At 66.8% G+C, this 112,952-nt stretch carries 103 protein-coding genes (2 of these 103 only partly in view); 50 read left to right on the top strand and 53 right to left on the bottom strand.

The annotated features are described in order from the left end of the window. The 7 genes from ASD22_RS12240 to ASD22_RS12215 form a co-directional block, all read left to right on the top strand. Positions 1-434: the final stretch of an efflux RND transporter periplasmic adaptor subunit gene (locus tag ASD22_RS12240; protein WP_156459002.1), read on the top strand. Its footprint begins 814 nt before the window's first position; only the last 434 of its 1,248 coding nucleotides appear in the window; its start codon lies off the left edge, out of view; the stop codon is at positions 432-434. Positions 435-557: 123 nt separating this feature from the next. Next, positions 558-3,749: an efflux RND transporter permease subunit gene (locus tag ASD22_RS12235; RefSeq protein WP_056083588.1), complete on the top strand. Its 3,192-nt coding sequence runs from the start codon at positions 558-560 to the stop codon at positions 3,747-3,749. After that, on the top strand, positions 3,749-3,916 hold the full coding sequence (locus ASD22_RS16755; RefSeq protein WP_156458390.1) for a hypothetical protein: 168 nt from the start codon (positions 3,749-3,751) through the stop codon (positions 3,914-3,916). Before ASD22_RS12235 ends, ASD22_RS16755 begins: the two co-directional genes overlap by 1 nt. A 1-nt stretch (position 3,917) precedes the next feature. Then, a complete protein-coding gene (locus tag ASD22_RS12230) occupies positions 3,918-5,360 on the top strand; it encodes a TolC family protein (RefSeq protein WP_056083585.1) in 1,443 nt (480 codons plus the stop codon). Further along, positions 5,357-6,106 (top strand): SDR family oxidoreductase, encoded by a 750-nt coding sequence (locus tag ASD22_RS12225; protein WP_056083582.1) that lies wholly within the window; start codon positions 5,357-5,359, stop codon positions 6,104-6,106. Before ASD22_RS12230 ends, ASD22_RS12225 begins: the two co-directional genes overlap by 4 nt. A gap of 115 nt (positions 6,107-6,221) precedes the next feature. Further along, positions 6,222-6,797 carry a TetR/AcrR family transcriptional regulator gene (locus ASD22_RS12220; protein WP_056083581.1) on the top strand — a complete coding sequence of 192 codons (576 nt, stop codon included), beginning with the start codon at positions 6,222-6,224 and terminating at the stop codon, positions 6,795-6,797. After that, positions 6,794-7,762, top strand: coding sequence for an NAD-dependent epimerase/dehydratase family protein (locus tag ASD22_RS12215; protein WP_056083578.1), 969 nt, complete (start codon positions 6,794-6,796; stop codon positions 7,760-7,762). The genes ASD22_RS12220 and ASD22_RS12215 overlap by 4 nt, the downstream gene beginning before the upstream one ends. Before the next feature lie 80 nt (positions 7,763-7,842). Here ASD22_RS12215 and ASD22_RS12210 read toward each other — a convergent pair whose 3' ends face one another. The 6 genes from ASD22_RS12210 to ASD22_RS12190 all read right to left on the bottom strand — a co-directional run bounded on the left by ASD22_RS12210 (position 7,843) and on the right by ASD22_RS12190 (position 11,262). Then, complete coding sequence (locus tag ASD22_RS12210; protein WP_056083575.1) at positions 7,843-9,027, bottom strand: AI-2E family transporter; 1,185 nt, start codon at positions 9,025-9,027, stop codon at positions 7,843-7,845. Continuing rightward, a complete protein-coding gene (locus ASD22_RS12205; protein WP_056083572.1) occupies positions 9,024-9,365 on the bottom strand; it encodes a hypothetical protein in 342 nt (113 codons plus the stop codon). The genes ASD22_RS12210 and ASD22_RS12205 overlap by 4 nt, the downstream gene beginning before the upstream one ends. Continuing rightward, complete coding sequence (locus ASD22_RS12200; protein WP_056083571.1) at positions 9,362-9,820, bottom strand: hypothetical protein; 459 nt, start codon at positions 9,818-9,820, stop codon at positions 9,362-9,364. Before ASD22_RS12200 ends, ASD22_RS12205 begins: the two co-directional genes overlap by 4 nt. A gap of 104 nt (positions 9,821-9,924) precedes the next feature. Then, a complete protein-coding gene (locus tag ASD22_RS12195; protein ID WP_056083568.1) occupies positions 9,925-10,290 on the bottom strand; it encodes a hypothetical protein in 366 nt (121 codons plus the stop codon). A 45-nt stretch (positions 10,291-10,335) separates the two neighbouring features. Beyond that, on the bottom strand, positions 10,336-10,491 hold the full coding sequence (locus ASD22_RS16440; RefSeq protein ID WP_007082429.1) for a DUF1328 domain-containing protein: 156 nt from the start codon (positions 10,489-10,491) through the stop codon (positions 10,336-10,338). Positions 10,492-10,638: 147 nt separating this feature from the next. Continuing rightward, positions 10,639-11,262, bottom strand: coding sequence for a YbhB/YbcL family Raf kinase inhibitor-like protein (locus tag ASD22_RS12190; RefSeq protein ID WP_056083565.1), 624 nt, complete (start codon positions 11,260-11,262; stop codon positions 10,639-10,641). Positions 11,263-11,448: 186 nt separating this feature from the next. Between ASD22_RS12190 and ASD22_RS12185 the strand changes: the two genes are divergently transcribed. Further along, positions 11,449-11,673: a DUF3820 family protein gene (locus ASD22_RS12185; protein WP_056083562.1), complete on the top strand. Its 225-nt coding sequence runs from the start codon at positions 11,449-11,451 to the stop codon at positions 11,671-11,673. A gap of 123 nt (positions 11,674-11,796) precedes the next feature. After that, positions 11,797-13,080: an aminotransferase class I/II-fold pyridoxal phosphate-dependent enzyme gene (locus ASD22_RS12180; RefSeq protein ID WP_056083560.1), complete on the top strand. Its 1,284-nt coding sequence runs from the start codon at positions 11,797-11,799 to the stop codon at positions 13,078-13,080. Between the two features lie 177 nt (positions 13,081-13,257). On the opposite strand, the gene ASD22_RS12175 is transcribed toward ASD22_RS12180, so the two are convergent. The 3 genes from ASD22_RS12175 to ASD22_RS12165 form a co-directional block, all read right to left on the bottom strand. Beyond that, a complete protein-coding gene (locus ASD22_RS12175; protein WP_056083558.1) occupies positions 13,258-14,268 on the bottom strand; it encodes an alpha/beta fold hydrolase in 1,011 nt (336 codons plus the stop codon). Beyond that, a complete protein-coding gene (locus ASD22_RS12170) occupies positions 14,265-15,062 on the bottom strand; it encodes a lysophospholipid acyltransferase family protein (protein ID WP_056083555.1) in 798 nt (265 codons plus the stop codon). The genes ASD22_RS12175 and ASD22_RS12170 overlap by 4 nt, the downstream gene beginning before the upstream one ends. Positions 15,063-15,208: 146 nt before the next feature. After that, positions 15,209-15,688, bottom strand: a complete 480-nt coding sequence (locus ASD22_RS12165; protein WP_056083552.1) for an Lrp/AsnC family transcriptional regulator — start codon at positions 15,686-15,688, stop codon at positions 15,209-15,211. 130 nt (positions 15,689-15,818) lie between these two features. Here ASD22_RS12165 and phhA point away from each other — a divergent pair, with 130 nt between their 5' ends. Further along, entirely contained in the window at positions 15,819-16,712 is an 894-nt protein-coding gene (gene phhA, locus ASD22_RS12160) for a phenylalanine 4-monooxygenase (RefSeq protein ID WP_200946357.1), read from the top strand. Between the two features lie 30 nt (positions 16,713-16,742). Here the strand turns inward: phhA and pspF are convergent, their stop codons facing one another. Further along, a complete protein-coding gene (gene pspF, locus ASD22_RS12155) occupies positions 16,743-17,786 on the bottom strand; it encodes a phage shock protein operon transcriptional activator (RefSeq protein WP_056083545.1) in 1,044 nt (347 codons plus the stop codon). A gap of 224 nt (positions 17,787-18,010) precedes the next feature. Between pspF and pspA the strand changes: the two genes are divergently transcribed. Genes pspA through ASD22_RS12130 form a run of 5 tightly spaced genes read left to right on the top strand, consistent with a single transcriptional unit; the run spans position 18,011 to position 19,802 of the window. Continuing rightward, a complete protein-coding gene (gene pspA, locus ASD22_RS12150) occupies positions 18,011-18,691 on the top strand; it encodes a phage shock protein PspA (protein ID WP_056083543.1) in 681 nt (226 codons plus the stop codon). Between the two features lie 6 nt (positions 18,692-18,697). Next, a complete protein-coding gene (pspB, locus tag ASD22_RS12145; RefSeq protein WP_056083539.1) occupies positions 18,698-18,919 on the top strand; it encodes an envelope stress response membrane protein PspB in 222 nt (73 codons plus the stop codon). Further along, positions 18,916-19,191 carry a PspC domain-containing protein gene (locus tag ASD22_RS12140; RefSeq protein WP_056083536.1) on the top strand — a complete coding sequence of 92 codons (276 nt, stop codon included), beginning with the start codon at positions 18,916-18,918 and terminating at the stop codon, positions 19,189-19,191. The genes pspB and ASD22_RS12140 overlap by 4 nt, the downstream gene beginning before the upstream one ends. Continuing rightward, positions 19,188-19,580, top strand: a complete 393-nt coding sequence (pspC, locus tag ASD22_RS12135; RefSeq protein ID WP_056083533.1) for an envelope stress response membrane protein PspC — start codon at positions 19,188-19,190, stop codon at positions 19,578-19,580. The genes ASD22_RS12140 and pspC overlap by 4 nt, the downstream gene beginning before the upstream one ends. A gap of 9 nt (positions 19,581-19,589) precedes the next feature. Next, the gene (locus ASD22_RS12130) at positions 19,590-19,802 is read left to right on the top strand and encodes a hypothetical protein (RefSeq protein ID WP_056083530.1); all 213 of its coding nucleotides are present in this window, start codon (positions 19,590-19,592) and stop codon (positions 19,800-19,802) included. A gap of 37 nt (positions 19,803-19,839) precedes the next feature. On the opposite strand, the gene ASD22_RS12125 is transcribed toward ASD22_RS12130, so the two are convergent. From ASD22_RS12125 to ASD22_RS12090, 8 genes are all read right to left on the bottom strand, one after another. Then, positions 19,840-20,541: an RES family NAD+ phosphorylase gene (locus ASD22_RS12125; protein WP_056083528.1), complete on the bottom strand. Its 702-nt coding sequence runs from the start codon at positions 20,539-20,541 to the stop codon at positions 19,840-19,842. A gap of 99 nt (positions 20,542-20,640) precedes the next feature. Continuing rightward, positions 20,641-21,051 (bottom strand): MbcA/ParS/Xre antitoxin family protein, encoded by a 411-nt coding sequence (locus tag ASD22_RS12120; RefSeq protein ID WP_056083525.1) that lies wholly within the window; start codon positions 21,049-21,051, stop codon positions 20,641-20,643. 80 nt (positions 21,052-21,131) lie between these two features. Continuing rightward, positions 21,132-22,919 carry a DUF885 family protein gene (locus ASD22_RS12115; protein ID WP_056084283.1) on the bottom strand — a complete coding sequence of 596 codons (1,788 nt, stop codon included), beginning with the start codon at positions 22,917-22,919 and terminating at the stop codon, positions 21,132-21,134. Positions 22,920-23,039: 120 nt separating this feature from the next. Beyond that, positions 23,040-23,744, bottom strand: coding sequence for a YafY family protein (locus ASD22_RS12110; protein ID WP_007082447.1), 705 nt, complete (start codon positions 23,742-23,744; stop codon positions 23,040-23,042). Positions 23,745-23,887: 143 nt separating this feature from the next. Further along, entirely contained in the window at positions 23,888-24,517 is a 630-nt protein-coding gene (locus tag ASD22_RS12105; protein ID WP_056083522.1) for a glutathione S-transferase family protein, read from the bottom strand. A gap of 28 nt (positions 24,518-24,545) precedes the next feature. Next, entirely contained in the window at positions 24,546-24,950 is a 405-nt protein-coding gene (locus tag ASD22_RS12100) for a GFA family protein (protein ID WP_056083520.1), read from the bottom strand. Between the two features lie 74 nt (positions 24,951-25,024). Beyond that, positions 25,025-25,636: a DJ-1/PfpI family protein gene (locus tag ASD22_RS12095; RefSeq protein WP_056083517.1), complete on the bottom strand. Its 612-nt coding sequence runs from the start codon at positions 25,634-25,636 to the stop codon at positions 25,025-25,027. Positions 25,637-25,763: 127 nt separating this feature from the next. Beyond that, a complete protein-coding gene (locus ASD22_RS12090) occupies positions 25,764-26,645 on the bottom strand; it encodes a 2OG-Fe(II) oxygenase (protein ID WP_056083514.1) in 882 nt (293 codons plus the stop codon). Between the two features lie 168 nt (positions 26,646-26,813). Between ASD22_RS12090 and ASD22_RS12085 the strand changes: the two genes are divergently transcribed. The 5 genes from ASD22_RS12085 (at position 26,814) to ASD22_RS12065 (ending at position 32,048) form a co-directional block, all read left to right on the top strand. Further along, positions 26,814-27,746 (top strand): patatin-like phospholipase family protein, encoded by a 933-nt coding sequence (locus ASD22_RS12085; RefSeq protein WP_056083511.1) that lies wholly within the window; start codon positions 26,814-26,816, stop codon positions 27,744-27,746. A gap of 126 nt (positions 27,747-27,872) precedes the next feature. After that, entirely contained in the window at positions 27,873-29,246 is a 1,374-nt protein-coding gene (yjjJ, locus tag ASD22_RS12080; RefSeq protein WP_235577626.1) for a type II toxin-antitoxin system HipA family toxin YjjJ, read from the top strand. 66 nt (positions 29,247-29,312) lie between these two features. Beyond that, positions 29,313-29,696 carry a GntR family transcriptional regulator gene (locus ASD22_RS12075; RefSeq protein WP_056083508.1) on the top strand — a complete coding sequence of 128 codons (384 nt, stop codon included), beginning with the start codon at positions 29,313-29,315 and terminating at the stop codon, positions 29,694-29,696. Position 29,697: 1 nt separating this feature from the next. Continuing rightward, positions 29,698-30,594: an ABC transporter ATP-binding protein gene (locus ASD22_RS12070; RefSeq protein WP_056083505.1), complete on the top strand. Its 897-nt coding sequence runs from the start codon at positions 29,698-29,700 to the stop codon at positions 30,592-30,594. After that, entirely contained in the window at positions 30,591-32,048 is a 1,458-nt protein-coding gene (locus ASD22_RS12065) for a hypothetical protein (protein WP_056083502.1), read from the top strand. Before ASD22_RS12070 ends, ASD22_RS12065 begins: the two co-directional genes overlap by 4 nt. An 8-nt stretch (positions 32,049-32,056) precedes the next feature. Here the strand turns inward: ASD22_RS12065 and ASD22_RS12060 are convergent, their stop codons facing one another. After that, positions 32,057-32,236 carry a hypothetical protein gene (locus ASD22_RS12060; protein WP_056083500.1) on the bottom strand — a complete coding sequence of 60 codons (180 nt, stop codon included), beginning with the start codon at positions 32,234-32,236 and terminating at the stop codon, positions 32,057-32,059. A gap of 132 nt (positions 32,237-32,368) precedes the next feature. On the opposite strand from ASD22_RS12060, the gene ASD22_RS12055 reads away from it, so the two are divergent. Next, a complete protein-coding gene (locus ASD22_RS12055) occupies positions 32,369-34,084 on the top strand; it encodes an AarF/UbiB family protein (RefSeq protein ID WP_056083497.1) in 1,716 nt (571 codons plus the stop codon). A gap of 149 nt (positions 34,085-34,233) precedes the next feature. Here the strand turns inward: ASD22_RS12055 and ASD22_RS12050 are convergent, their stop codons facing one another. Next, positions 34,234-35,322 (bottom strand): PA0069 family radical SAM protein, encoded by a 1,089-nt coding sequence (locus ASD22_RS12050; RefSeq protein ID WP_056083494.1) that lies wholly within the window; start codon positions 35,320-35,322, stop codon positions 34,234-34,236. A 162-nt stretch (positions 35,323-35,484) separates the two neighbouring features. Between ASD22_RS12050 and ASD22_RS12045 the strand changes: the two genes are divergently transcribed. Then, entirely contained in the window at positions 35,485-35,745 is a 261-nt protein-coding gene (locus ASD22_RS12045; protein ID WP_056083492.1) for a GlsB/YeaQ/YmgE family stress response membrane protein, read from the top strand. Positions 35,746-35,812: 67 nt separating this feature from the next. Here the strand turns inward: ASD22_RS12045 and ASD22_RS12040 are convergent, their stop codons facing one another. After that, entirely contained in the window at positions 35,813-37,468 is a 1,656-nt protein-coding gene (locus ASD22_RS12040; protein WP_056083489.1) for an MFS transporter, read from the bottom strand. 93 nt (positions 37,469-37,561) lie between these two features. Then, positions 37,562-38,926 carry a DcaP family trimeric outer membrane transporter gene (locus tag ASD22_RS12035; protein ID WP_056083487.1) on the bottom strand — a complete coding sequence of 455 codons (1,365 nt, stop codon included), beginning with the start codon at positions 38,924-38,926 and terminating at the stop codon, positions 37,562-37,564. A gap of 211 nt (positions 38,927-39,137) precedes the next feature. Between ASD22_RS12035 and acs the strand changes: the two genes are divergently transcribed. The 4 genes from acs (at position 39,138) to ASD22_RS12015 (ending at position 48,210) form a co-directional block, all read left to right on the top strand. Beyond that, the gene (gene acs / locus ASD22_RS12030; RefSeq protein WP_056084277.1) at positions 39,138-41,078 is read left to right on the top strand and encodes an acetate--CoA ligase; all 1,941 of its coding nucleotides are present in this window, start codon (positions 39,138-39,140) and stop codon (positions 41,076-41,078) included. Positions 41,079-41,187: 109 nt separating this feature from the next. Continuing rightward, a complete protein-coding gene (locus ASD22_RS12025) occupies positions 41,188-41,859 on the top strand; it encodes a response regulator transcription factor (RefSeq protein WP_056083485.1) in 672 nt (223 codons plus the stop codon). A gap of 168 nt (positions 41,860-42,027) precedes the next feature. Continuing rightward, on the top strand, positions 42,028-46,728 hold the full coding sequence (locus tag ASD22_RS12020; protein WP_056083482.1) for a glutamate synthase-related protein: 4,701 nt from the start codon (positions 42,028-42,030) through the stop codon (positions 46,726-46,728). Between the two features lie 18 nt (positions 46,729-46,746). Further along, entirely contained in the window at positions 46,747-48,210 is a 1,464-nt protein-coding gene (locus ASD22_RS12015) for a glutamate synthase subunit beta (RefSeq protein WP_056083473.1), read from the top strand. A gap of 75 nt (positions 48,211-48,285) precedes the next feature. On the opposite strand, the gene ASD22_RS12010 is transcribed toward ASD22_RS12015, so the two are convergent. Continuing rightward, entirely contained in the window at positions 48,286-51,759 is a 3,474-nt protein-coding gene (locus tag ASD22_RS12010) for a PAS domain-containing hybrid sensor histidine kinase/response regulator (RefSeq protein WP_200946356.1), read from the bottom strand. A 173-nt stretch (positions 51,760-51,932) separates the two neighbouring features. Here ASD22_RS12010 and ASD22_RS12005 point away from each other — a divergent pair, with 173 nt between their 5' ends. Further along, positions 51,933-52,577, top strand: a complete 645-nt coding sequence (locus ASD22_RS12005) for a 4'-phosphopantetheinyl transferase superfamily protein (protein WP_056083470.1) — start codon at positions 51,933-51,935, stop codon at positions 52,575-52,577. Positions 52,578-52,654: 77 nt separating this feature from the next. Next, positions 52,655-53,404, top strand: a complete 750-nt coding sequence (locus ASD22_RS12000) for a pyridoxine 5'-phosphate synthase (RefSeq protein ID WP_056084271.1) — start codon at positions 52,655-52,657, stop codon at positions 53,402-53,404. 128 nt (positions 53,405-53,532) lie between these two features. Here ASD22_RS12000 and ASD22_RS11995 read toward each other — a convergent pair whose 3' ends face one another. From ASD22_RS11995 to dnaA, 9 genes are all read right to left on the bottom strand, one after another. After that, the gene (locus tag ASD22_RS11995) at positions 53,533-53,937 is read right to left on the bottom strand and encodes a biopolymer transporter ExbD (protein ID WP_056083467.1); all 405 of its coding nucleotides are present in this window, start codon (positions 53,935-53,937) and stop codon (positions 53,533-53,535) included. A gap of 4 nt (positions 53,938-53,941) precedes the next feature. Continuing rightward, positions 53,942-54,358 (bottom strand): biopolymer transporter ExbD, encoded by a 417-nt coding sequence (locus ASD22_RS11990; RefSeq protein ID WP_007082486.1) that lies wholly within the window; start codon positions 54,356-54,358, stop codon positions 53,942-53,944. An 11-nt stretch (positions 54,359-54,369) separates the two neighbouring features. Next, on the bottom strand, positions 54,370-55,095 hold the full coding sequence (locus ASD22_RS11985) for a MotA/TolQ/ExbB proton channel family protein (protein ID WP_056083465.1): 726 nt from the start codon (positions 55,093-55,095) through the stop codon (positions 54,370-54,372). Positions 55,096-55,192: 97 nt separating this feature from the next. Further along, a complete protein-coding gene (locus ASD22_RS11980) occupies positions 55,193-55,852 on the bottom strand; it encodes an energy transducer TonB (protein WP_056083462.1) in 660 nt (219 codons plus the stop codon). Positions 55,853-56,048: 196 nt separating this feature from the next. Next, positions 56,049-57,341 (bottom strand): tetratricopeptide repeat protein, encoded by a 1,293-nt coding sequence (locus tag ASD22_RS11975; protein WP_056083459.1) that lies wholly within the window; start codon positions 57,339-57,341, stop codon positions 56,049-56,051. Positions 57,342-57,562: 221 nt separating this feature from the next. After that, positions 57,563-59,992, bottom strand: a complete 2,430-nt coding sequence (gene gyrB, locus ASD22_RS11970) for a DNA topoisomerase (ATP-hydrolyzing) subunit B (RefSeq protein WP_056083456.1) — start codon at positions 59,990-59,992, stop codon at positions 57,563-57,565. Positions 59,993-60,095: 103 nt separating this feature from the next. Beyond that, entirely contained in the window at positions 60,096-61,175 is a 1,080-nt protein-coding gene (recF, locus tag ASD22_RS11965) for a DNA replication/repair protein RecF (RefSeq protein ID WP_056083453.1), read from the bottom strand. Positions 61,176-61,260: 85 nt separating this feature from the next. Then, entirely contained in the window at positions 61,261-62,361 is a 1,101-nt protein-coding gene (gene dnaN / locus ASD22_RS11960; RefSeq protein ID WP_007082492.1) for a DNA polymerase III subunit beta, read from the bottom strand. A 247-nt stretch (positions 62,362-62,608) separates the two neighbouring features. Then, complete coding sequence (gene dnaA, locus ASD22_RS11955) at positions 62,609-63,943, bottom strand: chromosomal replication initiator protein DnaA (protein WP_007082493.1); 1,335 nt, start codon at positions 63,941-63,943, stop codon at positions 62,609-62,611. A 190-nt stretch (positions 63,944-64,133) separates the two neighbouring features. Between dnaA and rpmH the strand changes: the two genes are divergently transcribed. From rpmH to mnmE, 4 genes are all read left to right on the top strand, one after another. Continuing rightward, positions 64,134-64,268, top strand: a complete 135-nt coding sequence (rpmH, locus tag ASD22_RS11950; RefSeq protein ID WP_007082494.1) for a 50S ribosomal protein L34 — start codon at positions 64,134-64,136, stop codon at positions 64,266-64,268. A gap of 14 nt (positions 64,269-64,282) precedes the next feature. Next, a complete protein-coding gene (gene rnpA / locus ASD22_RS11945) occupies positions 64,283-64,687 on the top strand; it encodes a ribonuclease P protein component (RefSeq protein WP_082520240.1) in 405 nt (134 codons plus the stop codon). Positions 64,688-64,748: 61 nt separating this feature from the next. Continuing rightward, positions 64,749-66,467, top strand: coding sequence for a membrane protein insertase YidC (yidC, locus tag ASD22_RS11940; protein WP_056083450.1), 1,719 nt, complete (start codon positions 64,749-64,751; stop codon positions 66,465-66,467). A gap of 230 nt (positions 66,468-66,697) precedes the next feature. Beyond that, positions 66,698-68,038: a tRNA uridine-5-carboxymethylaminomethyl(34) synthesis GTPase MnmE gene (mnmE, locus tag ASD22_RS11935; RefSeq protein ID WP_056083447.1), complete on the top strand. Its 1,341-nt coding sequence runs from the start codon at positions 66,698-66,700 to the stop codon at positions 68,036-68,038. Positions 68,039-68,081: 43 nt separating this feature from the next. On the opposite strand, the gene ASD22_RS11930 is transcribed toward mnmE, so the two are convergent. The 3 genes from ASD22_RS11930 to ASD22_RS11920 form a co-directional block, all read right to left on the bottom strand. Next, the gene (locus ASD22_RS11930; protein WP_056083444.1) at positions 68,082-71,210 is read right to left on the bottom strand and encodes an efflux RND transporter permease subunit; all 3,129 of its coding nucleotides are present in this window, start codon (positions 71,208-71,210) and stop codon (positions 68,082-68,084) included. 247 nt (positions 71,211-71,457) lie between these two features. After that, positions 71,458-74,697, bottom strand: a complete 3,240-nt coding sequence (locus ASD22_RS11925; protein ID WP_056083442.1) for an efflux RND transporter permease subunit — start codon at positions 74,695-74,697, stop codon at positions 71,458-71,460. 105 nt (positions 74,698-74,802) lie between these two features. Beyond that, positions 74,803-76,035: an efflux RND transporter periplasmic adaptor subunit gene (locus ASD22_RS11920; protein ID WP_056083439.1), complete on the bottom strand. Its 1,233-nt coding sequence runs from the start codon at positions 76,033-76,035 to the stop codon at positions 74,803-74,805. 418 nt (positions 76,036-76,453) lie between these two features. Between ASD22_RS11920 and ASD22_RS11915 the strand changes: the two genes are divergently transcribed. Continuing rightward, positions 76,454-76,975 carry a c-type cytochrome gene (locus ASD22_RS11915; RefSeq protein ID WP_056083435.1) on the top strand — a complete coding sequence of 174 codons (522 nt, stop codon included), beginning with the start codon at positions 76,454-76,456 and terminating at the stop codon, positions 76,973-76,975. A gap of 254 nt (positions 76,976-77,229) precedes the next feature. Here the strand turns inward: ASD22_RS11915 and ASD22_RS11910 are convergent, their stop codons facing one another. After that, positions 77,230-77,823, bottom strand: coding sequence for an ACP phosphodiesterase (locus ASD22_RS11910; protein ID WP_056083432.1), 594 nt, complete (start codon positions 77,821-77,823; stop codon positions 77,230-77,232). 48 nt (positions 77,824-77,871) lie between these two features. On the opposite strand from ASD22_RS11910, the gene ASD22_RS11905 reads away from it, so the two are divergent. Together ASD22_RS11905 and zapE are read left to right on the top strand one after the other, a co-directional pair. Then, the gene (locus ASD22_RS11905) at positions 77,872-78,564 is read left to right on the top strand and encodes an alpha/beta fold hydrolase (protein WP_056084270.1); all 693 of its coding nucleotides are present in this window, start codon (positions 77,872-77,874) and stop codon (positions 78,562-78,564) included. A gap of 53 nt (positions 78,565-78,617) precedes the next feature. Further along, entirely contained in the window at positions 78,618-79,730 is a 1,113-nt protein-coding gene (gene zapE / locus ASD22_RS11900; protein WP_056083429.1) for a cell division protein ZapE, read from the top strand. 129 nt (positions 79,731-79,859) lie between these two features. On the opposite strand, the gene ASD22_RS11895 is transcribed toward zapE, so the two are convergent. Continuing rightward, on the bottom strand, positions 79,860-80,411 hold the full coding sequence (locus tag ASD22_RS11895; protein ID WP_056083426.1) for a DUF1453 family protein: 552 nt from the start codon (positions 80,409-80,411) through the stop codon (positions 79,860-79,862). A 324-nt stretch (positions 80,412-80,735) separates the two neighbouring features. Further along, positions 80,736-81,479, bottom strand: a complete 744-nt coding sequence (gene gpmA / locus ASD22_RS11890) for a 2,3-diphosphoglycerate-dependent phosphoglycerate mutase (protein ID WP_056083423.1) — start codon at positions 81,477-81,479, stop codon at positions 80,736-80,738. A gap of 146 nt (positions 81,480-81,625) precedes the next feature. On the opposite strand from gpmA, the gene ASD22_RS11885 reads away from it, so the two are divergent. Continuing rightward, entirely contained in the window at positions 81,626-82,270 is a 645-nt protein-coding gene (locus tag ASD22_RS11885; RefSeq protein ID WP_056083420.1) for a hypothetical protein, read from the top strand. A gap of 101 nt (positions 82,271-82,371) precedes the next feature. On the opposite strand, the gene kduD is transcribed toward ASD22_RS11885, so the two are convergent. Both kduD and kduI read right to left on the bottom strand, forming a co-directional pair. Then, positions 82,372-83,127 carry a 2-dehydro-3-deoxy-D-gluconate 5-dehydrogenase KduD gene (gene kduD / locus ASD22_RS11880; protein WP_056083417.1) on the bottom strand — a complete coding sequence of 252 codons (756 nt, stop codon included), beginning with the start codon at positions 83,125-83,127 and terminating at the stop codon, positions 82,372-82,374. A gap of 7 nt (positions 83,128-83,134) precedes the next feature. After that, positions 83,135-83,983, bottom strand: coding sequence for a 5-dehydro-4-deoxy-D-glucuronate isomerase (gene kduI / locus ASD22_RS11875; protein ID WP_056083414.1), 849 nt, complete (start codon positions 83,981-83,983; stop codon positions 83,135-83,137). A 337-nt stretch (positions 83,984-84,320) separates the two neighbouring features. On the opposite strand from kduI, the gene ASD22_RS11870 reads away from it, so the two are divergent. Beyond that, the gene (locus tag ASD22_RS11870) at positions 84,321-85,829 is read left to right on the top strand and encodes an altronate dehydratase family protein (RefSeq protein WP_056083411.1); all 1,509 of its coding nucleotides are present in this window, start codon (positions 84,321-84,323) and stop codon (positions 85,827-85,829) included. 56 nt (positions 85,830-85,885) lie between these two features. Continuing rightward, positions 85,886-87,340, top strand: a complete 1,455-nt coding sequence (locus ASD22_RS11865) for a mannitol dehydrogenase family protein (protein ID WP_235577637.1) — start codon at positions 85,886-85,888, stop codon at positions 87,338-87,340. Between the two features lie 100 nt (positions 87,341-87,440). On the opposite strand, the gene hemF is transcribed toward ASD22_RS11865, so the two are convergent. Both hemF and ASD22_RS11855 read right to left on the bottom strand, forming a co-directional pair. Beyond that, positions 87,441-88,343, bottom strand: coding sequence for an oxygen-dependent coproporphyrinogen oxidase (gene hemF, locus ASD22_RS11860; protein WP_007082516.1), 903 nt, complete (start codon positions 88,341-88,343; stop codon positions 87,441-87,443). Positions 88,344-88,546: 203 nt separating this feature from the next. Next, positions 88,547-89,251 carry a YdcF family protein gene (locus tag ASD22_RS11855; RefSeq protein WP_056083408.1) on the bottom strand — a complete coding sequence of 235 codons (705 nt, stop codon included), beginning with the start codon at positions 89,249-89,251 and terminating at the stop codon, positions 88,547-88,549. Positions 89,252-89,410: 159 nt separating this feature from the next. Here ASD22_RS11855 and ASD22_RS11850 point away from each other — a divergent pair, with 159 nt between their 5' ends. From ASD22_RS11850 to ASD22_RS11825, 6 genes are all read left to right on the top strand, one after another. Beyond that, on the top strand, positions 89,411-90,604 hold the full coding sequence (locus ASD22_RS11850) for a beta-ketoacyl-[acyl-carrier-protein] synthase family protein (RefSeq protein ID WP_056083403.1): 1,194 nt from the start codon (positions 89,411-89,413) through the stop codon (positions 90,602-90,604). Further along, positions 90,601-91,392: a beta-ketoacyl synthase chain length factor gene (locus ASD22_RS11845; protein WP_056083400.1), complete on the top strand. Its 792-nt coding sequence runs from the start codon at positions 90,601-90,603 to the stop codon at positions 91,390-91,392. Before ASD22_RS11850 ends, ASD22_RS11845 begins: the two co-directional genes overlap by 4 nt. Beyond that, on the top strand, positions 91,389-92,144 hold the full coding sequence (locus ASD22_RS11840) for a glycosyltransferase family 2 protein (protein ID WP_056083398.1): 756 nt from the start codon (positions 91,389-91,391) through the stop codon (positions 92,142-92,144). Before ASD22_RS11845 ends, ASD22_RS11840 begins: the two co-directional genes overlap by 4 nt. A 49-nt stretch (positions 92,145-92,193) precedes the next feature. Then, positions 92,194-93,456, top strand: coding sequence for a cation:proton antiporter (locus ASD22_RS11835; protein WP_056083396.1), 1,263 nt, complete (start codon positions 92,194-92,196; stop codon positions 93,454-93,456). A 2-nt stretch (positions 93,457-93,458) separates the two neighbouring features. Continuing rightward, positions 93,459-95,051, top strand: coding sequence for a tryptophan 7-halogenase (locus tag ASD22_RS11830; RefSeq protein WP_056083393.1), 1,593 nt, complete (start codon positions 93,459-93,461; stop codon positions 95,049-95,051). 113 nt (positions 95,052-95,164) lie between these two features. Further along, entirely contained in the window at positions 95,165-96,307 is a 1,143-nt protein-coding gene (locus tag ASD22_RS11825) for a Fic family protein (RefSeq protein ID WP_056083392.1), read from the top strand. On the opposite strand, the gene ASD22_RS11820 is transcribed toward ASD22_RS11825, so the two are convergent. The 6 genes from ASD22_RS11820 to ASD22_RS11795 all read right to left on the bottom strand — a co-directional run bounded on the left by ASD22_RS11820 (position 96,292) and on the right by ASD22_RS11795 (position 101,253). Then, positions 96,292-96,726, bottom strand: coding sequence for a hypothetical protein (locus tag ASD22_RS11820; RefSeq protein ID WP_056083389.1), 435 nt, complete (start codon positions 96,724-96,726; stop codon positions 96,292-96,294). The genes ASD22_RS11825 and ASD22_RS11820 overlap by 16 nt on opposite strands. Next, the gene (locus tag ASD22_RS11815) at positions 96,710-99,034 is read right to left on the bottom strand and encodes an MMPL family transporter (RefSeq protein WP_056083387.1); all 2,325 of its coding nucleotides are present in this window, start codon (positions 99,032-99,034) and stop codon (positions 96,710-96,712) included. The genes ASD22_RS11820 and ASD22_RS11815 overlap by 17 nt, the downstream gene beginning before the upstream one ends. Then, positions 99,031-99,669: a LolA-related protein gene (locus tag ASD22_RS11810; RefSeq protein ID WP_304437642.1), complete on the bottom strand. Its 639-nt coding sequence runs from the start codon at positions 99,667-99,669 to the stop codon at positions 99,031-99,033. Before ASD22_RS11810 ends, ASD22_RS11815 begins: the two co-directional genes overlap by 4 nt. Continuing rightward, positions 99,623-100,576, bottom strand: coding sequence for an acyltransferase (locus ASD22_RS11805; protein WP_056083381.1), 954 nt, complete (start codon positions 100,574-100,576; stop codon positions 99,623-99,625). Before ASD22_RS11805 ends, ASD22_RS11810 begins: the two co-directional genes overlap by 47 nt. Then, the gene (locus ASD22_RS11800) at positions 100,573-100,866 is read right to left on the bottom strand and encodes a hydroxymyristoyl-ACP dehydratase (RefSeq protein WP_056083378.1); all 294 of its coding nucleotides are present in this window, start codon (positions 100,864-100,866) and stop codon (positions 100,573-100,575) included. Before ASD22_RS11800 ends, ASD22_RS11805 begins: the two co-directional genes overlap by 4 nt. Positions 100,867-100,983: 117 nt before the next feature. Continuing rightward, complete coding sequence (locus ASD22_RS11795; protein WP_007082529.1) at positions 100,984-101,253, bottom strand: phosphopantetheine-binding protein; 270 nt, start codon at positions 101,251-101,253, stop codon at positions 100,984-100,986. Between the two features lie 94 nt (positions 101,254-101,347). On the opposite strand from ASD22_RS11795, the gene ASD22_RS11790 reads away from it, so the two are divergent. Beyond that, positions 101,348-102,331 carry a hypothetical protein gene (locus tag ASD22_RS11790; protein WP_056083376.1) on the top strand — a complete coding sequence of 328 codons (984 nt, stop codon included), beginning with the start codon at positions 101,348-101,350 and terminating at the stop codon, positions 102,329-102,331. A gap of 25 nt (positions 102,332-102,356) precedes the next feature. On the opposite strand, the gene ASD22_RS11785 is transcribed toward ASD22_RS11790, so the two are convergent. The 3 genes from ASD22_RS11785 to ASD22_RS11775 form a co-directional block, all read right to left on the bottom strand. Next, positions 102,357-102,773, bottom strand: a complete 417-nt coding sequence (locus tag ASD22_RS11785) for a hemerythrin domain-containing protein (RefSeq protein ID WP_056083373.1) — start codon at positions 102,771-102,773, stop codon at positions 102,357-102,359. Between the two features lie 92 nt (positions 102,774-102,865). Next, positions 102,866-104,239 (bottom strand): bifunctional UDP-N-acetylglucosamine diphosphorylase/glucosamine-1-phosphate N-acetyltransferase GlmU, encoded by a 1,374-nt coding sequence (gene glmU, locus ASD22_RS11780; RefSeq protein WP_056083370.1) that lies wholly within the window; start codon positions 104,237-104,239, stop codon positions 102,866-102,868. Positions 104,240-104,282: 43 nt separating this feature from the next. Continuing rightward, positions 104,283-105,368 (bottom strand): DUF748 domain-containing protein, encoded by a 1,086-nt coding sequence (locus ASD22_RS11775; protein WP_056083367.1) that lies wholly within the window; start codon positions 105,366-105,368, stop codon positions 104,283-104,285. 1,032 nt (positions 105,369-106,400) lie between these two features. Between ASD22_RS11775 and ASD22_RS11770 the strand changes: the two genes are divergently transcribed. Together ASD22_RS11770 and ASD22_RS11765 are read left to right on the top strand one after the other, a co-directional pair. Further along, positions 106,401-107,117 (top strand): glycosyltransferase, encoded by a 717-nt coding sequence (locus ASD22_RS11770; RefSeq protein WP_056083364.1) that lies wholly within the window; start codon positions 106,401-106,403, stop codon positions 107,115-107,117. A 32-nt stretch (positions 107,118-107,149) separates the two neighbouring features. Beyond that, the gene (locus ASD22_RS11765; RefSeq protein WP_056083361.1) at positions 107,150-107,518 is read left to right on the top strand and encodes a DUF488 domain-containing protein; all 369 of its coding nucleotides are present in this window, start codon (positions 107,150-107,152) and stop codon (positions 107,516-107,518) included. An 8-nt stretch (positions 107,519-107,526) separates the two neighbouring features. On the opposite strand, the gene ASD22_RS11760 is transcribed toward ASD22_RS11765, so the two are convergent. Continuing rightward, entirely contained in the window at positions 107,527-108,456 is a 930-nt protein-coding gene (locus ASD22_RS11760; RefSeq protein ID WP_056083359.1) for a patatin-like phospholipase family protein, read from the bottom strand. A 154-nt stretch (positions 108,457-108,610) separates the two neighbouring features. Between ASD22_RS11760 and ASD22_RS11755 the strand changes: the two genes are divergently transcribed. After that, entirely contained in the window at positions 108,611-110,419 is a 1,809-nt protein-coding gene (locus ASD22_RS11755) for an SLC13 family permease (RefSeq protein WP_235577625.1), read from the top strand. A gap of 94 nt (positions 110,420-110,513) precedes the next feature. Here ASD22_RS11755 and ASD22_RS11750 read toward each other — a convergent pair whose 3' ends face one another. Beyond that, positions 110,514-111,485 (bottom strand): WYL domain-containing protein, encoded by a 972-nt coding sequence (locus tag ASD22_RS11750; RefSeq protein ID WP_056083356.1) that lies wholly within the window; start codon positions 111,483-111,485, stop codon positions 110,514-110,516. A gap of 127 nt (positions 111,486-111,612) precedes the next feature. Here ASD22_RS11750 and ASD22_RS11745 point away from each other — a divergent pair, with 127 nt between their 5' ends. Together ASD22_RS11745 and ASD22_RS11740 are read left to right on the top strand one after the other, a co-directional pair. Next, positions 111,613-112,509 (top strand): hypothetical protein, encoded by an 897-nt coding sequence (locus ASD22_RS11745; RefSeq protein ID WP_056083353.1) that lies wholly within the window; start codon positions 111,613-111,615, stop codon positions 112,507-112,509. Between the two features lie 85 nt (positions 112,510-112,594). Continuing rightward, positions 112,595-112,952, top strand: partial view of a DUF481 domain-containing protein gene (locus tag ASD22_RS11740; protein WP_056083350.1) — the 5' end (the start) only. 440 nt of this gene lie beyond the right edge of the window; the window shows 358 of its 798 coding nt (coding positions 1-358); the start codon lies at positions 112,595-112,597; its stop codon lies beyond the right edge, outside the window.

Raw genomic sequence — 112,952 nt, 5'->3', positions numbered from 1 at the left:
TGCGTTTGCGCGCCGTGTTCGACAACGCCGACGGCCTGTATACGCCCGGCCTGTACGCCCGCGTGCAGTTGCAGAGCGGCCAGGTGAAGTCGCGCGTATTGGTGGACGACCGCGCCATCGGCACCGACCTGGGCAACCAGTTCGTCTACGTGGTCGACAAGGACCACAAGGTGCAATACCGCAAGGTGGAAACCGGCGCGTTGGTGCATGGCTTGCGCGTGATCGAAAGCGGCGTGAAGCCCAGCGACCTGGTGGTGGTGAACGGCCTGCAACGCGTGCGCCCCGGCGCCGAGGTGAACCCGCAGAAGGTGGCGATGAGCTACCGGCTCGATCCGGCCGACAAGGCGCTGGTCGAGCGCGGCGACGCGAATGTCGACACGGATTCGCGTACCGCGCAGGTCAAGCCAGCGAAAGCGCGGGACCCGCAAGGCTGAGGACGGCCTCTGGCGTGGTCACGCCACATAGGCAAACAGCTACCTAGCCGTCATCCCGGCGAAAGCCGGGATGACGGGCCAAGAGAACCGAGGCTTCGCAGAAGCCTCGCGAGGATTTTTTGCATGAAAAACATCGCCCAATTCTTCGTCGACCGACCCATCATGGCCGCGGTGCTGTCGTTGCTGTTCGTGATCACCGGCTCCATCGCGGTGTTCCAGCTGCCGATCAGCGAGTACCCCGAAGTGGTGCCGCCGACCGTGGTGGTGCACGCCAGCTACCCCGGCGCCAACCCGAAGGTGATCGCGCAGACCGTCGCCACGCCGCTGGAGGAACAGATCAACGGCGCCGAGGGCATGCTGTACACCTCGTCGCAGGCCACCAGTGACGGCGCGCTCACGCTCACCGTGACGTTCGCGCTCGGCACCGATCTCAACAACGCCCAGGTCGACGTGCAGAACCGCGTGGCGCAGGCGCTGCCGAAATTGCCCGAGGAAGTGCAGCGGCTCGGCGTGACCACGCAGAAGAGCTCGCCCGACCTCACCATGGTCGTGCACCTGATCTCGCCCGACCAGCGCTACGACATGCTCTACCTGTCGAACTACGCGCGGCTGCACGTGAAAGACGTGCTGGGCCGGCTCAATGGCATCGGCGACGTGCAGATCTTCGGTGCCGGCGAGTACTCGATGCGCGTGTGGCTGGACCCGCAGAAGCTGGCGCAACGGTCGCTCACCACCGGCGACGTGATCAACGCCATCCGCGAGCAGAACGTGCAGGTCGCCGCCGGTGCGCTGAATGCGCCGCCCGGCCCCGGCAACTCCGCGTTCCAGCTCAACATCAACACGCGTGGCCGACTGGTCAGCGAAGACGATTTCCGCAACATCATCGTGCGCACCGCGGCCAACGGCGGCGTCACCCACCTCAGCGACGTGGCCAAGATCGACCTGGGCTCGAACAGCTACGCATTGCGCAGCCTGCTCGACAACACGCCCGCGGTGGCCATGCCGATCTTTGCCCGGCCCGGCTCCAACGCGATCCAGATCTCCGACGAAGTGCGCGCCACCATGGCGGAGCTGAAGAAGGATTTCCCGCAGGGGGTCGACTACTCGATCGTCTATGACCCGACCGTGTTCGTGCGCGGCTCGATCGAGGCGGTGGCGCACACGCTGCTGGAGGCGATCCTGCTGGTGGTGCTGGTGGTGATCCTGTTCCTGCAGACCTGGCGCGCCTCGATCATTCCGCTGGTGGCGGTGCCGGTGTCGCTGATCGGCACGTTCGCGATCATGTACCTGGCCGGCTTCTCGCTGAACGCCCTGAGCCTGTTCGGACTGGTGCTGGCGATCGGCATCGTGGTCGATGACGCGATCGTGGTGGTGGAGAACGTCGAGCGGCATATCGAACTGGGCGAGTCGCCGAAGGAGGCGACGCGCAAGGCGATGCGCGAAGTCACCGGCCCGATCGTGGCCACCGCGCTGGTGCTGTGCGCGGTGTTCATCCCGACCGCGTTCGTCAGCGGCCTCACCGGCCAGTTCTACCGCCAGTTCGCCTTGACCATCGCGATCTCCACGGTGATCTCCGCGTTCAACTCGCTGACCCTGAGCCCGGCGCTGGCCGCCGTGCTGCTGAAGCCGCACAACGCGCCGAAGGACCGCCTCACCCGCGGCATCGACCGTGCGTTCGGCTGGCTGTTCCGTCCCTTCAACCGCATGTTCCAGCGCGGTTCGGAGCGCTACGTGGGCGGCGTCAAGCGCGTCGTCGGCAAGGGCAAGCTGGCGCTGGTGATCTATGCCGGCCTGATCGCCCTGACCTGGTTCGGCTTCTCGCACGTGCCGACCGGTTTCGTGCCGGGCCAGGACAAGCAGTACCTGGTGGCGTTCGCGCAACTGCCCGACGCCGCTTCGCTGGATCGTTCGGAAGACGTGATCCGGCGCATGAGCGCGATCGCGCTGAAGCAGCCGGGCGTGGAACATGCGGTGGCCTTCCCCGGCCTGTCGATCAACGGTTTCACCAACTCGACCAACTCCGGCATCGTATTCGTCACGCTGAAGCCGTTCGAGGAACGCGAGACTGCGGACCTGTCCGCCGGTGCGATCGCCGGTGCGCTGAACCAGAAGTTCGGCGCCATCCAGGACGCCTACATCGCCGTGTTCCCGCCGCCGCCGGTGATGGGGTTGGGCACGATCGGCGGCTTCCGCATGCAGATCGAGGATCGCAGCGACCGCGGCTTCGACGAGCTGTACAAGCAGACGCAGAACCTGATCGCCGCCAGCCGCAAGGACCCGGCGCTGGCCGGGCTGTTCTCCAGCTTCCAGGTCAGCGTGCCGCAGGTCGACGCCGACGTGAACCGCGAGAAGGCCAAGGCCGAAGGCGTGAACCTGGGCGATGTGTACCAGACCATGCAGGCCTACATGGGCTCGCTCTACGTCAACGACTTCAACCGCTTCGGCCGCACCTACCAGGTCAATGTCTCGGCCGACCCCGCGTTCCGCCACACGCCGCAGGACATCCTGCAGCTGAAGACGCGCAACGCGCAGGGCCAGATGGTGCCGCTGGGTTCGTTCGTCACCGTGTCGCAAGGCGCGGGCCCGGATCGCGTGCAGCATTACAACGGCTACCCGACCGCCGAGATCAACGGTGGCCCGGCGCCGGGCTTCAGCTCCGGCCAGGCGCAGGCGGCGATGGAAAAGCTGGCGAAGGACAACCTGCCCAATGGCATCAGCTTCGAGTGGACCGAGCTGACCTACCAGCAGATCCTGGCCGGCAACACCGCGATCCTGGTGTTCCCGCTGTGCGTGCTGCTGGTGTTCCTGGTGCTGTCGTCGCTGTACGAAAGCTGGTCGCTGCCGCTGGCGGTGATCCTGATCGTGCCGATGGTGCTGCTGTCCGCGATTGCCGGCGTGTGGCTCAGCGGTGGCGACAACAACATCTTCACCCAGATCGGCTTGATCGTGCTGGTGGGCCTGGCGTGCAAGAACGCGATCCTGATCGTGGAGTTCGCCCGCGAATTGCAGCTGGAAGGCGTGCCGCGTCATGAGGCCGTGCTGGAAGCCGCCAGGTTGCGCCTGCGCCCGATCCTGATGACCTCGATCGCGTTCATCATGGGCGTGGTGCCGCTGGTCACTTCCAGCGGTGCCGGTGCCGAGATGCGCCATGCGATGGGCGTGGCGGTGTTTGCCGGCATGCTGGGCGTGACCATCTTCGGGCTGATCTACACGCCGCTGTTCTATGTCGTCATCCGCGCCCTGGTCGAGCGTCGCGAGGCCCGCGCGGCCGAGCGCGCCGCCGCCGATGCGCTGCCGGCGCTGGAGAACCACTGATGAAAACCGTACGCAGGATCGCCGGCGTCGGTGTCGCCGTGGCCTCGGACATGCTCGGCGTGACCCTGGCGGGGCTGATCTACACACCCCTGGTCTACAACGTCATTCACGCCCTGGCGGGGCGCCGCGAGTCGCGCGCCCACGCTGCCGGGATGGAGAACCATTGAGATGAAACCGCTACTGAAAATCGCCGCGCTCAGCGCGGCCATGATCCTGGCCGGTTGCGCCAGCATCGGCCCCGACTATCACGCCGAGAAAATCGCCGCACCGCAGCTGCAGGGCCTCGACGCCGCGCAGGAAAGCAACGCGCAGTTCCAGGCCGCGTGGTGGAAGCAGTTCAACGATCCGACGCTGGATGCGTTGATCCAGCGCGCCGCGGCGAACAACCTCGACCTGCGTATCGCCGTGGCGCGTCTGCATGAATCGCGCGCGTTGCTCAGCGGTGCCAAGTCCGATCGCCTGCCCACCATCAACACCGGTGTGGATTACACCCGCAGCCGCGGCCAGCAACCAGGCTTCAGCGACCAGCGGCTCACCACGACCACCTACCAGGCCGGCTTCGATGCTTCGTGGGAGCTGGACGTGTTCGGCGGCGTGCGTCGTTCGGTGGAAGCGGCCGGCGCCGATCTGGGCGCCAGCGAGGCGGCATTGCACGACGTGCAGGTCAGCCTGCTGGCCGAGGTGGCGCGCAATTATTTCGAATTGCGCGGCACCCAGCTGCGGCTCGACATCGCCAAACGCGACATCGAAAACCAGCGCCAGACCGTGCACCTGACCGAGGTACGCCAGCAGGTCGGCACCGGCGCCGAGCAGGACGTGGCCAGCGCCAAGGCCCGCCTCAGTGCAGTGCAGGCGCAACTGCCGCTGCTGCAAACCCAGGCCAGCGCCAGCGAGTACCGCCTCGCCGTGCTGCTGGGCGAGCGGCCGGGAGAGCTCGACATCGACGTGTCGCCGAAGAGTTTCACCCCGATCGCCACCACCTTGCCGATCGGCGACGCCGGCGACGTGCTGTCGCGCCGTCCGGACGTCCAGATGGCCGAACGCGAGTACGCCGCCGCCAACGCACGCATCGGCGTGGCCAAGGCGGATTTCTTCCCGCACATCTCGCTGGGCGGTTTCCTGGGCTTCCTGTCCGGGCGCAGCAATGACTTTGGCAGCCCGTCGACGCGGGCGTGGTCGCTGGCGCCCAGCATCAGCTGGGCCGGCCTCAACGTGCAGCGCGTGCGTGCGAACCTGCACGTCAGCGAGGCGCGTGCCGATGCAGCGCAGGCGAATTACCAGCGCACCGTGCTGGAGGCGATCGAGGACATCGACAACGCAGTCACCGGCTTCAACCAGCAGCGCGTGCGCGTCGATCACCTGATCGAACAGGCCACGCAGAGCAAGCGTGCGGCCGACCTCGCCCGCATCCGCTATCAGGAAGGCGCCACCGGCTTCCTCGAACTGCTCGACGCCGAGCGCACCCAACTGGCCGCCGAGGACGATCTGGCGCAGGCCGAGGCGGCGATCAACACGCGCGCCGTCGCCCTGTACAAATCGCTCGGCGGCGGCTGGCAGGCCTGCGGTGATGAACACTGCAGCGCCGTGGCCAAGGTCGACGCCGCGCCATGAGCGCACCGGCAAAGCGCCTGCCGGCAGCGGCAGGCGCGTCGGCGGCCACGCCGATCCATCGCGTGGCGCTGGTCACCGGCGCCAACCGCGGGCTGGGCTTCGAGGTGGCGCGCCAACTCGGCGAGCGCGGCATGACCGTGCTGCTGGGTGCCCGCGACATGGACAAGGGCCTGCATGCCGCGCGGCAGCTGGCCCACCTGCCCGGCGAAATGATCGCGGTGCAACTCGACATCACCCGGCAGGACCAGGTCGATACGCTGGCGCGCTGGATCACCATCACCTACGGCCGTCTCGACGTGCTGGTCAACAACGCCGGCGGCTACTACCACCCGCGCACCAACCCGGTGGAAGTCGACATCGCTCCCGCGCGCGAAGCGATGGACACCCACCTGTTCGGCACCTGGCGCGTGTGCAGCGCGCTGTCGCCGCTGATGCGCCGCCACGGCTACGGCCGCATCGTCAACGTCTCCAGCGGCTACGGCGCCACCACCACCAGCGGCGCCAACTGCCCGGCGTACCGCGTCTCCAAGGCCGCCCTGAACAGCTACACCCGCACCCTCGCCAGTGAACTGGAAGGCAGCGGCATCCTGGTCAACGCCGTCTGCCCCGGCTGGGTCGCCACCGACATGGGCGGCCCCGGCGGGCGCCCCGTCAGCGACGGCGCCGCCGGCATCGTCTGGGCCGCCTGCCTCACCGAATCCCTCACCGGTGGGTTTTATCGCGACGGCCGGCCCATCGCCTGGTAGTCGGGCTGCGACTCACTGCGTCACAACAACCCCTGCCCACGTCGACCGCCAGCATTACGGCAACCTATATAGCGTCGCTATAGACATACCAATATAGCGACGCTATATTGGTCCCATGGATACACGCGACATCCTGCTCAACGCCGCCCTGAAGGTGCTGGAGGAAGAAGGCGAGGCACAGTTCTCGACGCGCAAGGTTTGTGCGATCGCCAACGTGACGGCACCGACGCTTTACCACCATTACGGCAGCGCCGATGGGCTGTTGAGCGCGGCGATGGCGGAAGCCTTCGGGCAGTTCCTCGAAAGCAAAAAGTCCGTCGTTCAATCAGCCGATCCGGTGGTGGTGCTGCGCGAGGGCTGGAACGATTACGTGCGCTTCGCCGCGGCGCGGCCCCGGCTCTACGCGGCGATGATGAGCCGCGTTCTCGACGGCGCTGACATCCCTGCCGCCGAGCAGGCTTTTGCGCTGCTGATCGCACGCATCGGCGCCATTGCCGCCAAGGGGCGGCTCCGTCCGACGGTCGCGGCGGCGGCCGACCTCATGTGGGCCTCGGCGAACGCCGCCTCCCTGCTTCACGTCACCGCCCGGCTGCGGAAGGGCGCGCCACCCACTTCGGTGGTGTTGGAGCAAATCCGTGAGGACGCTCTGCGGTCCATCCTGAAACCCACAACGAAAGGCCGATCACGATGAGAATTCTCGTCACGGGCGGCACCGGCCTGCTCGGTGGTCGCCTGATCCCCAGGCTCGTGGACGACGGCCACCAGGTTTTCGCCCTCACCCGCTCCACGTCATCGCACGCCGGGCTGCAGGCGATGGGGTCGACGCCGGTTGACGCGGATCTGGAAAGCGGCGCGCCGCTGGTGCTGCCTGCAATCGATGCGGTTGTGCATGCGGCGGCCATGTTCCGCTTTTCCGGCCCCCGCAAGCCTTTCTTCCGCACCAACACCGATGGCACCGCAGCGTTGCTGAAGGCCGCCCGGTCCGCAGGCGCGAAGACCTTCGTCTACATCAGTGCGGCAGGGATCATCATGGATGACGGCGGCACGCCCATCCGCAACGCCGATGAAAGCGCGCCGACTTTTCCCAACCACTTCTCCGCCTACCTGGCGAGCAAGGCACGGGCCGAGCGGTTGGTTCTGGCCGCCAACCATCCCGGGTTTCGCACCATCGCGCTACGCCCACCGGCGATCTGGGGGCCGGGCGATCCGTTCAGCAGCGCGCTACCCGACGCCATCGGCTCAGGGCGATTCGCCTTTATCGGCCGCGGCGACTATGCGTTCTCGACCTGCCACGTGGACAACGTGGTCGAAGCGATACGGTGCGCGCTGGAACGGGGTGAAGGTGGACGTGCCTTCTTCATCAAGGATCAGGAGGGGCAAACCTTCCGCGCGTTCGTCGCATCCCTCGCAAGTTTGCAGGGGTTGTCGATCGACAAGCTGCGTTCCATGCCCTACTGGCTCGCTTCAACCTTGGGCCGGCTGCTTGATGCCATCTGGGCCGTGGCGCGGAAGGATGGCGATCCGCCGATTTCGCGTTCGATGATCCGCATGATCGGACGCGCGTTCACCATCGATGACACCGCTGCCCGTCGGGAACTGGGCTATGTCGGAAGGACGTCGCGGGCCGATGGCCTGCGTAGCTATGGGGAACCGTAGGCTCTCGCTTTGGAAGCCTGGCGAGAACACGCGAGAGCATCGCGACTGAAGTCGCTCCCACAGGGACAGGTGCCCCGGGGCTAACGCTGCACGATATGCGCGAACCACTCCCAGCCGTGCACGCGTTCGGTGATGAGCTTGGTGCAGGTGAGTATCGGCACTGCCAGCAGGGCGCCGGGGATACCCCATAGCCAGCCCCAGATCAGCAGCCACAGCAGGATCGCGATGGGGCTCAGCCGCATGCTGCGGCCCTGGATGAACGGGGTGATCAGGTTGCCTTCGATCGCGGTGATGCCGGCGAAGGTCAGCACCGGCAGGAACACGTCGAAGCTGGCGTCGTTCGCATACAGCATGCACACGATGGACAGCACGATGGTGGTGACGATGGCGCCCACGTACGGGATGAAATTGGCGAACATCGCCACCGCGCCCCACAGCAGCGGGTCGGGTACGCCGTAAAGCCACAGCATGCAGGCGGTGACCGCGCCCAACCCCGCGTTGATCGACAGCGCGGTGAGCAGGTAGCGCGATATCTCGGTCTGGATGCTGCGCACAATGGTCACGGCGTGGCGCTTGTAGGTGAAGCCGGGGGTGATCTCCACCAGTCTTCGCAGCATGGAGTCGCCGTAGATCAGGAAAAAGAACACCAGCAACACCACGCTCAGCACGGCGGCCAGCACTTTGGGCGCGGTGGAAACCACGTCCCAGGTGCTGAACGATACCGGTGATGGCTGGCTCGACGAACTGCGCACGGGGTGCCCGGCCACGAGGGTCTGGGTGGCGCGGTTGGCGGCCTCCAGTGGCTGGGTGAGGCCCTTGAGCTTGGGTACGAAATGACGGATGGCCGCGGGCGCACCCTGGAACCAGCCCACCGCCGGCTGCGCCAACTGCCCTACGCCAGTGCCGATGCCCACCATCAGGCTGATCACCAGCACGCTGGCGGTGAGCCAGCGCGGCAGGCGCACGCGGGCGCCGGCCGCCACGATGGGGTTCAGCGCCAGGCCGATGAAGGCGGCCAGCACCAGCGGTATCAGCAGCGCGCGGGTGATGGTGATGGTGTACAGCAACGCCAGCAGCAACAGCGCGTTCATCACCACTCGCAGCGCGCGCAGGTGGCGACGCATGCCGCGCACGTAACGCGTGCCCGGCATGGCCCGGCGCAAGGGCACCTCGGGCGGCAGCTCGGCATCCATGCTGATGGCAGGTTCGGTGGCGGGTTCCGGCAGCATGGCCGGAGCGGATGGCAGCGGGTCGATCTCGCTCATGGCTGGTCGGCGTGCGGCTCGGCATCGACGCGGTCGGCCTCGGCGGCGGCGGCCGCACCCAGGCCGGCCACGCCCAGCTCGGCAATCATGCGCGAGCCGATCGTCACCAGTTCGGACAGCCCGCCGCCCAGCAGCGCACCCAGACCCGGCAGCCGCAGCGGATGCACGTTGAGCCGGCCCAGCGCGAAACCGGTCGCCGCCGAGATGCCTACCGTGCTCAGCGGATGGGCGCGGCCGCGCGCCAGCAGCGCGGTCGCGGGCAAGCCGACGCGGTGGCGCGCCAGCCCCACGCGTGCCTTCGCCAGTTTCACCCTGGCCAGTTTCGACACCATGCTCATGTTCGATCCCCCCGGTCCTGCGGCTGCAACGGCGTGTCCGATGATGCTGTCGATGACGCCTCCCCCGTCGGCGCGGTAGTGGCCGCGTCGCCCTGCCGTGCCTCGTGCAGGGTATCGCGCATCATCGCACCCCATTCGTCGCGCGTGGCGGGCAAGGTCATCCAGTGCATGCAGCGACGGAACAACCACACCGCGCCAGCCAGCAGCAGGATCTGCAACACGCAAAGCGTCGTCAGCGCCCACAGCCACGAGCCGAACCACTGCGCCAGCGCCAACCCCAGCAAGGCCATCAAGGTCAGCGCCAACGCCACCCCGGCCGCGGTGGCGACCAGCCCGGCCAGCAACAGCCACGAGACGGCGCTGCGGGCCAGGCCAAGCTCAGCCGCCAACAGGTCCCATTGCGCGCCGAACAAATGGCCCAGCGCCCGCCCGAGCTGGGCGATTTCGGCGAGCAATCCAGACGGCAACGGCGCCCTTGATTCCGGCGCCGTTGCAGATTCACCGGGAGTATCGCCCCGGTCGCTCCTTGGTTCTTGCATGGAATATCCCCTGGCGCCGATCAGCGCCGCAGGATACGGCCAAGCAGCCAGCCCGCCCCCAATGCCATGGCCACCGATTGCACCGGTTTCTCGCGCACATAGAGCCGTGCCTGCTCCAGCCATGCGTCCGCGGTGTCCATCGTGCGGTCACAGACTTCGCGGCCGCGCTCGGCCACGTCGGCGGCGGTGTCGGCGGCGCGATTGGCCGCTTCGGCCGTCTTGTCGGTGGCGCGGTGGAGGCTGTCCTCGACATGGTCGGCGGCGCGATCCACCGCCTCCTTGGTGCTGGCGACGGCACTGGATGTGGCCTGCTTCACGCGCTCGGCCTTCTCGTCGATCCGGTTGCCGCTCAGCGGTGCGGAATGGTCGGGTACCTGGTTGCTCATTGCTTGCTCCGGAAAATACGTGGGTGGATGGACGGGCTACGCCCGTTACCTGGCGCGGCGGAAGAACGCAATGATCGCCAGGATCAGGAAGATGACAAACAGGATTTTCGCGATACCGGCGGCGGTGCCCGCGATACCGCCGAAACCGAATACGGCGGCAATGATGGCGATAACCAGAAAAACCAGCGCGTAGTGAAGCATGGACATGTCCTCGTGGAGTGGGGGGCTGCGGACATATGCCGCATGCCCGCATCATCCCCAGCCCGATGCCATGCGCGCGTGAAGGTTGGCGATGCCGGCCTGCACGCGGCGGCGACGTTCAGCCGGCGCTCTGCAATCGCCGGCTCGTCAACCCTGGTGCGCTGGGTTGAGGCTGTACGTGCCCACCCATTCCGCGCTGGCCAGCACATGGCCGTCCATCGCCTCGCGCAACTGCGTCAGCGTGAAACCGCGGGCCAACCCCAGCGTGGCCACGTCCAGTGCGGATACGCGGAAGTGGTAGTGATGCACCAGTTCGTCGTTCCACGGCGGACAGGGGCCGTCGTAGCCCAGGTACTCGCCCACCATGTCGGCGTCGCCGGCGAAGAAGCCGGTGAAGTCGTTCATGCCCTGCACGCTGCGCGGTGGCCCGAACGGCTCGTGCTTGCCGTGCGCCACCACGCCGTCGCTGCACGCACCCGCCGCCAGCTCGGTGTATTCGGGCGGAATGTCGGCCATCAGCCAGTGCACGAACTCCACCCGGCGCAGGTCGGCCGGCACGCTGCGACCGGGCTGGTTGACGTCGTCGCCGCGGCTGGGCACGTCCGGGTCGATCACGGTGAGCACGAATGAGCGGGTGCCGGCCGGCGCATCCTTCCACGCCAGATGCGGGTTGCGGTTGTCGGACAATGCGATCGGATCGGCGCGCTTGCCGAACGCGAATGCCGCCGGAATGGGCTGGCCGTTTTCGAAACTGTCGCTGCGCAGTTGCATCGGGGGTCTCCTGCGGTTGCGGGAACGGGGAATAGGGAATGGAGACTAGGTAAAAGCCCATGCCTGCCGCACGCTGGCTCTTCCGATTCCCCATTCCCTATTCCCCATTCCCTGCCCCAAGCCTATACCGCAACCGCCGGCGGCCGCAGCCTTTACCATGTCGCCTGGCCATCACGACGACGAACCATGGACGCCGAAGACCTGCAGCGGCTGGTGACCACGCGCATGCCGTATGGCAAATACCAGGGCCGCCTGCTCGCCGACCTGCCGGGCGCGTACCTGGCCTGGTTTGCGCGCAAGGGTTTCCCGCCCGGGCAACTGGGGCGCCTGCTGGCGCTGGCGCTGGAAATCGATCACAACGGCCTGTCCGGCCTCCTCGATCCGTTGCGGCAGGCGCCGCCACGGCGCTGAGGCATCGTGGCGCAGCCATCCAGACGGCCAAAACGCGTCGCCGTGCCTGTAGGCTAGGGAGGAATGCGCCCATCCCGCGGATGCGCATGATGACCTCTCGGATATCGACCACGGAGCGCCGCCATGAAGATCGAGACACTCGCCGTCCACGCCGGGTACTCCCCGGACCCCACCACGCGTTCCTCGGCCGTGCCGATCTACCAGACCGTGGCCTACGCGTTCGACAACGCGCAGCACGGCGCCGACCTGTTCGACCTGAAGGTGCCGGGCAATATCTACACCCGCATCATGAACCCCACCCAGGATGTGCTGGAGCAGCGCGTGGCCGCGCTGGAGGGCGGCATTGCCGCGCTGGCGCTGGCCTCGGGCATGGCCGCGGTGAGCTATGCGATCCAGACCATCGCCGAGGCCGGCGACAACATCGTCTCCACCGCCACCATCTATGGCGGCAGCTACAACCTGTTCGCGCATACCTTTCCGCAGCAGGGGCTGGAGGTGCGCTTTGCCGAAGCGGGCAAGCCGGAGAGCTTCGCCGCGCTGATCGACTCGCGCACCAAGGCGATCTTCTGCGAATCGATCGGCAACCCGCTGGGCAACGTCACCGACATCGCCGCGCTGGCCGAAGTCGCGCATGCGCACGGCATTCCGCTGATCGTGGACAACACCGTGCCCAGCCCCTACCTGTGCCGCCCGATCGAGCACGGCGCCGACATCGTGGTGCACGCGCTGACCAAGTACATCGCCGGCCACGGCAACAGCATCGGCGGCGCCATCGTGGACAGCGGCAAGTTTCCGTGGGCCGAGCACAAGGAGCGCTTCCGCCGCCTCAACGAGCCGGACGTGTCGTATCACGGCGTGGTCTACACCGAGGCGCTGGGGCCGGCCGCCTACATCGGCCGCGCCCGCGTGGTGCCGCTGCGCAACACCGGCGCCGCCATCTCGCCGATGAACGCGTTCCTGATCCTGCAGGGCGTGGCCACGCTGGGCCTGCGCATGGATCGCACCTGCGACAACGCGCTGGCGATCGCCCAGTACCTGCAGAAGCACCCGAAGGTGTCGTGGGTGCGCTACGCCGGCCTGCCCGATCACCCCGACCATGCGCTGGCGCAGAAGTACATGGGCGGCAAGGCGTCGGGCATCCTGTCGTTCGGGGTCAAGGGCAACGATGCCGATCCGCGCGCCGCCGGTGCACGAGCGCTCGATGCGCTGAAGCTGTTCACGCGGCTGGTCAACATCGGCGACGCCAAATCGCTGGCCACCCACCCCGCCTCCACTACCCATCGCCAGCTGGATGCGACGGAGCTGGCCAAGGCGGGTGTCAGTGAGGATATGATCCGCTTGTCCGTGGGCATCGAGCACATCGATGACCTGATCGAGGATCTGGCGCAGGCGCTGGACGCGGTTTAAGCCGCGCTTTTTGAATCATCAACCTGCCATCCCGACCCGTTCGGGCTGAGCGTAGCCGCGCAGCGGCGGAGTCGAAGCCTCGCCGCAAACCGCCCTTCGACTCCGCTGCTGCGCAGCTACGCTCAGGGTGATCGGTGAGGGGGAACGGCGCATTTCCGATTCCCCATTCCCGGCTCCCTATTCCCGGCTATCCGCCACCGCATTGAACCGACCCGCGATGTAGTCGTCGGTGAAACTGGTCATGCCGAAATCGCGGATGAAACCGCAATGGCCGCCGTACGGTGCGATGTCCAGTTCGATGTTGGGCGGCAGTTCCAGCTGCTCGAAACTGCGCACCGGGATCACCGGATCGTCGCGCGCGGTGAGGATGGTGGCGGGAATCTGCATCGCCTGCATGATGTCGCCGGCCACCGAATAGCCATCCAGATACTGCTGCAGCGACTTGAAGTCCGTGTGGCGCAACACCAGCGCCTCGGTCAGCCCGCGCAGGTGCTGTTTCATCTCCGACATCTCGAAGTACTGATGCTCGGGAAACGCCTTCTGCTTGGTCAGCAGGGAGTGCCGCCACTTGCGCATGAAGTAGGCCTGGTAGAACCAGGGCGCCGACTCTTCCAGCGAAAACAATCCCACCGCCGGGTCGATGATCGGGCACACCGCCAGCACGTAGCTCAACGGAATGCCCACCAGCGACGTGTGCATGGCCACGCGCAGCGCGAAGTTGCCGCCCAGCGAAAACCCCGCCAGCACCAGCGGTCGCGCAGGCCAGCGGCGGGCGATGTCGCCCAGCGCGTGCACCACTTCGTCCAGCTGGCAGGAATGGAACAGCGCCTCGTTGAGGCCGTGGCTGTCGCCGTGGTCGCGGAAATTGAGCCGGAAGATATCCCAGCCGTCGGCCAGCAGGCGGCTGCCGGTCTGCAGCACATAGGTCGAGTCGACGCTGCCTTCCCAGCCGTGGAACAGCACTGCCAGGCCGCGTGGCTCGGGGCGCGAGGTTTGCGCGGTATACGCGCCGGACAGGCGCACGCCGTTGCCGCCGTCGACCACCACCGGCTCGGCACCCTGCGACACTGTTTTGGCCGCTGCCGGCAGCAGCAGCCGACGCACACCGCTGGAGGAAAGCATGGTCTGGATGTGGCCGCTGCGCAGCGGCCAGGGCGGACGGAAATCCTTCCCGTACGGCAGGCTCATTCCTGGCGGTCTTCCAGCGCGGCGGCGATGCGTTCGCGTGACAGCTCGGCCATGCGGCGGCGGGCGTCGGGGGTGGCGGGCACCGGCGTGAGGAAGTGGATCTCCGCATCCATAGGCGCCTCGCCGAGCAGGCGCACGATGTTGTTGAAGAAACTCTCATGCTCGCGGAAGCCCGCATCGAGCAGCCGCCGGCCGTTGCGGGCGAAGCGCAGGGCCACCGGCTGCACGGTCACGTCGGCGTCGAGCGCGGCCTGGAAGATGCGCGCATGGAACACCTTCAGCACGCCGTGGTAGCCGGTGCCGCCTTCCGGAAACACCGCCACCGAACGCCCCGCGCGCAGGCGGTCGACCATCACCTGCATCACCGTCGACAACGAGTGGTTGTTGCCCCGGCGATGGAAAATCGTGCCGCCGCTGGCGGCCAGCCAGCCGATCAGCGGCCAGCTGGCGATCTCCGCCTTGGCCACGAAACACGCGGCACGCTGGCTGTGCAGCATGGTGATGTCGATCCACGAGGTGTGGTTGGCCACGAACAGCACCGGATCGCGCTGCGCCGTGCCGAAGCGGCGTGCGCGCATGCCGAAGATGCGCAGCAGCGTCACCGACCAGGCCCGGATCATGCGGTGGGGAAACGGCTCGCGGCCGTTCTTCATCACCGCCTGCTGGGTCCAGCTGAGCAGCAGGCCACACAGCAGGATGCCGAGCACGATGTGCACCAGCACCAGCGGCACCCGCCACAGATAACGCAGCGGGCGTAACGGATCGTGTGGTTCGGAGGGGGATGCGTCGCTCATGAGCGCAGCAGTTTAACGGTAGTTCGCCGCCGCGCGGAACGCCGCGTCAACCTGCCTTTCTGTAGGAGCGGTTTCAGCCGCGACGCCTTTTGTTCCAGGCGGCCACAAACAAGAGCATCGCGGCTGAAGCCGCTCCTGCAGGGGCGCTACTGCCCGCCCAGATGCGCCAGCGGCAGCGAGGGCGAACGCTTCACCGTGCGCAGCACGAAGCTGGAATTCACGTCGGCCACGCCCGACGCATTCAACAGGTGGTCGAGCAGGAAGCGCGAGAAGTCCGCCAGATCCGCCACGTACACATGCAGCAGGTAGTCCATCGCGCCGGTCAGCGCGTGGCAGGCGACCACCTCATCCCAGGCGTTGACGCGCTCAACGAAACCTTCGACCACCGTGCTCTCGTGTTTGCTCAACTGCACCCGCACGAAGGCCTGCAAACCCAGCCCCACGGCCTGGGGGTCGACTTGCGCCGCGTACCCGCTGATGACGTGATCGGCCTCCAGCCGCTGCAGCCGGCGCAGGCACGCCGACGGCGACAGGCTGACGCGTTCGGCCAGCTCGGCATTGGTGATGCGGCCCTCGCCCTGCAGCACGGCGAGCATGCGCAGGTCCGTGCGGTCAAGCGTGTTCATACACAACCTTCATCGAAGCTTTCGGCAACTGGCGCAATTATATGGCGTGTTACGGGTCCGTATCTGCAAGAAAGCAATCTTCGTGCTGAGGATCGTCGATAAGCTGTCGGGAGGCTCCGCCAACGCAGGAATGGCCATGAACACACCCCGCAAGATCGAACACCAGCAGACCGACCGTGGCTACGTGCCGGTCTACGCCACCGGCGTGGTGGAGCAGCCGTGGGCGAGCTACAGCCCCAGCGAGCATGCGGTATGGGACACGTTGTTCCAACGACAGCGCGACTTGTTGCGCGGCCGCGCCTGCCAGGAATTCCTCGACGGCGTGGAGCGCTTCGGTCTGGGTGACGGCGGCATCCCGAAGTTCGCCGAGCTCAACACCGTGCTGGGCGCGGCCACCGGCTGGCAGGTGGTGGCGGTGGAAGGCCTGCTGCCGGATGAGGTTTTTTTTGATCACCTGGCCAACCGCCGCTTTCCGGTCAGCTGGTGGATCAGGAAACCCGACCAGCTCGATTACCTCAGCGAGCCGGACCTGTTCCACGACCTGTTCGGCCACGTGCCGCTGCTGCTGAACCCGGTGTTCGCCGACTACATGCAGGCCTACGGCCGCGGCGGCATGAAGGCGTTCAAGATCGGCCCCGAGGCGCTGATGAACCTCACCCGGTTGTACTGGTACACGGTGGAGTTCGGCCTGATCCGCACCGCCGACGGCATGCGCATCTACGGCGCCGGCATCGTCAGCTCCAAGGGCGAGTCGGTCTACAGCCTGGACTCGCCCTCGCCAAACCGCATCGGTTTCGACATCGAGCGGGTGATGAACACGCGCTACCGCATCGACACCTACCAGCAAACTTATTTCGTGATCGAGAACTTCGAGCAGCTGTTCGACGCCACCCGCCCGGACTTCACGCCGATCTACACCAAGCTGCGCCAATCGCCCGCGCACGCCGCCGGCGACGTACTCGATGGTGACCGCGTGTTCACCCGCGGCGATCGCGCGGGCTGGGCGACCAACGCGGACAGCTGATACGCCGGCGTCCAGCGCAAGACGGCCGCTTTACGGACCCTCGCGCCGACGGCGCGATTTCACCATACCGTGCTTGCGCAGCAACGCGCGCAACTGGTGGTAGCCGAGTCCCAGCAGCGGCGCGGCCTCGACCTGGTTGTGGCGCGCTTCGACCAGCGCGCGCTGGACCAGATCGATTTCCAGGCGCGCCAATTCCGTCTTGATATCGCAGGGAAGCCGGATCGAGGCCTGTTCCGGCGGCGTCCCCTGCTCCGCGTCCGGTGCGGTTTCGACCGCTGGCCGGAACGCGGAAGCGAAGGGATCGAAAACGATGGTGTCGACCGGCTCGTCGGCCGGCGTGCGGTGCACGGATCGCTCGACCACGTTCTTCAGCTCACGCACATTGCCCGGCCACGGGTAGCGCACCAGCGCGGCGCGGGCGGATTCGCTGAAGCCGGCGAACAGGTCCCGCCCCAGCTCGCGGCTGATGTTGACAGCGAAATGCTCGGCCAGCTGCATCACATCGCCCGTGCGTGCGCGCAGCGGAGGCACCGTCAGCACGTCGAACGCCAGCCGGTCGAGCAGGTCGGCGCGAAACGTTCCGGCGCGCACGGCGGCGGGCAGGTCGCCGTTGGTGGCGCCCACGATGCGCACGTCCACGCTCAGCGTCTCGCTGCCGCCGACGCGTTCGAACTGGCCGTACTCGACGGCGCGCAGGATCTTTTCCTGCACGCGCAGGGAAACCGTGGCCAGCTCGTCGAGAAACAGCGTGCCGCCGTGGGCCTGCTCGAAGCGGCCGATGTGGCGGCGGCTGGCGCCGGTGAATGCGCCCGCCTCATGGCCGAACAGCTCGGTTTCAAGCAACGCCTCGGTCAAAGTCGCGCAGTTGAGCTTCACCAGCGGCGCCTCCCAGCGCGACGACAGGTAATGCAGCCGCGCCGCGATCAACTCCTTGCCGGTGCCGCGCTCGCCGATCACCAGCACCGGCTTGTTCACCGCCGCCACCCGCGAGGTGTGTTCCAGCAAGTCCAGGAACGCCGTGGACTCGCCCAGCATGGCGGTGGTTTCGGTACCCGATGGACGCGGATCTGGCATGGGGCATCACTCGAAGCGAGGCAGCGCGGCCTGATGGTTCGTTTTCGCTCAGTATTAGTGAATATAACCATATATCGGTCGATAGAACCGACCCAGATGACGCCCACTTTCAGCCTCGAAGCCACAAGTTTCCATCTATCAATGACTTGAACGCACGCGCCGGTTTGGCACGACCCGTGCTCTAGACACTTCGTGGCCCCTTCACCATCACGAGGCAAGCAGACATGGGCGTTTTTTCGAGAATGAGCGACATCATCAACTCCAACATCAACGCGATGCTGGACAAGGCCGAAGAACCGGAAAAGGTGGTGCGGCTGATCATCCAGGAGATGGAGGACACGCTGGTGGAGGTGCGCTCCGCCGCGGCGCGCGCCATCGCCGACCGCAAGGAACTGGAGCGGCGCGTGGAATACGCCCGGCGCGAGTCCGACGAGTGGCAGCGCCGCGCCGAGCTGGCCATCAACAAGGGTCGCGATGACCTGGCCAAGGCCGCGCTGGTCGAGAAGAAACACACGGACACGGCGCGCGAGGCGCTGCAGGGGCAATGCCACGAAGTCGAGCTGGGCCTGGCCAAGCTCAATGACGACATCGCCGCGCTGCAGGGCAAGCTGGCCGATGCCAAGCATCGGCAGAAATCGTTCGAGCTGCGCCACCACACGGCGGCCAACCGCCTGAAAGCGCGCAGCCGCACCCATGACGAACGCATCAACAACGCGCTGGGCCGCGTCGAGCATTACGAGCGCAAGTTGGAGCACATGGAAGGCCGCGTCGAAGCCTACGACCTGGGCAAGCAGCGCGACCTTGACCGCGAATTCGCCGACCTGGAAACCAACGACCACGTCGAGGCCGAACTGGCCGCGCTGAAGGAACGGATGGGCTCGGAGACAGCAGCCGCCAAGGAGTAACGCGACATGGACGTTACCGCCATCTTCGCCATGTTCTGCATTTTCGTCGCGCCGCTGTGGCTGATCCTGCACTACACGACCCAGCGCCGACGCGCCCAGTGCCTGACCCGCGAAGACGAAAAAATGCTGTCGGATCTGTGGCAGCTCGCCAACCGGATGGAGGGCCGCGTGAAGACGCTGGAGACCATCCTGGATACCGAAGTACCCAACTGGAGAGACAAGGCATGAACGGTTCAACGGACGACTATCATCGGCGCCGGCTCTATCGCGATTCCGAACGCGGCCTGATCTTTGGCGTGTGCGCGGGCATCGCGGAGGGTTTCGGCTGGCCGGCATGGCTGACCCGCATCGCGGCGCTGGTGCTGCTCTGGTGCTTCCCGATGTCCACCGTGGTGGCCTACGTGGTCGCCGCGATGGTCATGCCGCAGCGGCCGCTGCGCTATTGCGGCCGCGGCGACGAGCGCAGCTGCTGGCAGCCACGCCACCGGGCCGAGCCATGAGACACGACGGCAACTGGCGCGCGCAGCGCTTCTATCGTGACCCAGGCCACGGCAAGCTGATGGGCGTGTGCGCGGGCCTGGCCGATTACTTCGGCTGGAACGTCACCCTCGTGCGGGGCCTGGCGATCGTCGCGCTGCTGTGGTTCAACGTGGTGACGCTGGCGGCGTACCTGGTGCTGGGCTTCGTGCTGCCGACCAAGCCGGAGGCACTCTACGACTGGGACGCCGACGAGGAGTACTGGCGCAGCGTGCGGCGCTCGGCGGGCGACACCTTTCGCGACGTGCGCCACCGCTTCCGCGAGCTGGACATGAAACTGCAGCACATGGAAGGCTACGTCACCTCGAGTCGATACGACCTCGATCGCCAGTTTCGCGATCTGGAATCCTAGGAATCAACGATGGACAACGGTCAATTTTTCATCCTCTGCATCATCATCGTCGTCCTCGGCGCGCGCATCTTCCGCGACCACCTGCGCTTCAAGCACACCCAGCCGCGCGAAGATCCGCAATACCAGGCGCGCATGAACACGCTGGAGCAGCGCGTACAGACACTGGAGCGCATCGTCACCGACAAGGGTTACGACCTGAAGCGGGAATTCGACAAGCTGTAGCCAGCCGGGCCTGCGCCCGGAAGGCGGCGAGTCGGCCCTACGGTTTGTCCAGGCTCGACCGTTTGACTTCACTCACCTCCAGCACCTGCGCGATGCGGGTGCCATCCCAGCGATAGACCAGGTGCTGCGCCTGCACGCAGGGCGCCACCACATCGGGGTAGAACGCGGCCAGGCATTCGCCGCCGCTGTCGCGCGCGCTGTCATAGACCACGCCATTGGCACCCGCGGCCCGCAGCTCGCGGGCCAGCGCCACGCTGGCCGCGTAGCTGTCCGGCGCCTGCGCTGCGGCCCAGCCACCCCGCAGGTCATACAGCTTGCCGTCCACGCTGGTGCGATAACAGCGCATCTGGATGTCGGCGGCGGGCTGGGCGGTGGCGGCCAGGAAGCGTTCGCGGTGATAGACGGTTTCCTCCACCGCCGTGGCCACGCTGTGGGCGGCATAGAACACGCCCCAGGTGCCATCGGAAAACCGGCTGCCTTCGGGATTGAGATGGGTGAACGCGGCCATCACCGGGGTGGCGCCCGGGCCGCTGAGGCGCCGCTCCCTGGGCACCAGCTTCAACGCGTCGGCCTCCTCGCGCAGGCGCGGATTGGTCAGCGCCTCGATCGCGAACAGCGCATCGATATCAGCCGGGTCGGCGATGCGGTCGTACACGCCTACCGGCGGAAAACGGCTGGGCACGATGCGCCAGGCGCGGCTCCAGCGGATGCGTTTGACGGGTGGCAGATCGGTCGGCATCAAAGCTCCAGGATGTGCTCCCTCCCCTGCTTCGCGGGGGAGGGACAAAAGCATGCCGCGCGTTCGTCTCGCCGCGCGCGACCATCATCTGCACTTTGCTCAACCGCGCTGCGCGTCCAGGTACTGGCGCACCACGTACAGGTCGGCCACGTTGCCCGACAACATGCGCTCCATCGCGGAATGGCCACCGAACAGCGGCGCCGTATTCGGCTGGTGCAGCCAGGTATCGGCCTGGGCCGGGTCGGGAAACAGGATCTGCAGCGACTTCCAGATGCCCAGCAGGTAGCTGATCCGCTCCAGCGTGTCGCGCCCCAGGCTGCCGCCCTGCTGGCGCTTCCACTTGTAGAAGGTGGACTCCGGCGGATCACCCAGCAGCTTGCGCTGGTCGGCGATGCGCAGCTTCCACTGTTCGGTGAGGTTGAAGAACGCGCGCAGCGCCGGATCGGCAAGCGTATCCGGCGAGGTGTAGCGGGGCGCGGCTTCGGCGATGCGGGTCGAATGAGCCGTCATGCGCTTACTCTCCCTGTGAAGTTGCGTCAAATATTACTACATACCGGCAGTTATTGGGACGGCAGTCGTCAGGATGGGCGTTACTGGCCTGAACGCTTCGCATCGCCCTTTCTGGCGCAGGCGCAGCCGTAATCCGGCTCCGGCCCACCTTCGGCGATGAAGCGGTCGATGCGCTGCTCCAGCAACGGCAGCGGCACTGAACCGGTGGAAAGCACCGTGTCGTGGAAGTGGCGGACATCGAATTTCGCGCCGAGCGCCTTCTCCGCCCTGGCGCGCAGCTCGCGGATTTTCAGGTAGCCCAGCTCGTACGACAGCGCCTGGCCGGGCCAGCTGATGTAGCGGTCCACTTCGTTGGCGATCTCGCGGGCCGACAGCGCGGTGTTGACGGTGAGGTAATCGATCGCCTGCTGGCGGGTCCAGCCCAGGTGATGGATGCCGGTGTCGACCACCAGCCGGCAGGCCCGCCACATCTGGTAGGTGAGGTACCCGAACCTCTGGTACGGCGTCTTGTAGATGCCCATCTCGTTGCCAAGGTATTCCGAATACAGGCCCCAGCCCTCGCCATAGGCGGAGATGTAGCTGTCGCGGCGGAACGCGGGCTGATCGGGGTTCTCTTCGGCCAGTTCCAGTTGCAGCGCGTGGCCGGGGTAGGACTCGTGCAGGGTCAACGCCGGCGTGTTGTACAGCGGCCGCGACGGCAGGTCGTAGGTGTTGACCATGTACTCGTTCGCGTCGCCGCGGCCGGAGGTGTAGTACGGCGCGATGGCGGCCGGCACCGGCACGATGGTGAAGCGCGCGCGCGGCAGGTGGCCGAACAGCCGCGGCAATTGGCCGTCCACTTCCTTGGCCACCCAGGCGCTGCGCATCAGCAACTCTTCCGGCGTCTTGGCATAGAAGCGCGGGTCGGTGCGCAGGAAATGCAGGAACGCGGGGAAATCGCCCTGGAAGCCGCTTTCCTTCATCACCTCCAGCATCTGCGCGTGCAGCTTCGCCACCTGGTCCAGGCCGATCTGGTGGATCGCGTCGGGGCCGAGGTCTAGCGTGGTGTATTCGTGGATCTGCTGGCGATAGAACGCCTTGCCGTCGGGCAGCGCCTCGGCCGCCAGCGTGGTGCGCGCCTGTGGCACGTAGCCGTCGCGGAAAAACGCCAGCAGCTTGGCGTAGGCGGGGATCACGTCATCGCGGATGCGCTGCAAGGCCTTGCCCTGCATGGCCTGCGCCTGCTCGGCCGGCAACGTGGCCGGCAGGTGCAGGAATGGCGCGTAGAGGCTGGCCTGGGTGGGGTCGGTCAGCTCGGCCACGGCGGCGATCGACGCGTCGCGCCCGTCCAGCACGGCGCGCGGCACGGAAAAGCCGCGCTTCAGGCCGGCGCGCATGTTCGCGATCTGCTGGTCGAAATACGCCGGGATCTGGCCCAGCCGGTCGAGGTAGATGCGGTAATCCTCCACCGTGCGCAGCCGGTCGCTGCCCAGGTCGTAGCCGATGTCCGACCAGAACGCCGAGTCGCTGTTGAACGGCATCTGCCAGTTCTTGAAGCGCTGGTTGGCGACGAAGTTGCTGATCTGGTCGCGATAGATCGCGTAGTTCACCTGGTTGGCGCGCGACAGCGCGGTGGCGTCGACGCCGTCCAGCTGCTTGAGCACGTCCTGCCAGTAATCCAGCCGCTGCTGCTGGCTGGCCGCGTCGACCGTATCGAGCCGGCCGTTGTTGGGTTGCGATTCGCCCGACGCGACGATGCCGGCCTGCCCGATGCGCCACGACCATTCCTGCTGGTAGATCGCGCGAAAGCGGTCATCGGCCGTGCCGGCATGCGCCAAAGCGCTGCACGCCAGGCCCGCCAGCAGCAGGTAACGCCAACAACGGATCATCACGGTCTCCACGAAAAATATCCGCCGATCATCGCACCGAACGCCGTGATGGCACCGTGCCGATGGATGGGTACCGTGTGATGGAGAAGGGCGATGCCGCTGCGGGCGCCCGAACCCCGGCTAGTCGATAACCGTGTAATGGCCGCGCATCGCCTGCAGGTAGGCATCCAGGTTGCGGCCGGCGACTTCGTCGAACAGCTCACCGGTTTCACGGAAATCATCGATCCGGTCGGGCCGGAAACTGCGGAAGCTGTCGCGCAGGCGACACCACGCACCCAGCGTCCACTTGCCGCCCCAGAACGCCAGGCACAGCGGCTCGATCTCCCGCGTGCTGGGGTTGCCGGCTTCGTCGCGATAGCCCAGCTCCAGCACGCGGTTGCCGCCGATGGCCGCGTGCAATTGGTCGATGCGGGCGGCAAAGGCGAGGGTTTTCTCGTCGCGCCAGGTCGGCGCGAAGATGGGCGTGCGGCTTGAGCGCTCGCGCAGGTCCGGCGGCAATACCGCCTCGATCTTCAACAGCGCGGCCTGCGCCCCCGCGGCCAGCCGCGCGCCGGCAAACGCGCGGACGAAGCGCGTGCCCACCACCAGCGACTCGAGTTCGTCGGCGTTGAACATCAGCGGCGGGATATCCGAGCCCTTGCGCAGCACGTAACCGACGCCGGCCTCGCCCTCGATCGGCACGCCGGACAACTGCAGGTCGGCCACGTCGCGGTAGACCGTGCGCACCGACACATCCAGCGTCTCGGCCAGCTGGCGCGCCTGCAGCGCGGTGCGGCGACCGCGCAGGGCGTGGATGATGAGGAACAGGCGATCGGCACGGCGCATCCAGCCATCATCGCCGAGACCGGCGATGGGGAAAAGCGTCGAATGTCACGGGAAGCATGCACTTGAGGCCCTCTCCCCCGGCAACACCGGGGGAGAGGGGGCAGGAGAGCACGGTGGCCATCTGCGCCTTGCTCCGGCTGTTGTTACGCCGATTGCGCCGCGACCAGCTCGGCGTCCAGCGCCGCGGCGCGCTGCACGCCCGGACGTGCCAACACGCGGTCGATGTAGGCGCGGATCACCGGCAACTCCGGCACCAGCTTGAACATGGTGGTCCAGTTCAACGCGGTGCCCCACAACACGTCGGCGGTGCTAAACGTCTCGCCCAGCAGCCAAGGGCCCTTCTCGAGCTGGTCGGTGAGTGTCTTCAGCATGGTGTCGTAATCGCCATAGCCGCAGGTCGAGGGCGACGCCGGCTCGCGTTGCATCGATTTGTCGGTCACCGCCGGCTCGAAGCAGGAGCCGTAGAACACCAGCCAGCGCAGATACGGCCCGCGCAACGGATCGCCGATGGACGGCGCCAGCCCGGCGTCGGCGTAGAGATCGCCCAGGTAGATGAACACCGCCGGTTGCTCGGTGACCAGCGCGCCGTTGTGGTGGATCGCCGGCACCTTGCCCATCGGGTTGATCGCCAGATACGCGTCCTGGCGTTGCTCGCCGTTTTTCAGGTTGAGCGGGTGCAGCTCGTAGTCGGCACCAAGTTCTTCGAGCAGGGCGCGGGTGCCGGCGGAACGGCTTTGCGGCGAATGGAAGAAGCTGACGTGGGGCTTGCTCATGGCGCTCTCCTGATGGGCGAAGGGTGTTTCAGAGGTGCCGCGTTTCGGCGGGCGGCGACATCCAGTTGTTGTGGCGGCCGTCGGCGAAGTGCAGCGGCGCATCGATCAGTTGCTGCGGTTCGACGTCGTCGAGGCAGGCCAGGTTGATCGACACGTAGTCGCCACCGATCGCCTCGATAAATCCTCGACCGAACGGCCGCACGCCACAGTGTTTGCAGAACAGGTGATGCGCGCTCTGCGTGTTGAACTGGTAATCCGACAACGCCGCCTCGCCGGCCAGCAGGCGGAAGGCATCGGGCCGCACGATGGCGCCCCAGTGGCGCGTCTTGGTGCAGATTGAACAGTTGCAGCGGCCAGTGCCCGCGGCCAGGTCGATATCGGCTTCGAAACGTACCGCGCCGCAATGGCAGCTGCCGTGAAAGGTATGGGTCATGGTGGGGTCCTCCAAGGAGTGTGTGTGGGAGCGGCTTTTGTGGGAGCGACTTCCCACAGGGTTAGCCTCGCCGCTCAAGCCGCGGCGGCGACGTCGCCCACGCACCACGGCGGCATTTGCGCGTGCTTGAACAGGCGGTACCAGAGTTCACGGTCGCTGGCGCTGTACAGATCCAGCGTGTGGATCACCTCGCGCGCAAACTCCACGCTGCCCAGGTGGCTGGCGGTGATGACGCCGCCATCGCTCACCGCCAGCACGCCGGCGTCGTATTGCGTGGCGCCGGCATACGTCGGCACGTGGCTGTCGATGTGGCCGGCCCAGTTGCCGGTGTGCCGGCAGCCATCGAGCAGGCCGCTGCGTGCCAGGGCCAGCACGCCACTGTCGATCGCGGCCACCGGCGCACCACCATCATGGACACGGCGGATCGCCGCCACCGCCGCGTCGCCGTCGCCGCGCTGCCACAGGTGCCCACCGGGCACGACCAGCAAGGCGGCGCGTTCCACATCGATCTGCGCCAGAGTCACGTCGGGCGAGACCGTGAGGCCGCCCATCGACACCACCGCCGCGGACGAGAAGCCTGCGGTCCGCACCAGCCAGTCGCCGGGGCGGCGGATCTCGCACAACGCCAGCGCCGCCTGCCAGTCGGCAAAACCCTCGAACACCAGGAAGTAAACCGTATCGCGCATACCCTCGCCCTCCTCTGCTGGAGTGACAGGATGGGCTGACGCTACTGCCAACGTCGTGTCAGCAGGGATGGTCGCGAAGGATCGTGCGTCGACATGTTGTTCCTCCCCCCGCTTGCGGAGAAAGGAATCAAGGCTCGGCTGGCGCCGCCAACCCGTAGCTGCGCTGGCGCATCCACTTGGTGATGATCCACTTCTCGCCTTTTTCCACCGGCTCGCCGCCGTGCAGGGTCAGCGGGTCGACCTGGCCGGCGCGGTTGCTGTATTCGAAATAGACGGCCATACCTTTCTTCGGCAGCACCCGCAGGCCCAGCGTGGGGAACACGGTGGCGCCGCCCTGCGCCACGTCGTTGAGGTAGATCAGCAAGGTGGACACGCGCTGGCCGCCAACCACCATCTGCGCCTCACTGCCAGGGTCGCCGGGCGAGAAGTAGTCGAAATGCGGCTGGTATTCGCCGCCTTCGCCGTAATGCAGCACCTGCAGCCCTTCGCCGTTTTCCACCGGGCAGTTCATCAGTTCGGCAATGCGGCGATCGAGCCGTGCGATGAAGTCGTCCGCGTTGACGGGAAAGAAGGTGCCCTCGCTGCTGCGCGCGGCGATCACCTCGTAGCCGCCGTTGACCGGATCGACCGTGGTCGAGCGCTGCAGCTTGTCGGCGGAGCGGCGGATCAGCTCGTCGCATTCCTCGTCGCTGAGCACCTGGTCGAGCACGGCGATGGTGGGCGCCGCCACGCGCAGCAGCACGCGGACGTCACGGTCGTGGGTGGGGATGACATTGCCCGCGGGCAGTCGCGGAGCGTCCGCGACATAGGCGGTGGCTTGCGTTCTCAGCGGTGCAGCGGCGGGCGGCTGCTCGCCTCGGGCCAGGGCCTCCACCGCGGCATGGGCGAAGGTGGCGTCGAAGCCGCTGCGGCACATGTCTTCCACCAGCGCCTGCACGGCGCAGCCGCGGGCCAGGTTTTCGACGATCCAGTCGTGCCATTGGGCGGTCAGTTGGGTGTGCGTTGCCACGGCGACTCCGGCTCGGGTGGACGGCAGGTGGGGCCCTGCGCGTCGTGGGGAGGGTCAGTATCGCCTGCCCGGGAGTGGGTGCAAGCTGGCCGCGGCGCGCGCGCGGGCAATTTTTCGGCACGATTGTTGTGCCCTACACTCGTCGTACTGCCACCTTCTGGCCGAACCATGTTGTTTTATCGCACCCGCTTCTTGTTGCCCGTGCTGGCTTCGCTCGCCCTGAGCGCCTGTTTCGAATCGCGCAAGCCCGACATTCCACCCGCACTGGCCGCCCCCGCGCCGGTGAAGCTGAAGATCGGACTGGCACTGGGCGGCGGCGCGGCGCGCGGGTTTGCGCATATCGGCGTGATCAAGATGCTGGAGGCCAGCGGCATCCACGCCGAGGTGGTGGCCGGCACCAGCGCCGGCAGCGTGGTCGGCGCGCTGTATGCCAGCGGCATGAACCCGTTCCAGTTGCAGCAGGCGGCGCTGGCGCTGGATGAAGCGTCAATCCGCGACGTGCGGCTGTTTTCCGGCGGGCTGGTGCAGGGCCGCAAGCTGCAGGATTACATCAACAAGGAAGTGGGCAACCGGCCGATCGAGCGCCTGCAACTGCCCTTTGCCGCGGTGGCCACGCAACTGGAAAGCGGGCAGCGCACCGTGTTCGTGCTGGGCAATACCGGCCAGGCCGTACGCGCCTCCAGCAGCGTGCCCGGCGTGTTCGAACCCACCGCCATCGACGGCAAGCATTACGTCGACGGCGGCGTGGTCAGCCCGGTGCCGGTGGATGCCGCGCGCGGGCTGGGCGCGGATTTCGTCATCGCGGTGGACATCTCGGCGCCCCCGGACCGCAGCAGCCCCGACGGCATGCTGGACGTCATCGGCAAATCCATCTCCATCATGGGCCGCCAGCTCGGCGAGCAGGAACTGGCCCGCGCCGACATGGTGATCCACCCCAAACTGGACGGCATCGGCGCCGCGGATTTCACCCAGAAAGACCGCGCCATCCTGCGCGGCGAGCAAGCCGCATTGGCGGCCGTACCGGCGATCCGCGCCAAACTGGCCGCGATGAAGGTGGCGCGCCAGGCGTCCATGGTGGCGACGCATCCGCCCGCGCATTGATGGATAGCCGCGCACGCATCGCGATGATAGCCGACTATCTATTCATAAGCCCATCTAAGTACGTTATAACTCGCTGATATATATGAATCTTGCATGGATGAAACTATTCATGTATCTATTCAATCCGTGACTATCCGAGATACCTCGCCGGAACACCTGATCGACGTGCTGCGCGCCCATCAATGGGCCAGCGCACGCGAGCTCGGGACCGTTTTGGGCGTCAGCCAGCCGAGCATTTCGCGCCGGCTGGCAGCGGCGGATAACCAGGTCGTACGCATCGGGCAGGCGCGCCGCTCGCGTTACGCGGCCACTCGCAGTGTCCGCGGCCTGGGTGATCGCTGGCCGCTTTACCGCATCGACGCCCACGGGCGGCCGCAAACGTTCGGCCAATTGATCGCGCTGCATGGCGAGGGTTGCGTCGTCCGCCCGGCACAGCCGGCCGATTGGCTGCGCGATGAATTCCACGAAGGGGTTTTCCCCGGCTTGCCCTGGTTCCTCGACGACATGCGCCCGCAAGGTTTCCTGGGCCACCTGTTCGGGCAGCGGTGCGCACACGAGCTGGGTTTGAACACGGACATCCTGCGCTGGAACGAAGACGCGGTGCTGACCGCCCTGCTGCTGCGTGGCGAGGATGGCCCGGGCAACTTCGTGCTGGGCGAACAATCGCTGGACCGCGCCCTGCGCGCCGCGTCCGACCCGCTTGCGCATTCGCAACGTACCGAACGTTACGCCGCATTGGCACAAGCCACGCTGGCCGGCGAACGCGCGGGTTCATCCGCCGCTGGGGAGCAACCGAAGTTCACCGCCTGCATCGAGGATGGGGATGGCTCGCCGCGTCACGTCATCGTGAAATTCAGCGAGCCGGTCGAGGGCAATCCGGTAGCCCGCCGCTGGGCCGACCTGTTGATCTGCGAACAGCTGGCCGGCCAGCTGCTGGCCGAACACGGCGAAACCGTCGCCCACGACGAACTGGTCTGGTCGCAGGGCAGGCTCTGTCTGGAATCGACCCGCTTCGACCGGGTGGGCGCGCACGGCCGACGCGGCTTCGTCTCGCTGGCGGCGTGGAGCGATGCGCACGACGGCGTGCGCGACGGCTGGCCGAACGCCGCCGGGCGCATGCAACACGGTGGCTGGCTGGATCGCGAGGCACTCGAACACGTTCAGCGACGCTGGTGGTTCGGGCAGATGATCGGCAACACCGACATGCACTTCGGCAACCTCGGTTTCTTTCTCGACGACGCGCTGCCGCTGACGTTGGCACCGAGCTACGACATGTTGCCGATGCTGTACCGACCCACCACGAGCGGCAGCCTCATGCCCCGCAGCTATCAGCCACCACCGCCTTCACCCGCCACCTTGCCGACTTGGCAGAGCGCCGCGGCGTGGGCCGATGATTTCTGGCAGCGCGTGGCGAAGCACCCGCAATTGAGTGCTGATTTCCGCGACATCGCCAACGGCAATCGCACCACGCTGGATCGCCTGCGCCAGCGCTTCGGCTGAAGCGCCGGCACACCGTGCCGACAGTCATGCTTGACATGGCCCATGTGTATTGCTGTACTGATACACATGGATGCATCACTGCTCAACATTCAACCTGGGGCCAGCGAGCCGATCTATCGGCAGATCGTCGAGCAGCTGCGCCGCTTGATTGCCGGCGGCCAGCTTACCCACGGCGAATTGCTGCCGTCCGTACGCGAGGTCGCCGGCTTTCACGCGATCAACCCGATGACCGTATCGCGCGCCTACGGCATCGCCGAGAGCGAAGGGCTGGTGGAACGTCTGCGTGGCAAGGGCATGGCGGTGATCGCCCTGCGCAAGGCCGCTCAAAGCGAAAGCCAGCGGTTGGCGTTGCTGGAACCGCAACTGGAGGCGCTGGCGCGCCATGCACGCGAACTCGAACTGCCTGCCGCGCCGGTGCTGCGGCGGCTGACCCGACTGCTGGGAGACTGAGATGAACGCCATGCTTCGTGAAACTGAAACCGACACCGCCTCCCCGCTGGCCGCCCGCGGCCTGGCCCACTGCTACGAAGGCATCGACGTGCTTTGCGGCGTGGATCTGGTGCTGGAACCGGGCAGCGTGCTCGGCCTGATCGGCCGCAACGGCGCCGGCAAATCCACGCTGATCCGCGCCATGCTCGGCCTGCTTGCACCGCTGGCCGGCGAGGCGCGCGTATTCGGCGAACCGGCGTTGAAACTGAGCGACGACGCCAAGGCACGTCTCGCCTACGTGCCGCAGCAACCCGAAGCGTTGGCCTGGCTCAATGCCGTGCAGATGCTCGACTTCGTCGGCCGTTTCTACCCGCGCTGGGACAAGGCGTTCGCGAAGAACACGCTGGAACGCTGGCAGATCCCGCCGAACAAGCTGCTGGCGAAACTCTCACCAGGTGAACGCCAGCGCGTGGACTTGATCCGTGCACTCGCCTCGCAACCGGAACTGCTGGTGTTGGACGAGCCGGCCGCCGCGCTGGATCCGGTCGCCCGCCGCGAACTGTTGCGCGAGATCGCGCTGCGTGCCGGTGAATCGGGCACCACCGTATTGTTTTCCAGCCATATCGTGTCGGACCTGGAGCGGGCCGCCTCGGAAGTCGCCTTTCTGCATCAGGGCAAGCTGCTGATGCGTTGCAGCGTGGACGAGACCAAGGAGCGTTACGCGCGGCTGTGGCTGCCCGCCCGCATGAGCGCGGCCGCGCCGAACGCCAGTCTGAGCCGTCGGCGTCATGAAGATGGCAGCCTCAGCCTGGTGGTCGAGCGCGATGCGCAAGGACAGTGGCCGCAAGCCGCCCAGTTGGCCGGCGCGCGTGTCGACGCGTTGGGGCTGGAGGATCTGTTCGTGGAGCTCGCCGAATGAACGCGCAGTCGCTGTTGCGGTTTCCCTGGCACTGGACTTATCCCTCGCTGCGCTGGGGCGCGGTAATCGCCTTCGTGCTGTGGTCGACCGGCGCCATCGCCGTCGGTGTGTTCACCGACGGACCCAAGGCCCTGGTGGATGCAATGGCGCTATACGGGGCCGGCCTGGTCTATCTGTGGGCGTTCTATTTTCCGCTGGGCTTGCTGGTGGCGATCGACGCGCGCGGGCTGCGTCTGCCGCGCATCCAGCGTCGGATCCATGCCAGTCTGGTGCTGTACGGCCTGCTCGGTGTCGCCTTGCCGCTACTCGCGCCCGGCGTGGACTGGAGCATGGCTGCGGTGTTGGCCTTGTTCACCGTTTGCGGCCTGGTGCTTGCCCTGATACCGCGCTACCTCGCGATGATTTTCGCGCTGGTCCCGGCACTGGCGAACGCGTTGTGGTCGCGCCTGGATCTTCCCGGTATCGGCGACCAGCGCTTCGCCCCGTGGGCCGCATCGACTGCCGCGGTGTTATTGCTCATCTGCGTCTGGCGCTGGTGGCAATTGCTGCGCGCCGGCACGGAGCAGCCGCAGGGCTGGGCCTCGCCGATGGTGTTGCAGTTTCGCAAAGGCCGTTGGGGTCATTGGGGTGGCTTCGCCGACGGCCAGCAACAACGACCGGATTGGTTGCGGGCCAGGGTCAATCTTGCCGGTGTTGGCCCTGCCCGGCCGCGCAAGGCCATGCAGGTCATGCTGGGCGGCTGGTATTTGCCGCAGACCATCAGCAGTCACGGCAAGCAGCTCGCCCTGTTCCTCGGCATCCTCGTGTTGCCGGCGACAAGCCTGCTGCTGATCAGCCGGATGGAGTCTCCCGCCAATACCGACTTTTCCGCCACGCTCACGGGCAGCGGCTTCGGTGCGCTCAGCTCGCTTTCGGTCATGGCCGCGCCGATGATCTGCATCTTCACCCTGCTGTGGCTGAGCAAGCGCTGGCAGCGCGCGAATGCCGAGTTGCCGCTGATGGCGTTATTGCCGGGCCTGGGCGATACCGCGGGCGTCAAACGGCAGCTGGTGCGCACCGTGCTGGGAATGCCGCTGGCGCTGCACGTTTTGCTGGTGGCACTGCTCTGCGCCGTCATGCTGTTCTGGCACGGCCACACGTATATGTTGTCGTTCGTGCTGTGGGCGCAATTGGGCGGCGCGCTGGTGACCGTCGCCGTGCTGCTCAACCTGCTTGGTGGTCGCGCGCTGTCGCCGTGGGGCATCGGCCTGATCCTTGTCGTGGCGAGCCTGCTGACCTTGCTGAGTCTGCTGCTGCCAGCCTTCGCCTTGGGCAAACATCCGATAGCCCAGGTACTGCCACTGTTGCCCTTGCTGCCGCTGGGCTGGCTGCTGCTCGCCGGTGCAATGGTCTGGTTGTGCCGCCGCGGCTGGCGCGGGCTTGCGCAGCGGCCGCATCCTTTTCTGGCCGACTGAGCGGTCTCTCAGGACTCCGGCGGATCGCGACGGCGCGTGTGCGTCACTGCGCCGATGATCCCCGCGCCCAGCAGCACGACCACGCCGATACCGATCCACTGCGTGGGCGCATGCAGCGGGTAGGCGGCGTACGCCAGCCCGCCGATGACGATGACCATGCCAATCAGATAGAGCGCGAATGAGGACATCGTTGTCTCCCGTACGGTGATGAGGCGCCGTTGCTGCGGTCGCGCGGCGTGGGGAGTCATTGGAAGGGGCGCACGATCAGCGCGCCGTGAAGGCCCGCAACGCGTTGACGCTGCCTTGCCGCCGATCCGCCGATGCTGGCGCTCCAACTGCCGGAGCCGCATGTGAGCGAATCGACCAGCCTGTCGCGGTATGCCCAGATCGGCGCCTTCCTGTTGCGTTATCGCAAGGCGGGCCTGTTCAACGGGCTGGATCTGGATGTGCAGGAGGTGGCGCTGGCGCAGGACGCCGATCCGGTGGTGCCGGGCCAGCCGGAACATTTCGTGGACGATCTGGAGGCACTGGGCCCCACCTTCATCAAGATCGGCCAGGCGCTGTCGACGCGGCCGGACATGGTGCCGCCCGCCTATCTGGCGGCGCTGGAGCGCATGCAGGATGACGTGGCGCCGGTGCCGGTGGCCGAGGTGCGTGCGGTGATCGAGGCGGAGCTGGGCGCGCGCATCGGCGTGCTGTTCGGCAGCTTCGACGATGTGCCGCTGGCCGCCGGTTCGATGGCGCAGGTGCACGCGGCCACCTTGCGCGACGGACGCGAGGTGGTGGTGAAAGTGCAGCGTCCGCACATCGCGCAGACGCTGCGCGAGGATCTGGCTATCCTGGCCAGGCTGGCCGGCGCCGCCGACCGCCTCACCGACATGGGCCGCCGCTACGGCTTTGCCGACTGGGTGCAGGAGCTGCGCCACAGCCTGGCCAACGAGGTCAACTTTGCGCTGGAGGCGGACAACCTGCGCCGCTTCGCCGCCAACCTGGACGACTACCGCCACCTGTACGTGCCACAGCCGATGGACGGCTATACCACCGAGCGCGTGCTGACGATGGATCGCGTGCACGGCATCAAGGTCACCCACGTGCCACCGGTGCGGCGCATCGAGCATCCGCTGAAACAGCAGGCACAGGAACTGCTGCGCGCCTATCTCGACCAGGTATTCGTGCATGGCCTGGTGCATGCCGACCCGCACCCGGGCAATGTGCTGCTGATGGACGACCAGCGGTTGGCGCTGTTCGACCTGGGCATGGTGGCGCGATTGCCGCCACATACGCGGCACAGCCTGCTGAAGCTGATGCTGGGCGCGATCGGCGGCAACGGCGACCAGGTGGGCGAAATCAGCGAAGCGATGGGCACGCCGCTGCAGGATTTTCGCCACAGCCAATACCGTCGCAGCGTGGATCAGCTGGTATCCGGCTATGCCGGCTTGCACGACGCCAGTCGCCAGTACTCCGAAGGTCGGCTGATCCTGGAGCTGACCCGGGTGGGCGCCGCCTGTGGCCTGCGGCCGCCGCCGGAGCTGACCATCCTGGGCAAGACCCTGCTGAACCTGGAAGCCGTCACCACCGCGCTCGACCCGGCGCTGGATACCCGCGCCGTGGTCGAGCAACACCTGCAGCAGATGATGCGGCGGCAGGCGCTGGGTTCGCTGTCGCCCGCCAACCTGGCCAGCGAATGGCTGGACCTGCAGGAACTGGCCCGTCGCACACCTCAGCACATGGGCGCCATCCTGCGCACACTGGCGGAAAACCGGCTGCGCGTGCGCATCGACGGGCTGGAAGAATCCCGCATGATGGAAAGCCTGCAGAAGATCGCCAACCGCATCGCCACCGGCGTGATCGTGGCCGCGCTGGTGATCGGCGCCGCGCTCACCGCCCGCATCCAGGGCGGCGCCACCCTGTTCGGCCTGCCGATCCTGTCCGCACTGTTCATCATCGTGGCCGGCGTGCTGGGCGCGGGCCTGATCCTCAGCGCGCTGCGGCGCGACCGCAAGGTGGATCGGGCCGCCGACCGCACGCCTGATTGATTGAGCGGGGAATAGGGAATAGGGAATGGTAGAAGCCGGAAAAGAAACCTCGAGGCACTCCAGACCGTCAAAGGGGTGGGGCTTCCCCAAAAACCTCGCCCAAGCGACGCTCTTCCGATTCCCTGTTCTCCATTCCCTACTCGCGGCCTTCAAAACAGCTCCCCCTGCGGTGACGCCTTGCGTGGCGGCACGAAGCGCGAGGTATCGAGTTTCAGGTCGTGGGCGCGGGTCAGGCCGTGTTTGCGGTAGGCGACGGTGAAGCGTGTGCGCAGCAGGTCGGCGAATACGCCCTGGCCGTGCATGCGGGTGGAGAAGTCGCTGTCGTAGTCGCGGCCGCCGTTCGTCTGTTGCACCAGGCTCATCACGTGGGCGGCGCGTTGCGGCACGTGCAGCGCCAGCCATTCGCGGAACAGGGTTTTCAGCTCCCACGGCAGGCGCACGGTGGTGTAGCCGGCGCTGCTGGCGCCGGCCGCGGCGGCTTGCGCCAGCACCGCTTCCATGTCGCGATCGTTCAGCGCGGGGATGATCGGCGCCACCAACACACCCACCGGCACACCGGCGGCGTGCAGCGCGGCGATCGCCTGGATGCGGCGGTGCGGGGCGCTGGCACGTGGTTCGAGTTTGGCGGCCAGGCGGTTGTCCAGTGAATTGACCGAGACGAGCACCCGCACCAAGCGCTCGCGCGCCATCGGCGCCAGGATGTCCAGGTCGCGTTCCACCAGCGCGTTCTTGGTGACGATGGTGCAGGGGTGGTGGCATTCGGCCAGCAGCTCCAGCGCGGCACGGGTCAGTCGCCAGCGCTTTTCGACTGGCTGGTAGGGGTCGGTGTTGCTGCCGATATTGATCGGGCTGACCACGTAGCCCGGCTTTGCCAGTTCGCCGCGCAGCACCTCGGCAAGATTGCTCTTGGCCCGCAGCCGGGTTTCGAAATCGAGGCCCGGCGACAGGTTGAGGTAGCTGTGCGATGGCCGCGCAAAACAATAAATGCAGCCGTGCTCGCAGCCGCGATACGGGTTGATCGCCTGGCTGAAACCGATGTCGGGCGAATCGTTGCGGCTGATCACGCTGCGGGCGCGTTCCTCGGTGACCTCGGTGCGCGGGCGCGGCGCCTCCTCGTCCAGCAGTTCGCGCGGCCAGCCGTCGTCCTCCGCCTGGTGGCGGATGTTCTCGAAGCGTCCTTCGGGATTGGAGGCGGCGCCGCGGCCCTTGAGCGGGCGGCGATCGGGCGGAACGTTCATCGGCGCAGTGTGGCGTGGCGGCGTCTCAGCGCTTGCGAAGGGCCACGCGCTGCGGCGACGGGTGTGCTCACAGCGGCTATACACCCGGGCGCTGACTCTTGGCGGGCGCGGTTCCGGGGCATCGCGCGCTATCCAACGCCTCGTCTGATCAAGGAGTTCGTGATGACTGCCACTGGATTGATCATTTTTCTCGTCATTGGCGCGGTTGCCGGCTGGCTGGCCGGGCTGATCGTGCGCGGTTTCGGCTTTGGCCTGCTGGGCAATATCGTTGTCGGCATCATCGGCGCGTTCCTGGCCGGCTGGCTGCTGCCGGCGCTGGGCGTGGGTTTCAGCCTGGGCAGCCCGATCGTCACCAGCATCGTGTACGCGATGATCGGTGCGATCGTGTTGCTGGTGATCATCGGATTGATCAAGCGCGCCTGACCGGTGGGCGCAAAAGAAAACGCAGCGGCTCGCGCCGCTGCGTTTTTTTGTGGCCGCGACAGACCGCTCAGGCGGTGATGTCGACGTCCTTGGTTTCACGCACGAAGAACAGGCCGATCACGAAGGTCATCATCGCGATCACCACCGGGTACCACAGGCCCGAGTAGATGTTGCCGGTGAGTGCCACGATGCCGAACGACACCGAGGGCAGGAAGCCGCCGAACCAGCCGTTGCCGATGTGGTACGGCAGGCTCATCGAGGTGTAGCGGATCTTGGTGGGGAACATCTCCACCAGCCAGGCGGCGATGGGGCCGTAGACCATGGTCACGTACAGCACCAGCAGGGTCAGCAGCACCACCAGCATCGGATAGTTGCTGTTGGCCGGTGCGGCCTTGGCCGGGTAGCCGGCCTGATCCAGCACGGTGCCGAGGCTGGCAGCGAACGCCTTGGACTTGGCGGCAAACTCCGCCTTGGGCAGGGTCGAGCCATCGAACGCGTCGAGCGATGCGCCACCCACGGTCACCCGCGCCACCGAGCCGGCCGCTGCCGCCTCGTTGGCGTACGGCACGCCGCGCTTGGCCAGCGTGCTCTTGGCGATGTCGCACGAGCTGGTGAACACCGAGGTACCGGTGAGGTTGATCTGCAGATGGCAGTCGGCGGGGTCGGCCACCACCGTGATCGGGGCGCTGGCGCTGGCCGCCTCGATGGCCGGGTTGCCGAAGTGGGTGAGGCCCTGGAAGATCGGGAAGTACGTCAGTGCCGCCAGCAGGCAGCCGGCCAGCACCACCGGCTTGCGCCCGATCTTGTCGGACAGCCAGCCGAACACCACGAAAAACGGGGTGCCGATCAACAGCGCCGCAGCAATCAGCAATTGCGTGGTGGTGGCGTCGATCTTCAGCGTGCTGCCCAGGAAGTACATCGCGTAGAACTGGCCGCAGTACCACACCACGGCCTGGCCGGCGGTGGCGCCGAACAGGGCCAGCAGCACCAGTTTCAGGTTGCCCCAGCGGGCGAACGATTCGGTCAGCGGCGCCTTCGACGTCTTGCCTTCGTTCTTCATTTGCTGGAACACCGGCGACTCGGCCAGCTGCAGGCGGATGTAGACCGACACGATCAGCAGCAGCGACGAGATCAGGAACGGAATGCGCCAGCCCCAGTCGTCGAACTTGTCACCCAGCAGCCACTTGCAGCCCAGGATTACCAGCAGCGACAGGAACAGGCCGAAGGTGGCGGTGATCTGGATGAAACTGGTGTACAGGCCACGTTTCCCCGGCGGCGCATGCTCGGCCACGTAGGTGGCGGCGCCGCCGTATTCACCGCCCAGCGCCAGGCCCTGCAGCATGCGCAGCAGGATCAGGATCACCGGTGCGGCCACGCCGATCGAGCCGTAACTGGGCAACAGGCCCACGAAGAAGGTGGACAGGCCCATGATCACGATGGTGATCAGGAAGGTGTATTTGCGCCCGACCAGGTCGCCGACGCGGCCAAACACCAGCGCGCCGAACGGGCGCACCGCAAAGCCGGCGGCGAATGCCAGCAGGGCGAACACCAGCTGGCTGGCCTCGTTGAGGCCAGAGAAGAACTGGTGGCCGATGATCACGGCCAACGAGCCGTATAGATAGAAGTCGTACCACTCGAACACGGTACCCAGGCTGGATGCCAGGATCACCCGCTTGTGGCTGACGTCGAGCGCGGGACGCCCGTCAATCGCAGTGGTTGCCATGCTGTACTCCCCTTGGTAATGGATCGCCGCCCTCCCTTGCGGGTGGGCGGCCATCGGTTCAAAGCCAGTGGCGCGCCGGCGAGCCGGCGCCGGTCAGAACGAGTATTTGGCGGTGAACTGCAGCCGCTGCAGTTTGCCCGAGTCGTTGTTCTCCAGCACGCGGCGACCCCAGGCGTATTCCGCGCCGAGATCCACCTTGGGCAGGGGCGAATAGAGCAGGTTCACGTGCGCGCTTTCGGTGTGCCGGTTGGCCGCCGGGCCGGTGAGCGCCACATCGTTGTCGATGCCGTTGCGCGCCACCATCAGATTCATCCGCAGGCGGTCGTCGAACGCGTGGTGCCAGGCCAGATACGCGGCCCAGACCCGGCGGGTCTCGATGTCGCTGGCGGCGTTCAACATGCCGTCGGCGGCGAAGTTCGCCAGGCCCACGTAGCGGCCGATGCCCTTGCCCACGGTGGCGCTGTAGCGCAAGTCATCGTTGCTGCCGAGCACGGCCTTGCCCATCACGCTGACACCGCCGGCGGTGGCGGTGCTGGTGTCGCTGGGCACCGCGTCGTTGCGGCCATCGGTGCGCAGCTGGCGCAGCAGGCCGGCCACGCCAAAGAAGCCCCAGTCGCCCTTCCAGGTGTAGCGCGCGGTGAGGTCGGGCATCACGTTGTGGTCGGGCGAAAGCTGCGCGCTGCCGCCCTGGTACGGCGTGACCGTGGTGTGCGGGTTTTCCAGCGCCACCGCGAAACCGCCGCTGGTGTAGCGCAACTGCGCCTGGCGCACGAACACGGTGCCGTCGGTGACGCCGATGAAGTCGACCGCCTCCGGCAGCGCGTTCGGGTCCATGAAGTTGGTCCAGGTCTGGCCGGCCAGCCAGTTGTTCCAGTACAGGTAGGCGTGTCGCAAGGTGAGGCCGTAGCCGTTGCTGGCGTTCTCGTTGCCCAGCGAGTTGCCGAAGAAATCCCACTCCAGGAAGGCGCCGACCTTGTCGCCGCCGTCGGTGAGGCTGTCCACGCCCACGCCGATTCGCGAGAACTTGGCGTGCATGTCGCTGTAGCTGGCCGACTTGCCGCCGATCGGCGTGGCGCCGGGCAGGTACAAGTCGCGCGCCGCGTTCTGGTCGCCCAGATAGCCGTCCGTATGGGTGGACATGAAATCGGTCTTGATGAAGCCGCCGATCTTCACCTTGGTGTTGGCATACGCGTTGCCGGGCGTGGTCAACACCACTTCGTGCGCGGCGGGTGCGGCGGCGACAGTCTTCGCCGGGGCCGCGGCCGGAGCTTGCGCCTGCGCGGCCTGCGCCTGCACCAAACTCTTCAGCTCGTTCAACTGCTGCTCCAGCTGCGCCACACGCTGCTCGAGCTGTTGTTCGCGCGTATCGCTTTGCGCATGCGCCGCCAGCGGCAGGCTGAGAGCGCAGGCCACGCCAAGCGCCAGCGCCTTGTAGCGGTTTGGGTATCGCGTGGTCATGCGGCTCTCCCCGGTGGTTGTCGAGTTGAGCATGGCCATGCTGCGGCGCGCGCCGCTATTCGCCTTTGGTCGCTATTCGACCAAAGTCGATGCGCGCGGCCGCCTGCCGCCCGTTGGCGATGGGGCTACACTCGATCGTCAGGTGGCGTCGACGCCGCCAAGCCATCCATTCATCGATGCCGCCCATGCGGCGGCCAGCAGGAGGCCAGCCATGTCCAAGCTTTATCCGGTCAACCCCGAATTCGCCGCGGCGGCGCGCGTCAGCGCGGACGATTACGCGCGTCTTTACGACGAATCGATCAAGGACCCGGAAGGGTTCTGGAAGCGCATCGGCCAGCGCGTCGACTGGATCAAGCCGCCGACCAGGATCAAGGATGTCTCGTTCGACCCGTCCGACCTGCACATCCGCTGGTACGAGGACGGCCAGCTCAATGTCAGCGCCAACTGCCTCGACCGCCAGCTGGAAAAGCGCGGCGACAAGGTGGCGATCATCTTCGAGGGCGATGACCCAAAGGACTCGCGCCGCATCACCTACCGCGAGCTGCATGCCGAAGTGTGCAAGTTCGCCAACACGCTGAAGAACCTCGGCGTGGTCAAGGGCGACCGCATCGCGATCTACCTGCCGATGATTCCGGAGGCGGCGGTGGCGATGCTGGCCTGCGCCCGCATCGGCGCAATCCACTCGGTGGTGTTCGGCGGCTTCTCGCCCGATTCGCTGGCCGGCCGCATCGTCGATTCAAAAGCCAAGGTGGTGATCACCGCCGACGAAGGCCTGCGCGCCAGCAAGCACATCCCGCTGAAGGTCAACGTGGACGCCGCGCTGGAACGCCCCGGCACCAGCAGCGTGGAAACCGTGATCGTGGTGCGCCACACCGGCGGCCCGATCAACATGCAGTCGCCGCGCGACCGCTGGTACCACACGCTGATGGAGGGCCAGTCCACCGATTGCGCACCCACCCCGGTCGAGGCCGAGCACCCGCTGTTCGTGCTGTACACCTCCGGCTCCACCGGCAAGCCCAAGGGCGTGCTGCACACCACGGGCGGCTACCTGGTCTACATCAGCTACACCCACGAGCTGGTGTTCGACCTGCGCGAGGACGACGTCTACTGGTGCACCGCCGACGTGGGCTGGGTCACCGGCCACAGCTACGTGGTGTACGGCCCGCTCTGCAACGGCGCCACCACGGTGATGTTCGAGGGCGTGCCGAACTACCCTGACCACAGCCGCTTCTGGCAGGTGATCGACAAGCACAAGGTCAGCCTGTTCTACACCGCGCCCACCGCGATCCGCGCGCTCATGCGCGAAGGCGAGGAGCCGGTGAAGAAGACCTCGCGCAAGTCGCTGCGCCTGCTGGGCTCGGTCGGCGAGCCGATCAACCCCGAGGCCTGGGAGTGGTACAACCGCGTGGTCGGCGAAAACCGCTGCCCCATTGTGGACACCTGGTGGCAGACCGAAACCGGCGGCATCATGATCTCGCCGCTGCCCGGCGCCATCGCCACCAAGCCCGGCTCCGCCACGCGACCGTTCTTCGGCGTAACCCCCGCCATCGTCGATGCCGACGGCAAGGTGCTGGAAGGCGAGGCCGAGGGCAATCTGCTGATCACCACCTCGTGGCCGGGCCAGGTGCGCACCATCTACGGCGACCACCAGCGCTTCATCGACACCTATTTCAGCGCCTACCCCGGCAACTACTTCTCGGGCGACGGCGTGCGCCGCGACGAAGACGGCTACTACTGGATCACCGGCCGCGTCGATGACGTGATCAACGTCAGCGGCCACCGCCTGGGCACCGCCGAGGTGGAAAGCGCGCTGGTGTCCCACCCGAAGGTAGCCGAGGCCGCCGTGGTCGGCTGCCCGCACGACATCAAGGGCCAGGGCATCTACGCCTACGTCACCCTGGTGGTCGGCGAAACCGGCAGCGACGACCTGCGCAAGGAACTGGTCGCCTGGGTGCGCAAGGAAATCGGCCCCATCGCCACGCCCGATTACCTGCAGTGGGCGCCGGGCCTGCCCAAGACCCGCTCGGGCAAGATCATGCGCCGCATCCTGCGCAAGATCGGCGAGAACAAACCCGACCAGCTGGGCGACATCACCACCCTGGCCGACCCCGGCGTAGTGCAGAACCTGGTGGATGAGCGGTTGATCAAGTAGTACCGGGAATGGGGAATGGAGAATGGGGAATCGGTGCGCAAGCGCGCACTTCCCCGCAAACCTCGTACATCCATTCCCTATTCCCCATTCCCTACTCCCGGCTCTCCCCATGCCCGACATCCTGATCGCCGATGACCACCCGCTGTTTCGCGATGCGTTGCAGCGGGCGGTATTGACGGCGGTGCCGCAGGCGCAGGTGCATGCGGCCGACAGCGTGCATGCCTTGCTGGCGTTGATCGAACGGCTGCCCGACGCGGACCTGTTGCTGCTGGATCTGCACATGCCCGGTGCCCGCGGCTATTCCGCGCTGGCGCATATCCGCGGCCAGTATCCGGGCCTGCCGACCATCGTGGTCTCCGGTCACGAGGAGCCGCAGGTGGCGCGCCGCGCGCTGGGTCACGGCGCGTCGGCTTACATCCCCAAGTCCAGTCCCGGCGAAGACATCGTGGCGGCGATCCGCGCCGTGCTCGATGGCGACGTCTGGCTGCCGCCGACGCTGGTGGGCGCCGCGGCCGAACTGCCACCGGACGAAGCCGCCGTCGCCGCCCAGGTGGCGACGCTGACTCCGCAGCAGTTCCGGGTGATGACGATGATCGCCGAGGGCCTGCTCAACAAGCAGATTGCCTGGGAGCTGGGCGTCTCCGAAGCCACCGTGAAGGCGCACATGACCGCGATCATGCGCAAGCTGGGGGTCGGCAACCGCACCCAGGTGGCATTGGTCGCCAGCCATCTGGCGGTGGACCAGCAAAGCCCGCCGCCGCTGCCGGACGGCGCCGGCTGAGCGAGCGCCGGGCAGATACCGGCAACGTCGGAAATTCGTACGGTCGTTTGCCCTTTTTTCGGGCTGATCGGCGCTTCCGGTTCGGCCTCATATACGGCTATTTGATTTTTCTTGCTTTTTTGTTGCAGCGCACTATAGTCGATACTCCCCTTTTTCCGGGATCGACACATGGAACAACCGCGCGCACAGGGTCTTTACGACCCAAGCAATGAACATGACGCCTGTGGCGTGGGTTTCGTCGCCCATATCAAGGGTAGGAAAACGCACGAAATCGTCCAGCAGGGATTGATGATCCTGCGCAACCTGGACCACCGCGGCGCCGTCGGCGCCGACCCGTTGATGGGCGATGGCGCCGGCATCCTGATCCAGATCCCCGACGGCTTCTACCGCGAGGAGATGGCGGCGCAGGGCGTGGTGCTGCCGCCCCCGGGCGAATACGGCGTGGGCATGGTGTTCCTGCCCAAGGAACACGCCTCCCGGCTGGCCTGCGAGCAGGAGCTGGAGCGCTCGGTGCACGCCGAGGGGCAAGTGGTGCTGGGCTGGCGCGACGTGCGCGTGGACGATGCGATGCCGATGTCGCCCGCGGTGAAGGCGCGCGAGCCGGTGATCCGCCAGATCTTCATCGGTCGCGGCCCGGACATCATGGTGCCCGACGCGCTGGAGCGGAAGCTCTACGTGATCCGCAAGACCTCCAGCCACGCCATCCGCGCGCTGCACCTGAAGCACGGCCAGGAATACTTCGTGCCCTCGATGTCGACCCGCACGGTCGTCTACAAGGGCCTGCTGCTGGCCGGCCAGGTGGGCCAGTACTACCTCGACCTGGCCGACCCGCGCACGGTGTCGGCACTGGCGATGGTGCACCAGCGCTTCTCCACCAACACCTTCCCCGCGTGGGAGCTGGCCCATCCGTACCGCATGATCGCCCACAACGGCGAGATCAACACGGTCAAGGGCAACGTCAACTGGATCAACGCGCGCACCGGCGCGATCTCCTCGCCCGTGCTGGGCGACGACCTGCAGAAGCTGTGGCCGCTGATCTACCCCGGCCAGTCCGACACGGCGTCGTTCGACAACTGCCTCGAATTGCTGACGATGGGCGGTTACCCGCTGTCGCAGGCGATGATGATGATGATTCCCGAGGCTTGGGAACGTCACACGCTGATGGACGACAACCGTCGCGCGTTCTACGAATACCACGCCGCGATGATGGAGCCGTGGGACGGCCCCGCCGCGATCGCCTTCACCGATGGCCGCCAGGTGGGCGCCACGCTGGACCGCAACGGCCTGCGCCCGGCGCGCTACGTGATCACCGACGACGACCTGGTGATCCTGGCCTCCGAGGCCGGCGTGCTGCCGGTACCGGAATCGCGCATCGTGAAGAAGTGGCGGTTGCAGCCGGGCAAGATGCTGCTGATCGACATGGAAGCGGGCCGCATCATCGACGACAAGGAGCTGAAGGATCAGCTGGCCAACGCCAAGCCGTACAAGCAGTGGATCGAACACATCCGGATCAAGCTGGATGACCTGCCGGCGGCGCGCACGGAGCCACGCTCCACCGAGACCCTGCTCGATCGCCAGCAGGCGTTCGGCTACTCGCAGGAAGACCTGAAGTTCCAGCTGCTGCCGATGGCGCAGGCGGGCGAGGAAGCGATCGGCGCGATGGGCAACGACTCGCCGCTGGCCGTGCTGTCGGACAAGAACAAGTCGCTGTACCAGTATTTCCGCCAGTTGTTCGCGCAGGTCACCAACCCGTCGATCGACCCGATCCGCGAACAGATGGTGATGTCGCTGGTGTCCTTCATCGGCCCGAAGCCGAACCTGCTGGACATCAACAACATCAACCCGCCGTTGCGGCTCGAGGTATCGCAGCCGGTGCTGGACTTCGCCGAGATGGCCAAGATCCGCGACATCGAGCGCTACTCCAAGGGCAAGTTCCGCAGCTTCGAGCTGGACATCAGCTACCCCGCGGCATGGGGCAAGGCCGGCATCGAGGCGCGGCTGGCTTCGCTGTGCGCCCAGGCCACCGACGCGATCCGCCTTGGCCACAACATCCTGATCGTCTCCGACCGCGGCGCCAGCCGCGAGCGCGTGGCCATCCCGGCGTTGTTGGCCACCTCTGCCGTGCACCAGCATCTGGTAACGATGGGCCTGCGCACCAGCACTGGCCTGGTGGTGGAAACCGGTTCCGCCCGTGAGGTACACCACTTCGCCCTGCTGGCCGGCTACGGCGCCGAAGCGATCCATCCCTACCTGGCGATGGAAACCCTGACGCACGTCTGCGCCAGTGGCGAGGTGAAGCCGGAAAAGGCGATCACCAACTACATCAAGGCGATCAACAAGGGCCTGCAGAAGGTGATGTCCAAGATGGGCATCTCCACCTACATGTCCTACACCGGCGCGCAGATCTTCGAGGCCGTGGGCCTGAACCGCGAGCTGATCGACAAGTATTTCACCGGCACCACCTCCAACATCGAGGGCATCGGCCTGTTCGAAGTGGCCGAGGAAGCCCTGCGCACGCACGCCGCCGCCTACAGCGACGACCCGGTGCTGGCCGATCGGCTGGACCCGGGCGGCGAGTACGCCTGGCGCGTGCGCGGCGACGAGCACATGTGGACGCCGGACGTGGTGGCCAAGCTGCAGCACGCCACGCGTTCCAACAACGGCCAGACCTACAAGGAATACGCGCAGCTCATCAACGACCAGTCCAAGCGCCACATGACGCTGCGCGGCCTGTTCGAGTTCCGCATCGACCCGGCCGCGGCGATCCCGCTGGACGAGGTCGAGCCGGCGAAGGAAATCGTCAAGCGCTTCGTCACCGGCGCGATGTCGCTGGGCTCGATCTCCACCGAGGCGCACACCACGCTGGCGATCGCGATGAACCGCATCGGCGGCAAGTCCAACACCGGCGAAGGCGGTGAAGACGAGGCGCGCTACCAGAACGAGCAGCGCGGCATCGCGATCAAGCAGGGCGACACCGTTGCCGGCCTGCTCGGCGCGGCGCACATCGAGCGCGACCTGGTGCTGCAGGATGGCGATTCGCTGCGCTCGCGCATCAAGCAGGTGGCCTCGGGCCGCTTCGGCGTCACCGCGGCCTACCTGATGTCCGCCGACCAGATCCAGATCAAGATCTCGCAGGGCGCCAAGCCGGGCGAAGGCGGCCAGCTGCCGGGCCACAAGGTGTCCGACTACATCGCGCAGCTGCGCTTCTCGGTGCCGGGTGTGGGCCTGATTTCGCCACCGCCGCATCACGACATCTACTCCATCGAGGATCTGGCCCAGCTCATCCACGATCTGAAGAACTGCAACCCGCAGGCCTCGATCTCGGTGAAGCTGGTGTCGGAAGTGGGCGTGGGCACGGTGGCCGCGGGCGTGGCCAAGTGCAAGGCCGACCATGTGGTGATCGCCGGTCATGACGGCGGCACCGGCGCCTCGCCGTGGTCGTCGATCAAGCATGCCGGCACGCCGTGGGAACTGGGCCTGGCCGAAACCCAGCAGACGCTGGTGCTGAACCACCTGCGCGGGCGCATCCGGGTGCAGGCCGATGGCCAGATGAAGACGGGTCGCGACGTGGTGATCGGCGCGCTGTTGGGCGCCGACGAGTTCGGCTTCGCCACCGCGCCGCTGGTGGTGGAAGGCTGCATCATGATGCGCAAATGCCACCTCAACACCTGCCCGGTCGGCGTGGCCACGCAGGACCCGGTGCTGCGCAAGAAGTTCTCGGGCAAGCCCGAGCACGTGGTGAACTACTTCTTCTTTGTCGCCGAGGAGGCCCGCGCGCTGATGGCGCAGCTGGGCATCCGCCGCTTCGAAGACCTGGTCGGCCGCGCCGACCTGCTCGACACGCGCCAGAGCATCGCGCACTGGAAAGCCAGCGGGCTGGACTTCAGCCGCGTGTTCCATCGCCCGGAGGTTCCCGCGGACGTGGCCGTGCGCCATGTCGCCGAGCAGGATCACGGCCTGGATCGCGCCACCGGCAAGGCACTCGACCACACCCTGATCGACAAGGCACAGCCGGCGCTGGAGCATGGCGAAAAGACCAGCTTCATCGTCAGCGTGCGCAACGTCAATCGCACCGTGGGCACGATGTTGTCCGGTGAAGTGGCGCGTCGCTACGGCCACGTCGGCTTGCCGGACGACACCATCCACATCCAGCTGGACGGTGTTGGCGGGCAGAGCTTCGGCGCGTTCCTGGCCCGCGGCATCACCCTGGACCTGGTCGGCGAAGCCAACGACTACGTCGGCAAGGGCCTGTCCGGCGGCCGCATCGTCGTGCGCTCGCCGAACGACTTCCACGGCTTCGGCCCCGAGCACATCATCGTGGGCAACACCGTGCTGTACGGCGCCACCGAAGGCGAGGCGTATTTCAACGGCGTGGCCGGCGAACGCTTCGCGGTGCGCAACTCCGGCTGCACCGCGGTGGTCGAGGGCGTGGGCGACCACGGCTGCGAATACATGACCGGCGGCACCGTGGTGGTGCTGGGCGACACCGGCCGCAATTTCGCCGCGGGCATGTCCGGCGGCGTGGCCTACGTCTACGACCCCGACGGCGTCTTCGAGCACAAATGCAACCTGGCGATGGTCGGCATCGAGCCGCTGCTGTCGGGCGTGGAGCAGGAACTGCGCATCCCGCGCGAGTTGTGGCATGCCGGCGCGCGCGGCGCCACGGGCGAAACCGACGAGGCGATCGTGCGGCGACTGGTGGAAGCGCATTTCCGCTACACCGGCAGCTTCCGCGCCAAGGAGATCCTGCACGACTGGCCGACCGCGCGTGCGCGTTTCGTCAAGGTGATGCCGGCCGAATACCGCCGCGCACTTTCCGAACTGCACCAGCGCGCCGTACTGGCATCCACCGAGAAGGCCACGGCCTGACCCGCGAAGGAATAGACAATGGGCAAGATTACCGGCTTTCTCGAATACCCCCGTCAGGCGGAAACCGCCGAGGTACCCACGCAGCGGCTCAAGCACTGGCGCGAATTCACCCAGCAGCTGACTGATGAGCAGGCGAAAGTCCAGGGCGCGCGCTGCATGGATTGCGGCATCCCGTTCTGTCACCACGGCTGCCCGGTCAACAACATCATTCCGGACTTCAACGACCTGGTGTACCGGCAGGACTGGAAGCACGCGATCGAGGTGCTGCATTCCACCAACAACTTCCCCGAGTTCACCGGCCGCATCTGCCCCGCCCCGTGCGAGGCCGCCTGCACGCTGAACATCAACAGCGACGCGGTGGGCATCAAGTCGATCGAGCACAAGATCATCGACAAGGCGTGGGAGGAGGGCTGGGTCACGCCGCAGCCGGCCGCCATCAAGACCGGCTGGAAAGTCGCCGTGGTCGGTTCCGGCCCGGCCGGCCTGGCCGCCGCGCAGCAGCTGGCGCGGGTGGGCCATGCGGTGACCGTGTTCGAGAAGAATGACCGCGTCGGCGGCCTGCTGCGCTACGGCATCCCCGATTTCAAGCTGGAAAAAAGCCATATCGACCGGCGCGTGAAGCAGATGCGCGCCGAGGGTGTGCAGCTTCGCACCAGCGTCTTCGTGGGTGCGGCGGCGGACGCCGCCCGCTACGGCAAGGTCGAGGCGGTCACGCCCGAGCAGTTGCAGGCCGAGTTCGACGCGGTGATCATCGCCGGCGGCTCCGAGACGCCGCGCGACCTGCCGGTGCCCGGGCGTGAGCTGAAGGGGGTCCATTTCGCGATGGATTTCCTGCCGCAGCAGAACAAGGTGGTGGCCGGTGATCGGCTGAAGCACCAGACGCTGGCCACCGCCAAGAAGGTGGTGGTGATCGGCGGTGGCGACACCGGCTCCGACTGCGTGGGTACCTCCAACCGCCAGGGCGCGATTTCGGTGACCCAGTTCGAGCTGCTGCCGCAACCGCCGGCGCAGGAGAACAAGCCACTGGTGTGGCCGTACTGGCCGCTGCGCCTGCGTACCTCGACCTCGCATGAGGAAGGTTGCCAGCGCGACTGGTCCGTGGCCACCAAGCACTTCAACGACGACGGCAAGGGCAACGTGAAGAGCCTCACCGGCGTGCGGCTGGAGTGGAAGGACGGCAAGATGAGCGAAGTCGCCGGCAGCGAATTCGAGATCGCCGCCGACCTGGTGCTGCTGGCGATGGGCTTCGTGTCGCCCGTGCAGACGGTGCTGGATGCGTTCGGCGTGGACAAGGACGCCCGCGGCAATGCCAAGGCCAGCACCGATGGCGCCGCCAGCTACCGCACCAGCGTCGACAAGGTATTCGCCGCCGGCGACATGCGTCGCGGGCAATCGCTGGTGGTCTGGGCGATCCGCGAAGGGCGCCAGTGCGCCCACGCCGTGGACGAGTTCCTGATGGGCGTTTCGACGCTGCCGCGTTGAGCTGATACCGACGATACGCTGCGCGCCATCCGGCGCGCAGCGCAGTGATTACCTGCTGAACTCCCGCCCCCGTCGTCAGTCGCCGCTACCCTGCGGCCGCAGCGGCGAAGCCAGCAACGCCCGCAACGCCGCCGGCTTCACCGGCTTGTGCAGCAGTGGATAACCCAGCGCCCGCGCCCGCTGTTTCAGCTCGACACTGCCATCGGCGGTGATGATGGCCGCCGGCGGCAACTGCGCGAAGTCGGCCCGCAATTGCTCCAATGCCTGCAAGCCATCGGTGTCGTCGGCCAGATGGTAGTCGGCGAGGATCAGGTCGACCGGCCCGCGTTGCAATTCGATGCGCGCCTGCGTCACGTCCACCGCGGTGCGGCAATCCACGCCCCATCGACCGAGCAGTGCACGCATGCCATCGAGGATGGATTCATCGTTGTCCAGGCACAACACGGTCAGCGGCAGTCGTGCATCCGGCCCACGCTGCAGGATCTTGTGCCGCCGCGGCGCCACCGGTTCATTGCGCGGCACGGTGACCGCGAAGCAGCTGCCATGGCCGGGGCGCGAATGCAGGTCGAGCCGATGGCCCAGAATGCCGGCCAGCCGATCGCAGATCGACAGGCCCAGGCCCAGCCCTTTCTCGCCCCACGGTGACGGCTGCTCCAGCCGCTGGAACTCGTCGAAGATGCGCGCCCGCTGCTCCGCCGCGATGCCGGGGCCCGAGTCCCACACTTCGATCCGCACCTCGTCGCCCATCCGCCGCGCGCCCAGCAGCACGCCGCCCTGGCGCGTGTAACGCAAGGCATTGGAGAGAAAGTTTTGCAGCACGCGCCGCAACAGCTGCGGATCGCTGCGCACGGCGAGGCGGGTCGTCGCCACCCGCAGTTTCAGGCCACGTTGCTCGGCCACCACGGCGAACTGCGCCTGCAGCGATTCGAACAGCTCCGCCAGCGCGAAGCCGCTCACTTCGGGCCGGTAGCTGCCCGTATCCAGGCGCGACGTATCGAGCAAGGCGTCGAGCAGGTCCTCGGCGGAGCGGAACGAGGCGTCGATGCGTTCGGCCAGCTGGCTGGCTTCGGCATCCAGCCCCGGATGCTGGCGCAGGGCCGAGGTGAACAGCCGCGCCGCGTTCAGCGGTTGCAGCAAATCGTGGCTGGCCGCGGCGAGGAAGCGGGTCTTGGAGATGTTGGCCGTTTCCGCCGCCCGGCGGGCATGCGCCGTGGCGACCAGGGATTCGGACAGCTCCGCAGTGCGCTGCTCCACCCGCAGTTCCAGGGTTTCGTTGGCCTCGATCAGGGCCTGCTCGGCATGCTTGTAGGCGGTGACATCGGTATACGTGGTGACGTAGCCGCCGCCCGGCAGTGCGCGCCCACGCATCTCGATCACGGTGCCATCGGGTCGTGTGCGCTGGAACAGGTGCGACGAGCCGGCCCGCATGTAGTCGATGCGTTTGGCCACATGGCCGTCCACTTCGCCGGGGCCACATTCGCCGAGCTCCGCGTTGCGGCGGATCAGGTCGGCCACCGGCACGCCCACGTGGACCATACCGTCGGGGTAGTCGAAGAGTTCCAGGTAGCGGCGGTTCCACGCGACCAGGCGCATGTCCGCATCGACCACGCTGATTCCCTGCGACACGTTCTCCAGCGTGGTGGAAAGCAGCTCGCGGTTGAAGCGCAGCTCCTGCGATGCCTCGTCCATCAGCGCCATCGACTCGGCCAGGTCCAGCCCGCTGCCGGACAGCGCGCCGATCAGGATGCGCCGCGCGTTGGCCGCGCCCACCGCCGAGGCCAGCAGGCGCTCGGTGTACTGGATCAGCGCCCGGTCCGCCGTCTCGCCCGCCAGCAGCGGCCGCTCGCGCCGCGTCCCGTACTCATCGAACGCCCGCCGGGCGCTGCGCTCGCCCACGATGCGTTCGGCGATGGTGCGCAGGTCGCCCACCACCACGCGGCCGCGCCAATCGCCCGGCCCGCCCCGCCCGGCCGGGTCGGCATCGATGAACACCGCCGCGTGCAGGCGCTCTTCCAGGCTGGGCCGAAAGCGCAACGACACGAACACCAGGCAGCCCACGTTCACCAGCAACGACCAGAACGTGCCGTGCATCACCGGATCCCAGCCGCTGAGCTGGAACAGCGCCTGCGGTCGCAGCCAGCCCAGGCCTAGCGGGCCATGCTGCAGCCATGCACCCGAGCGGCTCAGCGCCGGCAACAGCAAGGTGTAACCCCAGACCGCGAAGCCACTGAGCAAACCGGTGACCACGCCGCGGCGACTGGCCCCGCGCCAGTACAGGGCGGCAATCAACGCGGGTGCGAACTGCGCCACTGCGGCGAAGGCCAGCAATCCGGTAGCCGCCAGGTTTTCCGCGTTGGCCGCCAGCCGGTAGTAGACGTAGGCCATCAGCGCCAACGCCACGATGGCCACCCGGCGCACGGCCAGCACCAGCTGCGACAAGTCATCGCGCTGTTCCAGCCGCAACCAGCGGATACGCAACAACGCGGGCATCACCAGGTCGTTGCTGATCATGGTGGACAGCGCCACCGAGGCCACGATCACCATGCCGGTTGCCGCGGAGAATCCACCGATGAAGGCCAGCAGGGCGACGCCGCTGTCCCCGTACGCCAGCGGCAGCGTGAGCACCCAGGCATCGGCGGCGCCATCGCGCACGACGGGCATGTGCGTGCCCGCTGCCACGATGGGCAGCACCGCCATGCTGATGATGGCCAGGTAGATCGGCACCATCCAGCGCGCGCGCTTCAGGTCATCGACTTCCTCGCATTCCACCACGCCGATCTGGAACTGGCGCGGCAGGCAGAACATGGCGCAGAACGCCAACATGGTTTGCGCCAGAAAGCCCGACGAGAGCCCGTGGCTGAGCTGGTCCATCGGCAGTTGCACCGTGGCCACCAGACCCGGCCCACGCCATAGCGCGTAACCGGCCAAAGCCACGAACGCCACCAGCTTGATCAACGACTCCAGCGCGATCGCCAGCATCATGCCGTGATGGTGTTCGGTCGCATCGATGCTGCGCGTACCGAACAGGATCGCGAACACCGCCAGCAGCGCCGCACACCACAACGCGCTGTCCACGCCATCCGCCGGCAGCGGCACCGACGCATGCCCGCCGAGCACGCCATACGACATGGCCACGGCCTTGAACTGCAATGCGATGTACGGCACTACGGCAGTCACCGCAATGACAGCTACCAGCGCCGCCAGGCCATGGGACTTGCCGAACCGCGCGCCGATGAAGTCGGCGATCGAGGTGATGTTGCGCTGGCCCACGATCCGCACGATCCGCTGCATCAAGCCGAAGCCGAACACGAACAGCAGGATCGGCCCCAGGTAGATTGGCAGGTAGGCTAGGCCGTCGCGCGCCGCCGTTCCGACCGCACCGTAGAACGTCCAAGACGAGCAGTACACCGCCAGCGCAAAACTGTAGATGACGGGACGCAGTTTCGGCTGGCGCGGGTAGAGCGGCCGGCGATCGCCCGCGTAGGCAACCACGAACAGCACGCCCACATACAGGAGCGATACCAGCAGCAGCAGCCAACCCTGTATCAAGCCCCTCTCCCGGCAAACGAACGACGGCGCCTCGATGACGTTTCGCGTGGGCGGCGTCGACACCGAAAGCCCCGACGGCGCCTCGCTGTGGCGACTTGCACGGCAGCCGGTCGCGCCGATGAGCAGGCCGCGCCGTGCTTGTACCCGGGCACGGTGAACGTCACCATGGTGGAATGACGATCGCCGACACACCCCGCCTTGGCAACGTAGCAGAGCCCCTGCACGATGACGAGATCCACGTGTGGAAACTGGATTATCAACGCGCCGAAGGTCGCCGGCCGCTGATCCGGCTGTTGGCCCGCTACCTCGCGATCGACCCGTCCGCGGTGGAGTTGCGCGAGGGCGACCATGGCCGGCCAGCCCTGGCCGCGATTCACGATGATGCGCTGGATTTCAACTGGTCGCACAGCGGCGACCACGCACTGATCGCCGTCGCCCGCGGCATCACGCCAGGCGTGGACATCGAGCGCCAGCGTCCGCGGCCCAAGGCGCTGGAAATCGCACAGCGGTTTTTCAGCGACGACGAAATTGCGGTGCTGGCCAGCGCCGCACCCGAGCGTCGCGGCGGGGTTTTCCTTGATATATGGACGGCCAAGGAAGCGCTGCTGAAAGCGCATGGCCACGGACTGTCGTTCGGCCTGGATCGGCTCAGCGTCGTCGGCGACGACGCACTGATCCAGCTGCGTCGGTTCGATGGCGAGGATGTCGGCGGTTGGCAGCTGCAGCCGCTTGCGCTGGGCCAGGCTTTTGTCGGTGCGCTGGCATGGCGTGGTGAGGCGCGACGGATTCGGCTGAGGGCGCTTGCCAGCGCCGTTTGATTGGTGCACTGTTTTCGGCCACGCAGCGATTCCGCATCCGATCAGCCGTTGCCTCCGCCACCTGCATCGACTCCGCCATGACTTTGCTCAGCGTCAATCTCAACAAGATCGCGGTCCTTCGCAATTCGCGCGGTGATACCGAACCCGATATCTGCCAGGCGGCACGCACCTGCATCGAGGCGGGCTGCGGCGGAATCACGGTGCACCCACGACCGGACCTGCGTCATGTCCGACCCGACGACGTGCGTGCGCTGGCCACCCTGCTGCGCGGCCGGGTCGAATACAACATCGAGGGCAATCCGTTTGCCGGTCCGCGCGGCGCCTACCCCGGCTTGATCGCGCTGGCGCGCGAAGTGCGTCCGACCCAGGTCACCCTGGTACCGGACAGCGACGGGCAGATCACCTCCGACCACGGCTTCGATATCCTGCGCGACATCGAACGGCTGCGTCCGCTCGTCGCCGAACTCTGCGAACTGGGGTGCCGTGTCAGCCTGTTCGTCGACGCGGACAACACGACCCGAGCCTTCGAGCAGGCTGCGGCGATCGGCGTGCAACGCATCGAGATCTATACCGGCCCCTATGCCAAGGCGTTCGCCGAAGATGCCCCTGGCCTGGCACTGGAAGCTTGCGTCACCACGGCGCGGTGCGCGCAGCAGGCTGGCCTGGCGGTCAACGCCGGCCACGATCTCAGCCAGAAAAACCTGGGCACGTTCAAGGCAGCCATCCCCGGTCTGGCGGAAGTCTCCATCGGCCACGCGCTGATCGGCGAAGCCCTGTACGAAGGCCTCGCCGTCACCGTACGCAACTACCTGCAGATCCTGCGCTGAGTCGTCGTGGCGCGCCGCCGGCGCGTAGCGAAGGCGATTTCCGATACAACAGGTTCGATTTCCACCCACAAAAAACCCCGCCGAAGCGGGGTTTTTTGTTTATCTCATGCAACCGGTTGTTGACCGAATCAATCGCCTTCGGTGAAGCCGATCTTTACGAGGTTGTAGCTTTTCGCGTCAGCCAGCACGCGCGCCACGTACTCGTAAGCCACCGTATCGGCCGCGTTGATCTGGATCTCCGGCTGATTGGTCTGCTGGGCGATGACCGCCAGCTGCGCCTTGAGTCCCAGCTCATCGACCGGCGTGTCGTTCCAGTAGAACCCACCACCGGCATCGATCTTCAGTCGAATCGGATCGAGCGGATTCGGTGGATTGATCACGTTCGGATTCGGCTGCGGCAGATCGACCTTGATCTTGTGGGCGAGTACCGGCGCCGTGATCATGAAGATGATCAACAGCACCAGCATCACGTCGACCAACGGGGTAACGTTGATCTCCGACATCGGTCCACTGGTATTGGTACTGAATGCCATCTCGTTACTCCTTGCCGGTCGTCATGAACCCGACATGGACCATGCCAGCGTCCTTGGCGTCGCCAAGAACCTTGCGCACAATCTTGTACTCGGTTGTCTTGTCCGCACGGATCTGCAGTTCCGGCTGCGGCGACTTCTGCGCGTTCACCGCGAACTGTGCCCGCAACTCCACATCCGTGACCGGGTGATCGTTGAAGTACAAGCTGCCATCCTGCTTGATCGCCAGATCCAGCGGCGGCACCGGCATTTCATCGTCCTTCACCTTCGGATTGGCGGTAGGCAGGTCAATCGTGATGCTGTGTGACATCAGCGGCGCGGTAATCATGAAGATGATCAGGAGAACCAACATCACGTCGACGAGCGGCGTAACGTTGATTTCCGACATCGGCCCGCCGTTATTGCCACCGGTACTCATGCCCATGGGTCAATCCCTCACTTCTGGCTTTCGACGCGCGAACCGGTGGCGAAGAAGTCATGAAGGTCGTGCGCGAATTCGTCGAAACGAGCGTAGGTCAGACGGTTCGAGCGGTTGAAGAAGTTGAACGCGAACAGCGCCGGGATAGCGGCGAACAGACCGAACGCGGTCATGATCAGAGCCTCACCGACCGGACCTGCCACGGCGTTCATCGACGCGTTGCCGGTAGCAGCAATGCCGATCAGCGCGTGGTAGATGCCCCACACGGTACCGAGCAGACCGACGAACGGTGCTGCCGAACCCACGGTGGCGAGCAGGGTGAGACCGCCTTCCAGACGGAGGCTCTCGCGGGCCACGGCCTGGCGCAGGGCACGGTCGATGAATTCCGAACGGCTCAGCGATTCGGCCAGGCGACCCGGCGCACCGGCAACCGACTGCTGGTGATGGGCAACCGCGGAAGCGGCATCCAGCGCGATCTTGGAGAACGGTTCGCCCTTGGGCTGGGCTTCCAGCTCACGGATGGCGTCCTGGGTGGAGGCGTTGCCCCAGAAATCGTTGATCACCTTGTCGGCACGCGAACGCACCTGGGCGTTGCGGATACCGTTGGCAATGATGAAGTACCAGGAAAGGAACGACATCACGACCAGCGTGATGAAAACCACCCAGCCAAGCCAGTCGAAGTTCTGTGCCAGGTTGGCGAAGCCCATCTGTTTCATGGCTTCGGCGTTGGTATTGCCACCCATGACGGGAGTGGCATCGGACGGTGCAGGAGTCTGTAGGAACATAACGCTACCCTAGGGAAGTCAAGCGTGAACTGAGAATGTGACCGGAGGAGCCCGATTACATCTGGTTGAGATTGAAGTTGACGGGAACGCGAGCGTACCCCTCGACCTTTTGTCCGTTTCGTACTGTGGGATTGAAGCGCCAGCGTCGTGCTGCGTCCATAGCCGCACGATCAAGCTCGTGGAAACCGCTGGATTTGTCGACCTTGATGTCCTTCGGCGAACCATCCGTGCCCACCAGGATCATCAACACTACCGTACCCTCGTGCCGCATGCGGATCGCCTGTGGCGGGTACCGCGGCTGGATACGGCTGTTGTAGCTCAGATCCTGGCTGGCCGTGATCTCGGTCGGCGGTGCGGGCGGTGCCGGTGGTGCCGGCGGCGGCGCCTGCACGGCCATCTGCGAGCGCTCTTCCACAGCCGGCGGCGGAGCCGGCGGCGGCGGTGTCGGCGGCGGCACGACCTGCTTGATGATTTTCGGTGGTGGCTGTTTTGGCGGTTCCGGCGGCGGCGGCGGCGGCGGTGGCGGCGGCGGCGGCGGCGGAATGAAGCTCACCTGGACGATGTGTTCCTTGGCTTTCTGTTCTTTCTGATGTGGCGCCATCGGCGCGATCAGCAACAGGAACGCGAAAGCATGCAGCCCGACGGCCACTGCCAACGCCCAGGTGCGTTTCCAACTGAATGGTTCACGCCCGTTTTCTTCGTTACTAGAGGCCATCTGTCAACTTTCTGAAGCTAGTCAATCGGAGTGGACGTGCCGCAGCGCATGGGTCGAGCGTTGCCTCTCGGACAGCACTCGCCGCTGGGGATACGCGGGGAAGAATTTTCAACGGTACAACAGCACGAGGCATTTGTATAGCACCCGTGAAACACACAAATGGACGTCCATCTGATTCACGGGTGCGCAGGGCTGTTTACTTGCTTACACCAGCGGTTTTAAGCCATGCCTTGGCCTTTTCCGCGGTTTCCGGCTGCTGCGCCGCCTGCTTCATGGCGGCGATCGCTGCCGGCTTGTTCTTGAGGCCACGTTCGGTCTCGGCCAGCAACATGTAGGCCGTGCCCTTGTGTTTCACGCCCTTCTGGATCGCCTGCTCGAGCAACGGCTTGGCCTGGCTGAATTTGTTTTCCACCATCAGCAGGTGTGCCGCGCGCAGGGCGGATTCGCCATCGGTGGCCTGCGGCAGCGCCTGGTTGTACGCAGCGATCGCCTTGTCCGAGTTGCCGGCCATCTCGTACGACTGACCCATGAGCTTGTAGGTCTCGCTGTTGCCGGTGATCGTGTGCTTGGCGATGCCGTCCTGGAGCACCTGGGCCGCCTTCGCTGCGTCCGGTGCCGGATCGTTGCTGCTCTGCGCCTGCAGCAGGTAGAGCTTGGCCAGCGTCATGTTGTCCTTTTCTTCGGTCAACGTGCCTGCGGCGCGGGCCTTCTCCAGCAGCTGGATGGCCTCGGGGTATTTTTCGGCATTGACCAGCACCGATACGGCATTGGCGCGGGCCTCCGGATCATTCGGGTTGGCGGCGAGCTGTTCCTGCGCCAGCTTCATCGCCTGGTCTTTCTGGCCGCTTTGCGCATAGCTGGCCATCAGGATCTGGTCCCAGCTTTCCTTCGGCTGGTCGGTCATCGATTTGGCCTTCTGGACGGCCGCAATCGCCTCGGGGTATTTCTCCAGCCGGTAGTAGGCGTTGCCTTCGAGTGCATACGAGTCGGCGGTTTCCTTCTTGCCCTCGGCGCGCCATTTCGCAATGGTGTCCAGCGTCGCCTGGTATTGCTCGTCGGCCATCTGGAATTGCGCCAGTTCGTAGAGCAACTGGAAGTAGGTGTCGTTCGGCATCACGCCGATGGCCAGCGATTTCTGCAAGGTGGTAATGGCGCCCTTGACGTCGCCGTCGTTGTACTTGAGGTTGGCCAGCCCTTGCAGCGCCAGAGACTGGGCGTACTTGCTCTTGCTGCTTTCGACGATCGGCTCCAGCACCTGTTCGGCTTTTGCCTTGTCACCCGCGCTGACCGCATCGAGGCCTTCGTTGATCGCCTTCTGATCCTTCTTGCTGGTCAGGTCGAGCTTGGGCGCTTCACGGGTCGCGTCGGGGTACAACGCTTCCTTCTTGTCGGTGTCCGCCTTGTGCGGGCGCGCCATCAGCGGGCTGCTGATCAGGGCCAGCGCGACGGTCGCGCCAGCCAGCGTCCGAAACAGATGAAAGGGCTTCATGACGGTCCTCGTGGTTAGGGGGTTCACGCTGACGCGTGAGGGGTCGCTGAGCGTAGCGCGTCCCGGCGCACGGTGACAAGCGTTGATTTATAAAATAAACATTAAGTATTTCAATTACTTAGATGTTTCTTGCGCGAGTCTTTCGGATTGTCCACATTTTTTCGGATGTATTTGGCCGGACGAAGCCGAGCCGGGCATCACATTTGCGATGCCCGACGCGGTCAGATGTCCAGGTTCGCCACCTTCAGCGCGTTGGTTTCGATGAATTCGCGACGCGGTTCCACCGCCTCGCCCATCAGCATCGAGAAGATCTGATCGGCGGCGATGGCGTCCTCGATGCCCACTTGCAGCATGCGGCGGGTATCGGGGTTGACCGTGGTGTCCCACAGCTGCTCCGGGTTCATTTCACCCAGGCCCTTGAAGCGCTGGATGCTGCGACCCTTTTTCGCCTCGTCCAGCAACCAGTTGCGGGCATCGACGAAATTCAGCACACCGCGAGACGCGTTGCCGCGACGCACGACCGCTTCGGGCTGGATCAGGCCCGCGATCTGCTGGCTGATCGCCAGCAACGGGCGGAACTCGTTGCTGCTGAAGAACGGCTGCGGCAGGAACCAGGTATGGCTGAGGCCGTGCTGTTCCTTCACCACCTCGATCGCCGGCGGATGCTCGTCGTGGCCGGGGCGCAGGGCCAGGCGGTAGTGCGGCTTGCCGAGCCCGCTGGCAGCCAGGCGTTGCGCGGCGCCGTCGAGCCAGGCCTGCATGGCGGTCGCGTCGGTCCACAACGCCGGTTCGATCGGCGGATGTTCGAGCAGCGCGTTGAGCACCGCCGCGTCGAAGCGATGGGCCAGCTTGGCGATCTGATCCTGGGCGTACTGGTAACCGCGCAGCAGTTTCTCCAGTGCTTCACCGGTGATCGGCGGCGCATCCGGGCTGTAGGTCAGCGAGGCGTTGTCGACGGCGCTGGAAATCAGGTAGTCGTTCAGCGCGGTGTCGTCCTTGATGTACAGCTCCTGCTTGCCCTGCTTCACCTTGTACAGCGGCGGCAGGCCGATGTAGATGTGGCCACGCTCGATCAGCTCGGGCATCTGCCGGTAGAAGAAGGTCAGCAGCAGGGTGCGGATGTGCGAGCCGTCGACGTCCGCATCGGTCATCAGGATGATGCGGTGGTAGCGCAGCTTGTCCGGGTTGTACTCGTCCTTGCCGATGCCGGTGCCCAGCGCGGTGATCAGCGTACCCACCTCGGCCGAGGACAGCATGCGATCGAAGCGCGCCTTCTCCACGTTGAGGATCTTGCCCTTCAACGGCAGCACGGCCTGGGTCTTGCGGTTGCGACCCTGCTTGGCCGAGCCGCCGGCGGAATCACCCTCCACCAGGAACAGTTCGCACAGCGCCGGGTCCTTCTCCTGGCAATCGGCCAGCTTGCCGGGCAGGCCGGCGATGTCCAGCGCGCCCTTGCGGCGGGTCATCTCGCGCGCCTTGCGCGCCGCCTCGCGGGCGCGGGCGGCATCGACCACCTTGGAGGCGATCGCCTTGGCCTCGTTGGGGTGTTCCAGCAGGAATTCACCCAACTTCTCGTTGACGACCTGCTCCACCACCGTCTTGACCTCGGACGAGACCAGCTTGTCCTTGGTCTGCGAAGAGAATTTCGGATCGGGCACCTTCACCGACAGCACCGCGATCATGCCCTCGCGCATGTCATCACCCGAAGGCATGACCTTGGCGCTCTTGGCCACGCCGGATTTTTCGATGTAGTTCTGCAGCGAACGGGTCAGCGCGGCGCGGAAACCGGTGAGGTGGGTGCCGCCGTCGCGCTGCGGGATGTTGTTGGTGAAGCAGAACATCGTTTCCTGGTAGGAATCGGTCCACTGCATCGCCACTTCCACCACGATGCCGTCCTGCTCTGCGGTGAGGCTGATCACATTGGGATGCAGCGCCGTCTTCAACTGCGCCAGGTGCTGCACGAAGGAGCGGATGCCGCCTTCGTAGGCGAACGTATCCTGCCGACCATCGCCGCGCTCGTCGGTCAGCACGATGGTGACGCCGGAATTCAGGAACGACAGCTCGCGCAGCCGCTTGGCCAGGACTTCGTAATGGAACTCGATGTTGTTGGTGAAGGTTTTCGGGCTGGGCAGGAAGCGCACCAGGGTGCCGCGCTTGTTGGAAGGCCCGACCACCTTCAGCGGGTACAGCGGCTCACCCAGCGAATATTCCTGCAGGTGTTCCAACCCGTTGCGGTAGATCGTCAGCCACAAGTGCTCGCTCAGGGCGTTGACCACCGAGACACCCACGCCATGCAGACCGCCGGAGACCTTGTAGGAGTTGGCGTCGAACTTGCCGCCGGCGTGCAACACCGTCATCACCACTTCCGCGGTGGAGCGCCCTTCCTCGGGATGCATGTCCACCGGGATGCCGCGGCCGTTGTCGCTGATGCTTACCGAGCCATCCTCGTGGATGGTCACCGTCACCCGGTCGCAGAAGCCGGCCAGCGCTTCATCGATCGCATTGTCGACCACCTCGAACACCATGTGATGCAGGCCGGTGCCGTCATCGGTATCGCCGATGTACATGCCCGGCCGTTTGCGTACGGCTTCCAGGCCCTTGAGGACCTTGATGTTGCTGGAGTCGTAGGTGGAGTCTTGGGATTCGTTCATGCGTTGCCCGTTTCCTGGCGCCAGAACCCGCCCGACGCGGCGCCATGTAAGCCGGGCAAGGGTTATGCAAGGTTATGCAATCTGGGTAGATGCAACCTATGGATTATAGCAGGGGCGCCACGTTGCCCTGTTCCACATGGAACAACCGGTGCGGGACGGCCTTCAGCGGCGTCGGCAAGTCGGTGCCGGTCAACAGGACCTGGGCGCCCGCAGCCTCCAGCTCGGTGACCACAGCCTGCTGATGCGCCTGATCCAGCTCGGAAGCCAGATCGTCAAGGCAGACGACCGGCCACTCGCCGCGATCACGCGCGAAGAGCGCTGCCTGCGCCAAGAGGCAGGCCAGAGCCGTGAGCTTTTCCTGGCCGCGTGACAAATGCTCGCGTAACGGCGCATGGGTGAACGCGATGGACCAATCCGCCCGGTGCACGCCGAACGTGGTGTGTCCCCTGATCCGGTCGCGGGGGCGCTGCTCCTGCAGCGCATCGGCGAGATCGACACCATCGGGCCAGCCACGCTTGTAGCGCAGCCCCACTTCGCCCAACTCCGGCAGCAAACCGCCGGTGCTGGCGGACAGCAAGGGTTCCAGCTGTTGCAGGTAGTCCTGGCGCAGCGCTTCGATGGCTTGGGCGGCCTGGGACAACTCGGCCTCCCATGGTTGGTAAAGCTCGTCGGACATCGTGGCCGACCGCAACAAGGCATTGCGCTGCTTCAGGGCGCGTTGGTAACGGCGCCAGTTGTCCAGGAAGGCATGTTCCACATGGAACACGCCCCAATCCAGGTAGCGCCGGCGCTCTTCCGCCGCACCCGCAATCAGCGCGTGCGACCCCGGCTCGAAACACACCACGGCGCACTCGCCCACCAAGGCGCCCAGCGCCACCTTCTCGCCGTCGATCTTCGCATCCCATCGTGGCGACCCTGCCCGCCCCAGACCGACCCGGCTCGCCCGCCCGTCGTCACGCTTCAATTCGGCAAACACGGCAAGCTCGGGCGCACCGCGCTGCAGCAACGCTTCCTTGGCGCCGCTGCGGAACGACCGCGCATGCGACAGCAGGAACGCGGCTTCCAGCATGCTGGTCTTGCCGGCGCCATTCGGGCCTTCAAACACGTTGATGCCCGGCCCCAGTTCCACATCCACCCGGGACAGGCAACGCAGCCCCTGGATGCGCAGCCGTTCAAAGCGCATGCGGCAAACCCCACACGAAAAGACGCCGGGCTGTCCTCGGACGCCCGGCGAATTTTTGTTCCAGCAAAGCTGCCGTCATGAAGCGTCAGAGTCGCAGCGGCATGATCACGTGCCGTGCCTGCTCGCTGGCTTCTTCCTGCACCAGGCAGCTCGACTGCGCGTCACGCAGGCTCAGCCGGGCCTTTTCACCGTCCAGTGCCGCCAACGCGTCCAGCAGATAACCCACGTTGAAACCGACGGCGAGATCGGAGACATGGGTATCGGCTTCAACCTCTTCCACGGCCTCTTCCTGCTCGGGATTGTGCGCCACGATGCGCAGCTTGCCCGGCGACAATTCCAGTTTCACACCACGGTACTTCTCGTTGGACAGGATCGCTGCGCGCTGCAGCGCCCCGCGCAGCACCTCGCGATCCAGCGTGGCGGTCTTGTCGGCGCCCAGCGGGATGACAGCTTCGTAATCGGGGAAGCGCCCGTCGATGAGCTTGGAGGTGAACACCACACTGCCGCGGCGTACGCGCAGGTGATTGCGTCCGAACTCCAGCGCCACCTCGCCATCACCCGACTCCAGCAAGCCGACCAGCTCGTTGACGCCCTTGCGCGGAATGATGATCTGCCGCCGTGTGGTGACCGAGCTCTGCAGCTGGGTTTCCTTCATCGCCAGGCGGTGGCCGTCGGTGGCCACGCAGCGCAGCGTGTGCTCCTGCAGATCCAGCAACATGCCGTTGAGGTAGTAGCGCACGTCCTGGTTGGCCATGGCGAACGAGGTGTGTTCCATCAGGTCGCGCAGTACCTGTTCGGGCAGGCTCACGGTTTCGACAAGCTCGATCTCGTCGACGGTGGGGAATTCGCTGGCGGCGAGCGTGGTCAGCGTGAAACGGCTGCGTCCTGCATTCAGCGCCACCCTGTCGCCATTGAGCTTCAGGTCGATCTGGGCGCCGTCCGGCAGCGCACGCACGATGTCGAACAGCTTGCGGGCCGGGATGGTGATCTCGCCGTCAGCCAGCTTTTCCGCACTGGTTGACGCGACCATCTCCACTTCGAGGTCGGTGCCGGTCAGCGACACCTTGCCGTCGCCCACCTTGACCAGCAGGTTGGCAAGCACGGGGAGCGTCTGGCGGCGTTCGACCACGCCGATCACCTGCTGCAGCGGTTTGAGCAAGGCTTCTCGCTGGATGCTGAATTGCATGATTTCGCTTCCCCTAGCTTCTGTTCTGTTTTTTTAAAAGAAGTTTAGTTGTAGTAGTAGGCGCCGTGGATAACTTTTATAACGCCATATTGCGATAATAATCAACTACTTGCTGGTGTTTTGCGCTGTGCTTGAGCAGTGGCGTCGGCTGTTGATCAGTTGTGGGTAACTTTTTGCCGCGTTTCATCCACCTATTATCCACAGCCAGCCCCACCAGTTATGCATGACTTTTGCGCACTGGGCCACCTCAACCGGTCAGCGTGCGGATCAGTTGCTCCCAGTCCTGGCGCATGCGCGTATCGGTTTCGACGAATTTGCGGATCGTGCGGCAGGCGTGCAGCACGGTGGTGTGGTCGCGGCCGCCGAATGCCTCGCCGATCTCCGGCAGGCTGTGCTCGGTCAATTCCTTGGACAGCGCCATCGCGTATTGCCGCGGCCGCGCCAGCGAACGCACGCGCCGCTTGGACAGCAGGTCCTGCAGCCGCACGTTGAAGTACTCGGCGGTGATCTTCTGGATGTTGGGTACGGTGATGGCCTGGGCGTGGGTGGCCAGCAGGTCGCGCAGAGTCTCCTCGGCAAATTCGGTGGTGATCGGCTTGCCGTAGAAATTGGCGCGTGCCGCCAGCGTGTTCAGCGCTCCCTCGAGATCGCGCACGTTGGAACGGATGCGCTTGGCCAGCAGCATCGCCACGCTCTCGTCCACCGCCACGCCCTTGTCGTGTGCCTTGGCCAGCAGGATCGCGGCGCGTGTCTCGAAATCCGGTGGCTCGATCGCCACGCTGAGGCCCCAGCCCAGGCGCGACTTCAGCCGGGGTTCGAGCTTGTCCACCTCTTTCGGGTAGCGGTCGCAGGTGAGGATGATCTGCTGCTTGGACTCGAACAACGCGTTGAAGGTATGGAAAAACTCCTCCTGCGTGGTGTCCTTGCCGGCGAAGAACTGGATGTCGTCGATCAGCAGCGCGTCGACCGAGCGGAAGCGCTGCTTGAACTGATCCATGCTCTTGGCGCGCAGCGCCTCGATCATCGAGCCCACGAACTGCTCCGAGCGCAGGTACAGCACCTTGCGCTCCGGATTCTGCTGCCGGATCAGGTTGCCGGCCGCGTGCATCAGGTGGGTCTTGCCCAGGCCGGTGCCGCCGTACAGCAGCAAGGGGTTGTAGGCGCGGCCGGGATTCATCGCCACCTGCATCGCGGCGGCCTTGCCCAGCTGGTTGGACTTGCCCTCGACGAAGGTCTCGAAGGTGTAATGCGGGTCGAGATTGTGCGGGAAACTGGCCGCGGCCGGTTCCTGCACCGCGCGTGCCGGCGTGGGCGCGGGTTTGGCGGCCGGTGCCGGGCGGGCCGAGTTGGAGCCCACCTCCAGCCGCACCGTCAACGCGTGCCCGGTCAGCTGCTGCATCACCGCCTCGATCCGCGGCAGATAGCGCTCGCGCACGGTATCGAGGGTATAGGGGTTGGGCGCAAACAACTGCAGGCCCGTGGTGCTGTCGCGGGCCTGCAACGGCATCAGCCAGGTGTGCAGGTCCTCGGCGCTCAGTTCGCCTTCGAGACGCTCAAGGCAACGTCGCCACAAATCACTCATCGATCTACTCAGTCCACTGCAGGGGCGCTGGCGCGCGGAATGTCGATCGGCAAGTCTACCAGTTCGGCCCGTCGCCCGGCCGTTTTATCCACATGGTGTCCACAGGCTCATCCGGCCATGTATTTGACAGCCACGCGATCTGACCACATACTCGCAAACCTTTTTATCCACATTCCCTTCGGAGTAAGCCATGAAGCGGACCTTCCAGCCCAGCAAGCTCAAGCGCGCTCGCACGCACGGTTTCCGTGCCCGTATGGCCACCGCCGACGGTCGCAAGATCATCAACGCCCGTCGCGCCAAGGGCCGCAAGCGCCTGATCCCGTAAGCGGCGTACCGGTGATGCCTCATGCCGACCTGCCGCGCGAGGCGCGGCTACGTCGGCCTGGTGACTTCGCCGCCTTGCGAGCAAGCAGCGGACGCGCAGGCGGCCGCTGTTTTCATATGCGCTACCGCGACAACGAGCTGGGACATGCCCGCCTCGGCCTGGCGATTTCCAAGCGCGTTTCCAAACGCGCGGTGGAGCGCAACCGCATCAAGCGGCTGCTGCGCGAATCCTTTCGTCGCGTACGCCATCAACTGCCTTCCGTCGACCTGATGGTGATGGCGCGCGAGCAGGCGGCCAACGTGCCCGGGCCGCAGCTGCTGGCGGAGATCGATGTGCTGTGGAAAAAGCTGATCGCCGCCCGATCCGCGGCCACCGAACCATTGAAGCGGGCCGACGACACCACCACAATCGGCCGTTGACCTCTTTCTTTCTGCCTCCCGCGGCCTTTCCCAGTCGTGGCGTTACCGGATTTGCTACGCGATGAATCAAACGCGCACCTTCCTCATGTTCGCCCTGCTGGCGGTCGCCTATCTGTTGTTTCTGGCCTGGGAGAAGGATTACGCACCACAGCCGCCACAAACGGCCGTGGCCAGCGCGTCCAGCGCCGCGGCGCCGGCTGATGCCAGCGTGCCCGGCGCGATCCCCGAGGCGGGCGCGCCGCCGGCCGCCGTCACCGCCGGGCAGAATACGGCACCATCCGCCGCAGCATCGTCTCGCATCACCATCACCACGGACTTGCTGCGCCTGGTGGTGGATACCCGCGGTGGCAGCGTGGTGCACACCGACCTGCTCGCCTACCCCTCCGTCGCACCCACCCACAAGCAACCCGCGCCGCCGCCGGTCGCGTTGTTGAACGACAGCGACACGCGCTATTTCGTGGCGCAGAACGGCCTGGTCAGCAGCAACGGCGCACAGGATCAGCCGAACCACCTGGCGCTGTTCCACAGCGACAAGGCGGCCTACGAACTGGCCAGCGGCCAGGACGAGCTGCAAGTGCCGCTGACCTGGCAGAACGCCGACGGCCTCAAGGTCACCAAGATCTACACCTTCAAGCGCGGCAGCTACGTGATCGGGCTGACCCAGCGTATCGACAACGGCAGCACCCAGACCTGGCAGGGCAACGCCTACCGCCAGTTGCTGCGGGTGGAGCCGCCCAAGCCGAGCGGCTGGCTGAAAAGTCTCATGGATCCCGAGTCGCGCAGCTTCCAGGGCGCCGCCTGGTACACCGGCGAGAAGTTCGAAAAGCTGCCGTTCAAGAATTTCGCCGAGAAGGACGATGCGCTGGACGCCTCCTACAAGGGCGGCTGGGCAGCCATGCTGAAGCTGTACTTCTTCGCCGCGTGGATTCCGCCGGCGGGTCAGACCGATCATTACGTCACCACCACCATCAACCCCGACAGCGCCCATCCGCGCCACCTGATCCGCGCCGTCGGCCCCGCCCTCAGCGTGGCGCCGGGGCAGAGCCAGAGCAGCGAGGCGCGGCTGTATATCGGCCCGAACGTGCAGGGCACGCTGGACGCGATCGCCCCGGGCCTGGACCTGACCATCGACTACGGCATGTTCAAGGCCATCGCGGTGCCGATGCACTGGGTGCTGTCGCAGTTCCACGCGATCTCGAAGAACTGGGGCGTGGCGATCATCCTGCTGGTGCTGCTGATCAAGGGCCTCACCTGGAAGCTCACCGCCGTGCAGTACCGCTCCAGCGCGCGCATGCGCAAGCTGGCGCCGCGCATCGCGCAGCTGAAGGAGCGCTACGGCGACGACAAGCTGAAGATGCAGCAGGCCACGATGGAGCTGTACAAGAAGGAGAAGGTCAACCCGATGGGCGGCTGCCTGCCGGTGCTGATCACCATGCCGGTGTTCTACGGCCTGTTCTACGTGCTCGAATACAGCCTGGAACTGCGCCACGCACCGTTCCTGTGGATCCCCGACCTCAGCGCCGCCGACCCGCTCTACATCCTGCCGATCATCTACGCGCTGGTGATGCTGGGCACGCAATGGCTGAACCCCGTCGCCGCGGGCATGGACCCGACCCAGGCGAAGATGATGAAGGTGATGCCGCTGCTGTTCTCGGTGATGTTCGCCTTCTTCCCCGCCGGCCTGTGTCTCTACTACGCGGTGAACGGCATCGTCGGCCTGGGCCAGCAGTGGTGGGTCACCCATCACGTGGACCGCGAGGAAACCGCGAAGCCCGCCTGAGCATCACCATCTGGGATTGAACAGCTGCAGCCGGGCAACCGGCGCAGCTGTTTTCTTTTGAGGGGCTGCGGTTTTTCCCTCGACTGAAAATCACGAGTCCCCCACAACACTGTTCACCCTGAGCGTAGCCGCGCAGCGGCGAAGTCGAACGGCCGCGCAAGAAGCCACATCCTTCAACCTGCGGGCGTCGGATTCCTGCGTCAGAATCATCTGCGATCCGGAGAACCATCATGAACACCTCCACCGACACCATCGCCGCCGTCGCCAGCGCACCGGGCATGGCAGGCGTGGGCGTGGTGCGGGTTTCCGGGCCGGCCGTTCCCGCCATCGCCGCGACCCTGCTCGGCCGCGCGCCCACGCCGCGATATGCCCACTTCGCCGCCTTCCGCAACGGCGCCGGCGAGTTGATCGATCGCGGCCTGCTGCTGCATTTCCCCGCGCCCGCCTCGTACACCGGCGAACACGTGCTGGAACTGCAGGGCCACGGCAGCGCGGTATTGCTCGACCTGCTGCTGCGCCGCTGCTGCGAACTGGGCGCGCGGCTGGCGCGCCCCGGTGAATTCACCGAACGCGCCTTCCTCAACGGCAAGCTCGACCTCGCTCAGGCCGAAGCGGTGGCCGACCTGATCGCGGCCCGCTCGCAGGCGCGCGCGCGCGCGGCGCTGCAATCGATGGAGGGCGTGTTCTCGCGCAAGGTCGACGTGTTGCTGCAATCGTTGATCGCCCTGCGCGTGCACATCGAGGCGGCGATCGACTTTCCCGAGGAAGAGATCGATTTCCTCGCCGACCCCGCCATCACCGCACAACTCGACAAGCTGCGCCACGAACTGGCCGAGCTGCTGCGCGAAGCGCAACGCGGCGTGCGCTTGAACGACGGCCTCAAGGTGGCCATCGTGGGCCGGCCCAACGCCGGCAAATCCAGCCTGCTCAACGCGCTGGCCGGCAGCGACCGCGCCATCGTCAACGCTGTCGCCGGCACCACCCGCGACGTGCTGCGCGAGCACCTCGACCTCGACGGCATCGCGCTGGAACTGGCCGACACCGCGGGTCTGCGCGACACCGACGACGAAGTCGAGCGCGAAGGCGTGCGCCGCGCCCATGGCGAACTGCAGCGCGCCGACGTGGCCCTGCTGGTCACCGACGCCGAACACGCCGATGCCGACCAGCGATTCTTCGCCAACCTGCCCGAAGGCGTCGAGCGGCTGGTGATGATCAACAAGATCGATCTGGACCAGGCCCCCGCCCGCAGCGGCCAGCGCCACGGCACCCGCTGGCTATGGGCCTCGGCCAAAACCGGCGCCGGCCTCGACGCCCTGCGCAAGGCCCTGCGCCTGCTGGCCGGCGCCGGTGGCGAAGGCAGCTTCAGCGCCCGTCGCCGCCACGTCCTGGCCCTCGAGACCGTCCGCGACCACCTCACCCGCACCGCCACCGTGCTGGCCACCACCCGCGCCGGCGAACTCGCTGCCGAAGAGTTGCGCCACGCCCAGCAAGCACTGGGCGAAATCACCGGCAGCTACAGCAGTGACGATCTGCTGGGGGCGATCTTCGGCTCGTTCTGCATCGGCAAATAGCCGCCCATACGGCTTGACGGACAGCAGGTGGCCATCGGCCGGATCAGATGCTTGCCGGCAACCGCCGCGCCGTTCGCCGCGCACGCCGCCGCGCCGCCCAGCTTTTCCGCCGTTCGGCCAGGCACGAGAAGATCACGTACAGCGCGGGGGTGCTGAGCAGGGTCAGGCTTTGCGAGATCAACAGGCCGCCGATCAGGGCGATGCCCAGCGGGCGGCGCAGTTCGCTGCCTTCGCCCAGACCGATCGCGATGGGCAGCGCGGCCAGGATCGCCACCATGGTGGTCATCATGATCGGGCGGAAGCGCACGATGCAGGCTTCGCGCACGGCTTCCAGCGGGGTCTTGCCGTGTTCGCGTTCGGCCACCAGGGCGAAGTCGATCATCATGATCGCGTTCTTTTTCACGATGCCGATCAACAGCACCAGCGCGATCTGCGCCACCACCGACAGTTCGGTGTCGGTCAGCCACAGCGCCAGCAGCGCACCGACACCGGCGGCGGGCAATGTCGAGAGGATGGTGACCGGGTGCAGCAGGCTTTCGTACAACATGCCCAACACGATGTAGACGGTGAGCACGGCGGCCAGCACCAGCCACAGCATGCCGCTTTGCGATTCCTGGAAACGACGGAAATCGCCGCCCACATTGAGCCGGATGTCGCCGGGCATGCGCATGCCGCTGACTGTGGCCTGCACGATCGCCATCGCCTCGCCCATGCTCACGCCGGGGGCCAGGTTGAAGCTCAGATCCATTGTGGTGTACTGGTTCTCGTGGCTGATGGATGAGGGCGACAGGCCTGGCTCCTGCCGGGCGAAGGCGGTGATGGGGATCATCTTGCCGCTGCTGGAGCGCACGTAGATGCGGTTGAGCGCGTCGGGGGTGGCGGTCTGCTCGGGCAGTGCGTTGACCACCACCTTGAACTGGTTGATGTCCGAATAGATGGTAGACACCTGGCGCTGGCCGAACGCGTCGTACAGCGCGCCGTCGATGGCGCCGATCGATACGCCCAACTGCGCGGCGCGGTCGCGGTCGATCACGATGTTCTGGCGCAGGCCGCCCTCTTCCACATCGCTGCCCACGTCGGCCAGCTTCGGATTCTTCTTCAGTTCCGCCACCAGCTTGGGCAGCCATTCCTGCAACTGGGCCAGGTCGTTGCCCTGCAGCCCGACCTGGTATTGCGCGCCCTGGTCGCCACCACCGCCGCCGCCGCTGGGCAGATCCTGCACCGGGCGCAGGCGCAGGTTGAGGTCGGGATACTTTGCGGCCTTGGCGCTGAGACGCGCCAGCACGGCGAAGGTGTCGTCCACCCGGCCCTCGGCGCGCGTTTTCAGGTCGATGTTGAACGAGCCGCTGGTGCCGTGGCGGCTGCTGCCCAACCGTGAGCCGACCGACGCCACATCCGGGTCGGCCTGCAGCATCTCGGTGAGTCGCACCAGGCGTTGGCGGCTTTCATCGAACGATACGGTGGCGCTGGAGCTGGCGCGGCCCCAGATCAAACCGGTGTCCTGCGCCGGGAACAGACCGGTCTTGACCACGCCGAGCAGGAAGAATGTGGCCGCGATCAGCAGCAGCGGCGTCAGTGACAGCATCAGCGCATGGCGCAGCGCGAAGTTCAGCGAGCGGGTGTACACACGCAGCATGCCCGCGTGGAAACGGTCCAGCGCCAAGCCCAGCCGCGAGGGCTTCTCCGGCTCGCGATGACCGCTGAGGAAACGGCCGCACAACGCCGGCGTCAACGTCAGCGACACCACTGCCGACACCACGATGGCCGATACCAGAGTGGCGGCGAACTCGTGCATGAACATGCCGGTCATGCCGCCGGCAAACAGCAGCGGAATGAATACGGCCACCAGCGAGGCGGTGATCGAGACGATGGTGAAGCCGATCTCGCGGGCGCCGGCCAGGGTGGCCTGCAAGCGCGTCATGCCGGCGTCGATGTGGCGGATGATGTTCTCGATCACCACGATGGCATCGTCCACCACGAAACCGATGGCGATCACCAGCGCCAGCAGGGTGAGGTTGTTGAGCGTGTAGCCGAACAGGTACATCGCCACGAAGCCGCCAGCCAGTGACAACGGCACCGCCACGGCGGCAATCAGGGTGGGCGCCAGCCGACGCAGGAACAACGCCATGGTCAGGATCACCATCGCCAGCGAGATCAGCAGCGTGGCCTGCACCTCATGCAGCGAGGCGCGGATGGTCGGCGTGCCGTCGAAGAACGGCGTCAGTCGTGTGCTGGGTTGCAGGTAGGCGTGCAGCAGCGGCACCTGCGCCTTGACCAGATCCACCGTGGCGATGATGTTGGCATCGGTCTTCTTGTAGACATACATCAGCACGGCGGGTTTGCCGTCGAACCACGCCGCCTGGTACGCGTCCTGCGCCCCGGCGTACACGTGCGCCACATCCCGCAGCCGCACCGGCGTGCCGTCGTGGCTGGCGATCACCAGCGACGCGAAGTCATCGGCGCTGTGCAGCTGGGTGGTGGCGGTGATCGCCATGGTGGTCTTGCCGTTGGACAAAAAGCCCTCCGGCGACGTGACGTTGGCGGCGCTGAGCGCATTGCGCAACTGGTTCGGCGAAATGCCCATCGCGTTCAATGCGCGCAGGTTCACGTCGACCCGGATCGCGGGCGTGGCGGCGCCGGCGATCTCCACCGCCGACACCCCCGGCAGCTGCCGCAGCCGCTGCGCGAGCAAGGTATCGGCCACGTTGAACAGCGCCTCGGCCGATTGCGTGTCCGAGGTCAGCGCGAAGGCGATGATCGGGTCGTCGTTGGGGTCTGCCTTCTGGTAGCTGGGCGCGCCGTTGAGGCCGGTGGGCAGATCAGGCGCGGCGGCGTTGATCGCCGCCTGCACGTCGCGCGCCGCCGCATCCAGGTCGACATCGGTATTGAACATCATGAAGACAAATGTGCGGCCCTCCGAACTGCCCGAACGCATGCTCTGGATGCCGGGCACCTGGCCCAGGTGGCGCTCCAGCGGCGCGGCCACCGTCGACGCCATCGTGCTCGCGTCGGCCCCGCTCTGGCTGGCCTGCACGAAAATCGCGGGAAACTGCATCGCCGGCAGCGCCGCCACGCCCAGCAGGAAATAGCAGATCGCGCCCACCGCAAACAGGCCCATCGCCAGCAACGAGGTACCGATCGGGCGACGGATGAAGATGCCGGAGATATTCATGGATCAAGCGTGACCGGGGAGCCTGCGGAGGTATGCCAGAGCGGGTGTGAACGACGCATTCCACTTCTCAACGGTCGAGGAGCGAAATGGTTGAATCGCCGTCGTTCTCCACAGCCTGGCGCACACCGCTCCTCCCCCTGCTGCGCAGGGGGAGGCTGGGAGGGGGTGCTTTTGGGCGGGCGAAGAGCGACCTCTCCCCAGCCCTCCCCTGCTTGCAGGGGAGGGAGCAAGGCGGACATCGGCGGGATCACGCGGCGTTGCTGGCCTGGGCGTGGCGCAGGGCGCGCTGTTCGCGGCGCGCGGCCAGCCAGTCGGAGAAGCGCTCCATGTACAGGTAGATCACCGGCGTGGTGTACAGCGTGACCAGCTGCGACAACAGCAGGCCACCCACGATGGACACGCCCAGCGGCCGGCGCAGTTCCGCGCCGATGCCGTTGCCCAGCGCCAGCGGCAGCGCGCCGAGCATGGCCGCGGCGGTGGTCATCATGATCGGGCGGAAGCGCAGCAGGCAGGCACGGCGGATTGCATCGTGCGCATTCATGCCGGTGCGGCGGGCCTCGATCGCGAAGTCGATCATCATGATCGCGTTTTTCTTCACGATGCCTATCAGCAGCACGATGCCCACGATGCCGTCCACCGACAGGCTCATGCCGCAGATGATCAGCGCCAGCAGCGCGCCCACGCCGGCCGGCGGCAGGGTGGAGATGATCGTCAGCGGGTGGATGTAGCTCTCGTACAGCACGCCCAGCACGATGTAGATCACCACGATGGCGGCCAGCAACAGCAGTACCTCGTCACCGATCGATGAACTGAACTCGGCCGCCTTGCCCACGAACTCGCCGCGCACCTGTGGCGGGAAATCCAGCTGCGCCTCGGTGGCGTGGATGGCGTCGATCGCATCGGACAGCGCGTAACCCGGCGCCACGTTGAACGCCACCGTCACCGCGGGCAACTGCTGCTGGTGGCTGATCACCAGCGGCGCGCTGGTGACCTCGGCACTGGCCAGCGACGACAGCGGGATGGTGCCGCCGCCGCCGATCTCAAAGCCCACGTTGCCGGCGTTGCCGATGCCCGAGGGCGTGGCCGAGTTGCTGGATTTCACCTGGCCGAAGCTGGTGGCATTGCTGCCGGTCAGCGCGCCGTTGCCATTGCCGCGCACGGTGAGCTTGTTCAGCAGGTCGTCCGAATTGCGGAACTCCGGCGCCACCTCCAGCACCACGCGGTACTGGTTGAGCTGGGTGAAGATGGTGGAGATCTGGCGCTGGCCGAAGGCGTCGTACAGCGTGTCGTCGATGCTCTGCACCGGCACGCCCAGGCGGCTGGCCTTCTCGCGATCGATGGTGAGCTTCAGCGCGTTGCCCTTGTCGGCCAGGTTGTTGTCCACGTCGGCCAGTTCCGGGCGCTGGCGCAGCGCCTCGGTCATGCGGCCGGCATAGGTGGCCAGCTCGGCCGAATTCACGTCGGACAAGGTGTACTGGTATTCGGTGGCGGCCACGCGGCTGTCCAGGGTCACGTCCTGCACCGGCTTCAGGTACAGCGCCACGCCGGGGATATCGGCCACGGTTTGCTGCAGCCGCGGCAGCAGCTTGTCCAGCCCGTCGCGGTCGCCGCGCTCCTTCAGCACGATGCTGAGCTGGCCCTGGTTGATGGTGGGGTTGATCGTGCCGGCACCGATGAACGCGGCCACGCCGGCCACGCCCGGGTCCTTGCGCAACGCCTCGGCCACCGCCTTGGTGCGGTCTTCCATCTGCGGGAAGGCGATGTTCTGGTCGGCCTGCACCACGCCGGTGATCAGGCCGGTGTCCTGCTCGGGCAGCAGGCCCTTGGGGATCACGATGTACAGGAACACGGTGAGCACCACCGCGGCGCCGGCCACCAGCATGGTCAGCTTCTGGTGATCGAGGATCCAGTCCAGCGAGCGCTCATACGCGCCCACCGTGCGCACCCACAGGTCGCGCTTGCCATCGGCGGCGGAGCGCTCATGCGCGTCATCGCCCGGCGGCAGTTCGTCGGGTTTCAGCAGGTAAGCGCACATCATCGGCGTCAGCGTCAGCGACACCAGCATCGAGATGGTCACCGCGATGGTCAGCACCCAGGCGAACTCGTGGAACAGCCGGCCGGTGACGCCGGGCATCAGCAGCAGCGGCAGGAACACCGCCACCAGCGACACCGTCAACGACAGCACGGTGAAGCCGATCTCCTTCGCGCCGATCTCGGCCGCCTCCTTGCCGCTCTTGCCCTGCTCGATGTAGCGCACGATGTTCTCGATCATCACGATCGCGTCGTCCACCACGAAGCCGGTAGCCACGGTCAGCGCCATCAGCGACAGGTTGTCCAGCGACATGCCGGTGAACGACATCACGCCGAACGTACCCATCAGCGACAACGGCACCGCCACCGACGGGATCACCGTGGCCCACAGCCGGCGCAGGAACACGAAGATCACCGCCACCACCAGGAAGATGGTCAGCAGCAGGGTGAACTGCACGTCGTGCACCGAGGCCTGGATGGTGATGGTGCGGTCGGCGAACACGTCCAGGTGCACGTCGGCCGGCAGTGCGTTGCGCAGCTCGGGCAGCACCTGACGGATCTGCTTCACCGTCTGCACGATGTTGGCGCCGGGTTGGCGGCGGATATCCAGCAGCACCGCCGGCTGGCCGTTGGCCCAGGCGGCGAGCTGGTCGTTCTCCACCCCGTCGACCACCTTGGCCACGTCCGACAGCCGCACCGGCGCGCCGTTCTTGTAGCTGATGATGGTGTTCTTGTATTCGGCTGCGTTGCTGAGCTGGTCGTTGGTGCCGATCGAGTAGCTCTGCGTCTTGCCGTTGAGCGTGCCCTTGGGCGCGTTGACGTTGGCCTGGGTCAGCGCGCTGCGCACGTCCTCCATGGTCAGGCCGAGGTTGGACAACTGCGCCGGGTTCACCTGTACGCGCACGGCGGGGCGCACGTTGCCGGCGATCGACACCAGGCCCACGCCCTGCACCTGCGACAGCTTCTGCGCCAGGATCGAGTCGGCCAGGTCGTTGACGTCGCGCAGCGGGCGGCTGCCCGATTGCAGCGACAGGGTGAGGATCGGCGCGTCGGCCGGGTTCACCCGGTTGTACACCGGCGGGTACGGCAGGTTGCCCGGCAGCGTGCCCTTGGCCTGGTTGATCGCCGCCTGCACGTCCTGTGCGGCGATGTCGATGTCCCGGTCCATGTTGAACTGCAGGATGATCGTGGACAGCCCGGCGGAGGAGTCCGAGCTCATCATCGCCAGGCCGGAGATCTGGCCCAGGTTGCGTTCCAGCGGCGTGGTCACCAGCGAGGCCATGGTGCTGGCGCTGGCGCCCGGGTATTGCGTGGTCACCACCAGGCTGGGCGCCTCGATTTCCGGCAGCGCGGACACCGGCAACTGCCGGTAGCCCAGGATGCCCAGCAGCAGGATCGCCACCATCAGCAGCGAGGTGGCGATCGGGCGGCGGATGAAGAGTGTGGAGAATCCCATGGCTATCCGAAACGTGTAGGAGCGGCGTCAGCCGCGGTCATGCCCAGCCAGCGGCAGATGGATCGCGCGGACCGCGCCCCGGTGGGCGGTGGCCCGTGTCACGCGTCAGTGCCTGCGACGGCCCGCCTTGGTGTCCTGCTTCGCCTTGTCCAGCTCGGCCTGGGTCGGCACCGCCGGCACTTCGCCGGGTTTCAGCGCGTTGACCTTGCTGCCTGGCTTCAGCCGGAACTGGCCCTCGGTGACCACGCGGTCGCCGGCCTTCAGGCCGCTGCCGATCATCACGTGGCTGTCGCCCACTTCGCCGGCCACCACCACCGCCTGCATCTTGACCGTGCTGTCGCCCTGCACCTGGTAGACGTAGTCGCCATCGGGGCCGCGCTGCACGGCTTGCGCCGGGATCACCAGCGCACCCATGGCGGTACGCACCTGCAGCCGCACGTTGACGAACTGGCCGGGCCACAGCTCGTTCTTCTCGTTGGCGAACTGTGACTTCAGGCGGAACGTGCCGGTGCTGGTGTCGATCTGGTTGTCGATCACCTTCAGCACGCCGCCCGTGGCGATGGGGTGGGCGTCGACGCGGTCCAGTGCGGTCACTTCCAGTGGCGAGCTGTCGTTGGCGGCGGCGCCGCGCACCAGGTCGAGGTTCTGCTCGGGCAGGGTGAACATCACGTAGATCGGATGCAGCTGGGTCAGCGTGACGATCGCCGTGCTGGCGCTCACCACGTTGCCCGGGTCCACGTTGCGGATGCCGGCCAGGCCGTCGATCGGCGACACCACCTTGGTGTACGCCAGCTGCACCTGGGCATCGCGGATGCTGGCTGCATCGGACGCCACCGCGGCCTGGTACTGCGAGGAGGTGTTGCGCAGGGTGTCCAGATCCTGCTTCGAGATATAGCCCTTGGCCGCCAGGTCCTGGCTGCGCGCCAGGTTGCTCTTGGCGGTGGCCAGCTGCGCTTCGTCCTGCCGCTTCTTGGCCAGCGCCTGGTCAAGGGCGGCTTGGTAGGTGCGCGGGTCGATCTGCGCCAGCACCTGCCCCTTCTTCACCGGCTGGCCTTCCTGGAAATCCAGGCTCAGCAATTGGCCGCCTACTTGCGGGTTCACGGTCACCGTGTTCAGTGCCTGCACCGTGCCCAGCGCGGTGAGGAACACGGGTACGTTCTGCCGCTCCACCGGCACCACCGTCACCGGCACCGGCGTGGCCTCGGGGCCATCGGCCTTGGCGCCGGCGGCGGGCGCACCTGCAGCCTTGCCGGCGGGCTTGTGCAGCAGGCGCACGCCCACGATCGCCAGCACCACTACCGCAATCACGATCAACGTGATCTTCCAAAAACGCGACATGTAGAACTCCTGGGTTTAGCAGTGTGGCTGCCGGGAACACGACCGCGTCGGGCAGGCGTGGGGGATCCGGGATGAAAGCATAGAGGCAGTTCAACGAACCGGGACAATGCCAGTTGACACGGGTGTGTCATGACTGACGACACGGTGCTGCCGTTGCCGTGCCATGCCGCCACCCTTGCCGGTCACTATCGCCAACGCCGCACCCCGCCTGAAACTTGTGGCCCGCTTCGTTTATAATCCGCCGCTGGCATCCGCCTGCCTTCGACGGGGCCAACCGGTTGCCGGGGCATCGGGTTGTCTCGCGGCCATGGCGCTACCACTGGCGGCATTGCCGCTGACCATATTATCGGCCAGGCCCGAAACCTACCGGGCCCGGCCGGGATTATCTACTGACTGGAGTACACGCGTGAGCGGTTCCATGAGCAAATCCGACCAGACAACCATGCGCCAGTTCGCCATCATGATCGGCGGCCTCGTGGTGGTGGCGGTGATCCTGATCGTCACGGCGTTGTGCATCTACAACAACGAGCCGAAGGAAACCGACCCGACCCAGCCGGCGCGCGTTACCGAGCGGATCGCTCCTGCCGGCGCCGTGTACGCGGGCGACACCGGCCGTGCCGCGATGCAGGCGGCCGCCGAAGCCGCCACCAAGGCCGCCGCCTCGCAGGTCGCCTACGGCGGCACCACCGACGGCAAGGAAATCTACGATCACCTGTGCACCAGCTGCCACACCGGCGGCATCGCCGGCGCGCCGAAGGTGGGCGACAAGAGCGCATGGGCGCCGCGCATCGCCGAGGGCATCGACACCCTGGTCAAGCACGCGATCGAGGGTTACCACGGCCCCGACGGCAACTTCATGCCGCCCAAGGGCGGCAACCCGGCGCTGACCGACGAGCAGGTCACCAACGCCGTGCATTGGATTGTCGATCAGGCGAAGTAATTCGATCAGGCGAGCATCGCCTGATCCAACAAGCTGTCGCAAAACGCCGCCCTCCGGGCGGCGTTTTCGTTTGCCCCTTCCCCCTGTGGGGGACAAATCGGCAGGATTGCCGATTTGCACGGCGAAGCCGCCCGAAGGGTGAGGGCCAAGGATGGCCCGAATGCAGGTTGGGATGGGGAGCCCCGGCTGGCGGAAAAAGTCAAAAGCACCCCTTCCTAACCCTCCCCCTTCCGCCGCAGGGGAGGACGCCGAACCTACTCTGCATGTCGCGCAATCCACTCCCGTGCAAACACCTGCACCTGCGGAAAGAACGCCTCGAAGTGCCGCTGCAACACCGCCTCATGCTCCACCAATACCGGCACTGCCGAATCCAGCGGATTGGCCCGGCTCAGGCGTTGCCCAATCCCCGCCAGCGCCTGCCCCAGCACGGCGCGGTCGGCATAGGCAGCGGGCAGGTCGTGTTGTTCCATGTAGGCGGAAAAGCGCTGCAACCCGGGCGGCAGCAACCCATCGCGCCGGCGCAGCAGCGCGCGCAGGGCGTCCGAGCGCTGCGTCAGCGACTGCCCGCTCCAGTGCGAGAAATCGCGCGCCAGGCAATGGTCGAACCACATGTCCAGCAGGATCCCGGCGTAGCGCCGGTACGGCGGCGGCAACTGCGCCTTGGCCGCCAGCACCTCGGCGTGCGCGTCGGTATAGACGTCGATGGCGCGATGCAGGCGGATGCCGTCGATGACCCGCGGCGCGAACCGTGCCGGGTCCGGCGCGCCATGCACGAAATCGCCCAGCATGCCGCCCAGCTGCAAGGCCTCGTCGTCGCCGGCGAGCAGGGTGTGGGCCAGATGGTTCACCGGCGCGCCTTGCGGCAGCCGATCCGTCCGGCGGTTATGATCGTCCGCATGACTCCCATTGCGCTACCCGCCGATCCCGTCAGTTTTCCCGAGGAAGCGGCCAGTTTCATGCTGGCCGGACCCGCGGGCAAGCTCGAACTCATCAGCGACATCGCCGACCCCGGCTGCGCCCGCCGTGGCGTGGCGGTGGTCTGCCACCCGCATCCACTGCAGGGCGGCACCATGCACAACAAGGTGGTGACGATGGTGGAGCGGGCGTTGCGCGAATCGGGACTGGACACGGTGCGCTTCAATTTCCGCGGCACCGGCGCGTCCGAAGGCACGTATGACGAGGGCAACGGCGAGGGCGACGACCTGGCCGCGGTGGTGACCTGGGTGCGGCGCACGCGGCCGGACGATGCGCTGTGGCTGGCCGGCTTTTCGTTCGGCAGCTACGTCAGCATCCGCAACGCGGTGCGCCTGCGCGCCGACGCGCTGGTCAGCATCGCGCCGCCGGTCGGCCGCTGGGCGTTCGAGACAGTTGCGCCGCCCACCTGCCCCTGGCTGATCGTGCAGGGCGAGGCCGACGAGGTGGTCGAGCCGCAAGCCGTGTTCGACTGGGTGGATGCGTTGAAACGCAAGCCGGAACTGGTGCGGATGCCCGAGACCAGCCACTTCTTCCATCGCCGGCTGATGGACCTGCGCGGCGCCATCAAACACGCGGTGCGTGGCTGGTTGCCGGCCAAGCGGAGCGGCGCCTGACCGTCACCACGGTTTTCCGCGACGCCACACGAACCCCGTTTTTTGATCGGCCCATGCCCGAAACCACGCTTACCCCCTCCGCCCGCTATCTCGACGGCGTCGCCGCGCATCGCTGGGAATCGGACCCGACCCAACTGGCCTTGCTGCCCGAATTCGATCGCATGCGCGCGGCGCTGTGCGCCGAACCTGCAACCGACTCCGGCCTGTTTGGACGGCTGAAATCCCTGCTCGCCAGCGAGCCGGCCGCGGCGGTGCCGGGCTTGTACCTGTGGGGGTCGGTCGGTCGCGGCAAGACCTTCCTGATGGACCTGTTCGTGGCCAGCCTGCCCCACGGTGTGGCGCGGCGTCGGCATTTTCACCGCTTCATGGCGGAGGTGCACGACAGCCTGCGCGCGCTGGGTGAGCGGCAGAGTCCGCTGGACGAAGTGGCGGAAGAACTTGCCGCGCATTGCCGCGTGCTGTGCCTGGACGAGTTCCTGGTCAACGACATCGGCGATGCGATGATCCTGGCCAACCTGCTGCAGGCGCTGTTCGAGCGTGGTGTGGCGCTGGTCACCACCTCCAACACCGCGCCGGCCAATCTCTATCGCGACGGCCTGCAGCGCGCCCGCTTCCTGCCTGCCATCGCGCTGATCGAGCAGCATTGCCACGTGGTGGAAATGGCCTCCTCGCGCGACTGGCGGTTGCGCGCGCTGGCGCAGGCGTCGGTCTACCACTACCCGCCCGGCGCCGAGGCGCACCGGGCGCTGGAGCGCATCTTCGCCAACCAGGCCAGCGGCGAGGTGCGCGAAGGCGGCAGCATCCACATCAACGGTCGCGACATCGCGCTGTGCAAGCGGGCCGACAACATCCTGTGGTTCGATTTCCCTGCGCTATGCGAAGGCCCGCGCGCGGTGGCCGACTACATCGAACTGGCCAAGGCCGGGCCCGCGGTGATCGTGGCCAACGTGCCGCAATTCACCGTCTACAGCGAGGATGCGGCACGCCGTTTCGTGCAATTGGTGGACGAGTTCTACGACCGCCGGGTAAAGCTGGTGCTATCCGCCGCCGCGCCGATCACCGAGCTGTACGACGGCGAACGCCTGCGCGCGGAATTCGGTCGCACCGAGTCGCGGCTGATCGAGATGCAGAGCGAGGAATACCTGGCCAGCGCGCACCTTCCCTAGCGTGGCGCCGCGGGGGTGCATGACCCGTCATCCCGGCGAACGCCGGGATCCAGCGCCGCGGCAGCTGCGTGAAGGCACTGGATTCCAGCGTTCGCTGGAATGACGGGTAGAAATTCGATCAACGTATCGCTAGATGCCGTCGCTGGCTGTGGAAGTTGGCTGCGCCCGCTGGAACCGCCGATGGTGAATCAGCAAGCCGCTGTAATACACGAGGTAGTAGCCGACCAGCACGCCGATTACCAGCATCGTCAGCGGGCTGGCGCTGTGGGTTGCCATCGCGTGACCCATCGGGTCGTCCACGCCGGGCGGGATCTGCGAGCCGATGAACGCGAAACGCCAGGCCAGCCGGCCCAGCAGCAGCAGCGTGAGCAGCGCGCCGATCCAGGTGTTGGGCACGTAGCCGTCGCCGCGCACGGGGTCGGTTTCGAAGCGGGTGAGTTTCAGCCCCAGTAGGCCGATGATGCCGCCGATCAGCATGCCGGCCAACGCCCCTTCGGCCAGCGCCAGCCGATGCAGGCCGCTGAGCAGCAGCAAGCCGCCGACCACCGCGAAAATGGCCACCCGGAAAACCATGCGTTTGCGTCGGATCGGCTGGCGGCCGAACTGCCGGCTGATACGCCGCCACATCATCCAGGCGATAAACGGCAGCGCGACGAGGTAACTGAGCATGTGCGCGGGCATGGCGCGATCCGGTGACGGGATGGCGCCAGCTTAGTGCGGCGGTCGTTGCGCTGACGAGTGACGGTTGTCAGTGTTTTTGTGTGCACGGGGCCGATACCGAAGCGTTGCACCGGTTTCTCCGCAAGCACCGGCCCCTCTCCTCTTTCCTCTCCCCAAGGGGGAGAGGAGGTCACGGTGGCTTCGGACTTCCGCGTTTCGCGGCGGCAAGCCCACACAACGCCGCGCCTCAAAATCGAAAGATGCCGTAATCCCTTCTCCCCTGCGGGGAGAGGGTAGGGAGAGGGGGACACGTCGCGGGAAAGCCGCAACGAAGTTATTACTGGCTTACTTCGCCTTCCCCTGATTCGCCACCGCAGCCATCTTCGCCGCGATCGCATCCGCATCGCCCAGGTAGTAGTGGCGCAGCGGTGTCAGCTCGTCGTCGAATTCATAGACCAGCGGCACGCCGTTGGGGATGTTCAATTCCACGATGGCTTCGTCGGAAATGCCGTCCAGGTATTTCACCAGTGCGCGCAGGGAGTTGCCGTGCGCGGCCACCACCACACGCTGGCCGGCCTTGATCGCCGGCGCCAGCACCTCGTGCCAGTACGGCAGCACGCGGGCCACGGTGTCTTTCAGGCACTCGGTGTCGGGGATGTCCTTGGGGTCGAGCGTGGCGTAGCGCGGGTCGTTCACCGACTCGTTGGCGCTGCGCTCCAGTGCCGGCGGCGGGATGTCGTAGCTGCGGCGCCAGATCTTCACCTGGTCCTCGCCGAACTTTGTGGCTGTCTCGGCCTTGTTGAGGCCGGTCAATGCGCCGTAGTGGCGCTCGTTGAGGCGCCAGTCGGTCAGCACCGGGATCCACATCAGCTCCATCGCATCCTGCACGCCCCACAGCGTGCGCACGGCGCGCTTGAGCACCGAGGTGTGCGCCACGTCGAACGTGTAGCCGGCCTCCTTCAGCAGGCGGCCCGCCTCGGCGGCCTCGGCCACGCCCTGTTCGGTGAGATCGACGTCGGCCCAGCCGCTGAAGCGGTTGTCGAGATTCCACTGGGATTGGCCGTGCCGGATCAGTACGAGTTTGTGCATGGTGGGCGCCGTTTGTGCAGAGGAGGGAAACGATGAATGGTGCAGCCCAGCATCGGGTATCGTCAAATACAGCCCTGCCACAGGTCATGCCAACCCATGGGGCCGCCAGCGCATCTCAAGCCGTCACCCATCACGAGGAACTGCCCATGCGTCGCATCCTGTTTGCCCTGCTCCTGGTTCTGCCGCTGCTGGCCGCGGCCAGCGACAACGATATCGACAAGATCAATGGCGCCGCGCGGGTGGAGGCCGGGCAGCACGCCGGTGACGTCAGCACCGTCAATGGCGCGGTGGAGATCGGCGCCGGCGCCATCGTCAAGGAGGCTCAGACCGTCAACGGCGCGGTGACCCTGGGCGAGCGCGCGCAGGCGGCCGAGCTCAGCACGGTGAACGGCGCCATCCACCTCGGCACCGACAGCAAGGTCAACGGCGACGTCGATGCCACCAACGGCAGCGTCGAGCTGGCCAGGGGCGCCGACATCGGCGGCAAGCTCAGCAACGTCAATGGCGCCATCACGCTGGACGCGGCGCATGTGGCCGGCGGCATCGAAACGGTGGCCGGGGATATCACCGTCGGCGCCGGCTCGCAGGTGGAAGGCGGCATCCTGGTCGACAAATCCAGCAGTTGGTTTGGCGGGAACGACCGCAAGCCAACCGTGGTGATCGGCCCGCATGCCGTGGTCAAGGGCACGCTGGAATTTCGCCGCGACGTGGTGCTGAAGGTCAGCGACAGCGCGCAGATCGGCCCGGTGAAAGGCGCCACGGTGCAGACGTTCAGCGGCGCGAATCCGTAAGTTCGCGCGGCTCGTGTAGGAGCGGCTTCAGCCGCGACGCTCTTGCCCAAGGTGCGAAAAGCGTCGCGGCTGAAGCCGCTCCTACAACAGCAGTGAGCCTGTTAGCGCGCCAGCCAGCCCCCATCCACCGGCAACACCGTGCCGTGCACGTAATCCGAGGCGGCTGCGGCCAGGAACACCACCGCACCGGCCAGGTCGGCCGGCACGCCCCAGCGGCCTGCCGGGATGCGCGCCACGATCTCGCGTTGGCGCTTTTCGTCGGCGCGCAGCGCGGTGGTGTTGTTGGTTTCGAAATAGCCGGGCGCGATTGCGTTGACGTTGATGCCGTGCGCGGCCCACTCGTTGGCCAGCAGCCGGGTCAGCCCCAGCAGACCGGATTTGCTGGCCGTATAGGAGGCCACCCGGATACCGCCCTGGAACGACAGCATCGAGGCGATGTTGACGATCTTGCCGGGCCGCTTGCGCTCCACCAGCCGTCGCGCCACGGCCTGCGAAAGGAAGAACACGGTCTTCAGGTTCACGCCCATCACCGCGTCCCAGTCCTCCTCGCTGAAATCCAGCGCGTCGTTGCGGCGGATGGTGCCGGCGTTGTTGACCAGGATATCGATGCCGCCCAGCTCGCGCTCGACGGCTTCGATGATGGCGGGGACCGGCGCGGCGGTATCCAGCGACGCCTTGACCCAGTGGAAGCGGCGCCCGGCGGCGCGCACCGCTTGGGCGGTGTCGGCCGGATCGGTGCGCCCCACGGCGGCCACGTCGGCGCCGGCTTCGGCCAGCGCGATCGCCATGGCCTGGCCCAGGCCGGTATTGGCGCCGCTGACCAGGGCCACCTTGCCCTGCAATGAGAAGGGATTCATGGCGACCTCACTTCAACTGGCAGATGTCGAGCACGTGCATGTCGGTGTAATCGAGATTCTCGCCGCCCATCGCCCAGATGAAACAGTAGTTGCTGGTGCCGGCGCCCATGTGGATCGACCACGGCGGCGACACCACCGCCTCGCCGTCGGCGATCACGATGTGGCGCTGCGCATCGGGCGCGCCCATGAAGTGGTAGACGCGGTCGTTCTCGCCCAGGTCGAAATAGAAGTACACCTCCGAGCGGCGGTCGTGCAGGTGCGGCGGCATGGTGTTCCACACGCTGCCGGGCTTGAGCACGGTCAGCCCCAGCAGCAGCTGCGACGAGGCACAGGTGGCCGGCACGATGTACTGGTAGATGGTGCGCTCGTTGGAGGTTTCCAGCGCGCCGCGCTCCAGCGCCACGGCCTGGTCGATCGGGATGTGCTTCAGCTCGAAACGGGCGTGCGCGGGGGTGGAGATCAGGTAGAAGCGCGCCGGGTTGGCCGGATCGACGGATTCAAAACTCACCTCGGCGCTGCCCATCGGCACGTACAGGCCGTCCTTGGGTTGCATCTCGAACACCTGGCCGTCGACACGGATGCGGCCCACGCCGCCACCCACGTTCACCGCGCCCAGCTCGCGCCGCTGCAGGAACGGCTGGCCGGCGGCGGAGGCCGGCTCGGTCTGCTGCGGCAGCGCCAGCGCCTGCTTCACCGGGGCGGCGCCACCGATCACGAAGCGCTCGTTGTGGCTGTAGTTGAGGCGGACCTCGTCGGCGGCGAACAAGTCGCTCATCAGGTAGCGGTCGCGCAGCTGGTCGTTGCTGGCGCCGTCCATCATGTCGGGGTGGGTGGCGTGGTAGGTCTTCTGGTACATGTCGGTCCTCATGCGGTGGGCGCGCGGCATTCAGGGAGCGCGTGGGTCGGCAGGCCGCCGGAGCGGGTCGACGGCGGTGGGCCTGCGGCAGCCGTCGACGGTGATGAACCCCCATCATAGCCATCTGGGCAGGTTTTGGTGACCGGTGTCATCGGAGGCTGGAAGAATCCCTGTTGCCCTGCTCGGGGGGAGGTCAGCGCCGTGGTGGGCGGTGACTTTCGGGATGTCTTTCAACCCGGATTCGGGTGTAGCGTGATGGATTCATCGGCCGCGATGCTCGACAAGCCTGCGCCGCGGCGCTCCAATGACACCGGTTACTAGTCCGCATCCCAAAACCATGCCCTCAGTTCGCTCCGCTCCGCTGACCGCCCTGCATGTCCACGCCGAGGACGATGTGGCGATCGCCCTCACCGACCTGGCCGAGGGCACCGTCGTATCGCTGGCTTCCGGTGACGTCCAACTGCGCCAGGCCGTGCCGCAGGGGCACAAGTTTGCCGTGCGGGCGCTGGCCGCCGGTCAGCCGGTGCACAAATACGGTTTCGCGATCGGCCGCACCACCACGGCGGTGGCCGCGGGCGACTGGGTGCACACGCACAACATGGCCACCGGGCTGTCGGGCACGCTGGACTACCACTACCAGCCGCTGGCCGCGGCGCCAGCGCAACACACCGACCACACCGCCGTTTTCCAGGGCTACCGCCGCGCCGATGGCCGAGTCGGTACCCGCAACGAGATCTGGGTGCTGTGCACGGTGGGCTGCGTGGCACGCACCGCGCGGCGCATCGCCGAGCAGGCCGAGCGCCACTTTGGCGGCCGCGTCGACGGCGTGCATGCGTTCACCCACCCATTCGGCTGCTCGCAGCTGGGCAGCGATCTGGAGCACACCCGCCAGATGCTGGCCGCGCTGGCGCGCCACCCCAACGCCGGCGGCGTGTTGCTGGTGGGCCTGGGTTGCGAGTCGCTGCAGATGAAGTGGCTGCTGGAGGCGATAGACGGTGTCGATCCGGCCCGCCTGCGCTGGTTCAACTCGCAGCTTGCCGACGACGAGGTGGAGCAGGGACTGGCCGCGGTGGAGGAATTGGTCGCCGTGGCCGAACAGGACCGGCGCCAGCCCTGCGATCTGTCGGACCTGGTCGTCGGCCTGAAATGCGGCGGCTCGGACGGCTTCAGCGGCATCACCGCGAACCCGGTGGTGGGGCGCATCGCCGACCGCGTGGCGGCGGCCGGCGGCACGCCCATCCTCACCGAGATCCCCGAGATCTTCGGCGCCGAGCGGATGCTGATGGCGCGCGCGCAGAGCCGCGAGGTGTTCGAGCAGATCGGCGCCCTGGTCAACGACTTCAAACGCTATTTCCTCGATCACGGCCAGCCCGTGCACGAGAACCCCTCGCCCGGCAACATCGCCGGCGGCATCACCACGCTGGAGGAGAAATCGTTGGGCGCGGTACAGAAGGGCGGCCACGCCACCGTGACCCAGGTGCTGCGCTATGGGCAACGCGCGCAGTCGCCCGGCCTAGCCCTGCTGGAGGCGCCGGGCAACGATGCGGTATCGGCCACCGCGCTGACCGCCGCCGGTGCTACCGTGATCCTGTTCACCACCGGCCGCGGCACGCCGCTGGGTTTTCCGGTGCCGACGTTGAAGATCGCCACGAACAGCGCGCTGGCCGCGGCCAAGCCGCGCTGGATCGACTTCGACGCCGGCGCCTTGCTGGACGGTCTCGGCATGGAGGCGCTGGCCGACGCGCTGCAACAGCTGGTGCTGGACACGGCCTCGGGAAAACCGGCCCGCAACGAGATCAACGACGAGCGCGAGATTGCCTTGTGGAAAACCGGAGTCACCCTGTGAGCCGCGCGGAAGCCGCCGTCGCCGGTGCACCGGCCGCCCTGCTCGGCCCGGACACGTTGCCGGCACCGACGGCCAACCTGGCGCTGCCCGACTACCCGCTGGCCGCCGTCAGCATCGGCATCGTCCATCTGGGCCCCGGCGCGTTTCACCGTGCCCACCAAGCCGCATTCATCGACCGCCTGCTGGCGCGCGAACCGGGCTGGGGCATCTGCGCGGTATCGCTGAAAAGCCGCGGCCTGCGTGATGCGCTGCAGCCGCAGCAGGGCCTGTACACGATGGCGGTGCTGGATCAGCAGGTGTCCTACCGGGTGATCGGCTCACTGCGCGAGGTACTGGTGGCCGCGGAGGATCGCGAGCGCGTGCTGGAGCGGCTGGCCCACCCGCAAACCCGCATCGTCACCCTCACCGTTACCGAGAAGGGCTACTGCCTGGACGCCCGCGGCGAGCTGGACCTGCGCCACGTGGACGTGATGCACGACCTGGCCACGCCGCAGCAACCGGCCAGCGCGCTCGGCTATCTGGTCGAAGGTCTGCGCCGCCGCCAGTTGCGCGGGTTGGCGCCGTTCACCACCATCAGCTGCGACAACCTGGTCGACAACGGCTTGCGCCTGCGCGCCGCGGTGCTGCGGCTGGCCACGGCGCAAGGCAGCACCGCGCTGGCGCGCTGGATCGAGCAGGAAGCCACCTTCCCCCGCACCATGGTGGACAGCATCGTGCCGGCCACGGATACCGCGCTGTGCCAGCGCGTGAGCGACGCGCTGGGCGTGCGCGACCAGTGGCCGGTGCAGCGCGAATCATTCAGCCAGTGGGTGATCGAGGACGCGTTCTGCAATGAGCGCCCCGATTTCGCCAGCGTCGGCGTGACCCTGACCAACGATGTGCCGGCCTATGTGCGCGCCAAGCTGCGCCTGCTCAACGGTGCGCATTCCTCGCTGGCCTATCTCGGCCTGTTGCTGGGCCACGCCAGCGTGGGTGACGCCATGAACGACCCGGCGCTGGCCGCGTTCGTGCGCCGCCTGATGATGGAAGACATCCGGCCCACGCTGATAAGCCCGCCCGGCATGGATCTGGCCGCCTATATCGAGACGATCCTGCAACGCTTCCGCAACCCCACCATCCGCCACGAGCTGGCGCAGATCGCGTGGGACGGCTCGCAGAAGCTGCCGTTTCGCCTGTTCGGCACCATTCTCGACCACCTGCGCAGCGGCCACCCGATCGAGCGGCTGTGCCTGCCGGTGGCGGCATGGATGCATTTCGTGCGGCGGCGGGCGCAGGCGGGCGAAACGCTGGTCGATCCGCTGGCGCCGGAGCTGCTCAGGATCGGCCGCGCCTGCGCGAACGAGGTGGCCCACGACCTGCCGTTATTCCTCGCCCTGGACACGGTGTTTCCGCCGGCGCTGAGGGGCGACCGCCGCTTCGTCGATGCCATGGCGCAGGCTTATGACTGTTTGCGGGTGAAGCCTGAATGCCTGACCCAGGTGCTGCGCGAAACGGATGTGGCGTTGCGCTGAGGGCTCGTCGAACTGTGGGAGCGGCTTCAGCCGCGATGCTGTTGCTCTGAAACTCCAAGGCAAGAGCATCGCGACTGAAGTCGCTCCCACATGAAACCGGCTACAGCCAGTCGCGGGGCTTCAGATAATCCGCCAGCTTCGCCTCGGCCGAGCCGGGTTCCGGCTCGTAGGCGTATTCGAAACGCACCCGCGGCGGCAGGCTCATCAGGATCGATTCGGTGCGTCCGCCGGACTGCAGGCCGAACAGGGTGCCGCGGTCGTAGACCAGGTTGAACTCCACGTAGCGGCCGCGGCGGTACAGCTGGAACTCGCGCTCGCGTTCGCCGTAGGGCGTGTCCTTGCGCTGCGCCACGATCGGCAGGTAGGCGTCGAGAAAGCCCTGGCCCACGTCGCGGGTGAAGGCGAAACAGCGCTCGAAGCCGCCCTCGTTCAAGTCGTCGTAGAACAGTCCGCCCACGCCGCGGGTCTCGTCACGGTGCTTCAGGTAGAAGTACTCGTCGCACCACTGCTTGTAGCGCGAATAGACGTCCATGCCGTACGGCTCGCACAGGTCGCGCGCCACCGCGTGCCAGTGCTGCACGTCTTCGTCCACCGGGTAGAACGGGGTCAGGTCGAAGCCGCCGCCGAACCACCACACCGGTTCCACACCTTCCTTGCTGGCCTCGAAATAGCGCACGTTGGCGTGGGTGGTGGGCACGTGCGGGTTCTTCGGGTGCAGCACCAGCGACACGCCGGTGGCGATGAAGCTGCCGCCGGCCAGGTCGGGCCGGTGCGCGGTGGCGCTGGGCGGCAGCTGGTGGCCGGACACACGCGAGAAATTCACCCCGGCCTGCTCGAACACCGCGCCATCGCGCAGCACGCGGGTGCGACCGCCGCCGCCGGCGGGGCGCTGCCAGGCATCCTCCTCGAAGCGGGCGCTACCGTCGGCCTGCTCGATCGCGCTGCAGATGCGATCCTGCAGATCGCGCAAGAAGGTTTCGGCAAGATCGGCTTGCTGGCTCATCGTGGGGCTCGTCGTGGGGATGGCGCAAGCTTAGCAAGCGACCCCGGGCCGCCCCTGCGGCGGGGTGCCGCGGCGAGCTGAGCTGTATCAGGTTTCGGGTTGTTTTGTCGGAAATTCCTGTGGGGGCGGCTTCAGCCGCGATGCTTTTGCCTTGAGGCTGCAGAGCAGGAGCATCGCGACTGAAGTCGCTCCCACCAGAAGCGTCAGCCGATGCGCTCGGTCATGCGATGGCGGCCGGTCAGGCGCGCCCAGCGCAGGCCGATGTCGATCCACATCAGGTAGGTGGCTTCCATCAGCAACAGGCCGATGTAACGCGGCCGTTTTGGCAGCGTCGGCTCGGCGGCGATCGGCACGCTGTCGAAACCCAGTCGCCGGGCCAGCAGCAGACAGCGGGCCAGGTGGTAGCGGCTGGTGACCAGCGCCACGGCGGGCAGCGCGCCGGTGGGCGGTTGCGCCTGCAGCAGGCGGCGGGCGTGGCGCAGGTTTTCCAGCGAATCGATCGAATCCTGCTCCAGCTCGATTCGCGCCGCGGCGGGCAGGCCGCGTCGTTGCAGCCAGGCCAGGCCCGCTTCGGCCTCGCTGCGGTTGCCGCCGCTGCGGCCGCCCAGCAACAGCAGGTGATCCACCTGCTGTTGCCGAAGCAGCGCCATCGCCCGGCGCAGGCGCAGGCGGTAGTCGTGCTGCGGATGGTCGCGCCCCAGCCGCTGCCCGAACACCAGCACGGTCATCCGCCGCGGTGGCGTCAGCGGGCTGCGCGCGGCGATCCGCCAGACATGGATCAGGTAGCCCAGCCACACCAACCCGGCACTCAGCAGCATGACCAGCACCGTCACCAGTGCGGCGTATTGCACGTCGCGATCGCGCAGATAGCGCAGGCGTCGTTGCGCGGGGGACAGGCTGGGAGACAAGGGCGCAGGCACGGGGAAAGGAGTGGCAGTGTGCGCAAACGCCACGGGCCACGCAATTCAGTGAAGGCGACCCTCACATTCGTCGCGGCGGCGACAAGGTGCCGATCAGACTAGGCAAGCCCCGGAGCGCCCGCTACGCTCCGGCGGATGTCTTTGTCGATGATGCCTCTCGCGGTTGCCGCATACACCGCCACTTCCGCCATGGGCCACGGCCTGGCCGCCCAGCGCGAAACGCTGGAGAGCATGCGCAGCGGCCTGCGCCCCAACGATTTCGGCAGCGCGCCGCTGCCGTGCTGGATCGGTCGAGTCGACGGGCTGGAGCAGGCCGCCCTGCCCGCCGAACATACGCGCTGGGAATGCCGCAACAACCGGCTGGCCTGGCTGGGGCTGAATCAGGACGGCTTCCTTGCCCGCGTGCAGCAGGCACGGCAACGCCATGGCGCGAACCGCATCGGCCTGTTCGTGGGCACCTCCACCTCCAGCATCGGCGCCACCGAGGAGGCTTATCGGCGGCTCGATGCCGATGGCAATTTCCCTGCCGACATGCAGCGCCCGGCCATCCATGCGCCGCACTCGCTGGCGGCTTTCGTCGCCGCCGCGCTGGGGCTGGAAGGCCCCTGCCTCACCGTGTCCACCGCCTGTTCGTCCAGCGCCAAGGTGTTCGCCAGCGCGCAGCGGATGATCGCGCTGGGGTTGATCGACGCAGCCGTGGTGGGCGGCGTGGATACCTTGTGCGACAGCGTACTGTTCGGCTTCAACGCGCTGGAGCTGGTGTCGACCCAACCGTGCCGCCCGTTCGACGTGGCGCGCGATGGCATCTCGATCGGCGAGGCGGCGGGCTTCGCCCTGCTGCAGCGGGTGGAAGCGGCGCCACAGGCACCACGGCTGCTGGGCTACGGCGAGGCCAGCGACGCGCACCACATGTCCACGCCGCATCCGCAGGGGCTGGGCGCGGGGCTGGCGCTGCATGCGGCGCTGGCGCGGGCCGGGCTCGAGGCGGCGCAGGTGGACTACCTCAACCTGCATGGCACGGCCAGCCAGAAGAATGACGAGGTGGAAGCCGCGCTGGTCAGCCGCACGTTTCCCGCCACCACGCGGGCCAGTTCCACCAAGGGCTTCACCGGCCACACGCTGGGCGCATCCGGCATCCTGGAGGCCACCGTGGCGCTGCAGGCGATCGAACACGGCCTGGTCCCCGGCAATCTCGGTGGCGACACGCCGGACCCGGCCTGCGGCCCCAGCTTCGCCTGGCGCAACGAGCACCAGCCGGTGCGCGTGGCGTTGAGCAATTCGTTCGGTTTCGGCGGCAACAACGCCTGCCTGGCGTTCGCGGCGGCGGGGTTTGCGGCATGAGCGCGCTGCGGATTCACGTCGAGGGCGTGGGCCTGTGGTCGCCGCAACTGGGTGATTTCGATGCCTTGCGCAGCCTGCTCGATGGCGGTTCGCCGCCACCGCCGCCGGCGCGCCCGGCGGCGGCCAGGATGGCGCCGAACGAGCGCCGTCGCGCACCGGAAAGCGTGCTGCTGGCGGTCGAGGTGGCCGGCCAGGCGGTGGCCATGAGCGGGCGCGAGGCGGCCAGCCTGGCTTGCGTTTTCGCCTCGTCGCATGGTGAACAGTCGATCACCGATTACATGTGCGCCACGCTGGCGCACTCGCCAACCGAGCTGTCGCCGACCCGCTTCCACAACTCGGTGCATAACGCGCCGGTCGGCTACTGGACGATCGCGGTGGGTTGTCACGAGCCGTCCACCGCCGTGTGCGCGCATCGCGCCAGTTTCGGCGCGGGCCTGCTGGAGGCCGCCGGCCAGGTGCTGGCCGAGCAGCGGCCCGTGCTGCTGGTATGCGCCGACACCGCCGGCAGTGGGCCGCTGGGCAAGGTGATCGGCGGTGAACAACCGTTCGCCTGCGCATTGGTGCTGGCCCCCGCGGCGGGCCCGGCGACGCGGGCGCGGCTCGATATCCAGCTGAATGCCGGTGGCGAAGGGACCGATCTGGCGCCGCCGCTGAGTGGCTGGCGCGCGGGCAACGCATCCGCCGAAGCACTGCCGTTGCTGGCCATGCTGGCCCGCGGCACCGGCCGCTGCCAGCTGGCTGCCGGCCCCCGACTGGGCTTGCAGATCGACACGGAGGCGGTCGCTTGAATACCCCGCGCTGGTGCGTGCTGATTCCCTGCCTCAATGAAGAGGCGGCCATCCAGTCGGTGGTGGAATCCGTGCTGGCGCTGGGAGCACCGGTGATCGTGATCGACGACGGCTCGGACGACCGCACCCCGGAGATCGTGGCCGCGCTGCCGGTGACCTTGCTGCGCCACACGCACCGCCGCGGCAAGGGCGAAGCCCTGCGGCGCGGCTTTCGCGAAGCATTGCGCCAGGGTTACGACGCCGTGGTGACGATGGATGGCGATGGCCAGCACCTGGCCAGCGACATCCCGCGCATTGCCGCCGCCGCCGCCCGCTACCCGGACCACATCGTGATCGGCGCGCGCCTGCTGGACAGGGATCAGCAGCCCAAGGGCCGCCGCCGCGCCAACGCCGTGGCCGACTGGGGCGTCTCCTGGGCCTGCGCCCAGCCGGTGGCCGACACCCAGAGCGGGCAGCGCTGGTATCCGCGCGCGGCGCTGGAACTGGTTGATCTGCCGGCGGAAAATTTTGTGTTCGAGGCGGCCATCCTGATTGTCGCCTCGCGCGAGAAGAAGCTGGGCGTGGTCTCCGTGCCGATCGCTTCGCGCTACCATGGCTCGTTCCGACCCAGCCATTTCAGCCCGGTGCGCGATGTGGTCCGCATCACGGTTTACACCATTGGCCGGGTCGTGCATTACGGCCATATCATGGCCAGCCATCGTCGATCGCGTGGTACGCCGACGATCGTGCAGGACCAGTTGGGGGTTGTCTGACGAGGGGTTGTACGACCAGGGGTTACAGGTAGTTTCGGGGAGAAGGCAAGTGTTGTTGTTGCAGCTGGTCGTGATATTGACCGCGTCGAGGACGCTGGCGTGGGTGTTGCGCTGGCTTGGCCAGCCGCGGGTGATCGGGGAAATGCTGGCCGGCCTGGCACTGGGGCCGATATTGCTGGGCACCGTGGCGCCGGAGTGGCAACAGTGGCTGTTCGCCGCCGACACGCTGCCCGCGCTGGATGCGCTGAGCCAGCTCGGCCTGGTGTTGTTCATGCTGATCGTGGGTGCCGAACTGCGCCTGCCGGCCGGCTCGCACCGCTCGCTGCGCGCCGCCGGCGCGGTCGGCGTGCTGGCGGTGCTGCTGCCGATGGCGCTGGGCCTGCTGATCGCGCCCAGCCTGCAGGCGCGATTCGCCCCCCCGGGGGTTTCGTTCTGGGCGTTCGCGATGTTCCTGGCCGCGGCCATCGGCATCACCGCGATGCCGGTGCTGGCGCGCATCCTCAAGGACTCGCGCCGCACCTGCACGCCCGTGGGCCAGCTCGCCCTGGCCAGTGCCGCGGTGGCCGATGTGCTGGCCTGGCTGGCGCTGGCGTTTGCCATGGCGATGGCCTCGTCGAACGGCGACTGGACGCCGTTCCTGCGCGCCTCGATCGGCGTCGTCGCGATGATCCTGCTGTGCCTTGGCGTGTTGCGCCCGTGCCTGGCGTGGCTGTTGCGCCGCCACGCGCAGCAAGGCCACCCCGACAGCTACATGCTGGCCCTGCTGCTGATCGGCACGTTCGCCTGCGGTGCGCTGACCCACTGGATGCATCTGCACGCGGTGTTCGGCGCCTTCCTGTTCGGCGTGGCCTTGCCGCGCAACGATGCGCTGTTGGCCAGCCTGATCCTGCGGCTGGAGAACATCACCGTGATGGCGCTGCTGCCGGTGTTCTTCGCGCTGGCCGGCCTCAGCACCACCGCCGCGGCGCTGGACATCCAGGCCTTCGGCGCGCTGGCCCTGATCCTGCTGGTGGCGGCGTCCGGCAAGCTGTTCGGCGGCGCCGTGGGCGCGCGGCTGGGCGGCTACCGCTGGCGCGACGCCTTCGCGGTGGGCTCGCTGATGAACGCCCGCGGCATGATGGAGCTGATCGTGCTGAAGGTGGGCCTGGATGCCGGGGTGATCGGGCCGCAACTGTTCACCATCCTGCTGCTGATCGCCATCATCACCACGATGATGGCCACCCCGATGCTGGTGGCCCTGGATCGCCGGCCCGCGCCAGCGCGGCCGATGATCCCCGCTGACACCATCCCGCACGCCCCCCCACTGGAGTAAACATGACCGCCACCACGGACGGCCAGACCACACACGACGTCGTCATTCTGGGCGGGGGCCTTGCCGGTCTGACCCTGGCGCTGCAACTGCACGACCGGCTTCCCGGGCTCGACATCGTGGTGCTGGAACGCGCCACCCATCCGCTGCCGCTGGCCGCGCACAAGGTGGGCGAGTCGACCGTCGACATCGGTGCGCATTACTTCGGCGAGACGCTGGGCCTGCGCGATTATCTGCAGCGCGAACACATCCTGAAGTTCGGCCTGCGCTACTTCTTTTCCCATGGCAGCAGCGAGATCGACGCCGTCGCCGAGCTGGGCGTCAGCGAGGTATTCCCCGCGCCCAGCTATCAGCTCGATCGCGGCATCTTCGAGAATTTCCTGGGCGAGGAAGTGGTTCGCCGCGGCATCGATTTCCGCCAGGGCACCCGCGTGCGCGGCTTCGACCTGGGCAAGGGCGGCGGCGTCCATGTCGTGCGCTGCAGCGATGCGGACGGTGATCATGTCCTGCATGCGCGCTGGCTGGTCGATGCGTCCGGCCGCGCCGGCCTGGTGCGGCGGCGGCTGGAGCTCACGGTGGACAACGGCCACCACGTCAATGCCGCCTGGTTCCGCGTCGACGAACGGCTCAAGCCCGACGACTGGTCCGATGACCCGGACTGGCGCCGCCGCTGCACGCCGCCGGAGCGCTGGCGTTCCACCAACCACCTGTGCGGCCCCGGCTACTGGGTGTGGCTGATTCCGCTGGCCTCGGGCGCGCATTCGGTCGGCATCGTGGCCGACGCGGCCATGCACCCGCTGGAGGAGTTCAACACCTTCGACCGTGCCCAGGCGTGGCTGGCGCGCCATCAGCCGGCGGTGGCGCGCGAGGTGGCGCGGTGTGCCGACAAGCTGCTGGATTTCCGCTTCCTGCGCAATTATTCCTACGGCTGCTCGCAGCTGTTCAGCGCCGACCGCTGGGCGTTGGCCGGCGAGGCCGGTGCGTTCCTCGACCCGTTCTATTCCCCCGGCAGCGACTTCATCGCCATCGGCAACACCTACATCTGCCAGCTGATCGCCGACGACCGTGCCGGACTGCCGCTGGCCCCGCGCGTGCGCAGCTACGAGCGGCTGTACCAGTCGTTCTACGACAGCATGCTGCAGATCTTCCGCGACCAGTACCCGCTGTTCGGCGATGTGACCGTGATGGCCGCCAAGATCATCTGGGACCACGCGTTTTACTGGGGCGTGCTGTGCCAGCTGGTGTTCCAGCAGCGGCTGGCCGACGTGGCGCTGTTCGCCGACGTGGCACCCGAGCTGGCGCTGGCGCAGGAGCTCAACCAGCGCATGCAGGCGCGCTTCCGCCAATGGCACGAAACCACCACCCCGCAAAACCCGCCGGTGATCTTCGACCAGCGCCAGTTGCCCTGGTTCGTGGCCCTCAACGAAGGCATGCACGACACCCTGGACGATGCCGGCGTACGCGGGCGGCTGCGGGAGAACGTGCGCTTGCTGCAAGGGTTGGCGGATGCCATCGACGCGCAGGCCGCCGCCGGCGCGGACGTGGACGCCACGCCTTCCGGCCAGCCACAGCCGATGTTGTTCATGGCGCCGGGCTGAACCGGACGGTCGCGCGGGTGAGCGCTGGTCAGCGAGCCGAATAAACACCATAATCGGCTCATTCAATGAGCTGAATAGGTCTGCTAATCGGCTCACAACCCGGAGCGCCGCGCTTGGACAGTCCCCGCTGGATCTGGCAAAAGCCGCATTGGCCGCATTTTCGCTGGCAGGCCGAAACGCTGGCACCCCTGCTGCGTGACTGCCAGCACGCCCAAGGCCGGCTGCTGGGCATGGCGGGCGCCGTCGCGGGCGAACCCCGGGCGCAGGACGAGCTGGACACCTTGCTGCAAAACATCATCACCTCGTCGGCGATCGAGGGGGAGTCGCTCAACGTCGGATCGGTGCGCTCGTCGCTGGCCCGCCGATTGGGTGTTGCCGCCGACGCAGGCGCGCGCCCCACCCCGCGCAGTGAAGGTCTGGCCGAGTTGATGTTCGATGCCATCCAGCACAGCGATACACCGCTGGATATGCCGCGCCTGTTGCATTGGCATGTGTGGCTATTTCCCCAACCTGACACCTTGCTCGCGCACCCGGTTCGCGTCGGTCGACTGCGCGGCGACGAGCCGATGCAGGTGGTGTCCGGGCGCATCGATCGACCCACCGTGCATTTCGAGGCGCCGCCGCGCGCGGGGTTGGAAACCGAGCTCAATGCCTTCCTCGACTGGTTCAACGCCAGCCGTGGCGATACCCGCCTCGACCCGCTGTTGCGCGCCGGCATTGCCCACTTCTGGTTCGTCACCCTGCATCCCTTCGACGATGGCAATGGTCGACTCACCCGCGCCATCACGGATCTTGCGTTGGCCCAAGGCGAACACCAGGCCATCCGCTTTCATGCCATGTCGGCCAGCATCCTGGGCGACCGCGCGGGCTACTACCGCGTGCTGGAATCCAGCCAGAAGGCCGATCTCGACATCACGGCCTGGCTGCACTGGTTTCTGTCCACATTGTTGAACAGCCTGCAGCAAGCGCTGCAGCGCATCGATCGCGTGCTGGCCAAGGCGCGCTTCTGGCAGCAGCACCATCACCATGGCTTGTTGCCCGAGCAGATCAAGCTGCTCAACCGCCTGCTCGATGGCGGCGAGCGCGGCTTCGAAAGCGGCATCAGCGCCGCCAAATACCAGGCGCTGGCTAGGGTATCCAAGGCCACTGCCACCCGTCATCTGGCGGACCTGTTGGACAAGGGGTGCCTGGAGCGGCTGCCGGGCGGCGGCCGCAGCACGCGGTATCAAATCAAGGCGGTTCAGCCGGCCGCGTAGATCACGGCCGCGCGCCCCGTCGCCAGCAGGTGGCCACGATGCTCGACGCGGAACGCGTATTGCGCGCCGCTGTCGTCGGCGTAGAGGCATTCGGCATGGACGTCCAGACGGCCATCCAGCTGATCGACATATTCCGCGTGCAACTGCACGTCGCGCAGGCTGACCAACCTTCCCGGCCGCACTTTCTCCACGCCATCCGCCTGTGCCAGCAGCGCGCCGTGGACGGCCATGGCCTGGGCGCCGTATTCGGCCAGGTGCACGGTGTGCAAGCCGTGTTCGCCGCGCAGCGGGTTGTCGGCGCGCGCATGGCCGTCGCTGATGGCGTGGATGGTTTTCTCGTCCCACGCCAGCACGCCGTCGAGCAGGCACATCGTGCCCGCGTGCGGGATAAGGTGCGACCAGTCAGCTTTCGGAAGCATGCGGCGCCATCAGGATGGACAGGCAGAAGTGGAACGCCACGCCCAGGCTCACGGTGAGCCCGATCGCGCGCAGCACCGGGATCGTGGCCCACGCCAGCATGCCGAACACCAGCAGCGCGGACAGCACGCACACCAGCGTGGCGTGCAGCGTGCGCCGTTGTTCGGCCGGGTCGCCGGTGTCGCGTTCGAAGAACAGCGCGTAATGCAGGCCCAGCCCGCCGGCCAGGATCAGCGCCACCAGGTGGAACAGCGAGATCTCGATACCGGCCATGCGCTCCACCGCCAGCACCAGGAAGGTGGCCAGCGTCATCGGCGCCAGCACGTGCCAGGCGCGGCGCACGCTGCGCAAGGCGAAGCTGATGGTCAGCACCAGCAGCACCGCCGCGGCCAGCAGCGCCTGCAGGATGCGCGTGCGGTAATCGACCACCAGCGATTCGGACGCGGCCTTCAGGTCGAGCAGACGCACGCTGCCGTGGCTGCCTTCGCCCAGCGCCTGCAGCGCGGCCACGTCGTGGACGCCGCTGACCGTCCCCAGGCCCAGCCAATGGCCATCGCGCGGCACCAGCATCGCGGCGAGACGCTGGCCCAGCGGCGTCTGCGCATAGCGTTCGGGTGTCAGCGGTGGCAGCGTGCGTGCGGTGTTCACGTCATCGAGGAAGGGCTGGAACAGGTCGGCGCGGAACGGCAGGCCGTCGAGTGCTTCAGTGAGGTCATGCTGCAGCGTGGCCTGGTCGGGCAACTTCTGCTGGCGCTCGCGCTGCAGGGCCACCGCGGGCAGGTAGCGCGAGGGCAGTTCCAGCGTATCCACCGCATGTCTGGCGACCAGCGCATCGACGCGCGGCTGCATCCGTTGCGACAGCTCCAGCACACCCTGGGCGGTCGGTGCCTGCAATACCAGAAGGTAGCGCACGTCGGGCGCGCCCAGCGCCTGGCGCAGGCGTGCGTCGTGCTGCAGCATGCTTTGCGGCAACGGCGTCAACGCCGCCAGGTTGTTCTGCCAGAACGGGCCGGGCGCCAGCGCCAGCATCGCCACGATCGCGGCGGCCACCAGCAGTGGCAGCCAACGCGGTCGCGGCAGGCGATCCACGACGTCGCGCGCGCGCACCAGCCAACCCATGTCGGCCACGTCGCGCACCCGCCGCGGCAGCAGGTGCGGCAGCAGATAACGGGTGCTGAAACCGGCCGCCAGCAGGCCCACGATGGTGAACACCGCCAGCTGCTTCAGGCCGTTCACACCCGAGGTGTAGAAGGCGAGATAGGCGATGCAGGCCGAGGCTATGGCGGTCAGCAGCAGCGGCCACAAGCTGCGCACGCTCTGCAGCGCATCCTCGCCCGCGCGGCGATGGCTGAGCACGCGGATCGGGTATTCCTGCGCCACGCCCAGCAGGGTGAAGCCGAACGCCAGGGTGATGCCGTGTACGTCGGGGAAGGCCAGCGTCAACGCCACGATGCCGGCCAGCGCGGCGCTGGCGATGGGTAGCGCCGACAGCAGCAGCGAGCCGATGCTGCGATACGCCAGCAGCAGCAAGGCGATGAAACCCACGGTGGAAATGCGCCCGATCCAGTCCGCCTGATGCCGCGTCTGCGCGCCCACCACCACGCTGAAATAACCCGGGCCGCTCAGCTCGAGCTTGGCGCCGGCGCTGCCGGGCAAGGCGTGGAACGCCTTTTCGATACCGTCGATGGCCTGCTGCTGGGCGCCGGGGTCGAAGCCCGCGGCGACTGTCTGCACCAGCAGCAGGGCTTCGTCCTGCGCCGAGAACCACACGCCGCCGCGTACCTGCGGCGATTTCGCCGGCGCCCACATCTGGGCCAACTTCAGCACCTCCAGCGTGGGGTCGCGCGGCAGCAGGCCCTTCAGCAGGCTGGCCGCGGGCGAAGACAGCTCGTCCAGCCGCTGCTCGAGCTGGTCGGCGAGGTAGGCCTCGTCCAGCGGCTGCGTATCCAGCGTGGGCGACAGCAGGTAGCGATACGGCAACAGGGCCGGGTCCAGCGCGCCGGGATCGAAACTGCCGTTGATGACCTGGCTGTAGCGCGGGTCGTTTTTCAGCGCCGCCACCAGTCCCTGGCTGAGCGCCGCCAGCTGGTCGTCGGCGCCACCGGAAATCGCCAGCAGCAGCAATCGCGAGCCCGGGCCTTCACCCACCTGCTCCATCAACAGGCGCTGGTCCGGCGTGGTCGGCGCGGGCATGAAACTGCGCAGGTCGGTGCTGATCTTCAGCCGCTGGCTGACCACCCAGCCCAGTCCGGCCAGCGCCAGCAACCACAGCACCAGCAGCGTGGTGCGCCCGCCCCCGCGCAGGCTCAAGGCGCCTCCCCGCACAGCGCCAGCAGCGATTCGCGGGTGGGTTGCGCCGGCATCTTCGCTGCCAGCGGGCCCAGCAGGTCCACCGCCAGGTCGCCATCGGCCTCGTGCATCTGCATGCAGCGCGACATGGTCGCGTAACCGTTGATGGTGATGGCGGCGATGGTGCGGGCGACCTTGGTGTCGCGCGGCACCAGGTTCAGCGTCCATTGCGCGGCGGGGTCACCGTGGTGGCTGATGGTGAACACCTGCTGCAGATGCGCCGGGTCGCCACTGAGCAGGGCCACGAAACTGTCCAGCAGCACCTGCAGTTGCGGTGCGCGGCTCAACGAAAAGTGGCGCGGTTTCTTGCCGGCACGCTCCTGGGTCACCTCGCCGTCGGCGATGGTGAAGGTTTCGGCCTTGGGCTGCTCCACGCGCCGCTGCAGCTTGTCGCCACCCAGCCAGGCCAGCTCGCCGGAAATCACCAGCGGCCGGTCCAGCACCTGCATGAAGCGCGCTTCGGCGAAGGCGGTGTGCGCGGGCGCCGGTTGCCCCAGCGCGTTGATCAGGGCCAGCGTGGCCGATGAGGCCGGCGCCGGCGTCGCCGCTTCAGACGCCGATATGCTCGCCGACCACAGCAGCAGGCCCGACATCATCACGAGCGTCTTGCCAGAAATCATAGAAGTTGAACCAGTTGTAGGGAGCGACATGGATGTAGTGTTCCACCCGCTGTGCATACCGGGCCATCAAGGTATCCAGCGCGGGCCCGCGGTTTTGTCGTGGAATCTCGACCTGGTCGGCGAACGGCTCGAACGTCAGCCGATAGCGGTTGCCACCCAGATAAATGCCGAAGCACAGTACCACCGGCACCTGCAGCGTATGCGCCAGCAACCAGGGGCTGACCGGGAACGGCGCGGTCGAGCCCAGGAACGGGACGCGACGCAACACCTCGTGGCCGCGGCCACGATCGGCCAGCATCGCCACCACCGCGCCTTGCTGGCAGGCTTCGGCCATCGCCAGCGCGATGCTGGTGCCGTCCTGTGCCGCATCGATCACGCAGTCGCCGATCTCCGGTGCCAGCGCTTCCAGCAGTTCGGTCATCGCGGGGGTTTTCTGCTTGTCCAGCACCACCCGCAGCGGCAGCTCCGGGCGTCGCCCGCCGATCGCCCGCAGCGCCTCGAAACTGCCCTGGTGCGAACCGAACAGCAGCACGCCACGACCCAGCGCCACGCGCTGTTCCAACTGTTCCAGGCCCACCACCTCGATCCGGAACGGCCGCTCGCCATGCGCCAGCAGGAACACCCGATCCATGATCGTGGCGGCAAAGCAGTGCAGGTGTTTCATCACCTGCCATGGCGTGCCGGGCCGCCCGAACACGCGCTGCAGATAGTGCCGCGACGCCTGCCGCTCCGGCGCGCGGCGCAGGTAGAAGTAGACCGTGATCGGGTACAGGCACAAGCGGCCCAGCCGGCGGCCGCCATACAGGGCGATGTTGCGGATCAGCCACAACGCGAAACGGCCACCGCCCTCGGGGCGGCTCTGCCAGTTCTCGGTGTTGCTCATGCCGCGCCCTCGATGAGGCCGCGCGCCAGCACGGTGTCCTCCCGGCGGATCTCGAAACGCACCCGCGCCTCGGCCGACGTCAGCCGCACCGTGGCCGCTTCGTCAGGCAGCAGCGGGGCCAGGAATTTCGCCTCCACCACCCGCGCCAGCCGCTGGCCGCGCCAGGCGCGCAGCGCCAGCGCCACCTGCTCCAGCAACACCACGCCGGGCACCAGCGGCTGGCCCGGGAAATGGCCTGGCAGCGCCGGATGGGTGGCGTTGATGCAGAGGGGATGTTCGAACGCGGTCATGATGTCGCCACACGCAAGGTCATGCCCGGCCGCGTGAGTGCGCGGCCCGGACCACGGGCAAGGCATTCGCGGGGAAGCACGGCGCAATGGGGGAAAACGCCAGCGGGGCCGCAGTGTTCAGCTGACCTTGTGCTGCTCGACATGCGCCGAAAGCGTACGCAGGCTGGTGAAGATCTGCCGGTTGTCCGGGTTGTCCGAACGCAGCTGGAAACCGTAGCGCTTGGACACCGCCAGCGCGATTTCCAGTGCATCGATGGAATCGAGCCCCAGGTCGCCGCCAAACAACGGGGCGTCGGGGTCGATCTGCGCGGGGGTGACCGTTTCGAGATTCAGGCATTGCACGACCAACGTGGCCAATTCGTGTTGCGCCGCTGTCTGTTCCGCCATGCTTGCTTCCGTACTCAAATTGCATTGCCTCCCCCCGGGGGCACTGGGCGCGGAGTGTAACATAGCGCCCTTGTCTTACCCGGTTGTAACGAAGATGCAGGGATGTGAAAACCCACAGCGCGCGCCCTTGCGGCGCGCACCGCGAGTTTCCTACCGCGTGGCCGATGTCGAGGCTGCCCTGGCGGAAACCGGCACCTTGGCGTTGTTCGATTTCGGCGCGCGCGCACGGCGCGAAGACCCGCGCTGCCTGCAGGTGACGCTGGAAAGTTTCGACGCGCCGTCAACGCTGGAGATCTGGCAGGTGGATGCGCCGGTGGAATCCGGCGTCGCCGGCGACCTGCGCTGGTCGGCCGGCGGCGGCTGGTTGTACGCCGTGATCGAGCTGGACGAGCGCGACTACGGCGGCCCGCAGGCCACCGCCACCCACGCCTATGAGCAGCTGCGCGCCTTCGTCGGCCAGCGCGCCGAGCACCATGTGCTGCGCATCTGGAATTACATGGCCGCCATCAACCAGGGCGAGGGCGACGCCGAGCGTTACAAGCAGTTCTGCATCGGTCGCGCCGAGGGCATGGGCGATTTCTTCGCCGAAGGCTTCCCCGCCGCCACCGCCATCGGCCACCATGGCGAGGTGCCGCTGCTGCAGGTCTACCTGCTGGCCTGCGACCAGCCGGGCCAGCGCGTGGAAAACCCGCGCCAAGTCAGCGCCTGGCGTTACCCGCGCCAATACGGCAGCACGCCGCCCAGCTTCGCCCGCGCCATGAGCCTGCCGGCGCTGGATGCGCTGGCGATATCCGGCACCGCGGCCGTGGTGGGCCACGCCTCGGCGCACCACGACGACCTCGATGCGCAGCTTGAGGAAACCCTGGTCAACCTCGAAGCCCTGCTGGCCAGCGCCGGCATGAGCGCCGGCTTCGACACCCAGTCACCGCTGAAAGCCTACGTGCGGCACGGTGTCGATGCCGCACGCGTGAACGACTTCCTGCAGCAACGCCTGCCCGGCGTACCGGTGCTGGTGCTGCACGGCGACATCTGCCGTGGTGAATTGCTGGTGGAAATCGACGGCTGGCGCTACGCCTGAACGCGGTCTTTGCTGCGTCGTCCGCTCAGCCGGCGGCCGCCAGCTTGTCGCCGCAATGCGCGTCGTAAGCCGGGTACAGGCGCACTTCCTCGCGCGTCCAGCGCTTGTTGAGCACGCCCATCACCTTGCCGAAGCCGCGGGCGAACACCAGGTCGTCGTGTTCGCGTTCCATGCCGTCGAAAAAGGCCAGGATCTCGCGTGAGAGTTCCTGCATTTCGTTGGCGTATTCGTTGGCCAGCGGCTGGGTTTGCGGGTTGCCGCGCAGGGCGGGGTAGAGGTGGGTGTCTTCGTGATGCAGGTGGTCGACGATCAACTGTCGCGCCTTCTTCAGCTGGCGCTGGCCGTCCGGCGTGGAAATGCCGACGCGCCGCACCGAATCCAGCATGTCGCGCATTTGCGCGTGCTCGTTGCGGAGGTTGACGATGAGGTGGGTGGGGGACATGCGGTGACTCCGTCACTGGGGGAGCCGGCAGCATGGCGTCCACCATACGCACCCGCACTGACCTGGGTCACGCCGCCGCCGACCTCCCGCGCTCAGCGCGGCTGTTTCACCGGCCGCTTCCAGCCCGGCAACGTCAGCTGTCGCCCACGCGCCACCGTGAGCTCGCCCTCGGGCGCGTCGCGGGTGATCACCGAGCCGGCGCCGATGGTGGCCTGCGCGCCGATCGTCACCGGTGCCACCAGCGAACTGTTGGAGCCGATGAAGGCGCCGTCGCCGATGTGCGTCTGGAACTTGTTCACGCCGTCGTAGTTGCAGGTGATGGTGCCGGCGCCGATGTTGACGCCGCTGCCCACCACGCTGTCGCCGAGGTAGGTGAGGTGGTTGGCCTTGCTGCCCTCGCCCAGATGCGTTTTCTTGGTTTCCACGAAGTTGCCGATGTGCACGCCCGCGTCCAGCTCGGTGCCGGGGCGCAACCGCGCGAACGGGCCGATGGTGCAGGGGCCGTGGGTGACCACGCCGTCCAGGTCGCAATGCGATTGCACCACGGTGCCCGCGGCCAGCTGCACGTTGTGCAGGCGGCAGAACGGGCCGATGTGCACGCGGTCGCCCAGCTGCACGCGGCCTTCCAGGATCACGTCGATATCCAGCTCCACGTCGCTGCCGGCCTCGACCGTGCCGCGCACGTCCAGGCGCAGGGGGTCGGCCAGGCGCACGCCCTCGCGCATCAGGGTTTCGGCGGCGCGGCGGCGGTAGGCGGCTTCCAGCGTGGACAACTGCAGCGGGTCATTCGCGCCGGCCGCTTCCACCGGATCGTCGCATTCGACGCTGAGCGCCGGCTGGCCTTCCTGCGCGGCCATCCCGAAAATGTCGGTGAGGTAGTACTCGCCCTGGGCGTTGTTGCGATCGAGCCGCCCGATCCAGCCGCGCAGCGCCTGCGCGTCGGCCACCAGGATGCCGGTGTTGACCAGATCCACCGCGCGCTGCTGCGCATCGGCGTCCTTTTCCTCGACCACGGCCTGCACGCGACTGGCGTCATCGCACAGCACACGGCCATAGCCCCGCGGCTGGGCCAGGCGCATGGTGAGCAGGCCCAACGCGCTGCCGCTCTGCACCAGCCGCTGCAGCGTCTCGACGCGGGTCAGCGGCACGTCGCCATACAGCACCAGCACCCGAACGCCATCCGGCACGCCGGCCAGCGCCTGCTCCACCGCGTGGCCGGTACCCAGGCGCTCGGCCTGCAGCGCCCAGCGCAGGTCGGTCTGCTCGGCAAACGCGGCCTGCACCTGGTCGCCGCCGTGGCCGTGCACGATGTGGATCGCCGCCGGCTGCAAGGCCCGGGCCGCGTTCACTACATGGGCCAGCAGGGGCTGGCCGGCCAGCGGCATCAGCACCTTGGGCCGGGCCGATTTCATTCGCGTGCCGGCGCCGGCGGCGAGGACGATCACGTGCAGGGGCGGCGTTGCCATGGTTCACCATGCAGTTCGGAAACCACGCAGGATAGCAGCGGCATCAGTCGCTTTCAGTTGCCTTCGGCGCGGGCTTCAGATCCTCCAGCTGCGGCGTGTATGCCTTCACGAACGCATTGCGCAGCACGCCCACGATCGCGGCCCAGGTGCCCAGCTTCCTGTCGTCGATGCGCCCGCTGATCGGCACGCGGGTGGCGAACTGGTCCTTCGCGTGATTCTTGAACAATGAAGTGACGCCCTGCGCCACGGCTTCCCAGGCCACGCGCAGCGGATTCTTCTTGTCCTCTTCCACGTCCTGTTTCCAGCTGAAGATCTCGACCCCGTGCAGCAGCGGCTTGGCGTAGCCGTCGAGCTGGCCGTCGCGCGCCTCCAGCTGCATCGTGAAATCGCCGCTGCCGCCGGCGAAATCCAGCTTGGCGTAGGCGCGGGCGAAATCGTTGAGGCGGGTCAGCTGGATGTCCCTGATGCGCAGCTCCATGGCGAAATCGCCGCTGCGCTCCAGCGGATCGATGCTGGCCTTGACCTGCAGCGGCGCGTCCTGCAGCACCCTGGCAGTGGCCTGCAGGGTGGCCACGCGGCGGCCGTCGCGGCGGTCGGCGTTGGTGAGATTGACGACGGTGCCATTCACGTCGGTCATCTTCATGTCCACCCGCGGATGCGAGGTGAAGTTGTGGAAGGTGACCGTGCTGTCGTGCACTGCCAGCTCGTCCAGCCGGATCGGCACCAGCATTTCCAGCTGGTCGCGCCAGTTCACGCCCTTGCCCGACTGGCCGCTGGCGTTGCCGTCGCCATCCACGAAATTCAGCGATGCGCGGGTGAACGCCACCTTGCCGCGCAGGCGGCCGTGGGTCAGTGCGCGCCAGCTGATCGCGATATCGGTGTGGGCGGCATCGAACAGCGGCACCGGCACCTTGCCGCTGACCTTGACCACTTTCAGCCCCTCGATGCCGTAGGCGCCGCGCCACAGGTGGATGTCCACATCGGCCAGCTGGCCGTGGTAATCGCCCATCCGCTCCATGCGCAGGTTGAGGTAGCTTTTCACCGCATACGGCAAGGCCAGCCGCGCCACCACCAGCACCACAATCACTGCCAGCAGCCAGCCGACGGAGCGGCGATATCGGAATTTCATGGGCGATCCTTTCGGGGCTCCGGCGCATTCTAGGAATGTGAATGTGGGCGCGATGTGGGCGGGGCGGCCTGTGGGAGCGACTTCAGTCGCGATGCTTTTTGGTTTTGATGTTGCTTGTAGAGCGAAGAGCTTTCGATCGCCTTAGGCGACCGAGTTGCTTTCTCTTTGCGTGCTCAAAGAGAAAGTAACCAAAGAGAAAGAGCACCCCGCTTACGCGCCTTGCGGGCATCCTGCCCGCAAGGTACGCGTGCGGGCTACGGGGTTTGTCGACAGTCCACCCATGGACTGACGCCAAACTGGTTCGCGTCCATGCGAACCACCCTGCGGGCTCTTCCTTCGCCCGCCCGCCGCTTCAGAGGGGCCCCGGGTAGAGCAGCGCGCCATCGTGGCGCGCACTCGGTGCGCAGCGGCGTTGCCGCTGCGAGAGCGTCGCGGCATGGGGCTTTCCTCAAAACTCCGATCACCCTGAGCGTAGCCGCGCAGCTTCGAAGTCGAAGGGTGAGGCTAAGTGGCAACCCTTCGACTTCGGCCTTCGGCCTACGCTCAGGGCGAACGGTTGAGGCTGGCGGCTTTGCCTTTGCCTTTCCTTTTGCCCTTGCTTCATCCCGAGTGCGGGCCAAGATGGCCCGCTGCTCTACCCGGGGCCCCTGTGCGGCGGTGAGGCGGGGTCGACAGGCCGCGGAGCGGGAGTCGACAAGGATGTCGGCTCCTTTTCGTCAGGGCAGGATGCCCTGTCGAAAAGCCCGGCCCCGGCTCACGGACTTGCCGCCCATGGATGGGCGGCAAGCGCCAAGTGGGGTGGCCTTTCTCTTTGGTTATCTTTCTCTTTGGCCACGCAAAGAGAAAGTAACTCGAGCGCCAAAGGCGATCGAAAGCTCTTGCTCTAAAGCCACATTCAAGAGCACAAGCATCGCGACTGAGGTCGCTCCCACAGCCATTTCCCAGAGCGCAGCCGCCTAGTGGCGGCGCTAGGCATTAAACTCTGTTGTCGCTGCGCCGCGCGCAGCCTTTGTCTCGCTGAAAGGCTTCCCCATGCCGCAATTATCCGTCGTCGTTCCCGTGTTCAACGAGCGCGACAACATCCCGCCCCTGCTGGCCGAGATTGCCGCCGCGCTGCGTGGCAAGCTGGCGTTCGAGGTCATCTACATCGACGACGACTCCAGCGACGACAGCCGCGCGGTGCTGGCGGCGCAGAAAGCGCTGCATCCGGAGTTGCGCGTGTTGCATCACGTCACCCGCAGCGGCCAGAGCACGGCGGTGTGGAACGGCGTGCGTGCGGCGCAGGCGCCGTGGATCGCCACGCTGGACGGCGACGGCCAGAACGACCCGGCCGACATCCCCAAGTTGCTGGCCGCGCGCGATGCCGCGGCGGCCGACGTGCGGCTGTTTGCGGGCTGGCGCACCACCCGCCGTGACAGCTTCAACAAGCGCATTTCCTCGAAGGTGGCCAACGCGGTGCGCTCGCGCATGCTGCGCGACGCCACGCCGGACACCGGCTGCGGGCTGAAATTGTTCGAGCGCGAGGTGTTCCTGCGCCTGCCCTATTTCGACCACATGCACCGCTACCTGCCCGCGCTGGTGAAGCGCGCCGGCTTCCAGACCCAGAGCGTGCCGGTGGGCCATCGCCCGCGCACGGCGGGAGTTTCCAAGTACGGCATGCTGGACCGGCTGTGGGTGGGGCTGGCCGACCTGCGCGGCGTGGCGTGGCTGATGCGCCGCGGCAAGGTCACCGTGGTCGAGGAACTGTAACCGCCGCCTGCGCGCGGCCTGCGGAGGTTGTCATGGGCATCGCCATCAAACGCGTCTACGAGGCGCCCGCCGAGGGCGACGGTTACCGCGTGCTGATCGATCGCCTGTGGCCGCGCGGGCTGAAGAAGGAGGCGGTGCTGATGGATGTCTGGGCCAAGGAGCTGGCCCCGTCCACCGAACTGCGCAAGTGGTTTGGCCATGACCCGGCGCTGTGGGACGAATTCCGCCAGCGCTACGCGGCCGAGCTGGCCGACTCGGCCGACGTCTGGCAAGCGCTCGCGCGGCGATCCGCCAGGGAGCCGGTGACCTTGCTGTACGGCGCCCGCGATGAGGAGCACAACGACGCGGTGGCGTTGCAGGCGCTGATGGAGCAGTGGCTGCGCCGGCACAAGCCGCGCTGAGGCCGGCGTCAGGGATTGCGAACGGGCGCCCCGCCGCGGTGCCAGTTGGCGAGCGCGTCGCGGGTTTGTTCGTGGCCGCGTTCGATCAATTCGCTGGCGCGGTAGAACTCGTACGCGCTGGCCATGTTGCGTGGCAGCTGGATCAGCAGGTCTGGCTCGTAGGCGGCCAGCCGCAGGCGCGACAGGTTCGCCTGCATCAGATCCATCGCCTGCGTCAGCAGCTCGAACGCGCCCGGTACCGCCGGCCGGGCTTCGCCATGCGGGATCATGCGGCCGATGAAATCGCCGATGCGCTGGCGGTAGCCGTTGCCTTCGCGCGGCGCCTCCGCCGGCACATTCGCCGGAGTGGCGACCAGCGCCGGGCCGTCCACGCTGACGGCCACCAGGTAGTCGGCCGCTTCACGGATCAGCGGCGTCACCGGCACCGGGTTGAGCAGCGCGCCGTCGATCAGGCGCCGGCCGTCGAGGGTGTACGGGCGAAACACGGTGGGGATCGCGATCGACGCGCGGATGGCGTCGAACAGGCTGCCACGGCCCAGCCACACCTCGCGCCCGCGGTCCAGGTCGGTGGCCACCGCGGTGAAGGTCAGCGGCAGCTCCTCGATCAGGGTATCGCCGACCAGGGCGCGCAGCGTCTCGATGATCTTTTCGCCCTTGATCAGGCCGCCGCCGGAGAACGTCCAGTCCACCAGCCGCAGCACGTCGAGCTTGGCCAGCGCGCTGACCCAGTCGGCGTACACATCGAGCTTGCCCATCGCGTGGATGCCGCCGATCAGCGCGCCCATCGAGCTGCCGGCGATGGCCACGATCTCGAAACCCTGCGCCTCGATCTCGCGGATCACCCCGATATGCGCCAGGCCCTTCGCGCCGCCGGCACCCAGCGCCAGCGCGACGGTGGGTTTGCGGACGGTGGAGGATGCGGGCAAGGCGTCGGTCATGGCGTCGTCGAAGGGGTCCGGGTCATCACGATACGTTGGCACCAGCCTGTGTTGAAGTCCACGCATTCTGGAACCGACAAGGTGTTTGTCCCATGATGCGGGGCGTGAATGACGACAAACCAATCGCCCAAACCATCGTCGGGCGCCGGATGTCTTGCGCCGCGAAATCGCGCCCGCGCTGCGCGGGGGGTCGCCGGTGAGCTGGCAGGCATGGGCCACGGTCGCGATCATCGTGGGTGCGATGGCGCTGTTCGTCAGCGAGAAAGTGCGCATCGACCTTGTGGCGCTGCTGGTGCTGGGATCGCTGGTGGTGCTGGGCATCGTCACACCGGTGCAGGCCTTGTCCGGCTTCAGCAACGAGGCCACGGTGACGGTGGCGGCAATGTTCGCGCTGAGCCTGGGCATCGAGCGCTCCGGCGTGCTCGATCCGCTGACCCGCCTGCTGATGAAGATCCGCAAACCATGGCTGCTGACCCTGGCGATGATGCTGGCGATCGCGCCGCTGGGCGCCTTCGTCAAGAACATCGCGCTGGTGGCCACCTTCCTGCCGCTGGCGCTGCGTGTATGCCAGCGCACCGGCACCTCGCCCGCGCGAGTGCTGATGCCGATGGCCTACGCCGCGCAGATGGGCGGCGTGTGCACCCTGATCGGCACTTCGTCCAACCTGCTCGCTGACAGCCTGGCGCAAAAGCACGGCATGGCCGAGTTCGGCGTGTTCGAGTTCACCCAGTTGGGCGCGGTATTGGCGGTGGTGGGCATCACCTACCTGATGCTGATCGGCCGGCACCTGTTGCCCAGGCACATCGACGCGACCCTGCCGCAGGGCAGCGACATCGGCAAATACGTCACCGAGCTGGAAGTGAGTGAGGATTCACCGCTGCTGGGCACGGCCATCGCCGAGGCGCGGCTAGGCGAGAAGTTCAACGTCTATCCACTGGAATTGCTGCGCGGCGAACGGCGCATGTGGTCGCCGCGCGAACAGAAGCTGCAGGCCGGCGATGTGCTGCTGGTGCGCGGCGACTGGGACAAGATCGAGGAATTCCAGCGCCAGACCAGGCTGCACAACGCACCCGAGCGGCGCTACGCGAAAGAGGGCGAGCAGCCCCGCGTGCTGGCCGAGATCATGGTGGCACCGGCCAGCCCGGTGGAGGATCGCCGCCTGGCCGAGATCGGCCTGGATTGGCGCTACCGCGCCACGGTGCTGGCGTTGCACCGGCGCGGCGAAGTGCTGCGCGACAAGCTCAGCGTCACCCGCCTGGCCGTCGGCGACGTGCTGCTGGTGCTGGTGGACGAAGACGCCATGGCCAAGCTGCGCAGCGACGAGACCTTCATCGTGTTGAACGAGCGCGACGATTCCCGTGGCATGTCGCGCAAGGCGATCGTGGCTGCGGCGATCATGGCCGCCGTGGTGGTGGTGTCCGGCCTGCACTGGCTGCCGATTCCCATCGCCGCCATATGCGGTGCGGTGGCGATGGCGCTCACCGGCTGTTTTGGCCGTAAAGACGTCTACGAGGGCATGGACTGGAAGATCATCGTGCTGCTCGGCGCGATCCTGCCGCTGGGGCTGGCGATCGAGAACACCGGGTTGTCCACCGTGGTGGTGCAAGGCGCGATGGAACTGGTGGGCGGACACGGCCCGCTGGCCGCGTTGCTGATGGTCTACCTGCTCACCGCGCTGCTGACCGAGCTGATGGGCCACAACCCGTCGGTGGTGCTGATGGTGGGCATCGCGATCACCGTGGCGCACGCGGTGCACGCCGATCCACGCCCGTTCGTGGTGGCGGTGGCCTTTGCCGCCGCCACCTCCTTCGCCACCCCGGTCGGCTACCCCACCAACACCATGGTCTATTACGCCGGCGGCTACCGCTTCACCGACTTCATGAAAGTGGGCATCCCGCTGATCGCGATTTTCTGCGCGGTGTCGATGTGGCTGATTCCGGTGTTCTGGCCTTTCAATCCTTGAGAGCGGGGAATAGGGAATGGGGAATCGTTGAAGCGCCGGCGGCATGAGAGCTCACGCTTTTTCCCATTCTCCATTCCCCATTCTCTATTCCCGGCTACTGGTACCCGCCCAGGGCCAGCTGCAGCAGGATCTTCATCTCCTCGCGCAGCGACATCGGTGCCACCACTTCGGCATCCGGGCCGTACTTGAGTACGTCCATCAGCAGTTCCTTCGAGTTGGAGTACGGCACTTTCAATTCGTAGCGGCCGTCGGGCAGCCATTCGCCTTTTTGCTGCGAGTGCCAGTGTTCGTCGGCGACCCAGCGGGCGGCGTGGGCGGAGAAGCGCAGGGTGGCCCAGGCTTTGGGCTTGCCGGCGAAGATGCCGTAGCTGGAGGCGAGCAGGTCGTTGAGGTCGCCTTCGCTGACGTCGATCGCCGGCTGCTCCAGCGCCTGCGCCTCGGCGATGCGGTCCACCGCGAAGCTGCGCAGCGCCTCGCGGTCGTGATCCCACACGTCGAGGTACCAGTTGTCGCGGTAGTGGGTCAGCCGCTGCGGCGACACGGTGCGGTGGCTGTCGGCATTGGTGGTGCGCGCGCGGTAGCGGAAGCGCAGTTGCCGCCGCCGCAACACGGCACCAGCCACGGTGCGGAACACCTGCTGGTCCAGCCGCCGCTCGCCCCAGGGGATCACCCGGATGCGCTCCAGCGGCAAGGCGGTGCCGCTGCCCTGGTCGGTGAGCAGCCCTTCGATGCGCGCCTTGAACGGTGCCAGCGCGCCGGCCAGCACGCCCGGTCCGCTGCGGCCCATCAATTCGTTCAGGGCCAGCAACGCGGCCAGTTCGTCGGAGGTGAGCCACAAGCCGGGCAGTTCGAAACGCTCGCCCTCGCCCAGTGCGTAGCGGAACGCGGCCGAATCGCCGCCGGCGCTTTCGATCGGCGCGCCCAGCGCATCGCGCAGAAACGCCACGTCGCGATACAGCGTGGCGCGGGAGCATTCCAGCTCGCCCAGCAGGCGTGGCAACGGGATCGGGTAATGCGCCGATTTCAGCATGCGATGCAGGGTGAGTATGCGTTCGTAGCGGTCCATGACGCGGGTCCAGGCTGGGGTTGGAATGCAGGCGTTGTAGCACGGGCGGCGTGTGTGATGCGGTCGCCGGGACACACCGGGGCGCTTGCCGTATCCTGAGCGTTCGATGCCTTGACTGACAACGTCCATGCCACCGATCTCCTCCTCGCCCGACGCCGCGCCGGCCAACGACGCGAACGGCAGCCAAGCCGCGCGGGCGGTCACCCATGTGGCGGCACCGTTCTGGCGCGTGCTGGCCACGAGCGGCTACGGCCTGTGGGCGTGGCTGGGGATGGCGTTGGTGTTGGGACGGCCGGATGGCCGCAGCGGAACGCTGGTGCCGCTGGCGGCCGGGCTGGTGCTTGCCGGGTTCGGCCTGATGCTGGCCTGCCTGCCGGGGCGCGGTGCCGCGCACGACTGGTATGGCTGGCAGCCGTATCGCGACAGCCGACCCACGCGGGCGGCGTTGCTGGCGTTTGTCACTTACCTGCCGATGCTTGGCGTGGCCGGCCTGGCCCGCGGCGACAACGATTTCTGGGCGACGCGACTGGCCGGCGCGGCGCTGGCGCTTTGCAGCCTGGCCAGCCTCGCCTACAACCATTACGACCATCGCCGCCGCTGGGTGCGGCCGGCGCCGCCGCCGCCGTCACGGCAGTTTCCGCTGCGCCGGGTGCTTTTCGCCGGCTATGCCGGTGGCCTGTGCCTGTGGGCCATCACGGTGGCGCAGGGCCAGCAGGGCTCGCCATTCCTGGGCATGCCATGGCTGGCGGTGTTGCTGGCGCTGGCGCTGGCGACGTGGGTGACGGAAGTCCGGGCCTGGCGATCGCTGGAGCGCCGTCGCCCCGCACGCACGGCGGTATTGCGCTCGGCCCGGTGGGTGTCGACCTTGCTGGCCTACGCCGTCCCGGCGCTGGCGATCGTGCTGGCCATGTGGATCCACACGCCGCTGCTGGCCGCCGCGGTTGCAGCGCCCAGTTGCCTGTTGGGGCGCTGGCTGGAACAACGCCAGTTCGCCGCCGTGCGCCGGAATGACATCATCCGCTGAACTTGCCGGCGTCATTCATAGCAAGTTCAATGCGGCCGGCTATCGTAGTAACTCACTTTTAATTAACAAATGGATCGCTCCCCGGATGAAAAAGACCTTGATGGCCAGCGCGCTGCTGGCGGCGTGTGCCAGTTTCGGCGTGCAGGCGCAAAGCGCACCCAACAACGGCGGCTGGAGCGGTTCGGGCGAGTTCGGTTTCGCGTCCTCCACCGGCAACTCGCGTTCGGAGAACCTCAACGCCAAGCTCGGCCTGAACCAGGAAAACGACCAGTGGAAGAACAGCTTCTTCGTCGACGGCCTGCGCTCGAAGAGCCAGCAGACCGTGGAGGACGAGGCGGGCAACACGATCAAGCAATTCAACACCACCGCCAACCGCTACGACGGCGGCGCGTCGGTGGGCTACAAGCTTGATCCGCGCAGCTACATCGTGGGCGCGGCCCGTT

Source organism: Rhodanobacter sp. Root480 (assembly GCF_001426645.1).
GTDB classification, from domain to species: Bacteria; Pseudomonadota; Gammaproteobacteria; order Xanthomonadales; family Rhodanobacteraceae; genus Rhodanobacter; species Rhodanobacter ginsenosidimutans.
Note: the sequence above shows the minus strand (reverse complement) of the source record. Positions and strands in the feature narration are given on the sequence as shown.

What these genes read in the sequence shown, in the direction of transcription:
- ASD22_RS11795 (WP_007082529.1), bottom strand. Translation starts at nt 101,253, where the DNA reads ATGGCGGAACAGACAGCGGCGCAACACGAATTGGCCACGTTGGTCGTG.
- ASD22_RS12225 (WP_056083582.1), top strand. Translation starts at nt 5,357, where the DNA reads ATGAGCGCACCGGCAAAGCGCCTGCCGGCAGCGGCAGGCGCGTCGGCG.
- recF (WP_056083453.1), bottom strand. Translation starts at nt 61,175, where the DNA reads ATGCGCTTTGAACGGCTGCGCATCCAGGGGCTGCGTTGCCTGTCCCGG.
- ASD22_RS11930 (WP_056083444.1), bottom strand. Translation starts at nt 71,210, where the DNA reads ATGAATATCTCCGGCATCTTCATCCGTCGCCCGATCGGTACCTCGTTG.
- ASD22_RS12105 (WP_056083522.1), bottom strand. Translation starts at nt 24,517, where the DNA reads ATGAGCAAGCCCCACGTCAGCTTCTTCCATTCGCCGCAAAGCCGTTCC.
- ASD22_RS12185 (WP_056083562.1), top strand. Translation starts at nt 11,449, where the DNA reads ATGGACGCCGAAGACCTGCAGCGGCTGGTGACCACGCGCATGCCGTAT.
- ASD22_RS12110 (WP_007082447.1), bottom strand. Translation starts at nt 23,744, where the DNA reads ATGCGCCGTGCCGATCGCCTGTTCCTCATCATCCACGCCCTGCGCGGT.
- ASD22_RS16440 (WP_007082429.1), bottom strand. Translation starts at nt 10,491, where the DNA reads ATGCTTCACTACGCGCTGGTTTTTCTGGTTATCGCCATCATTGCCGCC.
- ASD22_RS11800 (WP_056083378.1), bottom strand. Translation starts at nt 100,866, where the DNA reads ATGACCGCGTTCGAACATCCCCTCTGCATCAACGCCACCCATCCGGCG.
- ASD22_RS12220 (WP_056083581.1), top strand. Translation starts at nt 6,222, where the DNA reads ATGGATACACGCGACATCCTGCTCAACGCCGCCCTGAAGGTGCTGGAG.
- phhA (WP_200946357.1), top strand. Translation starts at nt 15,819, where the DNA reads ATGGCCATGAACACACCCCGCAAGATCGAACACCAGCAGACCGACCGT.
- ASD22_RS12165 (WP_056083552.1), bottom strand. Translation starts at nt 15,688, where the DNA reads ATGAACACGCTTGACCGCACGGACCTGCGCATGCTCGCCGTGCTGCAG.
- gyrB (WP_056083456.1), bottom strand. Translation starts at nt 59,992, where the DNA reads ATGAACGAATCCCAAGACTCCACCTACGACTCCAGCAACATCAAGGTC.
- ASD22_RS12035 (WP_056083487.1), bottom strand. Translation starts at nt 38,926, where the DNA reads ATGACCACGCGATACCCAAACCGCTACAAGGCGCTGGCGCTTGGCGTG.
- pspF (WP_056083545.1), bottom strand. Translation starts at nt 17,786, where the DNA reads ATGCCAGATCCGCGTCCATCGGGTACCGAAACCACCGCCATGCTGGGC.
- acs (WP_056084277.1), top strand. Translation starts at nt 39,138, where the DNA reads ATGTCCAAGCTTTATCCGGTCAACCCCGAATTCGCCGCGGCGGCGCGC.
- ASD22_RS11750 (WP_056083356.1), bottom strand. Translation starts at nt 111,485, where the DNA reads ATGGACCGCTACGAACGCATACTCACCCTGCATCGCATGCTGAAATCG.
- ASD22_RS11830 (WP_056083393.1), top strand. Translation starts at nt 93,459, where the DNA reads ATGACCGCCACCACGGACGGCCAGACCACACACGACGTCGTCATTCTG.
- ASD22_RS11985 (WP_056083465.1), bottom strand. Translation starts at nt 55,095, where the DNA reads ATGGGTGGCAATACCAACGCCGAAGCCATGAAACAGATGGGCTTCGCC.
- ASD22_RS16755 (WP_156458390.1), top strand. Translation starts at nt 3,749, where the DNA reads ATGAAAACCGTACGCAGGATCGCCGGCGTCGGTGTCGCCGTGGCCTCG.
- ASD22_RS11905 (WP_056084270.1), top strand. Translation starts at nt 77,872, where the DNA reads ATGACTCCCATTGCGCTACCCGCCGATCCCGTCAGTTTTCCCGAGGAA.
- pspA (WP_056083543.1), top strand. Translation starts at nt 18,011, where the DNA reads ATGGGCGTTTTTTCGAGAATGAGCGACATCATCAACTCCAACATCAAC.
- ASD22_RS11845 (WP_056083400.1), top strand. Translation starts at nt 90,601, where the DNA reads ATGAGCGCGCTGCGGATTCACGTCGAGGGCGTGGGCCTGTGGTCGCCG.
- ASD22_RS11760 (WP_056083359.1), bottom strand. Translation starts at nt 108,456, where the DNA reads ATGACCGACGCCTTGCCCGCATCCTCCACCGTCCGCAAACCCACCGTC.
- dnaN (WP_007082492.1), bottom strand. Translation starts at nt 62,361, where the DNA reads ATGCAATTCAGCATCCAGCGAGAAGCCTTGCTCAAACCGCTGCAGCAG.
- ASD22_RS12130 (WP_056083530.1), top strand. Translation starts at nt 19,590, where the DNA reads ATGGACAACGGTCAATTTTTCATCCTCTGCATCATCATCGTCGTCCTC.
- ASD22_RS12235 (WP_056083588.1), top strand. Translation starts at nt 558, where the DNA reads ATGAAAAACATCGCCCAATTCTTCGTCGACCGACCCATCATGGCCGCG.
- ASD22_RS12050 (WP_056083494.1), bottom strand. Translation starts at nt 35,322, where the DNA reads ATGAACGTTCCGCCCGATCGCCGCCCGCTCAAGGGCCGCGGCGCCGCC.
- ASD22_RS11925 (WP_056083442.1), bottom strand. Translation starts at nt 74,697, where the DNA reads ATGGGATTCTCCACACTCTTCATCCGCCGCCCGATCGCCACCTCGCTG.
- ASD22_RS12065 (WP_056083502.1), top strand. Translation starts at nt 30,591, where the DNA reads ATGAACGCGCAGTCGCTGTTGCGGTTTCCCTGGCACTGGACTTATCCC.
- zapE (WP_056083429.1), top strand. Translation starts at nt 78,618, where the DNA reads ATGCCCGAAACCACGCTTACCCCCTCCGCCCGCTATCTCGACGGCGTC.
- ASD22_RS12215 (WP_056083578.1), top strand. Translation starts at nt 6,794, where the DNA reads ATGAGAATTCTCGTCACGGGCGGCACCGGCCTGCTCGGTGGTCGCCTG.
- ASD22_RS12055 (WP_056083497.1), top strand. Translation starts at nt 32,369, where the DNA reads ATGCTGGCGCTCCAACTGCCGGAGCCGCATGTGAGCGAATCGACCAGC.
- ASD22_RS11765 (WP_056083361.1), top strand. Translation starts at nt 107,150, where the DNA reads ATGGGCATCGCCATCAAACGCGTCTACGAGGCGCCCGCCGAGGGCGAC.
- ASD22_RS11915 (WP_056083435.1), top strand. Translation starts at nt 76,454, where the DNA reads ATGAGCAAATCCGACCAGACAACCATGCGCCAGTTCGCCATCATGATC.
- rpmH (WP_007082494.1), top strand. Translation starts at nt 64,134, where the DNA reads ATGAAGCGGACCTTCCAGCCCAGCAAGCTCAAGCGCGCTCGCACGCAC.
- ASD22_RS11805 (WP_056083381.1), bottom strand. Translation starts at nt 100,576, where the DNA reads ATGAGCAACACCGAGAACTGGCAGAGCCGCCCCGAGGGCGGTGGCCGT.
- dnaA (WP_007082493.1), bottom strand. Translation starts at nt 63,943, where the DNA reads ATGAGTGATTTGTGGCGACGTTGCCTTGAGCGTCTCGAAGGCGAACTG.
- ASD22_RS12180 (WP_056083560.1), top strand. Translation starts at nt 11,797, where the DNA reads ATGAAGATCGAGACACTCGCCGTCCACGCCGGGTACTCCCCGGACCCC.
- ASD22_RS12085 (WP_056083511.1), top strand. Translation starts at nt 26,814, where the DNA reads ATGTTGTTTTATCGCACCCGCTTCTTGTTGCCCGTGCTGGCTTCGCTC.
- mnmE (WP_056083447.1), top strand. Translation starts at nt 66,698, where the DNA reads ATGAACACCTCCACCGACACCATCGCCGCCGTCGCCAGCGCACCGGGC.
- ASD22_RS12100 (WP_056083520.1), bottom strand. Translation starts at nt 24,950, where the DNA reads ATGACCCATACCTTTCACGGCAGCTGCCATTGCGGCGCGGTACGTTTC.
- ASD22_RS12075 (WP_056083508.1), top strand. Translation starts at nt 29,313, where the DNA reads ATGGATGCATCACTGCTCAACATTCAACCTGGGGCCAGCGAGCCGATC.
- ASD22_RS12060 (WP_056083500.1), bottom strand. Translation starts at nt 32,236, where the DNA reads ATGTCCTCATTCGCGCTCTATCTGATTGGCATGGTCATCGTCATCGGC.
- ASD22_RS12005 (WP_056083470.1), top strand. Translation starts at nt 51,933, where the DNA reads ATGACGATCGCCGACACACCCCGCCTTGGCAACGTAGCAGAGCCCCTG.
- ASD22_RS11745 (WP_056083353.1), top strand. Translation starts at nt 111,613, where the DNA reads ATGCCACCGATCTCCTCCTCGCCCGACGCCGCGCCGGCCAACGACGCG.
- ASD22_RS12070 (WP_056083505.1), top strand. Translation starts at nt 29,698, where the DNA reads ATGAACGCCATGCTTCGTGAAACTGAAACCGACACCGCCTCCCCGCTG.
- ASD22_RS12190 (WP_056083565.1), bottom strand. Translation starts at nt 11,262, where the DNA reads ATGCAACTGCGCAGCGACAGTTTCGAAAACGGCCAGCCCATTCCGGCG.
- ASD22_RS11885 (WP_056083420.1), top strand. Translation starts at nt 81,626, where the DNA reads ATGCGTCGCATCCTGTTTGCCCTGCTCCTGGTTCTGCCGCTGCTGGCC.
- ASD22_RS11770 (WP_056083364.1), top strand. Translation starts at nt 106,401, where the DNA reads ATGCCGCAATTATCCGTCGTCGTTCCCGTGTTCAACGAGCGCGACAAC.
- yidC (WP_056083450.1), top strand. Translation starts at nt 64,749, where the DNA reads ATGAATCAAACGCGCACCTTCCTCATGTTCGCCCTGCTGGCGGTCGCC.
- ASD22_RS11995 (WP_056083467.1), bottom strand. Translation starts at nt 53,937, where the DNA reads ATGGCATTCAGTACCAATACCAGTGGACCGATGTCGGAGATCAACGTT.
- ASD22_RS12205 (WP_056083572.1), bottom strand. Translation starts at nt 9,365, where the DNA reads ATGAGCATGGTGTCGAAACTGGCCAGGGTGAAACTGGCGAAGGCACGC.
- kduI (WP_056083414.1), bottom strand. Translation starts at nt 83,983, where the DNA reads ATGTACCAGAAGACCTACCACGCCACCCACCCCGACATGATGGACGGC.
- ASD22_RS12170 (WP_056083555.1), bottom strand. Translation starts at nt 15,062, where the DNA reads ATGAGCGACGCATCCCCCTCCGAACCACACGATCCGTTACGCCCGCTG.
- ASD22_RS12000 (WP_056084271.1), top strand. Translation starts at nt 52,655, where the DNA reads ATGACTTTGCTCAGCGTCAATCTCAACAAGATCGCGGTCCTTCGCAAT.
- ASD22_RS12115 (WP_056084283.1), bottom strand. Translation starts at nt 22,919, where the DNA reads ATGATCCGTTGTTGGCGTTACCTGCTGCTGGCGGGCCTGGCGTGCAGC.
- ASD22_RS12175 (WP_056083558.1), bottom strand. Translation starts at nt 14,268, where the DNA reads ATGAGCCTGCCGTACGGGAAGGATTTCCGTCCGCCCTGGCCGCTGCGC.
- ASD22_RS11990 (WP_007082486.1), bottom strand. Translation starts at nt 54,358, where the DNA reads ATGGGCATGAGTACCGGTGGCAATAACGGCGGGCCGATGTCGGAAATC.
- ASD22_RS11980 (WP_056083462.1), bottom strand. Translation starts at nt 55,852, where the DNA reads ATGGCCTCTAGTAACGAAGAAAACGGGCGTGAACCATTCAGTTGGAAA.
- ASD22_RS12230 (WP_056083585.1), top strand. Translation starts at nt 3,918, where the DNA reads ATGAAACCGCTACTGAAAATCGCCGCGCTCAGCGCGGCCATGATCCTG.
- kduD (WP_056083417.1), bottom strand. Translation starts at nt 83,127, where the DNA reads ATGAATCCCTTCTCATTGCAGGGCAAGGTGGCCCTGGTCAGCGGCGCC.
- pspC (WP_056083533.1), top strand. Translation starts at nt 19,188, where the DNA reads ATGAGACACGACGGCAACTGGCGCGCGCAGCGCTTCTATCGTGACCCA.
- ASD22_RS12120 (WP_056083525.1), bottom strand. Translation starts at nt 21,051, where the DNA reads ATGACGGCTCATTCGACCCGCATCGCCGAAGCCGCGCCCCGCTACACC.
- ASD22_RS11820 (WP_056083389.1), bottom strand. Translation starts at nt 96,726, where the DNA reads ATGCTTCCGAAAGCTGACTGGTCGCACCTTATCCCGCACGCGGGCACG.
- ASD22_RS11975 (WP_056083459.1), bottom strand. Translation starts at nt 57,341, where the DNA reads ATGAAGCCCTTTCATCTGTTTCGGACGCTGGCTGGCGCGACCGTCGCG.
- ASD22_RS11920 (WP_056083439.1), bottom strand. Translation starts at nt 76,035, where the DNA reads ATGTCGCGTTTTTGGAAGATCACGTTGATCGTGATTGCGGTAGTGGTG.
- ASD22_RS12095 (WP_056083517.1), bottom strand. Translation starts at nt 25,636, where the DNA reads ATGCGCGATACGGTTTACTTCCTGGTGTTCGAGGGTTTTGCCGACTGG.
- ASD22_RS11810 (WP_304437642.1), bottom strand. Translation starts at nt 99,669, where the DNA reads ATGATGTCGGGCCTGCTGCTGTGGTCGGCGAGCATATCGGCGTCTGAA.
- ASD22_RS12025 (WP_056083485.1), top strand. Translation starts at nt 41,188, where the DNA reads ATGCCCGACATCCTGATCGCCGATGACCACCCGCTGTTTCGCGATGCG.
- ASD22_RS12045 (WP_056083492.1), top strand. Translation starts at nt 35,485, where the DNA reads ATGACTGCCACTGGATTGATCATTTTTCTCGTCATTGGCGCGGTTGCC.
- ASD22_RS11870 (WP_056083411.1), top strand. Translation starts at nt 84,321, where the DNA reads ATGCCCTCAGTTCGCTCCGCTCCGCTGACCGCCCTGCATGTCCACGCC.
- ASD22_RS11775 (WP_056083367.1), bottom strand. Translation starts at nt 105,368, where the DNA reads ATGAAATTCCGATATCGCCGCTCCGTCGGCTGGCTGCTGGCAGTGATT.
- pspB (WP_056083539.1), top strand. Translation starts at nt 18,698, where the DNA reads ATGGACGTTACCGCCATCTTCGCCATGTTCTGCATTTTCGTCGCGCCG.
- ASD22_RS12020 (WP_056083482.1), top strand. Translation starts at nt 42,028, where the DNA reads ATGGAACAACCGCGCGCACAGGGTCTTTACGACCCAAGCAATGAACAT.
- ASD22_RS12195 (WP_056083568.1), bottom strand. Translation starts at nt 10,290, where the DNA reads ATGAGCAACCAGGTACCCGACCATTCCGCACCGCTGAGCGGCAACCGG.
- hemF (WP_007082516.1), bottom strand. Translation starts at nt 88,343, where the DNA reads ATGAGCCAGCAAGCCGATCTTGCCGAAACCTTCTTGCGCGATCTGCAG.
- gpmA (WP_056083423.1), bottom strand. Translation starts at nt 81,479, where the DNA reads ATGCACAAACTCGTACTGATCCGGCACGGCCAATCCCAGTGGAATCTC.
- ASD22_RS11895 (WP_056083426.1), bottom strand. Translation starts at nt 80,411, where the DNA reads ATGCCCGCGCACATGCTCAGTTACCTCGTCGCGCTGCCGTTTATCGCC.
- ASD22_RS11785 (WP_056083373.1), bottom strand. Translation starts at nt 102,773, where the DNA reads ATGTCCCCCACCCACCTCATCGTCAACCTCCGCAACGAGCACGCGCAA.
- ASD22_RS12140 (WP_056083536.1), top strand. Translation starts at nt 18,916, where the DNA reads ATGAACGGTTCAACGGACGACTATCATCGGCGCCGGCTCTATCGCGAT.
- rnpA (WP_082520240.1), top strand. Translation starts at nt 64,283, where the DNA reads ATGCCTCATGCCGACCTGCCGCGCGAGGCGCGGCTACGTCGGCCTGGT.
- glmU (WP_056083370.1), bottom strand. Translation starts at nt 104,239, where the DNA reads ATGGCAACGCCGCCCCTGCACGTGATCGTCCTCGCCGCCGGCGCCGGC.
- ASD22_RS12125 (WP_056083528.1), bottom strand. Translation starts at nt 20,541, where the DNA reads ATGCCGACCGATCTGCCACCCGTCAAACGCATCCGCTGGAGCCGCGCC.
- ASD22_RS12015 (WP_056083473.1), top strand. Translation starts at nt 46,747, where the DNA reads ATGGGCAAGATTACCGGCTTTCTCGAATACCCCCGTCAGGCGGAAACC.
- ASD22_RS12040 (WP_056083489.1), bottom strand. Translation starts at nt 37,468, where the DNA reads ATGGCAACCACTGCGATTGACGGGCGTCCCGCGCTCGACGTCAGCCAC.
- ASD22_RS11850 (WP_056083403.1), top strand. Translation starts at nt 89,411, where the DNA reads ATGATGCCTCTCGCGGTTGCCGCATACACCGCCACTTCCGCCATGGGC.
- ASD22_RS11790 (WP_056083376.1), top strand. Translation starts at nt 101,348, where the DNA reads ATGCAGGGATGTGAAAACCCACAGCGCGCGCCCTTGCGGCGCGCACCG.
- ASD22_RS12210 (WP_056083575.1), bottom strand. Translation starts at nt 9,027, where the DNA reads ATGAGCGAGATCGACCCGCTGCCATCCGCTCCGGCCATGCTGCCGGAA.